General features: G+C 70.8%; 107 protein-coding genes, 1 pseudogene and 1 other annotated feature (1 of these 109 only partly in view). Of the genes and pseudogenes, 72 read left to right on the top strand and 36 right to left on the bottom strand.

What is annotated here, in order from left to right; genetic code table 11:
* Both N8K70_RS13900 and N8K70_RS13895 read right to left on the bottom strand, forming a co-directional pair.
* On the bottom strand, nucleotides 1-317 hold the 5' end (the start) of the coding sequence (locus N8K70_RS13900; protein WP_317138944.1) for an ABC transporter permease. Its footprint begins 655 nt before the window's first position; 317 of the gene's 972 nt are visible here — the first part of the coding sequence; it begins with the start codon at nucleotides 315-317; its stop codon lies off the left edge, out of view.
* 17 nt (nucleotides 318-334) lie between these two features.
* A complete protein-coding gene (locus tag N8K70_RS13895) occupies nucleotides 335-1,963 on the bottom strand; it encodes an ABC transporter substrate-binding protein (protein ID WP_317138943.1) in 1,629 nt (542 codons plus the stop codon).
* A gap of 294 nt (nucleotides 1,964-2,257) precedes the next feature.
* Between N8K70_RS13895 and N8K70_RS13890 the strand changes: the two genes are divergently transcribed.
* From N8K70_RS13890 to N8K70_RS13880, 3 genes are all read left to right on the top strand, one after another.
* Complete coding sequence (locus N8K70_RS13890; RefSeq protein WP_317138942.1) at nucleotides 2,258-3,187, top strand: aldose 1-epimerase family protein; 930 nt, start codon at nucleotides 2,258-2,260, stop codon at nucleotides 3,185-3,187.
* A gap of 550 nt (nucleotides 3,188-3,737) precedes the next feature.
* Nucleotides 3,738-4,271, top strand: coding sequence for an NADPH-dependent FMN reductase (locus N8K70_RS13885; RefSeq protein WP_317138941.1), 534 nt, complete (start codon nucleotides 3,738-3,740; stop codon nucleotides 4,269-4,271).
* A gap of 28 nt (nucleotides 4,272-4,299) precedes the next feature.
* Nucleotides 4,300-4,878, top strand: coding sequence for a flavin reductase family protein (locus tag N8K70_RS13880; RefSeq protein ID WP_317138940.1), 579 nt, complete (start codon nucleotides 4,300-4,302; stop codon nucleotides 4,876-4,878).
* 7 nt (nucleotides 4,879-4,885) lie between these two features.
* Here the strand turns inward: N8K70_RS13880 and N8K70_RS13875 are convergent, their stop codons facing one another.
* The 5 genes from N8K70_RS13875 to N8K70_RS13855 all read right to left on the bottom strand — a co-directional run bounded on the left by N8K70_RS13875 (nucleotide 4,886) and on the right by N8K70_RS13855 (nucleotide 10,515).
* Nucleotides 4,886-6,073 (bottom strand): thiolase family protein, encoded by a 1,188-nt coding sequence (locus N8K70_RS13875; protein ID WP_317138939.1) that lies wholly within the window; start codon nucleotides 6,071-6,073, stop codon nucleotides 4,886-4,888.
* Between the two features lie 120 nt (nucleotides 6,074-6,193).
* Nucleotides 6,194-7,378, bottom strand: coding sequence for a bifunctional 2-methylcitrate synthase/citrate synthase (locus tag N8K70_RS13870; protein ID WP_317138938.1), 1,185 nt, complete (start codon nucleotides 7,376-7,378; stop codon nucleotides 6,194-6,196).
* 38 nt (nucleotides 7,379-7,416) lie between these two features.
* Nucleotides 7,417-8,316 carry a methylisocitrate lyase gene (prpB, locus tag N8K70_RS13865; protein ID WP_317138937.1) on the bottom strand — a complete coding sequence of 300 codons (900 nt, stop codon included), beginning with the start codon at nucleotides 8,314-8,316 and terminating at the stop codon, nucleotides 7,417-7,419.
* 31 nt (nucleotides 8,317-8,347) lie between these two features.
* A complete protein-coding gene (locus N8K70_RS13860; protein WP_317138936.1) occupies nucleotides 8,348-9,874 on the bottom strand; it encodes an MmgE/PrpD family protein in 1,527 nt (508 codons plus the stop codon).
* Nucleotides 9,871-10,515, bottom strand: coding sequence for a GntR family transcriptional regulator (locus N8K70_RS13855; RefSeq protein WP_317138935.1), 645 nt, complete (start codon nucleotides 10,513-10,515; stop codon nucleotides 9,871-9,873). Before N8K70_RS13855 ends, N8K70_RS13860 begins: the two co-directional genes overlap by 4 nt.
* 222 nt (nucleotides 10,516-10,737) lie before the next feature.
* On the opposite strand from N8K70_RS13855, the gene N8K70_RS13850 reads away from it, so the two are divergent.
* The 3 genes from N8K70_RS13850 (at nucleotide 10,738) to N8K70_RS13840 (ending at nucleotide 12,017) form a co-directional block, all read left to right on the top strand.
* Entirely contained in the window at nucleotides 10,738-10,947 is a 210-nt protein-coding gene (locus N8K70_RS13850) for a hypothetical protein (protein WP_317138934.1), read from the top strand.
* A 280-nt stretch (nucleotides 10,948-11,227) separates the two neighbouring features.
* Entirely contained in the window at nucleotides 11,228-11,665 is a 438-nt protein-coding gene (locus N8K70_RS13845) for an SRPBCC family protein (RefSeq protein WP_317138933.1), read from the top strand.
* Nucleotides 11,666-11,702: 37 nt separating this feature from the next.
* Nucleotides 11,703-12,017: a DUF7882 family protein gene (locus N8K70_RS13840; protein ID WP_317138932.1), complete on the top strand. Its 315-nt coding sequence runs from the start codon at nucleotides 11,703-11,705 to the stop codon at nucleotides 12,015-12,017.
* Between the two features lie 23 nt (nucleotides 12,018-12,040).
* On the opposite strand, the gene N8K70_RS13835 is transcribed toward N8K70_RS13840, so the two are convergent.
* Nucleotides 12,041-12,358 carry a DUF7882 family protein gene (locus tag N8K70_RS13835; RefSeq protein WP_317138931.1) on the bottom strand — a complete coding sequence of 106 codons (318 nt, stop codon included), beginning with the start codon at nucleotides 12,356-12,358 and terminating at the stop codon, nucleotides 12,041-12,043.
* Between the two features lie 83 nt (nucleotides 12,359-12,441).
* On the opposite strand from N8K70_RS13835, the gene N8K70_RS13830 reads away from it, so the two are divergent.
* Together N8K70_RS13830 and N8K70_RS13825 are read left to right on the top strand one after the other, a co-directional pair.
* Nucleotides 12,442-13,155, top strand: coding sequence for a GTP pyrophosphokinase (locus N8K70_RS13830; protein WP_317138930.1), 714 nt, complete (start codon nucleotides 12,442-12,444; stop codon nucleotides 13,153-13,155).
* A 31-nt stretch (nucleotides 13,156-13,186) separates the two neighbouring features.
* Nucleotides 13,187-13,687, top strand: coding sequence for a GbsR/MarR family transcriptional regulator (locus N8K70_RS13825; RefSeq protein ID WP_317138929.1), 501 nt, complete (start codon nucleotides 13,187-13,189; stop codon nucleotides 13,685-13,687).
* Here the strand turns inward: N8K70_RS13825 and N8K70_RS13820 are convergent.
* From N8K70_RS13820 to N8K70_RS13805, 4 genes are read right to left on the bottom strand one after another with little or no spacing between them, the layout of a single operon-like run.
* Complete coding sequence (locus tag N8K70_RS13820) at nucleotides 13,641-14,450, bottom strand: ABC transporter ATP-binding protein (RefSeq protein WP_317141226.1); 810 nt, start codon at nucleotides 14,448-14,450, stop codon at nucleotides 13,641-13,643. The two genes, N8K70_RS13825 and N8K70_RS13820, sit on opposite strands and share 47 nt — an antisense overlap.
* 5 nt (nucleotides 14,451-14,455) lie before the next feature.
* Nucleotides 14,456-15,481 carry a FecCD family ABC transporter permease gene (locus N8K70_RS13815; RefSeq protein WP_317138928.1) on the bottom strand — a complete coding sequence of 342 codons (1,026 nt, stop codon included), beginning with the start codon at nucleotides 15,479-15,481 and terminating at the stop codon, nucleotides 14,456-14,458.
* Nucleotides 15,478-16,479 carry a FecCD family ABC transporter permease gene (locus N8K70_RS13810; protein WP_317138927.1) on the bottom strand — a complete coding sequence of 334 codons (1,002 nt, stop codon included), beginning with the start codon at nucleotides 16,477-16,479 and terminating at the stop codon, nucleotides 15,478-15,480. Before N8K70_RS13810 ends, N8K70_RS13815 begins: the two co-directional genes overlap by 4 nt.
* Nucleotides 16,476-17,507: an iron-siderophore ABC transporter substrate-binding protein gene (locus N8K70_RS13805; RefSeq protein WP_317138926.1), complete on the bottom strand. Its 1,032-nt coding sequence runs from the start codon at nucleotides 17,505-17,507 to the stop codon at nucleotides 16,476-16,478. Before N8K70_RS13805 ends, N8K70_RS13810 begins: the two co-directional genes overlap by 4 nt.
* A 115-nt stretch (nucleotides 17,508-17,622) precedes the next feature.
* On the opposite strand from N8K70_RS13805, the gene N8K70_RS13800 reads away from it, so the two are divergent.
* Both N8K70_RS13800 and N8K70_RS13795 read left to right on the top strand, forming a co-directional pair.
* Nucleotides 17,623-18,111 carry a glutaminase gene (locus tag N8K70_RS13800; protein WP_317138925.1) on the top strand — a complete coding sequence of 163 codons (489 nt, stop codon included), beginning with the start codon at nucleotides 17,623-17,625 and terminating at the stop codon, nucleotides 18,109-18,111.
* Between the two features lie 52 nt (nucleotides 18,112-18,163).
* Nucleotides 18,164-18,979: a tryptophan-rich sensory protein gene (locus tag N8K70_RS13795; RefSeq protein ID WP_317138924.1), complete on the top strand. Its 816-nt coding sequence runs from the start codon at nucleotides 18,164-18,166 to the stop codon at nucleotides 18,977-18,979.
* A gap of 26 nt (nucleotides 18,980-19,005) precedes the next feature.
* Here N8K70_RS13795 and N8K70_RS13790 read toward each other — a convergent pair whose 3' ends face one another.
* Nucleotides 19,006-19,758 (bottom strand): LysR substrate-binding domain-containing protein, encoded by a 753-nt coding sequence (locus tag N8K70_RS13790; protein ID WP_317138923.1) that lies wholly within the window; start codon nucleotides 19,756-19,758, stop codon nucleotides 19,006-19,008.
* A 20-nt stretch (nucleotides 19,759-19,778) separates the two neighbouring features.
* Nucleotides 19,779-20,423 carry a YitT family protein gene (locus tag N8K70_RS13785; protein ID WP_317138922.1) on the bottom strand — a complete coding sequence of 215 codons (645 nt, stop codon included), beginning with the start codon at nucleotides 20,421-20,423 and terminating at the stop codon, nucleotides 19,779-19,781.
* A 144-nt stretch (nucleotides 20,424-20,567) separates the two neighbouring features.
* Here N8K70_RS13785 and N8K70_RS13780 point away from each other — a divergent pair, with 144 nt between their 5' ends.
* Nucleotides 20,568-20,975 carry a transferase gene (locus tag N8K70_RS13780; RefSeq protein WP_317138921.1) on the top strand — a complete coding sequence of 136 codons (408 nt, stop codon included), beginning with the start codon at nucleotides 20,568-20,570 and terminating at the stop codon, nucleotides 20,973-20,975.
* Nucleotides 20,976-21,104: 129 nt separating this feature from the next.
* Here the strand turns inward: N8K70_RS13780 and N8K70_RS13775 are convergent, their stop codons facing one another.
* From N8K70_RS13775 to N8K70_RS13765, 3 genes are read right to left on the bottom strand one after another with little or no spacing between them, the layout of a single operon-like run.
* Nucleotides 21,105-21,530, bottom strand: a complete 426-nt coding sequence (locus N8K70_RS13775) for a rhodanese-like domain-containing protein (protein WP_317138920.1) — start codon at nucleotides 21,528-21,530, stop codon at nucleotides 21,105-21,107.
* Nucleotides 21,531-21,560: 30 nt separating this feature from the next.
* A complete protein-coding gene (locus tag N8K70_RS13770; RefSeq protein ID WP_317138919.1) occupies nucleotides 21,561-22,370 on the bottom strand; it encodes a DNA-formamidopyrimidine glycosylase family protein in 810 nt (269 codons plus the stop codon).
* Entirely contained in the window at nucleotides 22,363-26,976 is a 4,614-nt protein-coding gene (locus N8K70_RS13765) for an ATP-dependent helicase (RefSeq protein WP_317138918.1), read from the bottom strand. The genes N8K70_RS13770 and N8K70_RS13765 overlap by 8 nt, the downstream gene beginning before the upstream one ends.
* Before the next feature lie 200 nt (nucleotides 26,977-27,176).
* On the opposite strand from N8K70_RS13765, the gene N8K70_RS13760 reads away from it, so the two are divergent.
* The 3 genes from N8K70_RS13760 to N8K70_RS13750 are packed head-to-tail and all read left to right on the top strand — an operon-like array spanning nucleotide 27,177 to nucleotide 28,307.
* Entirely contained in the window at nucleotides 27,177-27,587 is a 411-nt protein-coding gene (locus N8K70_RS13760; RefSeq protein WP_317138917.1) for a phage holin family protein, read from the top strand.
* On the top strand, nucleotides 27,574-27,966 hold the full coding sequence (locus N8K70_RS13755; protein ID WP_317138916.1) for a DUF3618 domain-containing protein: 393 nt from the start codon (nucleotides 27,574-27,576) through the stop codon (nucleotides 27,964-27,966). Before N8K70_RS13760 ends, N8K70_RS13755 begins: the two co-directional genes overlap by 14 nt.
* Before the next feature lie 44 nt (nucleotides 27,967-28,010).
* Nucleotides 28,011-28,307, top strand: a complete 297-nt coding sequence (locus N8K70_RS13750; protein WP_317138915.1) for a DUF4235 domain-containing protein — start codon at nucleotides 28,011-28,013, stop codon at nucleotides 28,305-28,307.
* Between the two features lie 48 nt (nucleotides 28,308-28,355).
* Here N8K70_RS13750 and N8K70_RS13745 read toward each other — a convergent pair whose 3' ends face one another.
* Complete coding sequence (locus N8K70_RS13745; RefSeq protein ID WP_317138914.1) at nucleotides 28,356-29,951, bottom strand: ABC-F family ATP-binding cassette domain-containing protein; 1,596 nt, start codon at nucleotides 29,949-29,951, stop codon at nucleotides 28,356-28,358.
* 247 nt (nucleotides 29,952-30,198) lie between these two features.
* Nucleotides 30,199-30,837: an alpha/beta hydrolase gene (locus tag N8K70_RS13740; protein ID WP_317138913.1), complete on the bottom strand. Its 639-nt coding sequence runs from the start codon at nucleotides 30,835-30,837 to the stop codon at nucleotides 30,199-30,201.
* Between the two features lie 100 nt (nucleotides 30,838-30,937).
* Between N8K70_RS13740 and N8K70_RS13735 the strand changes: the two genes are divergently transcribed.
* The 6 genes from N8K70_RS13735 (at nucleotide 30,938) to N8K70_RS13710 (ending at nucleotide 36,960) form a co-directional block, all read left to right on the top strand.
* Complete coding sequence (locus N8K70_RS13735) at nucleotides 30,938-31,561, top strand: NUDIX hydrolase family protein (RefSeq protein ID WP_317138912.1); 624 nt, start codon at nucleotides 30,938-30,940, stop codon at nucleotides 31,559-31,561.
* 110 nt (nucleotides 31,562-31,671) lie between these two features.
* Nucleotides 31,672-33,057, top strand: a complete 1,386-nt coding sequence (locus N8K70_RS13730) for a sensor histidine kinase (protein ID WP_317138911.1) — start codon at nucleotides 31,672-31,674, stop codon at nucleotides 33,055-33,057.
* 202 nt (nucleotides 33,058-33,259) lie between these two features.
* Entirely contained in the window at nucleotides 33,260-33,895 is a 636-nt protein-coding gene (locus N8K70_RS13725) for a response regulator transcription factor (RefSeq protein WP_317138910.1), read from the top strand.
* A gap of 111 nt (nucleotides 33,896-34,006) precedes the next feature.
* Nucleotides 34,007-34,564, top strand: coding sequence for an LppP/LprE family lipoprotein (locus N8K70_RS13720; RefSeq protein WP_317138909.1), 558 nt, complete (start codon nucleotides 34,007-34,009; stop codon nucleotides 34,562-34,564).
* A gap of 87 nt (nucleotides 34,565-34,651) precedes the next feature.
* On the top strand, nucleotides 34,652-35,485 hold the full coding sequence (locus tag N8K70_RS13715; protein ID WP_317138908.1) for an ABC transporter ATP-binding protein: 834 nt from the start codon (nucleotides 34,652-34,654) through the stop codon (nucleotides 35,483-35,485).
* A complete protein-coding gene (locus tag N8K70_RS13710; RefSeq protein ID WP_317138907.1) occupies nucleotides 35,482-36,960 on the top strand; it encodes an ABC transporter permease in 1,479 nt (492 codons plus the stop codon). The genes N8K70_RS13715 and N8K70_RS13710 overlap by 4 nt, the downstream gene beginning before the upstream one ends.
* A 113-nt stretch (nucleotides 36,961-37,073) precedes the next feature.
* Here N8K70_RS13710 and N8K70_RS13705 read toward each other — a convergent pair whose 3' ends face one another.
* A complete protein-coding gene (locus N8K70_RS13705; protein ID WP_317138906.1) occupies nucleotides 37,074-37,658 on the bottom strand; it encodes a helix-turn-helix domain-containing protein in 585 nt (194 codons plus the stop codon).
* 115 nt (nucleotides 37,659-37,773) lie between these two features.
* Between N8K70_RS13705 and add the strand changes: the two genes are divergently transcribed.
* The 3 genes from add to N8K70_RS13690 are packed head-to-tail and all read left to right on the top strand — an operon-like array spanning nucleotide 37,774 to nucleotide 41,316.
* On the top strand, nucleotides 37,774-38,850 hold the full coding sequence (gene add, locus N8K70_RS13700; protein ID WP_317138905.1) for an adenosine deaminase: 1,077 nt from the start codon (nucleotides 37,774-37,776) through the stop codon (nucleotides 38,848-38,850).
* On the top strand, nucleotides 38,835-40,196 hold the full coding sequence (locus tag N8K70_RS13695) for an NtaA/DmoA family FMN-dependent monooxygenase (RefSeq protein ID WP_317138904.1): 1,362 nt from the start codon (nucleotides 38,835-38,837) through the stop codon (nucleotides 40,194-40,196). The genes add and N8K70_RS13695 overlap by 16 nt, the downstream gene beginning before the upstream one ends.
* A 58-nt stretch (nucleotides 40,197-40,254) precedes the next feature.
* A complete protein-coding gene (locus N8K70_RS13690) occupies nucleotides 40,255-41,316 on the top strand; it encodes an ABC transporter substrate-binding protein (RefSeq protein WP_317138903.1) in 1,062 nt (353 codons plus the stop codon).
* Between the two features lie 12 nt (nucleotides 41,317-41,328).
* Here N8K70_RS13690 and N8K70_RS13685 read toward each other — a convergent pair whose 3' ends face one another.
* Complete coding sequence (locus N8K70_RS13685; protein ID WP_317138902.1) at nucleotides 41,329-41,817, bottom strand: hypothetical protein; 489 nt, start codon at nucleotides 41,815-41,817, stop codon at nucleotides 41,329-41,331.
* 79 nt (nucleotides 41,818-41,896) lie between these two features.
* Between N8K70_RS13685 and N8K70_RS13680 the strand changes: the two genes are divergently transcribed.
* Nucleotides 41,897-42,265: a DoxX family protein gene (locus tag N8K70_RS13680; protein ID WP_317138901.1), complete on the top strand. Its 369-nt coding sequence runs from the start codon at nucleotides 41,897-41,899 to the stop codon at nucleotides 42,263-42,265.
* 33 nt (nucleotides 42,266-42,298) lie between these two features.
* Here N8K70_RS13680 and N8K70_RS13675 read toward each other — a convergent pair whose 3' ends face one another.
* Complete coding sequence (locus N8K70_RS13675) at nucleotides 42,299-42,796, bottom strand: GNAT family N-acetyltransferase (RefSeq protein WP_317138900.1); 498 nt, start codon at nucleotides 42,794-42,796, stop codon at nucleotides 42,299-42,301.
* A 184-nt stretch (nucleotides 42,797-42,980) separates the two neighbouring features.
* Here N8K70_RS13675 and N8K70_RS13670 point away from each other — a divergent pair, with 184 nt between their 5' ends.
* On the top strand, nucleotides 42,981-43,613 hold the full coding sequence (locus N8K70_RS13670) for a 2-phosphosulfolactate phosphatase (protein WP_317138899.1): 633 nt from the start codon (nucleotides 42,981-42,983) through the stop codon (nucleotides 43,611-43,613).
* 81 nt (nucleotides 43,614-43,694) lie between these two features.
* On the opposite strand, the gene N8K70_RS13665 is transcribed toward N8K70_RS13670, so the two are convergent.
* Nucleotides 43,695-45,131: a cation:dicarboxylate symporter family transporter gene (locus N8K70_RS13665; RefSeq protein WP_317138898.1), complete on the bottom strand. Its 1,437-nt coding sequence runs from the start codon at nucleotides 45,129-45,131 to the stop codon at nucleotides 43,695-43,697.
* 149 nt (nucleotides 45,132-45,280) lie between these two features.
* On the opposite strand from N8K70_RS13665, the gene N8K70_RS13660 reads away from it, so the two are divergent.
* Together N8K70_RS13660 and N8K70_RS13655 are read left to right on the top strand one after the other, a co-directional pair.
* A complete protein-coding gene (locus N8K70_RS13660) occupies nucleotides 45,281-47,107 on the top strand; it encodes a sensor histidine kinase (RefSeq protein ID WP_317138897.1) in 1,827 nt (608 codons plus the stop codon).
* The gene (locus N8K70_RS13655; protein WP_317138896.1) at nucleotides 47,104-47,808 is read left to right on the top strand and encodes a response regulator; all 705 of its coding nucleotides are present in this window, start codon (nucleotides 47,104-47,106) and stop codon (nucleotides 47,806-47,808) included. The genes N8K70_RS13660 and N8K70_RS13655 overlap by 4 nt, the downstream gene beginning before the upstream one ends.
* 31 nt (nucleotides 47,809-47,839) lie before the next feature.
* Here N8K70_RS13655 and N8K70_RS13650 read toward each other — a convergent pair whose 3' ends face one another.
* Entirely contained in the window at nucleotides 47,840-48,328 is a 489-nt protein-coding gene (locus tag N8K70_RS13650; protein ID WP_317138895.1) for a SprT-like domain-containing protein, read from the bottom strand.
* Nucleotides 48,329-48,619: 291 nt separating this feature from the next.
* Between N8K70_RS13650 and erm the strand changes: the two genes are divergently transcribed.
* On the top strand, nucleotides 48,620-49,390 hold the full coding sequence (gene erm / locus N8K70_RS13645) for a 23S ribosomal RNA methyltransferase Erm (RefSeq protein WP_317138894.1): 771 nt from the start codon (nucleotides 48,620-48,622) through the stop codon (nucleotides 49,388-49,390).
* A 125-nt stretch (nucleotides 49,391-49,515) separates the two neighbouring features.
* On the opposite strand, the gene N8K70_RS13640 is transcribed toward erm, so the two are convergent.
* The 3 genes from N8K70_RS13640 to N8K70_RS13630 form a co-directional block, all read right to left on the bottom strand.
* A complete protein-coding gene (locus tag N8K70_RS13640; RefSeq protein ID WP_317138893.1) occupies nucleotides 49,516-50,043 on the bottom strand; it encodes a hypothetical protein in 528 nt (175 codons plus the stop codon).
* Nucleotides 50,044-50,209: 166 nt separating this feature from the next.
* Complete coding sequence (adhP, locus tag N8K70_RS13635) at nucleotides 50,210-51,229, bottom strand: alcohol dehydrogenase AdhP (RefSeq protein WP_394357841.1); 1,020 nt, start codon at nucleotides 51,227-51,229, stop codon at nucleotides 50,210-50,212.
* A gap of 180 nt (nucleotides 51,230-51,409) precedes the next feature.
* Nucleotides 51,410-52,270: a spermidine synthase gene (locus tag N8K70_RS13630; protein ID WP_317138891.1), complete on the bottom strand. Its 861-nt coding sequence runs from the start codon at nucleotides 52,268-52,270 to the stop codon at nucleotides 51,410-51,412.
* A 113-nt stretch (nucleotides 52,271-52,383) separates the two neighbouring features.
* Between N8K70_RS13630 and N8K70_RS13625 the strand changes: the two genes are divergently transcribed.
* A complete protein-coding gene (locus N8K70_RS13625) occupies nucleotides 52,384-53,394 on the top strand; it encodes a 1-aminocyclopropane-1-carboxylate deaminase (protein WP_317138890.1) in 1,011 nt (336 codons plus the stop codon).
* A gap of 36 nt (nucleotides 53,395-53,430) precedes the next feature.
* On the opposite strand, the gene N8K70_RS13620 is transcribed toward N8K70_RS13625, so the two are convergent.
* Nucleotides 53,431-54,093 carry a GntR family transcriptional regulator gene (locus N8K70_RS13620; protein ID WP_317138889.1) on the bottom strand — a complete coding sequence of 221 codons (663 nt, stop codon included), beginning with the start codon at nucleotides 54,091-54,093 and terminating at the stop codon, nucleotides 53,431-53,433.
* A 277-nt stretch (nucleotides 54,094-54,370) separates the two neighbouring features.
* On the opposite strand from N8K70_RS13620, the gene rpoB reads away from it, so the two are divergent.
* The 6 genes from rpoB (at nucleotide 54,371) to N8K70_RS13590 (ending at nucleotide 64,470) form a co-directional block, all read left to right on the top strand.
* The gene (rpoB, locus tag N8K70_RS13615) at nucleotides 54,371-57,862 is read left to right on the top strand and encodes a DNA-directed RNA polymerase subunit beta (RefSeq protein ID WP_317138888.1); all 3,492 of its coding nucleotides are present in this window, start codon (nucleotides 54,371-54,373) and stop codon (nucleotides 57,860-57,862) included.
* A gap of 42 nt (nucleotides 57,863-57,904) precedes the next feature.
* Nucleotides 57,905-61,780, top strand: a complete 3,876-nt coding sequence (rpoC, locus tag N8K70_RS13610) for a DNA-directed RNA polymerase subunit beta' (protein WP_317138887.1) — start codon at nucleotides 57,905-57,907, stop codon at nucleotides 61,778-61,780.
* A 78-nt stretch (nucleotides 61,781-61,858) separates the two neighbouring features.
* Nucleotides 61,859-62,035: a hypothetical protein gene (locus N8K70_RS13605; protein ID WP_317138886.1), complete on the top strand. Its 177-nt coding sequence runs from the start codon at nucleotides 61,859-61,861 to the stop codon at nucleotides 62,033-62,035.
* 100 nt (nucleotides 62,036-62,135) lie between these two features.
* Nucleotides 62,136-63,278, top strand: coding sequence for an ABC transporter (locus tag N8K70_RS13600; RefSeq protein ID WP_317138885.1), 1,143 nt, complete (start codon nucleotides 62,136-62,138; stop codon nucleotides 63,276-63,278).
* A complete protein-coding gene (locus N8K70_RS13595) occupies nucleotides 63,275-63,757 on the top strand; it encodes a hypothetical protein (RefSeq protein ID WP_317138884.1) in 483 nt (160 codons plus the stop codon). Before N8K70_RS13600 ends, N8K70_RS13595 begins: the two co-directional genes overlap by 4 nt.
* 47 nt (nucleotides 63,758-63,804) lie before the next feature.
* Nucleotides 63,805-64,470: a spermidine/putrescine ABC transporter substrate-binding protein gene (locus tag N8K70_RS13590; RefSeq protein WP_317138883.1), complete on the top strand. Its 666-nt coding sequence runs from the start codon at nucleotides 63,805-63,807 to the stop codon at nucleotides 64,468-64,470.
* A gap of 84 nt (nucleotides 64,471-64,554) precedes the next feature.
* On the opposite strand, the gene N8K70_RS13585 is transcribed toward N8K70_RS13590, so the two are convergent.
* Nucleotides 64,555-64,893: an META domain-containing protein gene (locus N8K70_RS13585; protein WP_317138882.1), complete on the bottom strand. Its 339-nt coding sequence runs from the start codon at nucleotides 64,891-64,893 to the stop codon at nucleotides 64,555-64,557.
* 212 nt (nucleotides 64,894-65,105) lie between these two features.
* Between N8K70_RS13585 and N8K70_RS13580 the strand changes: the two genes are divergently transcribed.
* The 7 genes from N8K70_RS13580 (at nucleotide 65,106) to N8K70_RS13550 (ending at nucleotide 73,728) form a co-directional block, all read left to right on the top strand.
* The gene (locus tag N8K70_RS13580) at nucleotides 65,106-67,223 is read left to right on the top strand and encodes a S1 family peptidase (RefSeq protein ID WP_317138881.1); all 2,118 of its coding nucleotides are present in this window, start codon (nucleotides 65,106-65,108) and stop codon (nucleotides 67,221-67,223) included.
* Nucleotides 67,224-67,508: 285 nt separating this feature from the next.
* Entirely contained in the window at nucleotides 67,509-67,877 is a 369-nt protein-coding gene (rpsL, locus tag N8K70_RS13575; RefSeq protein WP_013584051.1) for a 30S ribosomal protein S12, read from the top strand.
* A 6-nt stretch (nucleotides 67,878-67,883) separates the two neighbouring features.
* Nucleotides 67,884-68,354, top strand: coding sequence for a 30S ribosomal protein S7 (gene rpsG, locus N8K70_RS13570; RefSeq protein WP_317138880.1), 471 nt, complete (start codon nucleotides 67,884-67,886; stop codon nucleotides 68,352-68,354).
* A 91-nt stretch (nucleotides 68,355-68,445) separates the two neighbouring features.
* On the top strand, nucleotides 68,446-70,560 hold the full coding sequence (gene fusA / locus N8K70_RS13565) for an elongation factor G (protein WP_317138879.1): 2,115 nt from the start codon (nucleotides 68,446-68,448) through the stop codon (nucleotides 70,558-70,560).
* Nucleotides 70,561-70,719: 159 nt separating this feature from the next.
* Complete coding sequence (tuf, locus tag N8K70_RS13560; RefSeq protein ID WP_317138878.1) at nucleotides 70,720-71,913, top strand: elongation factor Tu; 1,194 nt, start codon at nucleotides 70,720-70,722, stop codon at nucleotides 71,911-71,913.
* A 169-nt stretch (nucleotides 71,914-72,082) separates the two neighbouring features.
* Nucleotides 72,083-72,916, top strand: coding sequence for an aldo/keto reductase (locus tag N8K70_RS13555; protein ID WP_317138877.1), 834 nt, complete (start codon nucleotides 72,083-72,085; stop codon nucleotides 72,914-72,916).
* A gap of 158 nt (nucleotides 72,917-73,074) precedes the next feature.
* Nucleotides 73,075-73,728, top strand: coding sequence for a VanZ family protein (locus tag N8K70_RS13550; RefSeq protein ID WP_317138876.1), 654 nt, complete (start codon nucleotides 73,075-73,077; stop codon nucleotides 73,726-73,728).
* A gap of 54 nt (nucleotides 73,729-73,782) precedes the next feature.
* Here N8K70_RS13550 and N8K70_RS13545 read toward each other — a convergent pair whose 3' ends face one another.
* Genes N8K70_RS13545 through N8K70_RS13535 form a run of 3 tightly spaced genes read right to left on the bottom strand, consistent with a single transcriptional unit; the run spans nucleotide 73,783 to nucleotide 77,384 of the window.
* Nucleotides 73,783-74,679, bottom strand: a complete 897-nt coding sequence (locus tag N8K70_RS13545) for a glucose 1-dehydrogenase (protein WP_317138875.1) — start codon at nucleotides 74,677-74,679, stop codon at nucleotides 73,783-73,785.
* Between the two features lie 23 nt (nucleotides 74,680-74,702).
* On the bottom strand, nucleotides 74,703-75,551 hold the full coding sequence (locus tag N8K70_RS13540; protein ID WP_317138874.1) for an SDR family NAD(P)-dependent oxidoreductase: 849 nt from the start codon (nucleotides 75,549-75,551) through the stop codon (nucleotides 74,703-74,705).
* Nucleotides 75,552-75,566: 15 nt separating this feature from the next.
* The gene (locus N8K70_RS13535; RefSeq protein ID WP_317138873.1) at nucleotides 75,567-77,384 is read right to left on the bottom strand and encodes a glycoside hydrolase family 15 protein; all 1,818 of its coding nucleotides are present in this window, start codon (nucleotides 77,382-77,384) and stop codon (nucleotides 75,567-75,569) included.
* A 99-nt stretch (nucleotides 77,385-77,483) separates the two neighbouring features.
* Here N8K70_RS13535 and N8K70_RS13530 point away from each other — a divergent pair, with 99 nt between their 5' ends.
* The 3 genes from N8K70_RS13530 (at nucleotide 77,484) to N8K70_RS13520 (ending at nucleotide 80,205) form a co-directional block, all read left to right on the top strand.
* Nucleotides 77,484-77,852 (top strand): ArsR/SmtB family transcription factor, encoded by a 369-nt coding sequence (locus N8K70_RS13530; RefSeq protein ID WP_317138872.1) that lies wholly within the window; start codon nucleotides 77,484-77,486, stop codon nucleotides 77,850-77,852.
* Entirely contained in the window at nucleotides 77,849-79,558 is a 1,710-nt protein-coding gene (locus N8K70_RS13525; RefSeq protein ID WP_317138871.1) for a SulP family inorganic anion transporter, read from the top strand. Before N8K70_RS13530 ends, N8K70_RS13525 begins: the two co-directional genes overlap by 4 nt.
* 74 nt (nucleotides 79,559-79,632) lie before the next feature.
* The gene (locus N8K70_RS13520) at nucleotides 79,633-80,205 is read left to right on the top strand and encodes a Dps family protein (RefSeq protein ID WP_317138870.1); all 573 of its coding nucleotides are present in this window, start codon (nucleotides 79,633-79,635) and stop codon (nucleotides 80,203-80,205) included.
* A gap of 50 nt (nucleotides 80,206-80,255) precedes the next feature.
* Here the strand turns inward: N8K70_RS13520 and N8K70_RS13515 are convergent, their stop codons facing one another.
* On the bottom strand, nucleotides 80,256-81,299 hold the full coding sequence (locus N8K70_RS13515; RefSeq protein ID WP_317138869.1) for an NAD(P)-dependent alcohol dehydrogenase: 1,044 nt from the start codon (nucleotides 81,297-81,299) through the stop codon (nucleotides 80,256-80,258).
* A gap of 254 nt (nucleotides 81,300-81,553) precedes the next feature.
* Here N8K70_RS13515 and N8K70_RS13510 point away from each other — a divergent pair, with 254 nt between their 5' ends.
* From N8K70_RS13510 to N8K70_RS13440, 15 genes are all read left to right on the top strand, one after another.
* Complete coding sequence (locus N8K70_RS13510) at nucleotides 81,554-82,588, top strand: zinc-dependent alcohol dehydrogenase family protein (protein WP_317138868.1); 1,035 nt, start codon at nucleotides 81,554-81,556, stop codon at nucleotides 82,586-82,588.
* The gene (locus N8K70_RS13505; RefSeq protein ID WP_317138867.1) at nucleotides 82,585-83,259 is read left to right on the top strand and encodes a DUF2291 family protein; all 675 of its coding nucleotides are present in this window, start codon (nucleotides 82,585-82,587) and stop codon (nucleotides 83,257-83,259) included. Before N8K70_RS13510 ends, N8K70_RS13505 begins: the two co-directional genes overlap by 4 nt.
* Nucleotides 83,256-84,779, top strand: a complete 1,524-nt coding sequence (locus N8K70_RS13500; RefSeq protein ID WP_317138866.1) for a sugar ABC transporter ATP-binding protein — start codon at nucleotides 83,256-83,258, stop codon at nucleotides 84,777-84,779. Before N8K70_RS13505 ends, N8K70_RS13500 begins: the two co-directional genes overlap by 4 nt.
* Before the next feature lie 29 nt (nucleotides 84,780-84,808).
* Nucleotides 84,809-85,933: an ABC transporter permease gene (locus N8K70_RS13495; RefSeq protein WP_317138865.1), complete on the top strand. Its 1,125-nt coding sequence runs from the start codon at nucleotides 84,809-84,811 to the stop codon at nucleotides 85,931-85,933.
* A complete protein-coding gene (locus N8K70_RS13490) occupies nucleotides 85,930-86,913 on the top strand; it encodes a D-ribose ABC transporter substrate-binding protein (RefSeq protein ID WP_317138864.1) in 984 nt (327 codons plus the stop codon). The genes N8K70_RS13495 and N8K70_RS13490 overlap by 4 nt, the downstream gene beginning before the upstream one ends.
* Nucleotides 86,914-86,941: 28 nt before the next feature.
* Nucleotides 86,942-88,684 (top strand): dihydroxyacetone kinase family protein, encoded by a 1,743-nt coding sequence (locus N8K70_RS13485; RefSeq protein WP_317138863.1) that lies wholly within the window; start codon nucleotides 86,942-86,944, stop codon nucleotides 88,682-88,684.
* Nucleotides 88,681-89,154 (top strand): ribose-5-phosphate isomerase, encoded by a 474-nt coding sequence (locus N8K70_RS13480; protein WP_317138862.1) that lies wholly within the window; start codon nucleotides 88,681-88,683, stop codon nucleotides 89,152-89,154. Before N8K70_RS13485 ends, N8K70_RS13480 begins: the two co-directional genes overlap by 4 nt.
* Nucleotides 89,147-89,929 carry a triose-phosphate isomerase family protein gene (locus tag N8K70_RS13475; protein WP_317138861.1) on the top strand — a complete coding sequence of 261 codons (783 nt, stop codon included), beginning with the start codon at nucleotides 89,147-89,149 and terminating at the stop codon, nucleotides 89,927-89,929. The genes N8K70_RS13480 and N8K70_RS13475 overlap by 8 nt, the downstream gene beginning before the upstream one ends.
* 20 nt (nucleotides 89,930-89,949) lie before the next feature.
* A complete protein-coding gene (locus tag N8K70_RS13470; RefSeq protein ID WP_317138860.1) occupies nucleotides 89,950-90,771 on the top strand; it encodes a DeoR/GlpR family DNA-binding transcription regulator in 822 nt (273 codons plus the stop codon).
* A 99-nt stretch (nucleotides 90,772-90,870) separates the two neighbouring features.
* Entirely contained in the window at nucleotides 90,871-91,218 is a 348-nt protein-coding gene (locus N8K70_RS13465; protein ID WP_317138859.1) for a DUF7882 family protein, read from the top strand.
* Between the two features lie 348 nt (nucleotides 91,219-91,566).
* A complete protein-coding gene (locus tag N8K70_RS13460) occupies nucleotides 91,567-92,850 on the top strand; it encodes an ABC transporter substrate-binding protein (RefSeq protein ID WP_317138858.1) in 1,284 nt (427 codons plus the stop codon).
* On the top strand, nucleotides 92,847-93,785 hold the full coding sequence (locus N8K70_RS13455) for a carbohydrate ABC transporter permease (protein WP_317138857.1): 939 nt from the start codon (nucleotides 92,847-92,849) through the stop codon (nucleotides 93,783-93,785). Before N8K70_RS13460 ends, N8K70_RS13455 begins: the two co-directional genes overlap by 4 nt.
* Nucleotides 93,775-94,647: a carbohydrate ABC transporter permease gene (locus N8K70_RS13450; RefSeq protein WP_317138856.1), complete on the top strand. Its 873-nt coding sequence runs from the start codon at nucleotides 93,775-93,777 to the stop codon at nucleotides 94,645-94,647. The genes N8K70_RS13455 and N8K70_RS13450 overlap by 11 nt, the downstream gene beginning before the upstream one ends.
* A 22-nt stretch (nucleotides 94,648-94,669) precedes the next feature.
* Nucleotides 94,670-96,028 (top strand): ADP-ribosylglycohydrolase family protein, encoded by a 1,359-nt coding sequence (locus N8K70_RS13445; protein ID WP_317138855.1) that lies wholly within the window; start codon nucleotides 94,670-94,672, stop codon nucleotides 96,026-96,028.
* A 104-nt stretch (nucleotides 96,029-96,132) separates the two neighbouring features.
* Entirely contained in the window at nucleotides 96,133-97,119 is a 987-nt protein-coding gene (locus N8K70_RS13440; protein WP_317138854.1) for a LacI family DNA-binding transcriptional regulator, read from the top strand.
* Nucleotides 97,120-97,353: 234 nt separating this feature from the next.
* Here the strand turns inward: N8K70_RS13440 and N8K70_RS13435 are convergent, their stop codons facing one another.
* Together N8K70_RS13435 and N8K70_RS13430 are read right to left on the bottom strand one after the other, a co-directional pair.
* Entirely contained in the window at nucleotides 97,354-98,520 is a 1,167-nt protein-coding gene (locus N8K70_RS13435; protein WP_317138853.1) for an exo-beta-N-acetylmuramidase NamZ family protein, read from the bottom strand.
* Between the two features lie 3 nt (nucleotides 98,521-98,523).
* A complete protein-coding gene (locus N8K70_RS13430) occupies nucleotides 98,524-99,390 on the bottom strand; it encodes a MurR/RpiR family transcriptional regulator (RefSeq protein WP_317138852.1) in 867 nt (288 codons plus the stop codon).
* A gap of 113 nt (nucleotides 99,391-99,503) precedes the next feature.
* Between N8K70_RS13430 and N8K70_RS13425 the strand changes: the two genes are divergently transcribed.
* The 11 genes and pseudogenes from N8K70_RS13425 to N8K70_RS13380 all read left to right on the top strand — a co-directional run bounded on the left by N8K70_RS13425 (nucleotide 99,504) and on the right by N8K70_RS13380 (nucleotide 109,407).
* Nucleotides 99,504-100,436, top strand: coding sequence for an N-acetylmuramic acid 6-phosphate etherase (locus N8K70_RS13425; RefSeq protein WP_317138851.1), 933 nt, complete (start codon nucleotides 99,504-99,506; stop codon nucleotides 100,434-100,436).
* A gap of 10 nt (nucleotides 100,437-100,446) precedes the next feature.
* Nucleotides 100,447-101,721: an ABC transporter substrate-binding protein gene (locus N8K70_RS13420; protein WP_317138850.1), complete on the top strand. Its 1,275-nt coding sequence runs from the start codon at nucleotides 100,447-100,449 to the stop codon at nucleotides 101,719-101,721.
* 57 nt (nucleotides 101,722-101,778) lie between these two features.
* The gene (locus N8K70_RS13415) at nucleotides 101,779-102,735 is read left to right on the top strand and encodes a carbohydrate ABC transporter permease (RefSeq protein ID WP_317138849.1); all 957 of its coding nucleotides are present in this window, start codon (nucleotides 101,779-101,781) and stop codon (nucleotides 102,733-102,735) included.
* Nucleotides 102,735-103,646: a carbohydrate ABC transporter permease gene (locus tag N8K70_RS13410; protein WP_317138848.1), complete on the top strand. Its 912-nt coding sequence runs from the start codon at nucleotides 102,735-102,737 to the stop codon at nucleotides 103,644-103,646. The genes N8K70_RS13415 and N8K70_RS13410 overlap by 1 nt, the downstream gene beginning before the upstream one ends.
* Nucleotides 103,643-104,575: an N-acetylglucosamine kinase gene (locus N8K70_RS13405; protein ID WP_317138847.1), complete on the top strand. Its 933-nt coding sequence runs from the start codon at nucleotides 103,643-103,645 to the stop codon at nucleotides 104,573-104,575. The genes N8K70_RS13410 and N8K70_RS13405 overlap by 4 nt, the downstream gene beginning before the upstream one ends.
* Nucleotides 104,569-105,534 carry a serine hydrolase domain-containing protein gene (locus tag N8K70_RS13400; protein WP_317138846.1) on the top strand — a complete coding sequence of 322 codons (966 nt, stop codon included), beginning with the start codon at nucleotides 104,569-104,571 and terminating at the stop codon, nucleotides 105,532-105,534. Before N8K70_RS13405 ends, N8K70_RS13400 begins: the two co-directional genes overlap by 7 nt.
* Before the next feature lie 129 nt (nucleotides 105,535-105,663).
* On the top strand, nucleotides 105,664-105,981 hold the full coding sequence (locus N8K70_RS13395) for a transposase (RefSeq protein WP_317138845.1): 318 nt from the start codon (nucleotides 105,664-105,666) through the stop codon (nucleotides 105,979-105,981).
* Nucleotides 105,942-106,055 (top strand) — a sequence feature (AL1L pseudoknot). (Overlaps the previous gene by 40 nt.)
* A pseudogene (locus N8K70_RS17145) lies at nucleotides 105,981-106,262 on the top strand (IS3 family transposase); the annotation flags it as partial. (Overlaps the previous feature by 75 nt.) The gene N8K70_RS13395 and the pseudogene N8K70_RS17145, both read left to right, overlap by 1 nt.
* A gap of 23 nt (nucleotides 106,263-106,285) precedes the next feature.
* Nucleotides 106,286-106,960 (top strand): LLM class oxidoreductase, encoded by a 675-nt coding sequence (locus N8K70_RS13390; protein ID WP_394357847.1) that lies wholly within the window; start codon nucleotides 106,286-106,288, stop codon nucleotides 106,958-106,960.
* A 177-nt stretch (nucleotides 106,961-107,137) separates the two neighbouring features.
* Entirely contained in the window at nucleotides 107,138-109,006 is a 1,869-nt protein-coding gene (locus N8K70_RS13385; protein WP_317138844.1) for a hypothetical protein, read from the top strand.
* A gap of 155 nt (nucleotides 109,007-109,161) precedes the next feature.
* Nucleotides 109,162-109,407 carry a hypothetical protein gene (locus N8K70_RS13380; protein WP_317138843.1) on the top strand — a complete coding sequence of 82 codons (246 nt, stop codon included), beginning with the start codon at nucleotides 109,162-109,164 and terminating at the stop codon, nucleotides 109,405-109,407.
* A 96-nt stretch (nucleotides 109,408-109,503) separates the two neighbouring features.
* On the opposite strand, the gene N8K70_RS13375 is transcribed toward N8K70_RS13380, so the two are convergent.
* Nucleotides 109,504-109,728: a hypothetical protein gene (locus N8K70_RS13375; protein WP_317138842.1), complete on the bottom strand. Its 225-nt coding sequence runs from the start codon at nucleotides 109,726-109,728 to the stop codon at nucleotides 109,504-109,506.
* A gap of 508 nt (nucleotides 109,729-110,236) precedes the next feature.
* Between N8K70_RS13375 and N8K70_RS13370 the strand changes: the two genes are divergently transcribed.
* Nucleotides 110,237-112,360, top strand: a complete 2,124-nt coding sequence (locus tag N8K70_RS13370) for an acyltransferase family protein (RefSeq protein WP_317138841.1) — start codon at nucleotides 110,237-110,239, stop codon at nucleotides 112,358-112,360.
* Nucleotides 112,361-112,403 lie beyond the last annotated feature (43 nt).

Here is a 112,403-nt window from a genome sequence, read left to right as displayed (position 1 = left end):
GCGCCGATGCTCGCGGCGATCACGTCGACGACGGGCTGCTGGCGGGCGAACGACGTGCCCCAGTCGAGGGTCGCCACCCGGAACAGGTATGCGACGTACTGCAGGACGATCGGCCGGTCGAGCCCGAGCTCCCGGCGGACCTCCGCGATCTCGTCGGAGTCCGCCGAGCCGCCGCCCTCGCCCCCTCCCTGGCCCCCGCCGAGCATGATGACGGCGGGGTCGCCGGGGATGAGGTAGACGAGGAGGAAGGAGAGGGTGACGGCGCCCCAGAGCACGATGAGGGCGTGCCCGAGCCGTCGCAGGACGTAGCGGGTCATGAACGGCGGTCGCCGCCCTACGGGTGCACGTCGACGAGAAGCGGCTTGCCCTCGATGTCGGTGTGCGCGCCCTCGATGCCCGGCGCGGCGGCCGAGTACTGGATGAGGTCGTAGAGGGGCACGGAGTACCCGCGCTCCAGGATGATCTCCTGCACCGCGCGGGACGCCTCGAGCCGCTCGTCGGCGTCGACCGTCGTCTGCAGGACGTTCAGGGCCGCGTCGAGCTCCTCGTCGGGGTTCGTGAAGAGGAACGACTGGTTCTCGTAGAACGAGCTGTAGACGATGCGGAGAACGTCGGGATCGGCGCGCGTCTGCGACCACGTCGTGATGTCGAACGGGTAGTCGTGAATGCTGTACTCCGACAGGTCGGCGACCGGCTCGAGCCGGAAGTCGATGCCGACCTGGTTCCACTGCTGCTGCACGAGCTGGAGCAGTGTCTCCGTCGTGCCGGCGCCCGTGTACTGGATCGTGATCGCGAGCGGCTCGCCGTCCCCGTTCACGCGGATCCCGTCGTCTCCGACGGTCGAGAACGACGACTCGTCGAGGATCTGGTTCGCGACGTCGACGTCGTACACGAGCTCGTCCGAGAGGTCGACGTACCCGGGGTTGGTCGTCGTGAGCACACCCGTCGCGGGCGTGTACGCGCCCTGGAACACGGTGTCGACGATGGCCTGGCGGTCGGTCGCGTAGCCGAGCGCCCGGCGGACGTTCTCCTCGGCGAACACGTCGCGGTGCAGCAGGGGCACGAGCGGGATGGAGATGGCGGGCATCGGCGTGCTGACGAGCGTCGCGCCGCTGCTCTCGACGGTGCTCGTCGTCGATGCGTCGAGGATGTACGCGTAGTCGAGCTGGCCGGAGGTCACGGAGCCCGAGAGGGTCGTCGGATCGGGGATGAACGAGATCTCGACGGTGTCGTAGTACGGCCTGCCCGGGTTCTCGTAGAGCGGCGACGGCCAGGCGTAGTCCTCGCGCGCCGCGAGCACGAGCCTGTTCTCCGGCTCGTACGACTCGACGACGAAGGGCCCCGTGCCGATCACGTCGCCCGCGGCGACCTCCTCCGGGGCGAGATCGATCGACGCCTGCCCGATGATCCCGAGAGACTGCGTGGACGTCGCCTGGAGGAACTGGGCGTTGGGGGAGTCGAAGGTCGCCGTGACCGTGTGCTCGTCGACGACCTCGCTGCCGACGTATCCGCGGAAGTAGCTGCCGGCGATGAACGCCAGCGAGCCGATCTCGACGACGCGGTCGAAGTTCGCCTTCACGATCTCCGCGTCGAAGGGCGTGCCGTCGGAGAACGTCACCCCCTCCTTGAGATGGAACGTGAACTCCGTGACGTCGTCGTTGATCTCCCACGACTCCGCGAGCCACGGCAGGATCTCGCCGGTCTCCGGATCCTGCTCCGTGAGGGTGTCGGTGATCTGACGCGACACGGTGCGGGGGAACAGCTGCGGACGCTGCTGCGGGTCGTAGTTGGCGACGTCCTCGCCGCCGAAGCCGACGCGGAGCGTCCCGCCGTACTCGATCTCCTCGCCGGACGCGGACGACTCGGCCGGGTCGGCCCCGCCCGAGCATCCGGTGAGGAGGAGGGCGGATGCGGCGACGAGAGCCGCGAGGCGCAGGGGCGTCGTGCGACGCTGTCTGTTCATCTTTCGCTCCGGGGGAGGAGAGGGGCGCGGGCTGTGATCGGGACCCGCCGCGGGAGGGGTGCGATCCGGTCCGCGGCGAGCTCCGACGATATCGCCGAGCACGTCACGGTCCCCGTCGCGTTGCGCATCGTGCCGATCTGTGAACCGGCGTTACGCTCCGTGTTGCGCGGCGGCCCCGTGTCGCCGGGTCGTCCTCCCGTCTGCGGCGGATGCGGCGCGCGCCCGGAGCCGGACATACTGGCAGACGGGCTCGTCGCACGGGATGGCGGGCATGGAGCAGAGGGAGAACACGACATGACGCAGGCCATCGACGTCTCGGGCGTCCAGCACGTCCTCCGCGCGGACGGCTACGAGGCGGTCGTCGCGAGCGTGGGAGCGACCCTGCGCTCGCTGACCTTCGAGGGCCGCGACCTCGTCGTGCCCTTCGCGAGCGACGAGGTGCGGCCGGTCTATCGCGGCACGACGCTCGCCCCGTGGCCGAACCGCGTGGTCGACGGGCGGTACGCGTTCGACGGCGTCGAGCACCGGCTCGCGCTCACCGAACCGGCGCGCGGGCACGCGCTGCACGGCCTGCTCGCCTGGGCGGACTTCGCGGTCCTCGACGAGGGCCCCGCGCACGTCGTCCTCGCGGCGACGATCCAGCCGCAGGAGGGCTATCCGTGGCGCGTGACGGTCACGACCGCCTTCGCGCTCGACGAGAACGGGCTGACCCAGACCGTGTCGGCGTCGAACGCGAGCGCCGCCCGGGCGCCCTTCGGCACCGGCCCGCACCCGTACCTCGTCGCCGGCCCGGGCGTCGTCGACGACTGGACGCTGCTGCTGCCGGCCGACGCCGTGCTGCACGTCACCCACGACCGCCTCGCGCCGACGCACGTCGGCCGGGTGTCCGACGACGCCGAGCGCTTCGACTTCCGGGAGTCGCGCCGGATCGGCCCGGTCGAGATCGACCACGCGTACACGGGCCTGTCGAGGGACACGGCCGGAGTCGCGAGCGCACGGCTCGTGTCGGACGCGGGCACGGGGGTGAGCCTGTCGTGGGACGGCCGGTGCCCGTGGGTGCAGATCCACACCGCCGACCGGCCCGGCGAGCCGGGTCATCGTGCGGGGCTCGCCGTCGAGCCGATGACCTGCCCGCCCGACGCGTTCAACTCCGGCGCCGACCTCGTGGTCCTCGAGCCCCGTGAGACCGTGGACGTCGCATCCTGGACGATCGCGGCGGTCTGACGCCGGAACACGAGGATGCCCCCTCCGTCGTCGGAGGGGGCATCGAGCCGCTGCGTCGCGGAGTGGTGCGGTCGGCTCAGTCGTCTTCGCCCTCGGCCTGCGACGGATGGCGGTCGAACCACGCCGGGACTCCGGCGAAGTCGAGCGCGTCGGCGTCGAACTCGAGGGCGGTGGCGGGAGCGTTCATGGGTTCCTCCTTGTCGTGGGGCGGCCCCGGACGGGGCGCCGATGTCGGTGGTGATTTCAGGATGCGCCCGCATCGCACGGCCGCACCTCGCGTTCCGCGATTAAATCGCGCGATTCTTTCGATTTCCGACAACGAGCGGTGCCCGACATCCGCCGTCGCGAAATGAAACCGTACGAAACAGAACGGGCTCGGCAATGCCGACGTAATACGGTTCCCGCATAATCGGGGATGCAGCGTAAGCCGTTGCGGGCCCACCGGGCCACAAGATCTCGGTGGTGCGTGGAGGAGTCTCGGGCTCCACGTTCCCTCCGCGGTTCGTGACTCCTCGAACACCCGTCGTTCGGTAGGAGAAGTGAGAAGCGGATGTCGCTCAGAGTCGCAGTCGTCGTCGGTAACCCGAGACCCCTCTCGCGCACGCGCAGGGTGGCGGAGCTGCTCGTGGAGAAGCTCCTGTCGCCCGGCTCGTACGAGCTGGAGGTGATCGATCTCGCCGACCACGTCGACGAGATCTTCGCGTGGCCTTCGGACGAGCTCGCGGGGCTCAACGCATCGGTCGCCGAATCCGACCTCGTCGTGTTCGCGTCGCCGACGTACAAGGCGACCTACACGGGGCTGCTCAAGGCGTTCCTCGACCGGTACCCGGCGAACGGGCTCGCGGGCGTGACGGCGATCCCCGTGCACACGGGGGCCGACTTCACCCATGCGCTCGGTCCCACGTTCACGCTGTCGCCGTTGCTGGCCGAGCTCGGCGCGGCGGTCCCCGGCCGCGGCTTCTACCTCGCGCTGAGCCAGCTGGAGCAGCTCGACGAGGTCGTCGAGGCGGCCGCCGCGGAGTACGCCGCGAACCTCGCAGGCCTCGCGAAGGTCTCCGCCGCCGCATCCGCCGCCCGTGTCTGACCGCTCGTCCATCCCGAGGAGGAACACCTTGTCCGACACCGCCCTCCAGGCCGTCGCCGCAGAGAACGCCGCATCCGAATCGGCGCCGGAGCCCGTCGTGCCCGCGCTCGACCCGCGTCGCTTCCGGAACGCGCTCGGCCACTATGCGTCAGGCATCACGATCGTCACGGGCCACGACGGGCACGAGCCGATCGGCTTCACCTGCCAGTCGTTCTACAGCGTCTCGGTCGATCCGCCGCTCGTGTCCTTCAGCGTCATGAAGAGCTCGACGACGTATCCGCGCATCAGAGAGACGGGCCGCTTCGCCGTCAACGTGCTCGCCAGCGACCAGATCTCGGTCTCCAGCCAGTTCGCCCGCAAGGGGACCGACAAGTGGGCCGGCGTCGACTGGAGCCCCGCGACGTCGGGAGACCCGGTGATCGCGGGCGTCCTCCTGTGGATCGACACCGAGCTGTGGGCGGAGTACGACGCGGGAGACCACTGGATCGTCGTCGGCCGGGTCACGGAGCTCGGTCCCGAGGACGGGGACGCCGGCGCCCCGCTGCTCTTCTACAAGGGCGAGTACCGGCACCTGCATGAGACGGACGAGTCCTCCTTCACGATCTGAGCGGCGCTCAGCCCTCCCAGCGGCGCAGCAGCGCGGCGATCGCCTGGCCTCCGCCGATGCAGAGCGTCACGACGGCATGCTCGAGGTCGCGGCGGCGCAGGTCGAGTGCGGCGCGGACGGCGAGGATGGCGCCCGTCGCGCCGACGGGATGCCCCAGCGCGATGGCGCCGCCGTACGGATTGGTCCTCTCGGGATCCAGGCCCGAGTCGCGGACGACGGCGACGGCCTGCGCCGCGAACGCCTCGTTGAGCTCCACGACGTCGACGTCCTGCGGCGAGAGACCCGTGCGCTCGAAGAGCCGAGAGAGGGCGAGCGTGGGCGCGTAGCCCATGAGGCCGGGCTCCATCGCCGCGGTCGTGACCGCCTCGATCGTCGCAAGCCCCGCGACACCGCGCGCACGCGCATCCGACTCCCGCATGAGCACGGTCGCCGCCGCGCCGTCGTTGACGCCCGACGCGTTTCCCGCCGTCACGGTGCCGTCCTGCTCGAACACCGGACGCAGCCGCGCGAGCGCCTCGATCGTCGTGCCCGGGCGCGGATGCTCGTCCGACGAGACCTCCACGGGCGTGCGCCCCGCGGTCGTGACGGCGACGATCTCCTCCGCGAACGCGGCGCGCGCGGCCTCCGTCGACGCACGTCGCTGGCTCTCGACCGCGAACGCGTCCTGGTCCTCGCGGGAGACGCCGTAGCGCCGCGCGACGTTCTCGGCGGTCACGCCCATGTGCCGGCCGCTGAACGGATCGGTCAGGAGCGCGACCGTGCCGTCGAGCAGCGCGCGGTCGCCGAGGCGCGCGTTCCCTCGGCTGCCGTAGTCGAGGAAGGGCGTGCGCGACATGCTCTCGTCGCCGCCCGCGACGACGACGTCGACACCGCCCCACAGCAGTTCCTGCGCGCCCGACCAGATCGCCTGCAGCCCCGAGCCGCACAGCCGGTTGACCGTGAGCGCCGGGACGCGGTCCGGGAGATCCGCGGCCAGCGCCACGCGACGCGCGTTGTACGCGTCCGCGCCGTACTGCCCGACGCAGCCCATCACGACCTCGCCGACCTCGTCCGCTCGCACCTCGGCGCGCCGCAGGGCCTCCGAGACGGCGGCGGCGCCGAGCAGATGCGCGTCGGTGTCCTTGAACGCACCGGCGAAGCTTCCGACGGGCGTCCGCGCGCCCGACACGATCACGATTCTCTCGCTCGTTCCCATCCGCCCATTCTCGCCGGCAGGAGGACGAAGGGGGAAGGGGAGGGCGATCCGCGTGGCGTCGTCCTCCTGCGGTGGTCTCCGCCTTCCGCGGGCGAGGGCGGCGGTGCCGTGCCCGCGGCCCTACCCGGCCTCCTCCGGCCGCTGCGCCGCGGCGCGCTCGGCCTCGTCCGGCACGGATCCGGCGACGTGCCGCTCGCCGGGCCCGACGTAGGCGGAGAGCGGGCGGATGAGCGCGTTGGAGGCCGCCTGCTCGAGGATGTGCGCCGTCCACCCGGTGACGCGGGCGGCGACGAAGATCGGCGTGAAGGTGACGGTGTCGAAGCCGATGAGGTCGTAGGCCGGGCCCGACGGATAGTCGAGGTTCGGGGAGATGCCCTTGCGCCGGACGAACTCGTCCTCGAGGGTCGTGTAGAGGTCGAGGACGTCGGGACGGTCGTAGTGCGCGACGAGGGACTCCAGCGCCGCCCTCATGGTCGGGACGCGCGAGTCGCCGCGCGTGTAGACGCGGTGACCGAAGCCCATGACCTTGCGCTTCGACGCGAGGGCCTCGTCGAGCCACGGCCCGACGTTCTCCGCGGCGCCGATCTCCCGGAAGACGTGCAGCACCGCCTCGTTCGCGCCGCCGTGGAGCGGGCCCTTGAGCGCTCCGATCGCGGCCGTGACGGCGGAGTAGAGATCGCTGAGCGTCGACGTCACGACGCGCGCCGCGAACGTCGAGGCGTTGAAGGAGTGCTCGGCGTAGAGGATCAGCGACCGGTTGAACGCGTCCACGACGACCGGGTCGGCCTCCTCGCCGAACGCCATCCAGAGGAAGTTCGCCGCGTAGCCGAGGTCGTCGCGCGGCGGGACGGCGTCGAGTCCCCGACGGCGCCGCTGCCCGTATGCGACGACCGCGGGAAGCGCGGCGAAGAGCCGCAGGCCGCGGGCGAGGTTCTCCTCCGCGCTTCCGCCGGCGTCGAGCACGGAGCCGCCGTCGCTCAGCTCGTGCGCGCCGACCGCGCTGACGGCGGTGCGGATCTCGTCCATCGGATGCGCCGTCGCCGGCAGCAGGTCGACGACGGCCTTCACCTCGGGCGCGAGCGCGCGATGCCGTCGCTCCTCCTCCCGCAGCGCGGCGAGCTCGTCGTCGCCCGGCAGCTCCCCGTGCCAGAGGAGGTGCGCGACCGCCTCGAACGGCTGCGTCGCCGCGAGCTCCTGCACGGGGTATCCGCGGTACAGCAGGCTGTTCGTCTCGGGATCGACCTTCGACACGGCCGTCTCGTCGACGACGACCCCCGCGAGGCCCTTCCTGATGTCATCCGTCATGATCGCGCTCCTTTGCTGCGTCACGGGCGCCGGGCCCGCTACCTCGGGATCTCGACGTCGAAGATCCCGGCGTCGAACCTGTCGTACCCCTGATAGTCGATGAGGTCGTAGAGGTCGGCGCGGTGCTGCATCTCGCCGAGCCGCGACCCCAGCGCGCCCTCGTCGACGAGCGTGTCGAGCGCGCGCCCGGCGGCGCCCATCGCCATCCGCAGCAGCGAGACGGGCCAGATGACCATCCGGACGCCGGCGTCCCGCAGCTGGTCGACCGTGAAGAGGTCGCTCTTGCCGAACTCCGTCATGTTCGCCAGCACCGGCACGTCGAGCGCGCTCGCCACCCTCTCGAACTCCGAGAGGTCCCTCATCGCCTCGGGGAAGACCGCGTCGGCCCCCGCGTCGACGAGCGCCCTGGCCCGATCGACCGCGGCGTCGAGGCCGTCGATCGCACGGATGTCGGTGCGCGCCATGATGAGGAAGTCCGCGTCGCGTCGTGCGTCGACCGCGGCGCGGATGCGCCGCAGGGCCGTGTGCTCGTCGACGACCTCTTTGCCGTCGAGGTGGCCGCAGCGCTTGGGGTTGACCTGGTCCTCGATGTGCGCGCCGGCGAGGCCCGCGTCCTCGAGGGTCTGGACGGTGCGCGCCACGTTCATCGGCTCGCCGAACCCCGTGTCGGCGTCGACGATCGCGGGGAGCTCCGTTACCCGGGCGATCTGCGCGGCGCGCTGGGCCACCTCGGTGAGGGTCGTCAGTCCGATGTCGGGGAGCCCCAGGTCGGCCGAGAGCACGGCTCCCGAGATGTAGACGCCGTCGAAGCCCTTGCGCTCGATGAGCGTGGCCGACAGCGGGTTGAACGCGCCGGGGAATCGGAGGAGCTCGCCGGAGCCGAGCCGCTCGCGGAACAGGCGGCGCTTCTCGTGCGCCGGGGTCTGGGAATACAGCATCAGCGGGTTCCTTCCGTCGTGCATGCGCGCATCAGAACAGCCCCCTCGGGCTCCGCACCGCGTCGAGGACTCCCGGCTTCGCGACGATCGTGAGCTGTGCCACCTCGGCGGGGGACAGCTCCGGCAGGCGCTGTGCGAGGCCGAGGAACCGCTCGATCTCGCCGGGCTCGAGCACGGGCTCGGCCAGCAGCCGGAACTTCCGGATGTAGTCCTCGCGGGCGAAGGGGCGGGCGCCGAGCGGATGGGCGTCGGCCACCGCGATCTCGGCGACGAGGGTCGAGTCGTCCGCGAGGGCGATCTCCGCGCGCCCGCCGAAGGCCTTCTCCGCCGGATCCTCCGAGTGGTACCGGCGCGTCCACTCGTCGTCGAGCGCCGTCGTGACCTTCCGCCACAGGGCGACCGTGTCGGGCCGGGCGGCGCGTTCGGGGGCGTACGAGTCGACGTGGTGCCACCCGCTGTCCTGCAGCGCCACGGCGAAGATGTAGGGGATCGAGTGGTCGAGCGTCTCGCGCGAGGCCGTCGGATCGTACTTCTGGGGGTCCCCCGACCCCGAGCCGATCACGACGTGCGTGTGGTGCGACGTGTGCAGCACGATCGATCGGACGTTCGCGGGGTCGCGCAGCTCGGGCCGCTCGGCGCCGAGGCGGCGGGCGAGGTCGATCCACGCCTGCGCCTGGTACTCGGCGGAGTGCTCCTTCGTGTACGAGTCGAGGATGGCGCGCTTCGCCTCCCCCGGTGCGGGCAGCGGCACCTCGTAGCGCGCCTCCGGCCCGCCGAGGAGCCACGCGATGACGCCGTCCTCGCCCTCGTAGATCGGCGCCGGCGACGTCTGGCCGCGCAGCGCCCGGTCGACGGCCTCCACGGCCGCCTTCCCCGCGAACGCCGGAGCATAGGCCTTCCACGTCGAGATCTCGCCCTTCCGGCTCTGCCGCGTGGACGTCGTCGTGTGGAGCGCCTGCGACACGGCCTGCGAGATCGCCTCGGGGGAGAGCCCGAGGAGCGTGCCGATGCCCGCGGCGGCCGAGGGGCCGAGGTGCGCGACGTGATCGATCTTGTGCCGGTGCAGGCTGATGGCGCGCACGAGGCCGATCTGGATCTCGTACCCCGTCGCGATCCCGCGCAGGAGAGAGCGGCCGTCCGAGCCCGTGTGCTGCGCCACCGCGAGGATCGGCGGGATGTTGTCGCCCGGATGGGAGTACTCGGCTGCGAGGAAGGTGTCGTGGTAGTCGAGCTCCCGCACGGCGACCCCGTTGGCCCACGCCGCCCACTCGGGGCTCGTGCGCGTGCCGGGGGCGACGCCGAACACCGTCGCCCCGGCTCCGCCCCGGCTCGCGGGATGGTCGAGGGCCTGCGCGCGAGCGGAGACGACGGGGCTCCGCGTGAGCGAGGCGGCGGCCACGGAGGCGTTGTCGATGACCCGGTTGATCGCCATCTCGGCGACCTCGGGCTCGATCTCGACGGGGTCGACGGCGACCTCGGCGATCTTCCAGGCGAGCTGCTCCTCACGGGGGAGCCGCTCCTCGCTGCGGTGCGTGCGCACGGGGTGGACGACGGTCATCGGCGGGCCTCCGGAAGGTGATCGAGGATGTGCACGAGCGCTTCGTGCAGGTGCACGTGGGTGGCGTGGGCGGCCAGGTCGCCGTCGCCCGCCCCGATGGCCGAGGCGATGAGACGATGCTCTGCGACGGATGCCGCGAGCCGGGCGGGATGCTCGCTCGCGAGCCGGCGGGCGCGGACGAGGTGGGTGCGGACGGTCCGCAGCGCGGACGCGAGGTAGTCGTTGTCGACCGCCCGGTCGACGGCCTCGTCGAAGCGGGCGATGAGCGCGTAGTAGGCGTCGCGTCCCGGCGGATCGGCGAGCGACGCCCCGGCGCGCGTGAACTCCTCCGCGAGCGCCCGGAACCCCACGCCGTCGCCGCGCTCGGCGGCGAGCCGGGCGGCCGCCGTCTCCAGTGCCCGGCGCGCCTCGAACAGCCGTCGGATCTCGTCGCCGTCGATGCGCGACACCGCCGTGACGCGCGGCGACTGCTGCACGACGAGGCCGTCGGCGATGAGCCGGTTCAGCGCCTCTCGCAGCGGAGTGCGGCTGACGCCGAGGCGCGCGGCCTGCTCGACCTCGCCGAGCACGGTGCCGGCGGCCAGCGTGCCGGCCTGGATCTCGTGGAGAAGGGCGGCGTAGGCGCGTTCGCTCGCTCGCATCGTCCGCCTCCTCGCGTCTGGGTTCGCCGTCGAGTGTATGCACTCGACCGTGTCAACGCCAGATGTGGCGCGCATCATGTTCCTAATGCATACAGAGGAGGGTGTGGCACCCTCTCGACCCCGCGGTTCGCGCGGAGCTACACGGGTGCCCATCCCGTGTCAATCGGTTGAGGGGCGACGGACGCGGCGCTTACGGTTCAGACACAGACGGAAGGAGCTGTCATGTCCGACGCACTGCCTCCCATCCACGAGTGGTGGCCTCACCTCTCGATCGACACCAGGAACACCCTCATCGAGTACCCGCGCGCGCCGCTCGTCGGCGGTGTGCTGCACGAGATCGTGCGCGTCACCGGCGAGGAGATCGCCGACGGGACGACCCTGAGCGATGAGGACGTCCAGTACATCCACACGCAGATCGAAGCGGTCGACTGATCTCGTCGCCGCGGACGGGATCCGCGCCGGGCGGCATCGCGAGAGCCGCTCGGCGCGCGTGCGTCACGACGACTCCACGGACGGCTCCGCAGGGGGCGTGCCGACAGGCTTCGGCGGTCGCCGGCCGCGCGACAGGGCTCGAACCCGTCGGCGTCCACGCGCCGGGGATAGTCGTGTCTGCGGCCGGAGTCAACCCGTCGCGGGGATGCATCCGCGCTTTCTACGATCCTCTCGGGGAAGCGAAACCGCTCTGTTGCGGGACCACGAGGAGGACAGGGACATGACCACCGCGATGATCGCCGAGATCGATGTGGAAGCCCCGATCGCCGAGGTCTACCGGCAGTGGACCCGGGTCGAGACGTTCCCGGAGTATCTCGAGGCCGTCCGGTCGGTCAGGCGGATCGACGACGTCCGCTCCCGGTGGTCGGTGAGCATCGGCGGAGTCGTGGAGGAGTTCTACGCCGACGTCGTCGATCAGGTGGCGGAGGAGCACATCTCGTGGCAGAGCACGGACGGCGTCCTCCACGACGGCCGTGTGGACTTCGAGCCCACCGAGGACGGCACCCACGTCCGGCTCCGGATGGCATGGGAGTCGGACGGAGCGGGCGGTCGGATGGACTCGGCGCAGGCGGAGCACGATCTCGCGCGGTTCAAGGAGCTCATCGAAGCGCGCGCGTCGTCCGTCGGCGGGGCGCCGACGCGCCACGATCCGCGCTGATGTGGTCGCGCGCGGCCGAGCGGGATACGCTCGGGCCGTGGGAAGATTCATCTACGGCGCAGGCGCCGACTCCGTCGAACTCGACGATCGCACCCTCGCGCACCTGCGGATCGTCGTGATGAACAAGCTGCGCCGTTCCGAGCCGTTCATGTTCGACGCGTCCCTCGGCGAGGGCACCGGCCGCCGCAGCTTCTGGCTCCATCCGTCCATCCCGCTGCAGTTCCAGTTCTCCGGCGGGCGTTCGCCCCGTCTGAACCGCCTCTGGCTCGACGAGCTCATGAAGGCCGCGAGCGGTCCCTCGGGACTGACGATCATGCCCGAGCCGCAGGAGCCCGCCGAGAGCGACGGCTGACGCCGCGGACCGGACGCCGCCGCTCAGTGGTCGTCGGACGCGTCGACGTCCTCGTCGACGAGGGTGAGCCCGCCGAGGGCGTGGGCCGAGACGGCCAGCTCCTCCAGCCAGGCGCGGTTCAGCTCGGGCGGCTCCACGTCGTCGAAGACGAAGCGCAGCGGGATGGCGGGATGCAGCCAGATCGTGCTGCGGCCGGGCGGCTCGTCGGGATGGTGATGCCACGAGACCGAGAAGCTCTCGTTGCGTCGCAGCTTGCCGAGGATGACGACCTTCAGATGGGCGAGCGCCCGGTCGTCGATGCGGATCGGCGACGCGGCCGGACCGTAGTAGAGCACACCCATGCCGCCACTGTAGCGCCGGCGCCGACGTCGGTGGGCGATGACCTCACAGGGATCCCATAGAGCGACCTCCTAGCGTGGAGGCCATGAGCTCGTTCCCGGTCGACGACGACATGCTGGAGCATGCGCGCTCGCTTCGCGATGAGATGCAGCGCTTCCTCAACCAGTACCGCTTCGGGATGCGGGAGATCGAGACCAAGCTGTCGATCCTCCGCGAGGACTTCGAGCACGCCCACGCGTACAACCCCATCGAGCACGTCTCGAGCCGGCTGAAGACGATGGACTCGATCGCCGAGAAGGCGGATCGCAAGGGCATCGATCCGTCGATCGACGCCATCCGCGAGAACATCCTCGACATCGCCGGCGTGCGGGTGACCTGCAGCTTCGTGACGGACGCCTATCGGCTCTTCGAGCTGCTCGTCCGGCAGGACGACATCACGGTGTGCGAGGTGAAGGACTACATCGCGGACCCGAAGCCGAACGGCTACAAGAGCCTGCACGCGATCGTCGAGGTTCCGGTGTTCCTCTCGACCGGCACCGTGCCCGTCCCCGTCGAGGTGCAGTTCCGGACCATCGCGATGGACTTCTGGGCGAGCCTCGAGCACAAGATCTACTACAAGTACGAGAGCCAGGTGCCCGCGCGCCTCACCGACAGCCTGCGCGAGGCGGCGATCACGGCGGCCGAGCTCGACGACCGCATGGAGGGCCTGCACCGGGAGCTGCACGGCGAGCGTCCGGACCCCGTCGCGCCGCTGCAGCTCATGCCGCGACGCGGCGACGACGGCCCGACGGCCGCCTGAACGCGCTCACATCGCGGAACGAGGCGAGGGCATGGGGACCGAGGCGGATGGCGGCGTGCCGCCCGGCGAGTTCGTCACGCGCTTCGCGGACTACTGGTCCGCCTCCGGGGCATCGCGCATCGAGGGGCTCATCGCGGGCTATCTGCTCGTGGACGAGTCGGACGGCGTCCGCCCCGACGAGCTCGTGGACGCCCTCGGCGTGAGCCGCGGCTCCGTGTCCGTCTACACGCGCCAGCTCGTCGACAGGGGCTTCGTCCGCCGGGTGCGCCGCCCGGGCGACCGGGCGCACTACTTCGTGATGGACGTGGACGTCTGGGCCGGCTTCCTCGCGGCGGAGCAGGCGTACCTCGAGAACCAGCGGCGGCTCGCCGAGCAGACCCTGACGACGGTGCGCGAGGGCGGCCGGGCGTGGGAGCGCGTGCGCAACATGCGCGACTACATGGGATGGCTCATCGAGGCTCGGCTGGGCGAGGAGTGGAACCGCTTCAAGCGGGAGCGCGACGACCGGAGCCGGGGCGAGGACGCACGCTGATCGTCGGGGCGCCGCTCTGCGAGTCGCGCTCCACGACGGCGTCGACGCGGAAGACCTCGGAGACGAGGGTCTCGTCGAGGATCTCGTGCGGCGCGCCCTGCGCGACGATCGCGCCGTCCTTCATGACGACCAGGTGGGAGGCGTAGCGGGCCGCCTGGTCGATGTCGTGGAGCACGGCCACGACCGTGCGCCCGGCGGCGTGCATGTCCTGGCACAGATGGAGCAGCTCGATCTGGTGCGCCAGGTCGAGGAACGTCGTCGGCTCGTCGAGCAGGACGTAGTCGGTCTGCTGTGCGAGGACCATCGCGATCCACACGCGCTGGCGCTGCCCGCCCGACAGCTCGGACAGCAGTCGGTCGGCGTGCTCCGCGACGCCCGTGGCCGTCATGGCCTCCTCGACGACCTCGGCGTCGCCCGGCAGCCACTGGCGCAGCAGCGAGTGATAGGGATTCCGCCCGCGCGCGACGAGGTCCCGCACCCGCAGCGCATCGGGGGCTGCGGGGTTCTGGGGCAGCGATGCGATCCGCCTCGCGACCTGCCGGGCACGCAGCGAGCGGATGTCGGCGCCGTCGAGCGTCGCGCGTCCGGAGTGCGGTCGCAGGATCCGCCCGAGCGCCTTCAGCATCGTCGACTTGCCGCAGCCGTTCGGCCCGATGACGGCGGTGAACTCCCCCTCGGGGACGGTGAAGCTCAGCCCGCTGCTCACCGTCCGGCCGTCGTAGCCGAGCGTGGCGTCCTCCAGGCGCAGCCCTGCGGGGTGCATGGCGGTCACAGTCTTCCTCTCGATCGTTCCTGCACGAGAAGCCATCCGAGGTAGACGCCGCCCACGCCGAGCGTGAGGACGCCGACGGGCAGGCCGTCGAACAGCGGGATCTGCTGCGCGGCGAGATCCGCCGCTCCCATCAGCACGGCTCCGGTGAGCGCGGTGGGAAGGATCCCGGCGTGGGCCGCGCGCGTGAGGCGGCGGGTGATGTGCGGAGCGGTGAGCGCGATGAACGACACGGGCCCGGCCGCCGCGACGGCGGCGCCCGCCGCGGCGACGGACAGCAGCACGGCGGTCGAGCGCGTCCGGTCGGTCGCGACGCCGAGGCCGGCGGCGACGTCGTCGCCGAGCTCGAGCAGGGCGGTCTTCGGGGCCAGCGCCGTGGCGGCGGGCAGGAGCACCGCGAGCGCGCCGCCCGTGACGACGACGTCCTGCATGCTCGCCGCGTTGAGCGAGCCGACCAGGTACGCGGCGAGCTGCGAGGCGGCGTCCCTCAGCTTCACGCTGACGACGTACTGGGTCACGGCGTAGGCGATCGCGGCCACGGCGATGCCCGCGATGATGGTCCGCGTCGGTGAGCGGAAGCCGCGCCCCGTGCAGACGAAGACGAGCGCCGTCGCGATGCCGGCGCCCAGGACGGCGCCGACGGCCGCGGGCATCCCGGCGAACACGAGCGACGCGAGGGCGGCTCCGGCTCCCGCGCCGGCTCCGAGCCCGATGACGTCGGGACTCCCGAGCGGGTTCCGCGTCACGGTCTGGAACAGCGTGCCCGAGATGCCCAGGAGCGCTCCGACGAGCACGGCGGTGACGAGGCGCGGGCCGCGCAGGCGTTCGAGCACGAAGGCCGAGCTCCCCTCGGCGCCGCCGAGCAGGGCCGAGGGGAGCTCGGCGAGCGGGATGCCGAGGCGGCCCAGCGTGAGCGTCGCGACGGCGATGACGGCGAGGAGGAGGACGGCGACCGCGCCGTAGAGGAGGGATCTGCGGTCGACGGGGAACGCGGCGACGCGCCCGACGCGCATGACCGAGGTCACCGGGCGGCCCATCCGCGTCGCACCGCGAGCAGGAGGAACGGCCCGCCCAGGAGAGCGGTGACGATGCCGACCATGATCTCCTCGGGCCGGGCGACGACACGGCCGACGATGTCGGCCGCGATGAGCAGGGTCCCGCCCAGGAGCGCCGCGACGGGCACCTGCCAGCGATGGTCGATGCCGACGAGGGAGCGGGCGAGGTGCGGCACGGCGAGCCCGACGAACGCGATCGGGCCGACGGCCGCCGTCGCGGCGGCGCTGAGAAGCCCCGCGGCGAGGATGCCGCCCGCGCGGATGAGGGGGACGGGCGTTCCGAGGGACGTGGCGACGTCCTCGCCCAGCGCGAGGTTGTTGAGCCCGGGGGCGAGTGCGACCGCGAGGAGGAGACCGGCGGCGAGCGGGAGCGCGATCGCGGCCGCGACGTCGAGCCCGCGGCCGCCGAGTGAGCCGATGACCCAGAACCGGAAGGAGTCGAAGACGTCGGGCCGGGTGAGCGTCATCGTCTGCGTGTAGGCGCTCAGCACCGCCGACACGACCGCGCCGGTGAGCAGCAGGGTGACGACGCTGCCCGAGGTCGACCGGCCGCCGACCACGTACACGAGCACGACCGTGACGAGCGCGCCGACGAGGGCGACCCAGACGGAGCCCGAGCCGAAGCCCGAGCCGGTGACGGCTGCCGCGGTGACGACGGCGGCGGAGGCGCCCACCGTGACGCCCAGCAGTCCGGGATCGCCGAGGGGGTTGCGGGTGATGCCCTGGATGACGACGCCGGCCACGGCCAGCGCGGCGCCCACGATCGCTCCCATGACCGTGCGGGAGAGCCGCGCGTCGAGGACCGCGGCGAGGTAGGGGTCGTCGGCGCCGGCGAGGACCGCGACGACCGCGGCGGCGTCGGTCGCCTTGCCGCCGAGGAAGAGACCGGCGCCCGCGGCGACCGCGAGCCCCGCGACGGAGGCCGCGAGGACCGCGGCTCCGCGGGCGGGGCTCGCGATGCGGGTCACCTGTCGAGCTTCGCGACGGCCTCGTCGATGAGCGGGATGAAGCGCTCGAGCGCCCACGGCACCGTCAGCGGGTTGATGATGGACGAGCCGGTCACGAAGGGCTGATCGGTCGGTGCGACCACCGTGCCGCGCGCGATCGCGGGGATCTGCTGGTACAGGTCCTGCCCCTCGATCTCGGCGCGGCTCTCCTCGTCGGAGTAGAACGTGAAGACGAGGTCGGAGTCGGCGAGCCTGTCGGCGTTCTCCAGGCCGATCGACGCGGAGTCGGTGCCCTCCACCTCGTACTCGCGGAGCGACTCGACGACCGGGTCGACCGTGAGCCCGAGCGCGCTCACCATGGCCACCCGCTGCTCGGTGGGGAAGAAGACGCCGAGCGTGCCGGGGCCGGAGTTGTAGATGTACGAGAACGTGATGCCCTCGTACTCGGGACGGGCGGACTCCGACAGCTGCTCGTCGATCTCGGCGACGAGCGCCGCGGCGTCCTCCTCCTGGCCCAGGGCCTCGCCGATGACCTCGATCTGCTCCTGCCACGTGATGGTCCAGGGGAGCTCGGGGTAGGCGACCGTCGGCGCGATGTCGGTGAGGACGTCGAACTGCTCCTGCGTGAGCCCGGACCAGGGCGCGAGGATGAGGTCGGGCTCGAGCTCGACGATCGCCTCGATGTCGAGCTCGGTGCTGCCGGCGAACTGCGCGGGGAGCTCGTCGCCGTTCTCGGTGACGGCCTCGTGGATCCACGGCATGTAGCCGGTCTCGTCGCTGCCCCAGGCGTACTCCTCCATGCCGACCGGGACGGTTCCCAGCGCGATGGCCGTCTCGGTCGACCCCTGTCCCAGGGTGACGATGCGCTCGGGCTTCTCGGTGACGACGGCCTCGCCGAGCGCGTGCTCGATGGTCACCGCCTCGAAGTCGCCGGACGACGTCTCCGTCGTCTCCTCCGCGTCGGCGGCGCCGGTGCAGGCGGTGACGCCGAGGAGGCTGATACCGAGGATCGCGGCGACGCCGATGCGGCCGCGTGTGGTGGTGCTCATGCGGTGGTTCCTCTCGTGGGGGCGCGGTGGCCCCAGGCGAGTTTAGGGTCGCCTTATCTAAAGTTCAAATCTTTTGAAGGCTCGTCGGCGGGCGGTGACCCGTAGATTGACACCGATGGACGACCTGCGTGCCCTTCTCGACGATGCGCGCTCGCGGCTGGCCGATGTCCCCCGCGAGTCGACGGGCGGCCTCGTGGAGCCGGGGCGCGTGAAGCGCGCGATCGGCGTGCGGCCGAGGATCGTCCGCGTCGGGGAGGTGTGGCGCCTGGGCGTCCTTCTGCTCGGCGACGACGGGGTCTGGGCGACCGGCGAGGTGCTGCGCGCGGCCGAGGAGGTGCGGCGCGGCTATCCGGCCGAGTCGCAGCGGCGGCGCGCGGAGGTGCGGGCGATGGCCTTCCGCGGAGGGTTCGCGGAGGGCGAGACGTTCCACATCGGGTGGGCGCCCGTCGACGTCGCCGCCGTGGCGGATGGCGGGGACGACGGGCCGCTGTCGTGGGACCACGGCACGCTCATGGTCCGGTGGTCGCCCGCCGGGTTCTTCCGGCCGCTGGCGCCGTATCTGTCGGAGCAGATCGGGCTGCTGCGGAGGCCGGGCGACGGATGAGGGGCCCTGTCAACCCCGCGATCGGCGGGTGAGCGCCCGCTAGCGTGATCCCATGGACGTCGCACGAGCCGCCGACCGCCGACGCGCCGATGTCGTGCGCCAGACCGTCGTCGTCGCCGCGACGGTCTTCATGATCGTCGCGGCGATGGCGGGCACGGGCCTCCTGGGCGGCACCCCCGTGCAGGAGCTGCAGGGCGGGGCGCTCGACGTCGACGCCTCCTATCTCGCCCCCGCCCGTCCCGCCTTCTCGATCTGGACGGCCATCTATGCCGGACTTGTCGCGTACGCGGTGTGGCAGGCGCTCCCGTCGCAGCGGGCCGTCGCGCGTCAGCGTGCGCTGGGGTGGTGGATCGCCGCATCGGAGGCGCTCAACGGGCTGTGGCTGCTCGCCGCGCAGTACACGACGCTCCTCACCACGGTCGTCACGATCTTCGCGCTCACCGCGGTGCTGGGCGTCGCGTTCCGCCGTGCCGTCGCGACGGAGGGACGTGGCCTCGCCTCCCTCCTGCTCATCGACGGGGTGACGGGTCTCCACCTCGGGTGGGTCGCCCTGGCGGCGGTCGCCAACACCGCGGCCTGGCTCACCCAGACGGCTCCCGTCTCCTGGGAGGGTGCGGCATCCGTCGTCGGCGTCGGCGTCGTCGTCCTGGTCGCGGTGGCGGGCATCGGCGTCGCGCTCGGATGGCAGGGGCGCGGAAGGCTCGCCCCCGCCATCGCGCTCGCCTGGGGGCTGGGGTGGCTCGCGGTCGGACGCCTCGCGGACGCGCCCCAGGACGCGGCGATCGGCGTCGCCGCCGTGGTCGTCGCGGCCGTGGTCGTCGTCGCAGCGGCGTCGCGGAAGGTGTCGCAGCGCCCGCGTCGTGGGTGAGCGCCCCGGCGACGGGGCGGCCGCCGTCAGCGCGAGGAGTTCGCGGTGCGTCCGCGGATGATGCCGACGAAGGCCTGGACGTCGTCGGAGTCGCCGTCCTGCGGCCAGGCGAAGGCGACCGAGGAGACCGGGCCGTCGACGAGCGGCCGATAGGTCACGTCGCGCCGGTGGTGGAGACGGGCGAGCGACAGGGGCACGATCGCGACGCCGACGCCCGTGGCGACGGTCGCGATCGCGTCCGCGGTCGTCTCGGGGGGATCGAAGCGCGCGGCCGTGGTGCCCGCCAGATCGAGCGCGCCGAGCACGTCGTCGAGCGGCGTGATGACGACGGACCCCTCGAGGTCGGCGGGCTGGAGCTCCTCGACGACCGTCAGATCGGACTCCGACGCGACGACGACCACCGGGACCTCGTCGTAGAGCGCGACGACGTGCAGCCCGGTCTCGTCGAGGGGCCTGCGGACGATCGCCGCATCGACGAGGCGGTCGTCGAGGGCCCGGCGTTGCGCGGCCACCTCGATCGGGACCAGCTCGAGAGTCGCGTGCGTCATGCGCTCCTGCCAGCGGTCGGCCCACCTGCCGGGCATCGCGCCGGGGATGACGCCGAGCCGGAAGACGCGGGCTTCCGGCGTCGACGGGAGAGGTGCGGGCTTCGAGGCCGCGCGCTTCGGCGCCCCGGCCTTCTTCGCGCCGTCGCGGCCGGCCGCGTGTCGTCCGCCGCGGGGCGCGTTCCCCCGTCCGCCCGATCCGCGGCGGCCCGCCGCCCCGTTCCGCTGCGCCATCCCGTCAGCCTACGCGGCGGTCAGTGGCCGATGTAGCGCCCGGGCCGGTGATTGAGGGCGAGCACGATGTTCAGCAGCACGGCGCCCGTCGCGCTGAGGACGACGATCGGCCAGGGCATGACCGTGAGCGACAGGGCGACGATCGCGAGGTCGAAGGCCATCTGCGTCCATCCCGCCCGGAAGCCGGTCTTCTCCTGCACGAGCAGCGCGATGATGTTGATGCCGCCGATCGAGGCGCCGTGACGGAAGAGGATGAGCACGCCCACGCCGGCGAGCAGATTGCCGCCGAGCACGGCGTACACGGCGTTCAGCGCTCCGAAGGGCAGGAGCGCGGCGTCGAGCTCCGAGAAGCCGGAGACGGCGGCGATGCAGACGGCCGTGAGCAGGGCGAACCGCCATCCCTTCTTCCAGATCGCCAGCGCGGCGAACGGCAGGTTCACGATGAGGAAGAGCGCGCTGAACGGGATGCTCTCGGTGGCGTGCGAGAGGAGCAGGGCGAGCCCCGCCGTGCCGCCCGTGACCGCGCCGCCGGCCTTCAGCAGCGACAGCCCGAGAGCCGCGACGAAGGTGCCCGTGAGCAGGCCGAGCACGTCCTCGGGGACGGTGTGGGCCGTCTCGTCCCAGTCGAAGACGAGCGAACGACGTTCGGTGGGGGTTCTGCTCACTCGTCAACGATAGAGCTGATCATGTTGCGAAGCGGCGTGGATGGTGTCTGGGCAGCACGTGATGCCTCCATTCAGGGGAATAACCGCGCACGCGGCCCCGTTGTCGCAGGTGTCCGGCCTCGCCCGGGGCCGCGGAAGGGCATCGTGGGAAAGAACTACGTCGACATCGAGAACGACCACGGCGAACTGCTGCGCTATCGCAAGCACGTGAACGGACGTGGGCTGATCGCCACAGGAGCGAAGGTCCACCCCGACGCGCGTGTGGAAGCGGGCGCTTATGTCGAACCCGGCGCGCGCATCTCGGCGGGTGCGCGCGTGGCGCGCGGCGCCTGGATCGACGCGAACGCGCTCATCGGTCCCAAGGCGTACATCGACGCGGGGGCGCACATCGGCCCCGGGGCGATGATCGGCGAGAGCGCCCACATCGGCGTCCGGACGACCGTCGGCGAGAACGCGCGCGTCGCACCCGGGTCTCTCATCGGCGACGACGTGACCATCCGCGACGGCGAGGCCGTCGCGACCGACCGCAAGGGCTTCCTCCTGGCCGCCTGAGTCGGCAGGGGCTTTCAAGAGGCTGGGGGACATCGGGAAAGGGCTGACGTTCCTCGTGGACACCGACGCTCCGATGCCGAGTGCCGTCGCCGCGAGGAGGAAGTCGGCGATGTCGATGCCCGAGCGCCGTCAGCAGGCGCAGGCAGGAGATCCGACGAGACCCACGAGGGCGTCCTCCGCGAACGCGACGGGTCCGTCGTCGTTCTCCACGGGGTATCCCTCGCGCGCCCAGTACTCGAAGCCGCCGATCATGAGCCGCACCGCGTATCCGAGCCCGGCGAACGCGAGCGCCGCCTTGTCGCCGCCGTTGCAGCCGGGGCTCCAGCAGTAGACGACGACGGGGGTGTCGAGGGGGATCCCCGTCGGCGCGAGCTCCGGGATCGCGCGCGTCGGCATATGGACGGCGCCGACGGCGCGGCCCTGCTCCCATGCCGCGTCCGAACGGGTGTCGACGAGGACGAACGGCGTGCCGTCCGTCTGGTCCCGGAAGACGTCCGCGGGGTCGGTCTCGAAGGCGAGCTTGGTGCGGAAGTGCGCGATCGCTGTGGCGTCCATGAGCGCGACGCTAGCGGCGGGAGGGCGCGTTCATCCGGCAGAGGGCGGGAGCTGGCGGGATTGCGTCGTCTTCTGGCAGGAGGGGCACCAGTAGACGCGGCGCTCGCGGGTGGGGTCGGGGCCCATCGAGCCCTTGCGGATGGGCGTTCCGCATCGCAGGCAGGGGCGGCGATCGCGACCGTAGACCCAGAGGTTCCGCCCGCGGCGGGAGTCGCCCGTGAACGAGCGCACGACCTGGTCGACGTTGCGCCGGATCGTCCGGACGCCGAGGGCGACGAGCGCCGCGGCGTCGACCTCGGCCATCGGCGTGGTCGGGGCCACCCCGCGCAGGAAGAGAAGCTCGTTCACGTACTCTGTGCCGAAGCCCGCGAGGTTGCGCTGGTCGAGCAGCGCGACGTGCGCCGGGCGTGCGTCCCGCGAGAGCCTCCGGACCGCCTCGGCCTCGTCCCAGTCGGGGGAGAGCGGATCGGGGCCGAGGTGGCCGACCGCGTCGGCCTCGTCACGGGTGAGGAGCAGCTCCACGATGCCGAGCTCGAACCCCACCGTCTCGACGTCGTCGGCGCCGACGACGGCGCGTGCCTGGTACGCGGGGCGGCGCCACGGGGTGCCGCGCGCATGCACGTGCCATTCGCCCTCCATCCGCAGATGGGTGTGGAGCGTGTGCTCGCCGATGCGATGCAGCAGGTGCTTGCCGCGGGCGAACACCTCGTGGACGGTCTCTCCGCGGAGATCTGCGGTGGCCGCCGACGGCACGCGCAGATCGAAGCGCGTCACGACGCGTCCCGCGAGGGCGGCGTGCAGCCGTCGCGCGGTGCGGTGGGCGGTGTCTCCCTCAGGCACGCGCGGGGGTCCTCGTCTGGTCGCGGCGGAGCGTGAGGCCCTTCGTCGACTCCACGAAGCCCGCCGCGCGCAGCGATCGGCCGAGCGGGGCGCCGAAGACGAACGCGCCGTTGACCTGCTCGATCGTGAGCGTCTCGAGTCGTCGTGCGCGCGCCGTCGCGACGAGATCGCGGCAGGCGGCGTCGAGCCGCTCCTCGTCCTCGGCGAACTGCAGGACGGTGCGTCCTCCGCGTTCGAGATAGAGCGCGAGCGCGCCGTCGACGAGCACGACGAGCGCGCCGGCCTTGCGTCCGGGGCGGTGCGCGACGGCCTCCAGCGCGGGCCACCCGAGGGCGGCGCCGTACGGGTTCGCCGGATCGGTCGCGGCGAGCGTCAGGGCGCGGAGCGGAGCGGGCTCGGGCACGGCGGCGAACTGCCGGAGGCGGTCGATCGTCGCCGAAGCGGCGAACTGCGCGGCTCCCAGCCCCTCGACGAAGTAGCCGCGGCGGCAGTGGCCCGCCTGCTCGAACCCCGCGAGGATGCGGTACATCTGCGCGAAGCCGCCCGGCACCCCCTCGCTCTGGACCGGCCCGCGCGTCACGACGCCGTAGCGGTCGAGCAGGAGCGATGCGCTCGCCGTCGCGCGGACGGCGGCGTCCTCCTCCGCCCCGGGGAGCAGCGACCACCGTCCGCCGAGCGCGGGCGGGCGGGGAGGCGCCGAAGCGGTCGTCGGACGGAACGTCACGCCGCGGTAGAGACGGGTGCGCGGGGTGCGGCGCGCGACCTTGTGGCTCTGGGAGCCGCCGGCGAGCAGCGTGCGCAGCGGCGCGAACGTGTCGTTCGTCACGCGGCCGGTCCAGACGAGGCTCCAGAGCGCGTCCACGACCGACTGCTCGTTCTCCGCGCCCGTCGCCTCCCGCAGCTGCGCCGCGAAATAGGCGCCTCCGCCGTCGAGCGCCGCGACGAGACGCGCCTCGAGGGATCCCTCGGCGAGCTCTCCGTCGGGTGCGGGAACCGTGAACGGCGCCGCGTCGGCGGGATGCAGCGCGATCCAGCCGTCCCTCCCCGGCAGGGAGCCGTGGCCCGACCAGACGACCTCCCCCGTCGCCGTGAGCTCGTCGAGCATCGCCGGCGCGTAGTCGCGGACCCGGGAGGGGAGGACCAGCGACTCCCACGCGCTCGCCGGGACGGGCACGCCCGCGAGCTGCTCGACGACCGCGACGACGCCCTCGACGCCCTCGAGCGGCCGGGCGACGTGCTGCCAGTCGGGGAGGAATCGCGCGAGCGCGTCGGGCGGGACGGGCTCGACGCTGCCGCGCAGCGCCGCGAGCGACCGCATCCGGATGCGGCGGAGCGCCTCGGCGTCGCACCACTCGACCTCGTCGGAGAGCGCGGAGCCGTCCTGCTCCGGCAGGAAGAATCCGCTCGCGAGGCGGCCGTGCGCCTCCAGGCGCTGCAGGGTGTGGCGGGCGACGGCGGCGCCGATGCCGAGTCGCGTCGCGACCGCGTCGGTCGTGAACGGGCCGTGCGTGCGGGCGAAACGCGAGACGAGGTCGGCGAGAGGGTCCGCGACCGGCTCGAGGAACGCCACGGGGATGCCGACGGGGAGCGCCGTGCCGAGCCCGTCGCGCAGCCGTCCGGCGTCCTCGATGGCCGCGAAGCGGTCCTCGCCGGCGACCGAGAGGCGGATGGCGCGGCGCGCGTCGACGAGCGCGTCGAGGTGCGCGGCCGCGCCGCCGTCGGGTCGCCCGTCCGCGGGCTCGGTGCGCTCGTCGACCTCGGCCTCGCTCAGCGGCCCGAGAACGCGCAGGAGGTCGGCGACGCCCTCGACGCCCCGCGCACGCCGGTCGGGTGCGAGGCGCTGCACCTCGGCCTCGTGCTGCGCGAGCACGTCGGGGTCGAGCAGCTCGCGCATCTCGACCTTGCCGAGCAGCTCGCCCAGCAGCGCGGGATCGACCGACAGCGCGGCCGCCCGGCGCTCGGCGAGGGGAGAGTCGCCCTCGTACATGAACGCGCCGACGTATCCGAAGAGCAGGTCGCGGGCGAAGGGCGAGGGCTGGGACGGCTCGGTCTCGACGAGCCGGATGCGGCGCTCGCCGATGCCGCGCGCGATGCGCAGGAGCGCGGGGAGGTCGTAGACGTCCTGCAGAACCTCCCGCAGCGTCTCGAGGATGATCGGGAAGGTCGGATGACGCCGTGCGACCTCGAGCAGCGAGGCGGAGCGCTGTCGCTGCTGCCAGAGGGGCATGCGCTTGCCCGGGTTGAGGCGCGGCATGAGCAGCGCACGCGCGGCGCACTCCCGGAAGCGCGAGGCGAACAGCGCGGAGCCCCCGACCTCGCTCGTCACGATCTGCTCGAGCTCGTCGGGATCGAAGACGAAGAGCTCCGCGCCCGGCGGGTCCGACTCCGCGTCGGGGATGCGGGCGATGATGCCGTCGTCGCTCGCGACGGCGGAGCCCTCGACGCCGAGCCGCTCCCGGATGCGGGCGTTGACGGCGAGCGCCCACGGGGAGTGCACATGCATGCCGTAGGGGGAATGGAGGATGATCCGCCAGTCGCCGACCTCGTCGCGGCCCCGTTCGACCGTGAGCGTGCGATCGGTGGGGAGCGTCCCCGTCGCCTCGCGCTGCTCGGCGAGGTAGGCGAGCAGATTGCCGCGGGCCCTCTCGTCGAGGCCCGCGTCGACGAGGCGCTGCCGCGCCTTCTCGGGGGCAGCGCCCGTGAGCTCCCGGGAGAAGCGTCCCAGCGCCTCGCCGAGCTCGGCCGGACGGCCCAGGCCGTCGCCGTGCCAGAACGGGACCTTGCCGGGCTGCCCGAAGGCGGGCAGGACGTTGACCCGGTCGTGGGTGATCTCGACGATGCGCCAGCTCGTCGTCCCGAGGGTGAAGACGTCGTTCACCCGGGACTCGTAGACCATCTCCTCGTCGAGCTCGCCGACGCGCGCGTTCCGCGTCTCGCCCGCGACGAAGACGCCGAAGAGGCCCCGATCGGGGATCGTCCCGCCGCTCGTCACCGCGAGCCGCTGCGATCCCGGCCGCCCGGTGATCGTTCCGGCGTCGCGGTCCCACACGACGCGGGGCCGCAGCTCGGCGAACTCGTCGGAGGGATAGCGGCCCGCGAGCAGGTCGAGCGTCGCCTCGAACGCGCTGCGGGGGAGCGTGCGGAACGGCGCGCTCCGCCGGACGATCTCGAACCAGCGCTCGACCTCGATCTCTCCCAGCGCGGAGGCGGCGACGGTCTGCTGCGCGAGGATGTCGAGGGGGTTCTGCGGCACGGCGATCGCCTCGATGCGGCCGTGCAGCATGCGCTCGGTGACGATCGCCGTGTGCAGCACGTCGCCGCGGTGCTTGGGGAAGAGCGCCGCGCGGCTGATCTCGCCGACCTGGTGTCCGGCGCGCCCGACGCGCTGCAGTCCGCTCGCCGCGCTGGGCGGGGCCTCCACCTGGACGACGAGGTCGACCGCGCCCATGTCGATCCCGAGCTCGAGGCTGCTCGTCGCGACGACGCAGCGCAGGGCGCCCGCCTTCAGCTCCTCCTCGACGATCGCGCGCTGGTCCTTGGACACCGAGCCGTGGTGGGCCTTGGCGAGCACGGGATCGGCGCCCGCCGTCTGCCCGGCCTGCGCCATCATGGCCGCGGGGACGGCGGGATCGGGGAGGTCGAGCCCGAGCCTCTCCGCGTAGATCTCGTTGAGCCGGCCCGTCAGGCGCTCGGCGAGCCGGCGCGAGTTCGCGAAGACGATGGTCGACCGATGCGCGAGGATGCGGTCGACGATCGCCTCCTCCACGTGCGGCCAGATCGATCCCGCCGCCTCGGGAGCCTCTGTCGGGGAGAACCACTCCTCGCCGTCGTCCGCACCGCCGCTTGGCGGCGGCGAGCCTGCCGCGGGAGGAGGGTTCTGCATGTCGTCGACGGGCACGGTGACCGTCAGCTCGAACGTCTTCGACGCCTTCGGCGCGACGATCTCGACCGGGGCCGATCCGCCGAGGAACCGCGCGACCTCGTCGATGGGGCGCACGGTCGCCGACAGGCCGATACGCTGCGCCGGCGCGTCGAGCAGCTCGTCGAGGCGCTCGAGGCTGACGGCGAGGTGCGCGCCGCGCTTCGTGGCGGCGACGGCGTGGACCTCGTCGACGATGACCGTGTGGATGTCCCGCAGGGTGTCGCGCGCCTGGCTCGTGAGCATGAGGTAGAGCGACTCGGGCGTCGTGATGAGGATGTCCGGCGGATGGCGGACGAGCCGCTGGCGATCGGACGACGGCGTGTCGCCGGAGCGCACGCCGACGCTCACGCCCGGCGCGTCGGCCCCGAGCCGCCGCGCGGCCTGCCCGATGCCCACGAGCGGCGAGCGGAGGTTGCGCTCGACGTCGACGCCGAGCGCCTTCAGCGGCGAGACGTAGAGGACGCGCGTGCGCTCGGCGTCGTCCGCCGCCTTCGCGCGGAACACCTGATCGATCGCCCAGAGGAAGGCCGACAGCGTCTTCCCCGATCCGGTCGGCGCGACCACGAGCGCGTGTCGGCCCTTCGAGACGGCGTCCCACGCGCCCCGCTGCGCGTCGGTCGGCGCCGCGAACGCGCCGCGGAACCACTCCCGCGTCGCCTCGCCGAACCGATCGAGCACATCCATGCGTCCATCCTCCCCCTCCCCGCCGACATCCGGCCGGGACGGCGTCGTGCGGCGCGGACGACCCCGCGTGCGGACGGAGGCGCCCCGGCCCTCTGCGGAGCCACGTCATAGACCGTGAACGCCGACACGTCAACCCGCTCGTCGCTCCGAGACCGCGGTGAGAGTGTGCGAAGACAGCCGACGCGGATGGGAGAACGACGATGAACCAGCCAGGAACGCCACCGGAGCAGTCGACCGCCGAGCTGATCTCCCAGCTCTCGGCGCAGACGTCTCGCCTCGTCCGCGACGAGATGAGACTCGTCCAAGCGGAGTTCGCCGCGAAGACCAAGCAGGGCGGGCTCGGGGTCGGGCTCCTCGGCGCCGGCGGCATCCTCGCCTGGTTCGGCCTCGGAGCCTTGGTCGCCACGGCCATCGTCGCGCTGTCGCTGCTCGTGCCGGCGTGGGCGGCGGGCCTGATCGTCACGGCGATCCTCTTCATCGCCGCGGGGATCGCAGCGATGCTGGGCAAGAAGAAGGTCGAGAGCCTCTCGCCCGCCCCCGAACGCACGATCACCAACGTCAAGCGCGACATCGCAGAGGTGAAGGAGCACAGCCATCATGACAACGCCTAGTCCGAACGAGCCCGACGTCATCGAGCCCACGACAGGGCTCGAGGAGCACCCTGCGGCACCCGAGCCGGCGAAGGGCTCCTCGCCGGATGAGATCGAGGCGGACATCGAGCGCACCCGCCGGAGTCTGGGCGAGACCGTCGAGCAGCTGGCGGGCAAGCTCGACGTGACGTCCCGGGCCAAGCATCGGATCGATACGGCGAAGGCCCGCATCGCCGATCAGGTGAGCGCGGTGGGTGGACGGCTGACGACCTACGTCGACCAGGCCAGGGAGTCTCTCACCGACGATCGAGGGAAGCCGAACGCGAAGGGCTGGATCGGCGTGTCGATCGTCGTGGCCGTCGTCGGCGTCGTGCTCTTCGTCGTGCGCCGACGCCGCTGACGCCCCTCGCACCACCCTCCACCCAGACGACGAAAGGACGCTCGATGGCGAAGAAGAACACCGGCAGCACGTCTGCGAAGATCCTGTACCGCCCTGTCGGCCTGCTCAGCGGTGTGGTGAGCGGTGCTCTCGCGGGCCTCGTGTTCAAGCAGATCTGGAAGCGCGTCGGCCCCGGTGAGGCGGAGGACGCGCCGAAGGCGCTGGAGTCCGAGTTCCGCCTCCGTGAGGTGCTCCTCGCCGCCGCCGTCCAGGGCGCGATCTTCGCCCTCGTGAAGGCCCTCGTCGACCGAGGCGGAGCACGAGCGTTCCAGCGCGCCACCGGCGAGTGGCCCGGAGACTGAGTCGCTCTCGACCCCGCTGAGCGGCGACGTCGCGGTCGAGGTCGCCGCTCAGCCCCGGCGCTCCGTCAGCGTCCCGTCGCGCAGCTCGAGCACGAGGTCGGGTGCGAGCCGCGCGAGGAACGCGTCGTCGTGGCTGACCGCGAGCACGGCTCCGCGGTAGGAGCGGAGCGCCCCGATGAGCTGCTCGGCCGTGTCGATGTCCAGGTTGTTCGTCGGCTCGTCGAGGACGAGCAGCTGAGGCGGCGGGTCGGCCAGCAGGAGGCGGGCCAGAGCGACGCGGAAGCGCTCGCCGCCCGACAGGGTGCGGACGGGCCGCTCGACCGCCGCCCCGCGGACGAGGAACCGCGCGAGCCGGTTGCGCAGCTCGCGGTCCGGCGTCCCCGGCGCCGCGTCGCGGACGACGTCGAGCACGGATGCGTCCTCGTGGAGTCCGTCGACGCGCTGCGGCAGGTAGCCGACGCGGCCGACGTGCAGCTCTCCCGCGAGCGGGCTCGACGGCGCCGGGTCGGCCGGCGCGAGACCCAGCAGGGCGAGGAGGAACGTCGACTTGCCGGCGCCGTTCGGTCCCGTGAGCGCGATGCGCTCGCGCCCCCGGACGACCCACGACCGGTCGCCGTCGCCGATCGTCGCGATGCGGCGTCCCGACGACACCTCCGGGTCGGGGAGGTCGATGCTCACCGAGTCGTCCTTGCGCACCCGCCGCCCGGCGGCGTCGAGAGCCGCACGCGCCTCCGCCTCCTTGCCCTGCGTCTCGGTCCTGAGCCGTCCGGCCGACACCTCGGCCGCGCCCCGCCTGCCGTGGGCGACGATCCCCGGCACGCGCTTCTCGATCTCGGCCTTCCGGGCCGTGCGCGCCCGGCGTGCGAGCGCGACCTCGGCCTCCATGCGCTGTCGCCTCTCCTTCCGCAGCGCCTTGCCGGCGTCCCGCTCGGCGTGGGCTGCGGCAGCCTGCTCTGCGTCGAGCCAGGCGCGCCACTCCGAGTACGGGCCGCCGAAGACCGTGAGCTCGTTGGCGTAGAGCTCCGCGGTGTCGTCCATGAGCTCGAGCAGGGCGAGGTCGTGCGAGACCACGACGAGCGCGCCGCGCCATTCCCGCACCATCTCGTGCAGGCGCAGCCGGGCGTCCCGGTCCAGGTTGTTCGTCGGCTCGTCGAGCAGCGTGACGGCCGGCGATCGCAGCCGGATGCCCGCGATCGCCGCGAGGACGGCCTCCCCTCCCGAGAGGGCGCCGACCGTGCGGTCGAGCGACTCGGGCGGAAGACCCGCATCGGCGAGAGCGGCGTGCGCACGGGCCTCGACGTCCCAGTCGTCGCCCACGGCGTCGAAGCGCGCCTGGTCGACGTCGCCCGACTCGATCGCGCGGAGAGCCGCGAGGGGACGGGCGACGCCGAGCAGGTCTGCGACGGGCGCGTCGACGTCGAGCGTGAGCCGCTGCGGGAGCGAGGCGACGTCGCCGTCTCGGACGACGCGCCCGGCGGTCGGCGTCAGCTCGCCGGACGCGAGGCGCAGCAGGGTGGACTTCCCGGAGCCGTTGCGGCCGACCAGGCCCGTGCGGCCGTCGCCGAACGTGCCGGATACCTCGGAGAGGGCGACGGACCCGTCGGGCCAGGTGTGGGTGAGACGGTCGAAGGAGAGAGCGGGCATGAGCGCCTCCGGTGTGCATGCAGGACGATGCACTGACACCGGACGCGCGCCGAACGGATCGGCGGGCGGCTCGTGGCGGGTCTGCGGTTCAGACCGTGCCGGATGTTCCGAGGGAGAACGGCGAGCGTCGACGGGTCAGCGTGTGAGCGCGGATGCGTCGATCGACTTCAACGTCTTCTCCAGACCTCGGGAACAGGACCCGTTCACTGTACCGGGCGGTCGCGCGGAGCGCCAGGGCCGGCGCAGGTCAGCCCGCCTGCTTCTCGAGGAACGTCCGCAGGTCTTCGATCTCGGTGGGCGAGACGGCGTGGCCGAGCCCGGGGTAGACGCGTCCGACCAGGTCGGCGTGGCGCGGGAGCCACTCGACCGTGTGCGCGACGAGCGCGTCGGGGATGACCGTGTCGTGCGTCCCGCGTCCCCAGAAGACGGCCGGCCGTCGGTCGGCCAGCGCGGCATCGCCCTCCAGCGCCCCCGGGGTGACGTACCCCGACAGGTTGACGGCGAAGGCGAACCGCTCCGGCGCCAGGCGCAGGGCCTGCAGCGCGACGGCGCCGCCCTGCGAGAAGCCGAGGAGCCCGACTCTCGTCGTCTCGTCGAGGGCGGCGCCCGCCCAGTCGAGGAAGCGCCGAGCGGCCTCCGTCGTGCGGGCCGGGTCTCTGCTCTCGAGCCCCTCGATCGGATACCACGAGTAGCCCGGCTGCGGCCACGGCATGTCCAGCGGTGCCCGTACCGCCGCATAGGCGAAGGCGTCCGGCAGCAGCGGAGCGATCCCGAACAGGTCGTTCTCGTCGGCGCCGTGTCCGTGCAGCAGCACGACGACGGGCCTGCCGCCGGGGGCGCCCGACCAGCGCACGGCGGAATCGTCCAGGGGCGGCGTCACGTCCATGCCTCCATCGTGGCGCATCCGCCTCCTGCCGTCTCCCTCCCCCTCGGCCAGTCGACGTCGGATGGCTGACCGGGCCGGCCCGACAGGGTAGAAAGGACGCATGCCCGTGCGCACCCCCGATCCCGATCCCGACGATCTCCCCGACGAGCCCCGACTGCCGTCCGATCTGGGCGCGAGCGGCCTCGGGGCGGTGCCGGGCGGCTCGTCGAACCCCGGATGGCTGAGCGACTTCGAGCTCGAGACCGTGCGCGGCCGGCTCCCGATGCTCTACGTCGAGGCGATCCCGGTGCGCACGGACGGCGTGGGCGAGGTGACGGACGTGGGCATCCTGCTGCGTTCGACGTCCGTGGGCGAGATCAAGCGCACGATCGTCTCGGGCCGGGTCCGCTACGGCGAGACCGTGCGCGACGCGCTCTTCCGCCACCTCGAGAACGACCTCGGGCCCATGGCCTTCCCGCTCCTGCCGCCGCAGCCGGCTCCCTTCACGGTCGCGGAGTACTTCCCGATCCCCGGTGTGACGGCCTTCCACGACGACCGTCAGCACGCGGTCTCGCTCGCGTTCGTCGTGCCGGTCTCGGGCACGTGCGAGCCGCGCCAGGACGCCCTCGAGGTGACGTGGCTCACGCCGGCCGAGGCATCCTCCGACGCGCTCGCGGCGGAGATGGAGGGCGGCCGCGGCTCGCTCGTGCGGATGGCGCTGGCCTCCGTCGGCGCGCTCCGCTAAGGCGGGCCGGCCCCGTCCGGCGGACGGCGCGGACGCGTGCGTCGTCGGCTGCGCGGGATACATCCCGGGACGGATGCCGTCGGCGGCCCGCACGCCGTAACGTGAGCGGGATGGACGCGAGAGGCAGCACGACGAGCGCCCCGCCGTGGCGGCGGGCGCTTTTCCGCCCGGTCTCGCCGGGGCAGTGGGTCGCCGACGCCGCCCTCGGCGCGCTCTTCCTCCTCGGCGCCGTCGTCTTCCTCCCGGTCGCCGACGGCTTCTGGGGCGGCGGCTCCCTCGCCGTCGTCGTGCTGATGACCGCCGCCCTCATGCTCAGCCGGTGCTCGCCCCCGCTGGCGCTCGCGGTGGCATGGGCCGGCGCCCTCTTCCAGATGGGCACGGGCCAGATGCCGATGGTGGCGAACCTCGCCGTCTTCGTCGTGCTGTTCGCCACGGCCGCGTACGGCTCGAGGCTCGTGTTCTGGGCCGGTTTCGCGTCCGCGTTCGCGGGCGCGCTGTGCATCGCCCTGTATCTCTTCGTCGTCGCGCCGTATTTCGGCGGCGACTTCTTCTCGCTCTCCGTGGGGAGCGGCGCGGAGATGCGCGAGGCCGTGTTCGGCGCCGTCCTGGTCTTCGTCTCGATGCTCTTCAGCTTCCTGCTGGCGTGGACGTTCGGGGCGCTGTTCCGCGTCGTCGTCCGAGGCCGCGAGACGCGTCGGGCCCAGGTGCTCGCCGAGGAGCGGGCCGCCGCGGAGCAGGAGCGCGGCCGCATCGCGCGGGACATGCACGACGTCGTCGCCCATTCCCTCGCGGTCGTCGTCGCGCAGGCGGACGGCGCGCGCTACGCCGCGTCTGCGGACCCGGAGGCCGCGACGCAGGCGCTCGCCACGATCAGCCAGACGGCGCGCTCGGCGCTCTCGGACGTGCGGATGCTCCTCACGCAGCTGCGGCATCGCCAGGCGGAGGGGCCGCAGCCGACGATCGCCGACCTCGAGCAGCTCTACGCCCATGTGCGGGCCGCCGGCGTCGACCTGCGCGTGACGGTCGACCCGGCCCCGCCGGGGGAGCCGCCCGCCGCGGTGCAGCTCGCCGTCTACCGCATCCTGCAGGAGGCGACGACGAACGCCCTGCGTCACGGCGACGGCGGACCGGTCGACGTGACCCTCGCCTGGCTCCCCGCCAGCGTCGTCCTCTCCGTGCGCAACGGCCGCGGGCCCGTCCTGCCCGTCCTGCCCGCCCGGCCCGCGGATCCCGGGCCGATCGCCGGCGACGGTCCGGCGGCGTCCGGCCCGCGGCCGGCGGCGGCTCCTCGCGCGGCGTCGGGCGACGGGCGCGCGGCTTCGGCCGACCCTGCCGCGAGGGTGAGCGTCCTCCACGGTCCGCCGGCGGCATCCGCCGGCCACGGTCTCATCGGCATGCGCGAGCGCGCGGAGCTCGTCGGCGGGCACCTCGACGCCGGCCCGCACGGACGGCACTGGCTCGTGCAGGCGACGCTGCCCGTCGCCGCCGGCGCATGATCCCGCTCGCCCCGCCCCGTCCGCGTTCCGACCATCCACCTCACCCGCGAGAATCCGTCTGCGCCGTGACGATCCATCCGCCGCCCGTATCCTCGCGGCCGGGCTGGATTCTCGCGGGCACGGTCATCGCGGAGCCGCCGGAGCCGCTGCGGACGGCGGCACATGGCAGGGTGGAAGACGTCGGAGAGCAGGGGGAGTCCGGATGATCAGGGTCGTGCTCGTGGATGACCAGGCGCTGTTCCGTGCCGGCATCCGGATGGTCGTTGCCTCGCAGCCCGACCTCGAGGTCGTCGGCGAGGCCGGCGACGGACGGGAGGCGATCGACGTCGTCCGCCGGGCGCGCGCGGACGTCGTGCTCATGGACATCCGGATGCCCGTGATGGACGGCATCGCGGCCACGGCCGCGATCCTGAAGGAGGCCGATGCGCCGCGCGTGGTCATGCTCACGACATTCGACCTCGACGAGGCCGCGGCCCGCGCGATCCGCGAGGGCGCGAGCGGATTCCTGCTGAAGGACGCCGACCCCGAGTTCCTGCTCGCGGCCATCCGCGCCGTGCACTCCGGCTCGTCCGTCATCGCCGCGGCGGCCACCCGCGAGCTGTTCGCGCACTTCGGCGAGGCGCCGCGCGACGTCCCGCCCGCGTTCGACGCGCTCACCGAGCGCGAGAGGGAGATCTTCGCGCTCGCCGCCCGCGGGCTCAGCAACGCCGAGATCGCGCAGCGTGAGTTCCTCAGCGAGGCGACCGTGAAGACGCACATCAGCCGCATCCTCACCAAGCTCGCCCTGCGCGACCGCGTGCAGCTCGTCGTCTTCGCGTTCGAGCACGGCCTGGCCTGAGACCTCCCCGGGTCGCGATGCGCGCGGGCGGAGCCGTGAACGGTGTCGGGGCGGAGTCGTAGGATGCCCGGGACGGGCCGGTCGCGGCCCGGACGGCGAACCGAGGTGGCGATGACGATGCGGCGTGGGACGACGGTGCTCCTGGTCGCGTTGGCGTCCGCGGCCGTGCTCGGCGGCTGCGCGGCCGAGACCCCGGGCGCGACGGAGTCCCCCTCCGCCCCCGCGACGCCGTCGTCCGATCCCGCGCCGACGTGCGCGTCGCTCGACGGAGAGGCCGCCGTGGCCGAGGCCATCCCCCTGCTTCCCGCGCCCTTCGACGATCCGGCGATGTCGCTCATCGAGTGGGACGCCGAGCAGGCGACCGTCGACACCTACGACCCCTGCGCGGAGCTGTCGTGGATCGTCGTGCCGATCAGCGGGGGCAGCGTCTCCTCTCCGAACCAGATCGCCCTCTTCCACCGCGGCGAGTACATCGGCCCGGCGACGGAGCGCTCGTACGGGTTCCGGCCGGACGTCGTCCGCGTCGACGACGCCTCGATCGAGGTGACGTACCGGTGGGCGGAGTCGGGCGACGCCAACGCCGAGCCGAGCGGCACCACGGTCGTGAGCTTCGCCTGGGACGAGGCGTCGGAGTCCGTCGTCTTCAGCGGCGAGCTGCCGCCGGAGTGACGCGTCGCGCGGATCATCCTCGGGATGTACGCGGATGCGCCCGGCGGGCGACGCCCGCGACGCGTCGCGCTCCGTAGCGTCGGCGGCATGGAGATCACGACCACCGACATGGGGCTCGCCGCACGCGTGCAGCAGCTCACCAAGCAGTACGGAGCGGGCGAGAACGCGGTGCGCGCGCTCGACGGCGTGAGCGTCGGCATCCGCCGCGGAGAGTTCACCGCCGTCATGGGACCGTCCGGATCCGGCAAGTCGACGCTCATGCACATCATGGCGGGCCTCGACGCCCCGTCGAGCGGGCGCGTGTGGATCGGCGACACGGACATCACGGGTCTCGGCGACGCGGACCTCACGCTGCTGCGCCGCCGCCGCGTCGGCTTCGTCTTCCAGGCGTTCAACCTCGTGCCGACGCTCGACGTCCGGTCGAACATCCTGCTGCCGTTCGACCTGGACGGCCGCAGGCCGACGCCGGGCGAGCGGGCGCGGATCGACGGCCTCGTCGAGACCCTCGGCCTCGCTCCGCGCCTGCGGCACCGTCCGCACGAGCTCAGCGGGGGCCAGCAGCAGCGGGTGGCGATCGCCCGCGCCCTCGCGACGGCGCCCGACCTGCTGTTCGCGGACGAGCCGACCGGCAACCTCGACTCCCGCACGGGCCGCGAGGTGCTCTCCCTGCTCGCCGCGACGAGTCGCGAGCACGGTCAGAGCATCGCGATGGTGACCCACGACCCGTTCGCCGCCGGCTACGCCGACCGCGTGCTCTTCCTCGGCGACGGCCGCATCGTCGCCGACAGGCCGCGTCAGACGCCCGAGCAGATCTCGGCGCACATGCTCGCCGCCGAGGACGGAGCGGACGGGCGCGGCGCCGCGGGCCGGATGGCCGCCGCGCACCCCGCCGACCAGCCCTCGACCGGGGTCGCACGATGATCGCCGCAGCGCTGGACCGGGGCGTCGCACCGCGGTCGTCCGCCCGGGCCCGGCCGTCCGCCCACCTGGGGTTCCTCCGCGAGCGGGGGATGGGCGCGAGCATCCTCGTGTCGGCCCTGTCCGCGGCCTTCGGCGTGACGCTCGTGACGACGACGGGGTACATCGGCTCGATCCTGCAGAACGATCCGTACCTCGGCGAGTCCGACACCCTCGCCGTCGTGGTCGCCGTCCTGAGCATCCTGCTCACCGCCGTCGCGATGTACGTCGCGGCGATCGTCACGGCGAACACCTTCTCGACGATCGTCGCCGGCCGCATCCGCCGCATCGCCCTCCTGCGTCTGATCGGCGCCTCCGCCCGCTCGCAGCGGACGGAGATCGGACGCCAGGGTCTCGTCATCGGCGCGCTCGGGGCGCTCGCCGGGCTCGCGGCGGGCGTCGCGCTGTCGTACGCCGGCGTCGCTCTGGGCGACCGGCTTCTCGGGGTCGCGGGGAACGGCTACGTCGTCGCGCAGCCGGTGCTCGCGTTCCCGGCGGCGATCGTCGTCCTCACGACATGGGCCGCAGCGTGGGCGGGGTCGCGACGCGTGCTCGCCGTCACGCCGCTGCAGGCGCTCGGCGGTTCCGAGGAGCGCGGGCACGACGTCGTCTCCGCGCGGCCGGCGCGCAACGCGCTCGCGCTCGTGCTCTTCGCGGTCGGCGCCGTGCTGCTCGCCGTCGGCGTCGTCGCGGGGCTCGCCACGCCGCTGGGCATCCTCCCCGCCTTCGCCGGAGGCCTGCTGTCCTTCACCGGCCTCGTGTCGGGGGCGACGACGATCATGCCGCCCGTGCTCCGCGCGATCGGACGCTGCTTCGGGCGCTCCGCGACGGCGACCCTCGCCGCCGAGAACGCGCTCCGCCATCCCGAGCGCTCGAGCCGCATGTCGATCGGCGTCGTGATGGGCGTCACGCTCGTGACGATGTTCGCCGTCGCGACCGAGACGGCGAAGGCGGTCTTCACGGCGAACGCCGGCGGCGAGCTGCCCCGTGAGCTCGCGACCGTCCTCGACACGTTCTCATACGTGATGATGGGCCTCGTCGCGGTGTCGGCGGTCATCGCGGCCGTGGGGCTCGTGAACCTGCTGACGATCGGCGTCGTGCAGCGGCGCCGCGAGCTCGGACTGCTCCGCGCGCTGGGCCTGTCCAGCCGGCAGGTGCGCGGGATGGTCCTGCTGGAGGCGACGCACGTGACGCTCGCGTCTCTCGTCGCGGGGCTCGTTCTGGGCATCGCCTACGGATGGGCCGGCGCGCAGTCGCTGCTCGGCTCGGTGCCCGCCGCGGCGGAGGGCCCGGCCGGCTCCCTCGTGTCGCCGGCCGTGCCGTGGGGGCCCGTGGTCGCGATCGTGCTTGCGATGGCCGTCCTCACGATCGTCGCCGCCGTGACGCCGACGCGCCTCGCGACGAGCGTCGCACCGGTCGAGGCCCTCGCCGCGGACTGAGCCGCCCGCCCGCCCGGCAGCCCCCGCCCCTCCGTCCGCGGGGGGCGGGGGCTTTCCCGGCGTGCAGGGCGGCCGGAACCGCCCACGAACGGTGCGCCCAGGCTCAGCGCGCCTCAGCGGGTGCGCGGGGTGCTCGTCATGATGACGACGCGCGTCGTCCCGGCGCCCACGTGCCGCCATCTGTCACGCGCCCCGGGCGGGAGATGGAGGAAGTCCCCGGCGCCCAGGGCGACCGTGTCCGCGCCGAGCACGTCGACCTCGAGGGCGCCGGAGACGACGTAGAGCCCGGTGTCGCCCGGCTGCTCGAACCACTCGGCGATGTAGTCGTCGGGGCCGAAGGAGTACTCGACGGCCTCCAGGGTCCCGCCCTCGCGCAGCAGCAGCGCGCGGCCCACCGCGGCGTCGGGGTGGTCGGCGACGGGCAGCCGGTCGCCCTCGCCGGCCCGCACCACGTCGACGTCGTGCGGGTCGACCGACGGCAGCAGGTCGCCGGGCCGCACGCCGAGCGCGCGGGCGAGGCGGTAGACCGAGGCCATCGACGGCGCGCTCGACCCCCGCTCGATCTGGCTGAGGAACGGCTGGCTCATCTCCGCGCGCGCGGCCAGCTCGCGCGTGGTCAGCCCGGCTCGCGTCCGCAGCCGGCGGATCTCCCCGCCGACGGCGGCTCCGAGATCGGCGTCGAGCGCGCCGTCGGTCAATTCACACCCCCGTAACGCAAGATGACTGCTTTCGTCATCGTCCACCCGTTGTATGAATGCTGTCACTTATCAACGGGAACGGTGTCCGTTCCCCAGGAGACTACGGGATGGCCGGATGGCGACGATCGATCGGGCTGCGGATCGCACCGAGCGGGTCGTCGCCGGCCTGCCGAAGGTGAGCCTCCACTGCCATCTCATCGGCTCCGTCGAGGCGACGACGGTCGTCGACCTCGCGCGCAAGCACGGCGTCGTGATCGAGGGCGGCCGCACCGCGGAGGACCTCTTCGACCACGACAGCTACGAGGACCTCGACGAGTTCCTCCGCGTCCTCGACGTCGCGGGCTCCGTCATCCGCGACGCCGACGACTTCCATCGCGTCGCGTACGAGTCGCTGACCGCCGGGGGCGCCGCGCACAACGTGCTGTACCGCGAGATCTTCCTGAGCCCGCCCGGGCATCCCGGCGTGCCCTACCGGACCATCCTCGACGGCGTGCGCGCGGGGATGCGCGACGCCGAGGCCGACACGGGCATCCGGAGCAACCTCATCGTGGGGCTCAACCGCAACGGCAGCGCGCAGGCGGCGTACGAGCTCGTCGAGACCGTGATCGAGAACAGGGCCGACGAGGTCCTCGGCATCGGGCTCGACTACTCCGAGGCGATCGGGCCGCCCGAGAGGTTCTGGAAGGCGTTCCGGCGTGCGGGCGAGGCGGGGCTGAACCGCACGGCGCACTCCGAGTCGGGTCCTCCGCATCACATCGAGACCCTCCTCGACCTCCTCGGCTGCACGCGCGTCGACCACGGCTATCACGTCGTCGACGATCCCGCGATCACCCGCAGGTGCGTCGAGGAGCGCATCCCGTTCACCTGCACGCCCGTGAGCTCGGACATCGGCCGCTACTCCGGCAGCGGCGACGGCACGCACCTGCGCATCAAGCAGATGGTCGACGCCGGTCTCATGGTGACGATCGACTCGGACGACCCGCCGATGTTCGGCACGGATCCGACGAACGACTTCCGGGCGCTCGCGAACGCGCTCGGCTACGGCCTCGACGAGCTCTCGGCCCTCACGGCGAACGCCGTCGAGGCGACCTGGCTCGACGAGACGGACAGGGCCGCGCTGCGGCGGCGGGCGCGGGCGATGACCGCTGCCCTCGCGGAGGAGGAAGAGGAGACCCCATGGCGAAAGAGCTGATCCTGGGAGCGTTCGAGGTGATGGCCCCGACGTTCCTCGCGAACTCCTGGCGGCATCCGCGGGCCCGTCCGGAGGGGTACGCGACGCTCGAGGCCTGGCAGGGCCTCGCCCGGCAGCTCGACGCGGGAGGCTTCGACTTCCTCTTCTTCGCCGAGGCGCTCGCCTATCCGATGACGCCCGAGGGCACGGTGCCCGAGGTCGTCGTGCGCGAGGCCGTCCAGTTCCCCGTGCACGACGCCCCCCTCGTCATCAGCGGCCTGGCCGCCACGGTCGACCGTCTCGGGTTCGTCGTGACCTCGTCGACGACGGCCGAACGGCCCTACCTCCTCGCGCGCCGGTTCTCGACGCTCGACCATCTCACCGCGGGACGCATCGGATGGAACATCGTCACCTCCGACATGCAGCAGGCGCTCGTGAAGCTGCTCGGGGACGACGAGGTCACGCCGCACGACGCCCGGTACGCCCGTGCCGACGAGTTCGTCTCCCTCTGCCTCGACCTCTGGGAGCGGGCGTGGGACGACGACGCGCAGCCCATGGACAAGGGGTCCGGCGTCTTCAACGACCCCGGGAAGGTGCGGTGGACGTCCCACCACGGGGACCACTTCGACCTCGAGGGCTACTTCCCGATCGCTCCGTCGCCGCAGCGCACGCCGACGCTGTTCCAGGCGGGGGCGTCGCGCACCGGCCGCGACTTCGCCGGCCGCTACGCCGAGTGCATCTTCACGCAGGAGCGCACGGTGGAGAAGGCGTCGGCTCTCGTCCAGGATCTGCGGTCGATCGCCGTCTCGCACGGCAGGAGGCCCGATGCGGTCAAGGTCGTCAACGGGCTGTCGGTGATCGTCGGCGACACCGAGGAGGAGGCGGCGGCCCTGCGGCAGGAGCTCACGGACGCCCCCAGCCGGGAGGCCATGGCGGCGCTCTTCATGGGATGGTCGGGCATCGACCTCACGAGCTTCGACCCCGCCACGACGCTGGAGGAGATCCACACCGAGGTCGGCCAGAGCCTCCTCGCCCAGTACAAGGACCCGACGCGCACGGTCGGCCAGGTGCTCGACGGCCTGCGCGAGACGATGGGCGGCTTCAAGGTGACCGGCACGCCGCAGAGCGTCGCCGCGCAGATCGAGCGGATCGCCGCGGAGACCGATGTCGACGGGTTCCTCGTCGAGTTCACCTTCGGCGGCACGGCCTCCTACGGCGACTTCATCGACAGGGTCATGCCGCTGCTGCGCGAGAAGGGACTGCTGCCGGCGGAGCCGCGCAGGGGGACCCTGCGCGAGATGCTCACCGGCTCCGGCTCGGCTGCTCTCCCGGCCGATCATCCCGGCGCCCACGCCGTCGTCGCCTGACGCATCGCCCGATCCGCACCGCACCCGCCCGCGCACCACCGACCTGGAGGCACAGCCCATGACCATTCCCGGATCCGCGCGCCCGCGCGCGGCCGCCGCCCTCTCCGCCCTCGCACTGTCGTCGCTCCTGCTGACCGCCTGCGCCGGCGGCGGAGACACCGGATCGGCCGAAGAGGCCGCCCCGGAGAGCTTCGGCGACATCACGGTCCAGCTCAGCTGGATCAAGAACGAGGAGTTCGCGGGCGAGTACTTCGCCGATGCGAACGGCTACTACGCCGAGGCCGGCTTCGACAGCGTGAACCTCGTCCCGGGGCCGTCCACGGGCGTCGCCGAGCTCGCGGGAGGGACGGCTGACATCGCGATCAACGACTCCGTCTCCACGGGAGCCGCCGTCGCGAACGAGGGCGCCCCGCTGAAGATCATCGGCACGACGCTGCAGAAGAACCCGTTCACGATCCTCTCCCTCGCGGACGGCGGGAACATCCTCACGCCGGCCGACCTCGTCGGGAAGACGATCGGCGTGCAGGACTCGAACCGGTCGCTCTTCGACGCGTTCCTCGTCGCCAACGGCATCGACGCCTCCGACGTCGAGATCGTCCCCGTGCAGTACGACCCCTCGCCCGTGGCCAACGGCGAGGTGGACGGGTTCATGGCCTATCTGACGAACGAGGCCATCTCGGTGGAGATGCTCGGGCTCGCCACGAGCAATCTCCCGTTCGCCGACAACGGGATGCCCTTCGTGGCCGAGACCTTCACGGTGACGGACGAGACGCTCCAGAGCGACCGCGAGATGCTCAAGGCCTTCCTCGTCGCGGAGATCCGCGGATGGGGCGACGCGCTTGCCGACCCCGACGAGGGCGCGCGCCTCGCGCTGGAGGAGTACGGCGCCGATCTCGACCTGGATCCCGAGAAGACGCTCGCGGGGATGCTCGCGACGAACGAGCTCGTCGTCACCGAGGAGACGGAGGCCAACGGGCTGTTCACGATCTCCGAGGAGCTCCAGGCCGAGACGGTCGAGAGCCTCGCGCGTGCGGGCATCGAGCTCGAGGTCTCGGACCTGTTCGACCTCAGCCTGCTCGAGGAGGTCTACGCGGAGAACCCCGACCTGCGCGAGGAGTGAGGGACGCCCTCGTCAAGCGCCGGGATCGAAGGCCCAGTGCCGCGCCAGCCGCCGCAGGCGCGCGGCGCGGAGCTGCCAGATCGCCCACAGGACGGGCCAGAGCGCGAGGGCCGTCGGCCCGCCGATCGTCAGGCGCTCGCGCCACAGCGTGCGCGAGGGGTCTCCCGGCGCGGCGGAGACGGCCATCTGGTGGTCCCAGACGTCGAGCGTCGCGAGCGGGCCGGTCAGGGGCGTCCCCGTGTCCCGCAGGATGCGCACCCTCCCGTCGTCCTTCGTCCGGTCGGCCGTGGCGATCAGCTGCGTGCCGAGCGGCACGGGCCCGGCGTCGATGCGCACCGCTGCGTCGCGGCCCGGCTCCCAGACGGCGGGGATGGCCTCCGCGCCGAGAGCGCGGACGGAGAGCAGCGGCCCGTACAGCTCGGCGAAGACGGCCGGCGAGTGCAGCGCGCGCCACGCCGCGTCGGGGTCGCAGTCGAGCACGAGCTTCTGCAGGATCCGCATGCCTCAGTCTCGCACCGCCGATCGCCGCGTTCGTCCCGCCGTGCGGATCCGGGCGGTGTCCTTCGAGATAAGATCTCCCATGCTCATCGCCTTCTGGATCGTCAACGTCCTCGCCGCGCTCGTCTTCATCGCCGCGGGAGGGATGAAGACCGTCCGCTCGAAGGAGGCCATCGTCGCCTCGGGGCTCACGTGGGCGGAGGACTTCTCCCGCACGGCCGTGCGCCTCATCGGCGTCGCCGAGCTGCTCGGCGGCCTCGGCCTCGTGCTGCCCGTCCTCACGGGCGTCGCGCCGGTCCTCACCCCGATCGCGGCCGCGGGCCTCACCGTCATCATGATCGGCGCGGTCGTCGTGCACGTCCGCCGTCGGGAGACGCCGTTGCCGGCCGCCGTGCTGGCCGCGCTCGCCGCGGTGAGCACGGTTCTCAGCGGCATCGTCGTCTTCGGCTGACGCCGCGTCGGCGGCCCCGTTCCGGTGGCCGGGTCAGGAACGCGTCATGCGCAGCTCGTGCATCGGCGTGCCATCCGCCGCGGTCTCGTCCTTCGCCCCTCCGTCGAGGTCGAAGCCCTGCTTCTCGTAGAAGCGGATCGCACGGGCGTTGCCCGCGAGCACCCACAGATACGCCGGCCGGTCGCCGATCGCCGCGTCGAGGAGGGGCTCGGCGACGCCCGCGCCGTGCCGGTCCGGATCGACGTAGATCGAGTACAGCTCGAGCCGAGCGGGAGGCGCCGCGTCGCGCGCCGCGCCCGACGACGCGAAGCCGAGGACGCGGTGGCCGGCGACGGCCGCCCAGGTCGGGTCGCGGTCGGAGGCGAGGATCCGCTCCCAGGCGCGCGTGCGCGCCGACACGTCGAGCCGGTCGAGCGTGGCCTGCGGGATGAGGCCCGCATAGGAGATGCGCCACGCGCGGATGTGCACCTCCGCCAGCCCGCGCGCATCCGTGGCCGTCGCCCTGCGTACCGTCGTGCCCGTGCCCGCCATCCGCTCGCCCTCCCGTCGGCCGTGCGTCCATCCTGCCGCAGCCGCGCCGCCCGATGCACGACGCAGGAGTCCCGCCGCCGACCGTGCGCCTCGCCCGGCGTGTCGGGGCGCTCGCTCGCCGTTCTTCCTGCGTCGTGCTTTCTCCGCCGCATCGCCGCCCGTGTCCGTCCGTGAGAATGGACGGATGACCTCCCCGTTCGATCAGTCCTCGTATCAGGTGCGCTTCGACTGGGGCGTCGACGGACTCCGGCGCCTCGCGTCGTCGGATGTCGTCGTCGTCGTCGACGTCATCGGCTTCAGCTCCGACGTCATCGCGACGGTCGCGCGAGGCGAGACGGCGGCGACCACCGAGGCCGGTGCGGTCGAGGGCGCCGTCGTCGCGCAGGCCGCGGCCGCGCTCGCGCACGGCCCCGTGGTGCTCGCCGGCGCGCTGCGCAACGCGGCCGCCGTCGCGAGGGCCGTCATGGCGGAGCAGGAGCGCCGTGGCGCCCGGACGAGCGTCGCGGTCGTCGCGGCGGGCGAGGCCGACGCGGCGGCGGATGGCCGGGAGCGGTTCGCCGTGGAGGATCTCCTCGGCGCGGGCGCGATCGTCGCGGCGCTCTCGGACCTCGGCGTCGATCATTCGTCGCCCGAGGCGGTCGCGACGGCGGAGTCGTTCCGCGCGCTCCGCCGCGCCGTGCGGCACCTCATGACGGCGAGCGGCTCGGGCCGCGCGCTCGAGGGAGGCCCGCGCCACGCCGAGGTGCACGCCGCCGCGAGGGTCGACGACCTCGACGTGGTCCCCGTCCTGCGCGAGGGCGTCTTCGCCGCCCGCTGAGTCGCGGGCCGTGCCGTTCGGAGGAGATGCGCGCCGCGGAGCGCCTCGCGCCAGGGCTCGAGGCGCTCCGCGGCTCACGGCTCAGCGGCGCTCGCGTTCGCGGGGCTCCGCGGCGCCGCTCGTGGGGATGACCGCCGAGATGGGCGAGGGCCCCTGACCGTCGGCGGGCAGCTCGGGCAGCTCGGGCAGGCCGGTGGGCTGCTCCTCGCGGGCGTCGCCGTGGCCGTCGACCATCATCTTCTCGTCGAAGGGCCGCGCGCCGCGCAGCACCTGCTGCGCCTGGTCGCGGTCGAACTCCTTCGTCCACGTCGCGACGACGATCGACGCGACCGCGTTGCCGGTGAAGTTCGTGAGCGCGCGGGCCTCCGACATGAAGCGGTCGATGCCCGTGATGATGCCGACGCCGTCGACGAGGTCGGGGCGGTAGGTCTGCAGACCGCCCGCGAGGGTGGCGAGGCCCGCGCCGGTGACGCCCGCGGCGCCCTTCGAGGCGATGATCATGAACACGAGCAGGCCGATCTGCTCCGAGAGCGACAGCGGCGTGCCCATCGCGGTGGCGATGAAGAGCGAGGCCATCGTGAGGTAGATCGCCGTGCCGTCGAGGTTGAACGAGTAGCCGGTCGGCACCGTGATCCCCGCGACGGGCTTGGAGACGCCGAGGTGCTCCATCTTCGCGATGAGGCGGGGGAGCGCCGACTCCGACGACGAGGTGCTCACGATGAGCAGGTACTCGCGCCCGAGGTACTTCATGACGGAGAAGATGTTGATCCGGGCGACGAACCACAGCACGGCGGCGAGGATGACGCCGATGAAGAGCGCGCAGGTGATGTAGAAGCCGACCATGAGCGTCCCGAGCGCGACGACCGCGCCCCATCCGGTCGATCCGACGACTCCCGCGATGGCGCCGAACGCGCCGATCGGGGCGACCCAGAGGATCATCGTCAGCACACGGAAGACGACGGCCTGCACGAGCCGGATGCCGTCGAGGATGCGCTCGCCCTTCGCGCCGAGGCGCTGGATGGCGAAGCCGATGAGCAGCGACACGAAGAGCACCTGCAGGACCGACTCGCCCGTGAGCGGCGAGAAGAGCGTGGTCGGGACGATGCTCATGAGGAAGCCGGTGGTCGACTCGGTCTCGCTCTCGACCTCGTAGCCGGGGTTGCTGAGGGCGAGACCCTCTCCCGGGTGCAGGATGTTTCCCACGACGAGCCCGATGAAGAGCGCGAAGGTCGACATGACGAGGAAGTACCCGAGCGCGAGGCCGCCGACCTTCCCGACCGTGGCCGCCTTCGCGATCGAGCCGATGCCGAGCACGATCGTGCAGAAGATCACGGGCGCGATCATCATCTTGATGAGCGCGACGAACGCCTTGCCGATCCAGTCGAGGGACGCGCCGAACTGCGGCCAGACGAGGCCGACGGCGATGCCCGCGACCACCGCGATGATGACGGCGATGTAGAGCCAGTGCTGTTTGTCGATGCCGCGCCTGCGCTGGGCGGTCGGTGGCGTCGTTGCCATGGTGCGTCCTCTCCTTCGGGGCGCCGTCCGGAGGTCCGTCGGCGTGCGGGGTTCATCCTGACCCCGCGGGGAGGGCTCCGCGGACTTGCGTGCATAGTGTTCGCATGGGATGGCGGATGTCCGGACCCCGCGGCCGACAGAATGGACGCATGGCACGACGAGGCGCCGACACGGCACGTCACGCGCGTGCGCGGCGGCGCAGCGTCGCGGCGTGGGTGCTCGGCGTGCAGACGACCGTGCTCCTCGTCGGCGGGGCAGGGGCCTTCGGCCTGCTCGCCTGGGACGCGAACACGGCGGCCCACGCCGACGCGGTGGAGCGCACGAGGAGCCTGGTCCTGACCCTCGCGAGCGAGCCGACGATCGTGGAGGTCCTCGCCGAGGCGCACGCGCGCATCGGGGCGGACCCGGAGGCCGCCGTCGCCGAAGCCTCGGGCGAGCTCCAGCCGTACACGACGCGGATCAGCGCGGCGACGGGCGTGGACTACGTCACGATCATGGACACGGGGCGCACCCGGTACACGCATCCGATCGCCGACCGCATCGGCGGGGAGTTCGTCGGGACGATCGCCCCCGCGCTCGACGGCGAGACGTTCACCGAGGTGTACGAGGGGACGCTCGGCCCGTCGCTGCGGGCCGTGACGCCCGTCTTCGCCGACGGCGGCATCGTGGGCCTCGTGTCGGCGGGCGTGACGCTCGACAACGTCGCCGGCTCCATCCTGCTGCGACTGCAGATCGTCGGCGCGAGCACGCTCGTCGCCGTGGCGCTGGGAGCGCTCGTGACCATCCTGCTGTTCCGCCGCGTCTACCGCGTCACGGACGGGCGCGACCCGGATGAGCTGGCACGCCTGTTCGCCGCGCACGAGGCGGTGCTGCACTCGCTCGAGGAGGGACTCCTCCTCGTCGAGCACACGGGAGGCCGGGCCGGGCGAGACGGGGCTGCGCGAGACGGGGCCGAGCCTGCCCGATCGCCGGGTCCCTCCCGCGTCGTCCTCGCGAACGACCAGGCCGGCGTGCTCCTCGGCATCGCGCGGCGGCTGCCGTTCGCAATCGACGACGACCTGCCGGAGGAGGTGCGCGACGTGCTCTCCGGCCGCGACGGCGACGTCGTGGTGCGCGTCGGGTCGCGGGATCTCGTCGTGACGCGCACCCGGATCGAGCTCGCGGGTCGTCGCGCCGAGATCCTCACGCTGCGCGATCGCACGGAGCTGCGCCGGGTCGCCGGCGAGCTGTCGTCGGTGCAGACGATCTCCGACGCGCTGCGCGCGCAGGCGCACGAGTTCGACAACCGCCTCCACACGATCGCGACGCTGATCGAGCTGGGACGTCCCGACGAGGCGCTCGCGTTCGCCGCGTCGGAGCACGACCTCGGGCAGCGCCTCGCCGACCGCGTGCTGCACGCCGTGGACGAGCCCGTGATCGCGGCGCTCCTCCTCGGCAAGGTCGCCCAGGCGCACGAGCGGGCGGTCGAGATGCACTTCGAGACGCATCTCGCCCCGGGGACGCACGGGCTGCCGCCCGCCGATGTCGTGACCATCCTGGGCAACCTCATCGACAACGCGATCGAGGCGGCCGCGTCGCATGCCGCCCGGACCGGCGACCTCGACGCGTGGGTGGAGGTCTATCTCGCGGAGGGCGAGGACGGGGCCCTCGTGTTCCAGGTGTCGGACAGTGGCGGCGGCGTCTCCCGCGCCGACCGCGAGCGCATCTTCGAGCGCGGCTACTCGACGAAGGGCGTGGACGCCCAGGGGCACGGCTACGGTCTGTCCCTCGTCCGGCGCGTGCTGCGGGGGCTGGGCGGCTCCATCGAGGTGACGCAGGCGCCCGGAGGCGGGGCCGTCTTCACGGCGACGCTTCCGCGCCCGGCCGGCGCGCCGGGGCCCGCCGACGCTCATCGCGCGAGAGGCCCCGGAGACGTCCCGGACTCGAGCGCTGCTCGCGACACGAACAGAGACGCCGACGCGAGGGAGGGGCGATGAGCGACATCCGCGTTCTCGTGGTGGAGGACGACCCGCGCACGGCGCAGGCGCACGGCGAGTACGTCGAGCGGATGGACGGGTTCGCCCTCGCCGGCACGGCGCACACGGTCGCCGCGACGAGGCGGGCCATCCGCGACGCCTACCCCACGGGCGAGCGGATCCACCTCCTCCTGCTCGATCTCAACCTGCCGGACGGGCACGGCCTCGAGCTGTGCCGCGAGCTGCGGGCGGCGGGCATCGTCGTCGACGTCGTCGCGGTGACGGCCGTGCGGGAGCTCGACGCCGTGCGTCAGGCCGTCGCGGTCGGCGTCGTGCAGTACCTCATCAAGCCGTTCACGTTCGACGTGTTCGCCGCGAAGCTGCGCGCCTACCGCGAGTACTTCGACCGTATGCGCTCTCCCGTGTCGTCGCTCAGCCAGCGCGAGGTCGACACCGCCTTCGCCGCCCTGCGCACGTCCAACCTCCCCGGCCTCCCCAAGGGGCTGTCGCGGGACACCCTCGACGCCGTGACGGAGCTGCTCACGGTGCACGACGTCGCACGGTCCGCCTCCGAGGTCGCCGACGTGCTGGGCCTCTCGCGCGTGACCGCTCGGCGGTACCTCGAGTTCCTCGCCGACCGCGGGACGGTCTCGCGCGCTCCGCGCCACGGCAGCCGCGGGCGTCCGGAGCTCGAGTACCGCCGTGACCGCACGTCCTTCTGAGCCGCACCTCTTCTCTGGGCCGCGGGCGGGGTCAGCGGGGAGTCGCCGCGGCGCGGCGGTCCGCCGCCGTGATCTCGCGGCGGACCCAGGCGAGCAGGAAGCGGCGGTCGAACGTCCGGGCGCACCTCACGCACGACGAGGGGCGCGACGGCCGGCGATGGCGGTACACGACGTGGCCCGCCGGGCACGTGCCGATCCACGGCGCGAGCTCGATCGCCGTCTCTCCGTCATGCGTCGTGCCGCCGACGTACCCCAGCTCGCGGGCGATCCGCTTCCAGGCGGGCCCGTGCGCCGCAGCCGGCCCCGCCAGTGCGTGGGCGACCTCGTGCAGGAGCGTCTGATGATTGGACTCGTCGTCGTGGCGCGCCGCGAGGTAGCGCGATACCGAGATGCGCGTGCGGCGGTAGTCGCACTGCCCCGCCCGCCGCTTCGCGTTGTCGAAGCCGAAGGTCCACGCGGGATCGAGATGCTGGGCGATGAGCGCGTCCGCCCAGGCCGCGACGCGTTGCAGATCCGACACCCCTCGAGGCTAGACGCGACCTCCGACATCGGGACCGATCGCGCCCCGGAGCCGGGCCCGTGTTGCCCGTATTGCCGCGCCGCCGTAGTCTGCCCTGCATGGGGAATCTGATCAGCGCGTCGCCGACGGCGTGCTTCTTCGCGGTTCGCGACCGCCGCGCCTGACGGCGCGCTCGCTGGTCCTCACCGCCCCGCGCGTCGTCGTTCCGGATGCCATCGCACCCGGCGCGCGTCCCTCTCGTCTGTGCGACATGCGCTCGGGTGCTCCGAAGACTTCCTCTGGAGCGCTCAGATGCGACCCCGTTCCCTCCATGGCGGACGCCATGAACTCGGGCAGAACTTCCTCGTCCACCGGCCGACGCTCGATCGGATCGTGAGCATCGTCGGCGACACGACCGGTGACATCCTCGAGATCGGCGCCGGCGACGGCGCCCTGACGGTGCGGCTGGCGCGCCTGCGTCGCGATCTCACGGCGATCGAGATCGACGGGAGCCGCGTGGACGTCCTGCGGCGGCGTCTTCCGCACGTCGCCGTCGAGCACGCCGACGTGCTGCGACATCCGCTCGACGTCCCCGTGATCGTCGGCAACGTGCCCTTCCACCTGACCACTCCCATCCTGCGCCGTCTTCTGGGACGGCGCCGTTGGCACGTCGCCGTCCTGCTGACGCAGTGGGAGGTCGCCCGCAAGCGCGCAGGCGTCGGCGGGGGCACGATGATGACGGCGCAGGCCGCGCCCTGGTTCGTGTTCGCGCTGCGGGGGAGGGTTCCGGCCGACGGGTTCCGGCCGCGTCCCGCGGTCGACGGCGGCCTCCTCGTCATCGCGCGCCGCGAGAGGCCGCTCGTGCCCGATGCGGAGCGGCGCGCGTACGAGCGGTTCGTGCGCGCGGTCTTCGCCGGCCCGGGAAGGGGGGTTGCGGACATGGTCCGGAATGCCACCGGCGCTCCGGCGGGACGGGTGCGCCGGGTGCTCGGCGGCCGGGACATCGATCCCCGGCGGCTGCCGCGCGACCTCTCCGCCGCGGACTGGGCGGCGCTGTGGGCGGAGCTGGGACGGCGGCCGTAGCCGTTTCCGCGCGCGACGGCCGTCGCGGCGAGCACGACGCAGGAAGAACCGTGTCGCAGGAGCCGCGGGAGGGGGTCTTCGCCCGGCGGCGCCGCGTTCTTCCTGCGTGGCGCCGAGGCGAGCCGTCAGCTGGCGACGACGGCGCGGCTGCGGGCGCGCTCCGCGGCCTCGACGGCCGTCATCGTCGTCTCGAGCTGGGCCTCAGGCGCACCCATCTCCTGGCGCAGGAAGAGCACGCGCTTGAAGTCCTTGCGCGCTCCCTCGTAGTCGCCCGCGTCGAAGCGCGTCTTTCCCCGGTGCTGCAGCGCGAAGGCGGCGATGCCGACCCAGCCCTGGCCTTCCGCCTCCTCGACGCACGTCGACATCTCGTGCTCGGCCGCGGTGTAGGCCCCGCGGAACTGCTGCACCGTCGCGTGCAGCACGCGCGCTCGCAGCAGGTCCTTCCGCGTGCCGGCCATGCGCGCGACGCGGACGGCCTGCTGCGCGATGGTCAGCGCCTCGTCGAGCTCGCCGAGCACCTTCAGCAGCCAGACCCGCTCCAGCAGGGCGGGCAGGCTCCGCTGCGATCCGATCTCCGCGAGGCGCTCTCGGCATTCGCGTGCGTCGACGACCTCACGAAGGGTCTCGGGATCGTAACCGTGGATGTAGCTCATGCCCACTCCCTTCCGCGCAGCCGGACCGCCAGTCCAGTGTGCAACGCGTCGGCCGATCCGACGGCCCGGCACACCGCGTCGATCCGGATCGGCGCGGTCGGCGGGCCGGGCACCGCACGACGGGGCCGCCCGGCGCATCGCGCCCGGCGGCCCCGCGCGTCCGTCGTCAGGCGTCGGCGTAGCGCATGACGACGCGTCCGTCGATCTTGCCGTGCTCCATCCGCTCGAAGATGTCGTTGACGTCGTCGATGGTCTCGACGCTCACCGTCGGGTGGATCTTGCCGCGTGCGTAGAAGTCGAGCGCCTCGACGAGGTCCTGGCGGGTCCCGACGATGGAGCCGCGGATGGTGATCGCCCGCAGCACGATGTCGAAGATGTCGGCGGGGAAGTCGCCCGGGGGCAGGCCGTTGAAGACGATCGTCGCCCCGCGGCGCGTGACGGCGAGCGCCTGCCCGAAGGCCCGCGGGTGCACGGCGGTGACGAGCACGCCGTGCGTGCCTCCCGTGGCCTCCTGGATGGCGGCACCGGGATCGGTCTCCGCGGCGTTCACGGTCACCTCCGCGCCGTGCTTGCGGGCGAGCTCGAGCTTCGCGTCGTCGACGTCCACGGCCGCGACGCGCATGCCGAGCGCCCTGGCGTACTGCACGGCGATGTGGCCGAGTCCGCCGATGCCCGAGATCGTCACCCACTCGCCGGGTCGCACGCCGGTCATCTTCAGTCCCTTGTAGACGGTGACGCCCGCGCACAGGATCGGGGCGACCTCGACGGGGTCCGCGCCGTCCGGGATGCGCGCGGCGAAGCGCTCGTCGACGAGCATGTACTCGCCGAAGCTGCCGTCGACGGAGTAGCCGCCGTTCTGCTGCTCGGGGCACAGCGTCTCCCAGCCCGTGCGGCAGTACTCGCAGCGGCCGCAGGCGCTCCACAGCCAGGCGTTGCCGACGAGGTCGCCGACGGCGAGGGTGGTGACGCCGTCGCCGAGCGCGACGACCTCGCCGTATCCCTCGTGACCGGGGATGAGGTCGGCCTTGGGCGCGACGGGCCAGTCGCCGCGCGCGGCGTGGAGGTCCGTGTGGCACACGCCGCTCGTGACGACCCGGACGAGGGCCTGCCCGGGGCCGGGCTCGGGGATGGGGACGTCCGTCACGACGAGCGGCTCGTCGGGGGAGACCACGACGGCGGCGCGCATCGTTGCGGCACGGGCGGGCGTCTCGGAGACGGATGGGCTCTGGGTAGGGGTCGACATTGACTCTTCTCCTCTGCAGGACGGACGTTCGCCGTCTCAGCGGGAAGATACGACGGCCGAGGTTGCGAACTGTTGCAGCGCGGGTCGTGGAGCGGACTCCCGAGGGGTGCCGCGACCCGCCGCTCAGCGCTCGAAGAGCGACGCCGACGGCCTCGGCGACGGGGTCGCGTCGGCGTCGGTGGCGGGGAGCGCGCCGCGCACGAACTCGTCGATCTCGCGTCCTTCGGCGACCTTCGCGGGGTGCGGGCCCGCCGCCATGAGCCTCGGCAGCCACTCGGTGGGGAGCTCCGCGGCCGATGCGGCGACGACGAGGTTCCCGAACCGACGTCCCTTGAGCACCTGGACCTCGGCGAGCACGACGACGTGCGGCAGGACCTCCCGGACGGTCGCCACCTGCCGCCGGGCGAAGGCGAGGCCCGCGCCGTCGGAGACGTTCACGAGCATCACGCCCGCGGGGGCGAGGAGCGCCGCGGCCGCGCGATAGAACTCGACGGTCGTCAGGTGGGCGGGCGTCCGCGCTCCCGAGTAGACGTCCGAGACGAGCAGGTCGACGTTCCCCGAGAGCGAGGCCGGCAGGCGCTCGAGCCCGGTGCGCGCGTCCCCGATGCGGATGCGGATGGCCGCGCCGCGAGGGAGCGGCAGGTGCTCCCGGACGAGGTCGACGAGCGGCTGCTCGAGCTCCACGACCTGCTGCCGTGAGCCCGGACGCGTCGCCTCGACGTAGCGGGGGACGGTGAGCCCGCCGGCTCCGAGATGCACGGCGGTCAGCGGCCCTCGCGGCAGCTGGTCGATGACGGCGCCCATGCGCGCGACGTACTCGAAGTGCAGATGCGTCGGATCGTCGAGGTCGACGTGCGACTGGGGCGTGCCGTCGACGACGAGCTCCCATCCGCCGCCGAAGTCGCCCGGCGCGATGCGCGCGATCGACCCGTCCGACAGCCGCGCCTGCGGCTCCTCGCGCTCGTCCCGTCGCTGGCGTCCCATGACGTCCATTCTCGGCGGTCGATCGGGCGACGATGCGCGCCGGATCCCGGAGGACGACGCTCCGTCCGCAATATGAGATATATTGCAACGCGAACACGAGAAAGGATCGCGCCATGCCGATCAGTGACTTCCCGCGGTACCCGCTGACGTTCGGTCCGTCGCCCGTGCATCCCCTCGACCGGCTGAGCGCTCATCTGGGCGGCGCGCGGATCTGGGCCAAGCGCGAGGACGTGAGCTCGGGCCTCGCCTACGGCGGCAACAAGGTGCGCAAGCTCGAGTACCTCGTGCCCGATGCGCTGCGACGGGGCGCCGACACGCTCGTCTCCATCGGCGGGTACCAGTCCAACCACACCCGCCAGGTCGCGGCCGTCGCCGCGCACCTGGGGCTGAAGGCCGTGCTCGTCCAGGAGAAGTGGGTCGACTGGCCGGATGCGCTGAGCGACCGCACGGGCAACATCATGCTCTCGCGCATCATGGGGGCCGAGGTGCGTCTCGACCCCGCCGAGTTCGGCGTCGGCTTCAAGCCGAGCTGGGAGCGCGCGATCGAGGACGTCGAGGCGCGCGGCGGCAGGCCCTACGCGATCCCGGCAGGGGCGTCGGACCATCCCCTGGGCGGGCTGGGCTTCGCGAACTGGGCGGCCGAGGTCGAGCGGCAGGAGCGCGAGCTCGGCGTGTTCTTCGACACGATCGTGGTGTGCGCGGTCACGGGATCGACCCACGCCGGGATGATCGCGGGGTTCGCCGCGCAGGATCGCCCGCGCCGCGTCATCGGGATCGATGCGTCGGCGAAGATCGAGGAGACCCGCGACCAGGTGGAGCGCATCGCGCGCCGCACGGCGGAGCTGATCGGGGTCGACCGGGAGCTGGCCGACGAGGAGATCGACGTCCGCCCGGGCTGGGAGGGTCCCGCCTACGGCATCCCGGACGACTCCACGCTCGACGCGATCCGGCTCGTGGCGCGGCTGGAGGGCGTCATCACCGATCCCGTGTACGAGGGGAAGTCGATGGCCGGGCTGATCGACCTCGTGCGCGACAGGACGATCCCCGCCGACTCCCACGTCCTCTACGCCCACCTCGGCGGGCAGCCGGCGCTGCCGGCGTACGCGGGCCTGTTCACCTCCTGACGCGGCGGCGATCCGGCCGCCGGCGACGCCGCCTCGTCACGGGGAGACGCCGCGCGGCGTCTCCCCGAGCGTCTGCCAGTTGCGGTGTGTCGCCTCGGTGGCGGCCCGGACGTCTCCCGCGCGGCAGAGCTCGACGATCAGGGCGTGCTGCGCGACGGAGTCGCGTCCGGTGAGCGAGGCGAACCGCAGGCGCTCGACGCGCCGGACGAGCGGTGCGACCTCCTCCAGGAGGTCGGCCAGCCGCGGGTTGCCGCTGGCGCGCAGCGCGACGGCGTGGAAGGCGTCGTCGGCGCTCAGCGCGCCGGCGATGTCGCCGGCGTCCATCGCCTCGGCGAAGCGCGTGTTCGCCCTCTCCATCTCCGTCAGATCCTCCTCGGCGAGGCTCTCCCCGGCCAGCGACATCGCCAGGGCGTGCAGCGCCGCGGCGATGTCCTCGGCGTTGCGCGTGCGCGCGTCGTCGATCGGGGTCACGATGGTCGAGTGCCCGGGACGGCTCTCGAGCAGCCCCGCCCTCTCCAGGCGCAGGAAGGCCTCGCGGATGGGCGTGCGGCTCACGCCGAGCCAGTCGACGAGGTCCACGTCGCGGATGCGCTCGCCGGGAGCGAGGGTGCCGTCGACGATCGCGTCGCGGATGCTCGTGTAGACGTCGTCGCGCAGGAGCGCGCGTCGGTGGAGTCCGTGCGCTTCGGGAACCGGCATGTCGCATATCGTATGCCGCGAGCCCTTCCGCCGGACGCGTGGTTATACCCGAGAGGCGGGATCAGGTCAAGGACATCGCTTGCTATGTCGCGCCGAGCCTGTTAGTGTTGCTGTTTGCGCTCTCTGGGTCTTCCATGCCTTCATATGGTGGTCGGCTGGCTCCCGTGGATCCCCGCAGATGGCGGCGTGTGATCCACAGGACAGGCCCGTAGCGCACCTCACCTGTCGACAAGGAATCTAGCAGCCCCGCACGCCGGGGCTCATGGAGGTTTTCCCCTTGGCTGCTGCGCGCAACGCATCCACCACCACCCCGAAGAACGGACGCGGAGCATCCCGCCTCTCGTTCGCCAAGATCTCCGACACGCTCACGGTCCCCGACCTGCTGGCGCTGCAGACCGAGTCGTTCGACTGGCTCGTCGGCAACGAGGCATGGAAGGCCCGCGTCGCCGATGCGAAGGCCGCCGGCCGCACCGACGTCGCCGAGCGGAGCGGTCTCGACGAGATCTTCGAGGAGATCTCGCCGATCGAGGACCTGAGCGAGACGATGCAGCTCTCGTTCACGAACCCCTACCTCGAGCCGGAGAAGTACTCCATCGAGGAGTGCAAGGACCGCGGCAAGACCTACTCCGCCCCGCTGTACGTCGAGGCCGAGTTCATGAACCACCAGACGGGCGAGATCAAGACCCAGACGGTGTTCATGGGCGACTTCCCGCTGCAGACGGGCAAGGGCACCTTCATCATCAACGGCACCGAGCGTGTCGTGGTGTCGCAGCTCGTGCGCTCGCCCGGCGTCTACTTCGACAAGACGCCCGACAAGACGAGCGACAAGGACATCGTCTCGGCGCGCGTCATCCCGAGCCGCGGAGCCTGGCTCGAGTTCGAGATCGACAAGCGCGACCAGGTGGGCGTGCGCATCGACCGCAAGCGCAAGCAGTCGGTGACGGTGTTCCTCAAGGCGCTCGGCATGTCGAGCGAGCAGATCCTCGCCGAGTTCGCGGGCATCGTCTCCATCGAGGAGACCCTCGCGAAGGACACGATCCTCACGCAGGAAGAGGCGCTGCGCGACATCTACCGCAAGCTGCGCCCGGGCGAGCAGGTCGCCGCCGAGGCCGCGCGCTCGCTGCTGGACAACTTCTACTTCAACTCCAAGCGCTACGACCTCGCGAAGGTCGGCCGCTACAAGCTGAACCAGAAGCTCGGTCTCGACAAGCCGCTGAGCGACTCGGTGCTGACCGTCGAGGACATCGTCGCGACGATCAAGTACCTCGTCCGCCTCCACCGCGGGGACACCTCCTTCGAGGGCGTCCGCAAGGGCGAGGTGTCCGACTTCCGCATCGAGGTCGACGACATCGACAACTTCGGCAACCGTCGCATCCGCGCCGTGGGCGAGCTCATCCAGAACCAGGTCCGCACCGGCCTGTCCCGGATGGAGCGCGTCGTCCGCGAGCGCATGACGACGCAGGACATCGAGGCGATCACGCCGCAGACCCTGATCAACGTGCGTCCGGTCGTCGCCGCGATCAAGGAGTTCTTCGGGACCTCCCAGCTGTCGCAGTTCATGGACCAGAACAACCCGCTCGCGGGCCTGACCCACAAGCGGCGCCTCTCGGCGCTCGGCCCCGGCGGCCTCTCGCGCGACCGCGCGGGCGTCGAGGTCCGTGACGTCCACCCCTCGCACTACGGCCGCATGTGCCCGATCGAGACGCCGGAGGGCCCGAACATCGGCCTCATCGGCTCGCTCGCGTCGTTCGCGCGCATCAACTCCTTCGGCTTCATCGAGACGCCCTACCGCCGTGTCGTCGACGGCAAGGTCTCGGACGAGATCGACTACCTCACGGCGGCCGAGGAGACGCGCTTCAACGTCGCCCAGGCGAACGCCGCGCTGAACCCCGACGGGTCGTTCGCCGACTCGCGCGTCCTCGCGCGTCAGCACGGCGACGAGGTCGACCTGGTCCCGGCCGGGGAGATCGGCTACATGGACGTCTCGCCGCGCCAGATGGTGTCGGTGGGAACCTCGCTCATCCCGTTCCTCGAGCACGACGACGCGAACCGCGCGCTCATGGGCGCGAACATGCAGCGTCAGGCCGTCCCGCTCCTCGTCGCCGAGTCGCCGCTCGTGGGCACCGGCATGGAGGGCTATGCGGCCGTCGACGCCGGCGACGCGATCATCGCCGACAAGGCGGGCGTGGTGACGGACGTCACGAGCGACTACGTCTCGATCCAGCTGGACGAGGGCGGACGCCAGGACTACTTCCTCCGCAAGTTCGACCGCTCGAACCAGGGCAACTGCTACAACCAGCGTGCGATCGTCACGGCCGGCGAGCGCATCGAGGTCGGCGAGGTCATCGCGGACGGTCCCGCCACGGAGGACGGCGAGCTCGCGCTCGGCAAGAACCTGCTCGTCGGGTTCATGTCGTGGGAGGGCCACAACTTCGAGGACGCGATCATCCTCAGCCAGAACCTCGTGAAGGACGACACCCTCACCTCGATCCACATCGAGGAGTACGAGGTCGACGCCCGCGACACGAAGCTGGGCAAGGAGGAGATCACGCGCGACCTCCCCAACGTCAGCCCCGAGCTGCTGAAGGACCTCGACGAGCGCGGCATCATCCGCATCGGCGCCGAGGTGCGCCCCGGCGACATCCTCGTCGGCAAGGTCACGCCGAAGGGCGAGACCGAGCTGAGCGCCGAGGAGCGTCTGCTCCGCGCGATCTTCAACGAGAAGAGCCGTGAGGTCCGCGACACGTCGCTGAAGGTCCCCCACGGCGAGCAGGGCACCATCATCGCGGTCAAGGAGTTCGACGCCGAGGAGGGGGACGACGAGCTCGGCTCCGGCGTCAACCGCCGCGTCGTGGTCTACATCGCCCAGAAGCGCAAGATCACCGAGGGCGACAAGCTCGCGGGCCGTCACGGCAACAAGGGCGTCATCGCGAAGATCCTTCCCGTCGAGGACATGCCGTTCCTCGCGGACGGCACGCCGCTCGATGTCGTGCTGAACCCGATGGGCATCCCGGGCCGGATGAACTTCGGCCAGGTGCTCGAGACGCACCTCGGATGGATCGCGAAGCAGGGATGGAAGGTCGAGGGCACTCCGGAGTGGGCGCTCCACCTCCCGGAGGACGCCCGCGAGGCCGACCCCGGCACGAAGGTCGCCACCCCGGTGTTCGACGGCGCGCACGAGGCCGAGATCGAGGGACTCCTCGACTCGACGAACGTGAACCGCGACGGCGAGCGGCTCATCGGCCGCTCGGGCAAGGCGCTGCTGTTCGACGGCCGCACCGGCGACCCGTACCCCGCGCCCATCTCGGTCGGCTACATGTACATCCTGAAGCTGCACCACCTCGTGGACGACAAGATCCACGCGCGCTCCACGGGCCCGTACTCGATGATCACCCAGCAGCCCCTCGGCGGGAAGGCGCAGTTCGGCGGGCAGCGCTTCGGCGAGATGGAGGTGTGGGCCCTCGAGGCCTACGGCGCCGCGTACGCGCTGCAGGAGCTCCTCACGGTCAAGTCGGACGACATCCTCGGCCGCGTGAAGGTGTACGAGGCGATCGTCAAGGGCGAGAACATCCCCGAGCCCGGCATCCCCGAGTCGTTCAAGGTGCTCATGAAGGAGATGCAGTCGCTCTGCCTGAACGTCGAGGTGCTCTCGGCCGACGGCACGGCGGTCAACCTCCGCGACACCGACGACGACGCGTTCCGCGCTGCGGAAGAGCTCGGCATCAACATCTCCAGCCGGTTCGAGTCCGCCTCGATCGACGAGATCTGATCCGGCCAGCCGATTCAACGATTTCCAAACAGGAGAAGTCAATTGCTCGACGCAACAACTTTCGATGAGCTTCGCATCGGCCTGGCCACCGCCGACGACATCCGTCGCTGGTCCTTCGGCGAGGTCAAGAAGCCCGAGACCATCAACTACCGCACGCTCAAGCCCGAGAAGGACGGCCTCTTCGGAGAGCAGATCTTCGGCCCCAGCCGCGACTGGGAGTGCGCCTGCGGCAAGTACAAGCGCGTCCGCTTCAAGGGCATCGTGTGCGAGCGCTGCGGCGTGGAGGTCACCAAGAGCTCCGTCCGCCGCGAGCGCATGGGCCACATCGAGCTCGCCGCGCCCGTGACGCACATCTGGTACTTCAAGGGCGTCCCCTCGCGCCTGGGGTACCTGCTCGACATGGCGCCGAAGGACCTCGAGAAGGTCATCTACTTCGCCGCCTACATGGTCATCTCGGTCGACGAGGAGGCGCGCCACCGCGACCTTCCGACGCACGAGAACAACCTGCGCCTCGAGATCAAGAACCTCGGCGACCGCCGGGACGCGCGCATCGCCGACCGCCTCCAGAAGCTGGAGGAGGAGCTCGCCGCGCTCGAGGCCGAGGACGCCAAGGCCGATCAGAAGAAGAAGGTCCGCGACGCCGCCGAGAAGGAGATGACGCTCATCCGCAAGCGCGCGGACGAGCAGGTCGCCAAGCTCGAGCGGATGTGGGAGGAGTTCCGCTCCCTCAAGGTCGGCGAGCTCAAGGCGGAGGACGACGTCTTCCAGGAGCTGCAGGACCGCTTCGGCCAGTACTTCGAGGCGCACATGGGCGCCGAGTCGATCCAGCGCCGCCTGGCCGCGTTCGACCTGCCCGCCGAGGCGGAGTCGCTGCGCACGCAGATCGCCGAGGGCAAGGGGCAGCGCAAGATCCGCGCGATCAAGCGCCTGAAGGTCGTCAACTCCTTCATGACGACGGGCATGAGCCCGGCGGCCATGGTGCTCGACGTCGTCCCGGTCATCCCGCCGGAGCTGCGCCCGATGGTGCAGCTGGACGGAGGCCGCTTCGCCACGAGCGACCTGAACGACCTCTACCGCCGCGTGATCAACCGCAACAACCGTCTGCGCCGTCTGCTCGACCTCGGGGCACCCGAGATCATCGTGAACAACGAGAAGCGGATGCTCCAGGAGGCCGTCGACGCGCTGTTCGACAACGGCCGCCGCGGTCGTCCCGTCACGGGCACGGGCAACCGCGCCCTGAAGTCGCTCAGCGACATGCTCAAGGGCAAGCAGGGGCGGTTCCGGCAGAACCTGCTCGGCAAGCGCGTCGACTACTCGGGCCGATCGGTCATCGTCGTCGGCCCGCAGCTCAAGCTGCACCAGTGCGGTCTGCCCAAGCAGATGGCGCTCGAGCTGTTCAAGCCGTTCGTCATCAAGCGCCTGATCGACCTCGGTCACTCGCAGAACATCAAGGCGGCCAAGCGCGCGGTCGAGCGCACGCGTCCCGAGGTGTGGGACGTGCTCGAGGAGATCATCCGCGAGCGCCCGGTTCTCCTGAACCGCGCGCCCACGCTGCACCGTCTGGGCATCCAGGCGTTCGAGCCCCAGCTCGTCGAGGGCAAGGCCATCCAGCTCCACCCGCTCGTCTGCGCGGCGTTCAACGCCGACTTCGACGGCGACCAGATGGCCGTCCACCTGCCGCTGTCGGTCGAGGCTCAGGCCGAGGCCCGCGTCCTCATGCTCGCGTCGAACAACATCCTGAAGCCGTCGGACGGCCGTCCGGTGACCCTGCCCTCGCAGGACATGATCATCGGCCTGCACCACATCACGACGCTCAAGGACGGCGCGGCCGGCGAAGGCCGAGTGTTCGGCTCGGTGTGGGAGGCGCAGCTCGCCAAGGAGGAGGGCACCCTCGACCTGCAGTCCAAGGTGCGCATCCGCGTCCCCGGCCTGACGTTCCTGGAGGGCCAGGCTCCCGAGGGCTACGAGAAGCACGGTCTCGTCGACACCTCGCTCGGCCAGGCGATCTTCAACGACCAGCTGCCGAAGGGCTACCCCTTCGTGCGCGAGCAGGCCGACAAGGGCAAGCTCTCGCAGATCGTCAACAAGCTGGCGGAGGAGTACCCCAAGGTCGTCGTGGCGGAGACGCTCGACAAGATCAAGGACACGGGCTTCTACTGGGCCACGCGTTCCGGCGTCACGGTCGCGCTGAGCGACGTCCTCACCCCGGCCAACAAGGGCGAGATCGTCGCGAAGTACGAGCAGCAGGCCGCGAAGGTCACCGCCCAGTACGAGAAGGGCCTCACCACCGACGAGGAGCGCCGCACCGAGCTGGTCCGCATCTGGACCGAGGCCACGGACGAGATCCAGAAGGAGATGCGCGCCAACTTCCCCGAGGACAACACCATCAACCGCATGGTGTCGTCGGGTGCTCGTGGAAACTGGCTGCAGATCCGGAACATCGCGGGCATCCGCGGTCTGGTGAACAACCCCAAGGGCGAGATCATCCCTCGTCCGATCATCTCCTCGTACCGCGAGGGACTGTCGGTCGCGGAGTACTTCATCGCCACCCACGGCGCCCGCAAGGGTCTGGCCGACACGGCTCTGCGCACCGCCGACTCCGGTTACCTCACGCGTCGTCTCGTCGACGTCTCGCAGGACGTCATCATCCGCGAGGAGGACTGCGGCACGTCGAAGGGCCTCGAGTACCCGATCGCCGCGGCGGACTCCTCGGGCGTGCTGGTGCGCGACGCGAACGTCGAGAACTCGGTGTTCGCCCGCAGCCTGGCCGTCGACGTGGTGGCCGAGGACGGAACGGTTCTCGCCGAGGCCGGTCAGGACGTCGGCGACGTCCTCATCGACGCCCTCGTCGAGGCGGGCGTCACCTCCATCAAGGTGCGCTCGGTCCTCACGTGCGACTCCGCGGTGGGCGTCTGCGCCCGCTGCTACGGTCGCTCCCTCGCGACGGGGAACCTCGTCGACATCGGCGAGGCCGTCGGCATCATCGCGGCCCAGTCGATCGGCGAGCCCGGCACGCAGCTGACGATGCGCACGTTCCACACCGGCGGCTCGGCCTCGGCGGACGACATCACGCAGGGTCTTCCCCGCGTGCAGGAGCTGTTCGAGGCCCGTACCCCGAAGGGCGCCTCTCCCATCGCGGAGGCCGACGGACGCATCACGATCGAGGAGACCGAGAAGCAGAAGAAGGTCATCCTCACGCCCGACAACGGCGACGAGCCGCACGTCTACCCGGTGCTGAAGCGCGCGACGCTTCTCGTCGAGGACGGGCAGCACGTGTCCGTGGGCGACTCCATCCAGGTCGGAACGCGCGACCCGAAGGAGATCATGCGCGTGCAGGGCGCTCGCGAGGTGCAGAAGTACCTCGTCAGCGGCGTGCAGGGCGTGTACCGCTCCCAGGGCGTGCCGATCCACGACAAGCACATCGAGGTCATCGTCCGTCAGATGCTGCGGAAGGTCACCGTCGTCGATCACGGCGAGACCGACCTGCTGCCGGGTGAGATGGTCGACATGCGCCGGTACCAGGACATCAACCGCGCGGTGATCGCCGAGGGCAAGCGCCCTGCGTCGGGCCGTCCGGAGCTGATGGGGATCACGAAGGCGTCGCTCGCGACGGAGTCGTGGCTGTCGGCGGCGTCGTTCCAGGAGACGACGCGCGTGCTCACGGAGGCCGCGCTGCAGGGCAAGCGCGATCCGCTGATCGGTCTCAAGGAGAACGTCATCATCGGAAAGCTCATCCCTGCGGGCACCGGCCTCGCGAAGTACCGCGACGTCGTCGTCGAGGCGACGGAGGAGGCCAAGAGCGAGCGCTACCCCAACCGCATCTTCGCGTCGGACGGCGCGTACGCGGAGGGCGACTACTCGTTCGTGGACTTCGACGCCTTCACGACCGACGACTTCACGCCGGGAACATATAACTGATCCGGCATGAGTCGACGGAGAGAGGCCCCGGGTTCGCCCCGGGGCCTCTCTCCGTCTTCCGCGTCCTACCCTGGGGACATGGCGATCGGGGGACGCGAACCGGTGGTGGCCTGGGCCGTGGGCCTGGTGAGCCTTGCGGTCGTGGCGGGGATCGTCTGGGCTGCGCTGCCGTTCTTCCCCGTCGTGGGCGAGTGGCTCGTCGGCGTGGTCCAGTACTTCTTCGACTGGCTGCGTTCGATCACCCCCGCTCGGTAGCGGATCCGCGACATTCCGCGGCGAGGCTCACGCGACACGCCGGAGGCCACGGGTAATCTCGGTCTCTAGGGGAGAGTCCCCGTCGTGAGGAGTGCTTCTGATGAGCGACGCCCAGGGGTCGAACAGGGAACCCGTCACCGGCGGTCCGAACGAGGAGCCGGTTGTCGACGACGCGCCCGAGACCGTCGGAGGCGCCGATTCGCCCGAACGGGCCGAGACCGCGCCAGCGGGGGACGAGCCGGACTCGCGCTCCGCGCTGCCGGATGCGGTCGGCGAGGACGACGCGACGACCCGGTCCGCCACGCCCCCTGCGCAGGAGGTGTCCCCGGCGGCGGCCGCGCCCGCCGGCGACACCCGCGCTGCTCGCGCAGATCGCGCCGGCCTCCAGGAGGATGCGGCCGCCGGGCGTGCCGCTCGCGAGGACACGACTCCCGACGGCGACCGCGAGCCGGACTACGCCGCCCTCGCCGCGGAGCTCGAGGAGTTCGAGCGCCGCAACGCGAGTGCGAACGACTCGTCGACGGCCTCCGCCGCAGACGGCGAGCGCGTCAAGGGCGACCCGTGGTTCGAGCCGGCTCAGACGCAGACGTTCTCCGCCGCCGAGCCCGAGCCCGCTCCCGCGGTGACGGCGAGCGAGCCCGTCCCCGACACGTCCGCCCCGGCGGCACCCGTCGCACCGACGCCCATCTTCGTGCAGGCGCCCGAGCCGCCGAAGGTGCGCGGCAACCGCGGCGCCGCGGGCCTCATCGGACTGGTCGCCGCCGTGGTCTTCGCCGTCCTCTTCTTCGCGGCGATGCTCGTCGAGCGCGCCGTCCGCGGAGACCTGGCGGCCGCCGACATCGGCTCGGTCGCGATCGGGATCGCCACCTCTTTCGCGCTGTGGGTCCCCGTCGTCGTGTTCTGGCTGGGGTTCTGGCTCCTCGGCGCCGTCGTGAACCGCGCGCGCTGGGGGTCGTGGGTCGTCTTCGGCCTCCTCGTCGGCGTCGTCTCGTATGCCGGCCACATCCTGGGGCAGCTCTTCCAGGCGCCCTTCTGGATGATCACCGCGACCGAGAGCACCCAGCTCACGCTCGACACGCTGCTCTCTCCGCTCGCGATCATCGCCTTCGTCCTCGGTCGCGAGATCACGATCTGGTTCGGCGCGTGGGCCGCCCGGCGCGGAGCCAAGGTGACCGCGCAGAACGCCGAGGCTCAGGCCGAGTACGAGCGCACCCTCGAGGCGGGACCGACGTTGTCGGCATGACCGGTCGGGCTCGCGAAGGCGAGGGGCTTCCCCCGGGGGCGCTCCTCGCCTTCGCCGTCTGCGGGTACGGCGCGCTGGTCGTGTGCGTCCTCGGGTTCGGGAGCCTCCTGACGGAGACGGATGTCATCGCCACGCCCGGGATCGACATCGTCCCTGGCGTGCTCGCCGTGGTCGTGTCCGTCGCGGGGTTCGGCCTCGCGCTGCAGCCCGTCCTGCGCAGGGCACGTCCGCGCTTCACGGCGGTGATCGGCGTGATGGCGGGCGTCGCGGCGTCCTATTGTGCGTCGCTGTGGCTGCTCGCGCTCCTGTTCGGCGCCGGCGCGGCGGCCTCGACCGCGGCGGTGGGGCAGGTGCTCATCGGGTGGCAGGTGCCGCTCCTCGCGGCGGCCGCCGGCGTCGCGGCCTGGGTCGCGGTCGCGGTGCGGCGGACGCGGGCCCGTCCGCCGAGGTGGCCGTGGGAGCGCCACGAGGGGGAGTAGGCCGTTTCCACCCGCTCGGACGGCGGGGGAAGCCCTACGCTCTCTGTATGGCGCGCTCACTGGAATCGCAGGTGGCGCAGGCTGTGGAGGCCTGGCTCCGGTGGCTGCCGCGCTGGCAGCCCGCGACGCACCGCGGCCGCTCGGCTCCCTGCCGGCGCTGCTTCGGGTCGCCCGTCCTCTCGGCCGCGGGAGTCGGCTCCGACGTGCCGCATGGCGTGCAGCACGGGCTCTCCACCCGCATCAAGACGATCGTCGACCATGCCGTGAGCGATTACACGGCGCGCAACCTGCCGATGCTGCAGGCCGAGCTCGACCAGCAGTCGGAGCGCAACCGCGCCCGCTCCTACCGACCGGGCGAAGACCTGGCGCCGGAGTACGAAGGGCTGCCGCTCGATCCCGATCCCCTGCCGGGCGCGCCCTTCCTCTTCACGATCGAGGGGATGGCCACGGAGGCCGATGCGGAGGTGCCGAGCCTCCCTCCGCTGTCGGCGGAGGCGAAGGCGGCGCTGCGGCAGGAGGTCGGCCTCGCCGACGAGTACGCCAATCTCGTCGGAAGGGAGATCTGCTCGCTGCTGCTCGGGCATCGTCTGCGCATCCAGGCCGCGATCGTGGAGTACGTCGAGCCGCAGGTCGAGGCGATGCTCGCGGAGCTCACGGAGTCGCTGGACACCCCGTTCGGCCCCGACGGGTTCTTCGCGGATCCCGGAAGATAGCCTCGGAAGACGTCATCCCCGTCCGGCATCGGACGGGGATGACGATTTCTTTCATGGGCAGAACTACCCATGCGGATGGTGTGGTCAGTCGTCTCGGGCGAGGGACCCGAGCAGCTCTCCGGAGCTGTCGTAGATCTCGAGCGAGGCATCGCCGACCTCGATGGTCGAGAGCTCCGACAGCCACGTGTCGACCCCCTCGCAGCCGCGCAGGGTGCTGGCCGAGAACGTCACCGTGACGGTGTCGCCATCCTGCTCGTACTGCCCGGAAAGCCCGTTGCAGCCGTCGTTTCCGTCGAAGGTGCCGTCGTCGTCGAAGCTGAGGTACGGCTCGTTCGCCTCACTGCTCTGCCACGTCCCCACGACCGAGCTCGCATCGTCCTCCGAACCCGCTCCCGACGCGCATCCCGCGAGTGCCAGACCCACGAATGCCAGCGCCGTCGCCGACCGTAACCGTGTCGTGCCCATGGTGATCCCCGTCCATGTCGTTGAATGTGGACTTGCTTTTCATAGTAGGTGTGCGTCTAATCTGGGTTTGCTGTGTCTCTCCCGAGAGTCACGGCCTCCGGGGCGGATCGACACTGAGCTTCCATCCCCGGTGTCCGAAGAAGTGTTTCCATACAAGATCGGGGACTGGCTTGAAGTCTTCAACAAAGCGCGGCGTGCGTCTCGGCGCACTGGGCGTCGCATCGGCGCTGGCGTTCGGTGGCGTCGTCGCCACCTCCGCGTCGGCCGAGGAGGGCGCTGTCGCGCCGACCGAGGGCGCCGCATTCGATCAGCTGGCTCTGCAGTTCTTCCAGGACGAATCCGTCACGGGCGTCCTGAAGAACGGCGACGGCGGCGTCATCGTTCAGCAGCTCGCTGACGCCGACTCCACCTCGGCGCTCGTCGAGGCGACGGCATCCGCCGCCGCGCTCGCGGACGGCTACACGAACGTGCATATCGTCACGGTGTCGGAGGACGAGCTCGCGAAGCCGACGGCGACCACGGACGTCGTGGGCGGCGCGGGCATCGCGCTTCTCGACGCGGCCGGCGCCGGCGGCTTCTGCTCGGTGGGCTTCCCCGCATGGACGCCCGACGGAGAGCCCGCCATCCTCACCGCTGGCCACTGCACCGGCGACGGCCAGTACGGCAGCGTCTACCTCACCGATCCCCAGGGCGACCCCGCGGGCGGCGGGGCCGACGACAACTCGACGGTCGAGCTCACCTACGAGCTCGGCACGGTCGGCTTCAACCAGTTCGGCGGCGCCGGCAACACGGCGGGCACGCCCGAGGACGCCATCGACATCGCGGCGGTCGACGTCACCAACGACGAGCTGACGCTGGTTCCGGCCCTGAGCGACTGGACCAACCTCGACGACCTGTCCGCTTCGCTGGCCTCGGACATCACGGCCGTCGGAACCGCCGAGATCGGCGAGACCATCCAGCGCTCGGGCCGCACGACCGGCTACTCGTCGGGCGTCGTGGACACCGACCAGGTGAACCCGTACGTCGAGTACGAGGGGTACATCGAGGTCGACGGCCGCCTCGTCAAGGGCTTCGCGGCCGCGACCCAGGTCATCCCCGGCGACTCCGGCGGAACGATCCTCCAGGGCAGCACCGCCGTGGGCGTCGTGAGCGCGACGTTCCAGCTCGACGGCGTCGAGCACCTGTGGGGCGCCGACCTCCAGACCGGCCTGGCTGCAACCAACGGGTACACGGTCGCGCTGGCGCTCGAGGACCCGGCGATCACCTCGCTCGAGTCGGGCGCCAACATCGCCTGGAACGCGGAGATCTCCGGAACGGGCCCCGCGGGCGCGACGCTCGAGTACGCGTTCCTCCCGCAGGGCGCCGACGCCTCCTTCGAGGACGCCGCGGAGACGGCCATCGCCGACGACGGCACGTGGACCCTCACGGGTCCCGCGACGCCGGGCGACTACACCGTCTACGTCCGTGCGGCGAGCGGCTTCGACACCTCGGCGACGGCCTCGGTCGACGTGCAGGTCTTCCCGACCGCTCCCGCCATCACCACGCCGACGAACGGCCAGGCGTTCGACGAGCCCGTCACGTCGATCGCGGGCGAGGCCGCCGCGAACGCGGAGGTCACCCTGTCGGGCGACGTCAACGCGAAGGTCACCGCCGACGCCGACGGCAACTGGTCGTACGACGCGGACATCCACGAGGCCGGCTCGTACACCGTCAGCGCACAGCAGACGATCAACGGGAAGACCTCGGACGAGACCACGGTCGAGTTCTCGGTCGGCCAGGCGGTCACGCCCGACCCGACGATCATCAACCCGGTCGACGGCGGCTCGTACGTCGAAGGCTCGGTGCCCGCGAAATTCGTCGGCGAGGGACTCAACGGCGCCACCGTCGAGCTCCGCGTCGACGACCAGCTCGTCGGCAGCGCCACGGTCGAGGCCAACGTCTGGGAGATCGCGGTCGACCAGCTCGGCGTCGGCGAGCACACCGTCGCCGCCCGTCAGATCGTCGACGGCGTCGCGAGCAACGACGTGGTGGTCAGCATCACGGTGACCGCCGTGGCCGAGGAGCCGCAGCAGCCCGAGGAGCCGAACGAGGCCCCCGAGCAGACTCCTGCCCCGCAGGAGCCGCAGCAGCCCGGCGACCCGCAGGACCCCCAGGGTGAGGACCCCCTCGCCCCGACGGGTGCGGAGTTCAACGGCACCGCGCCTCTGGCGATCGGCTTCGGTCTCGTCGTCGTCGCCGGCGGGGTTCTGCTCCTGGCCCGCGTGCGTCAGCTGAAGTCGCAGCGCTGAACAGGCGCTAGCGCCTGACGCGAAGCGAGAAGGGACGTCCCGCAAGGGGCGTCCCTTCTCCTGTGTCCGGCGTGTTCGCGCCGGCGTTTGACCGGTTGTGTTACGCCGCGTATCATTGAAGGGTGTGCGCACACGCGTCCTCGCGTGTGCGCATCGTCGGGAAGGGCCTGCGAACAGGCCACCCCCACGGCATACCCGCCGGCAGTCCCGCGTCGTCCGTGCGCTGGGGCGGGTTTACGTGAAACATCACGTGCTGTCACCGTGCAGCAACGAACAAGGAGAATCGTGCCAACTATTCAGCAGTTGGTTCGCAAGGGCCGTTCGCCGAAGGTCTCGAAGACCAAGGCTCCGGCGCTGAAGTCGAACCCGCAGCAGGCAGGCGTCTGCACCCGCGTCTACACGACCACGCCCAAGAAGCCGAACTCGGCGATGCGCAAGGTCGCCCGTGTCAAGCTCCGCAACGGCACCGAGGTCACGGCGTACATCCCCGGCGAGGGCCACAACCTCCAGGAGCACTCGCTCGTGCTCGTGCGCGGCGGTCGTGTGAAGGACCTCCCCGGTGTCCGCTACAAGATCGTCCGCGGTGCGCTCGACACGCAGGCCGTCAAGAACCGTAAGCAGGCTCGCAGCCGCTACGGCGCGAAGAAGGGTTGAGTCAGAATGCCTCGTAAGGGTCCGGCCCCCAAGCGCCCCGTCGTCAACGACCCGGTCTACGGCGCCCCCATCGTCACGCAGCTCGTGAACAAGATCCTCGTCGACGGCAAGAAGTCGATCGCCGAGAACATCGTGTACACCGCGCTCGAGGGCGTCGCCGCCAAGAACGGACAGGACGCGGTCGCCACGCTGAAGAAGGCGCTCGACAACGTGCGCCCCACGCTCGAGGTCCGCAGCCGCCGCGTCGGCGGCTCGACGTATCAGGTGCCGGTCGAGGTCAAGCCTCACCGCGCCAACACCCTCGCCCTCCGCTGGCTCGTGAGCTACGCGAAGGGTCGTCGTGAGAAGACCATGACCGAGCGCCTCCAGAACGAGATCCTGGACGCCTCGAACGGCCTGGGCGCCGCGGTCAAGCGCCGCGAGGACACGCACAAGATGGCCGAGTCGAACCGCGCCTTCGCGCACTACCGCTGGTAGGAAGCGCACCGGGTCGGCCCCGGATCGCTCTCCGGAGCATCCGGGGCCGTCTCCCTGCTTCATCCCTCTCCACACGTAAGGAAGAACGCAAGTGGCACAAGACGTGCTCACCGACCTCAAGAAGGTCCGCAACATCGGCATCATGGCGCACATCGATGCCGGTAAGACGACGACGACCGAGCGCATCCTGTTCTACACGGGCGTCAACCACAAGATCGGCGAGACCCACGACGGCGGCGCGACCACCGACTGGATGGAGCAGGAGCAGGAGCGTGGCATCACCATCACCTCCGCTGCCGTCACGTGCTTCTGGGACAACAACCAGATCAACATCATCGACACCCCCGGCCACGTGGACTTCACGGTCGAGGTGGAGCGCTCGCTCCGCGTCCTCGACGGTGCGGTCGCCGTCTTCGACGGCAAGGAGGGCGTGGAGCCCCAGTCCGAGACCGTGTGGCGTCAGGCGGACAAGTACGACGTCCCGCGCATCTGTTTCGTCAACAAGATGGACAAGCTCGGCGCCGACTTCTACTTCACGGTCGACACCATCGTCAACCGCCTCAAGGCGAAGCCGCTCGTGCTCCAGCTGCCCATCGGCGCGGAGAGCGACTTCGTGGGCGTCGTCGACCTCGTCAACATGCGCGCGCTCACGTGGCCCGGCGATGCCAAGGGCGACGTGACCATGGGCGCCAAGTACGAGACCGGCGAGATCCCCGCGGACCTCGCCGACAAGGCGGCGGAGTACCGGGAGAAGCTCCTCGAGACCGTCGCCGAGACCGACGACGCGCTGCTCGAGAAGTACTTCGGCGGTGAGGAGCTCACGGTCGAGGAGATCAAGGGCGCCATCCGCAAGCTGACGATCGCCAGCGAGGTCTACCCGGTCCTCTGCGGCTCGGCCTTCAAGAACCGCGGCGTGCAGCCCATGCTCGACGCGGTCGTCGACTACCTCCCCTCGCCCATCGACGTGCCCGCCATCGAGGCGCACGACCCGAAGGACGAGGAGCGCATCATCGAGCGTCACGCCGATCGCGACGAGCCCTTCACGGCTCTCGCGTTCAAGGTCGTCACGCACCCCTTCTTCGGGCGTCTGACCTACATCCGCGTGTACTCGGGTCACCTCGACTCCGGCGCGCAGGTCATCAACTCGACCAAGGGCAAGAAGGAGCGCATCGGGAAGATCTTCCAGATGCACGCCAACAAGGAGAACCCGGTCGAGTCGGTCACCGCCGGCCACATCTACGCGGTCATCGGCCTCAAGGACACGACGACGGGCGACACGCTCAGCGACCCGGGCAACCAGGTCGTGCTCGAGTCGATGACGTTCCCCGAGCCGGTCATCGAGGTCGCGATCGAGCCCAAGACGAAGGCCGACCAGGAGAAGCTGGGTCTCGCGATCCAGAAGCTCGCGGAGGAGGACCCGACGTTCCGCGTCGAGAACAACGCCGAGACCGGCCAGACCGTCGTCAAGGGCATGGGCGAGCTGCACCTCGACATCCTCGTGGACCGCATGAAGCGCGAGTTCAAGGTCGAGGCGAACGTCGGCAAGCCGCAGGTGGCCTACCGCGAGACGCTCCGCAAGGTCGTCGAGCGGCACGACTACACGCACAAGAAGCAGACCGGCGGCTCGGGCCAGTTCGCGAAGATCCAGTTCAAGCTGGAGCCTCTCGAGGTCACGGCCGACAAGACGTACGAGTTCGTGAACGCGGTCACGGGTGGCCGCATCCCGCGCGAGTACATCCCCTCGGTCGACGCCGGCTTCCAGGACGCGATGAACGTCGGCATCCTCGCCGGCTACCCGATGGTGGGCGTCAAGGCGACGCTGACCGACGGCGCGGCGCACGACGTCGACTCCTCGGAGATGGCGTTCAAGATCGCCGGGTCCATGGGGTTCAAGGAGGCCGCTCGCAAGGCCGGCCCCGTGCTGCTCGAGCCGCTCATGGCCGTCGAGGTGCGCACTCCCGAGGAGTACATGGGCGACGTCATCGGCGACCTGAACTCGCGTCGCGGGCAGATGCAGTCGATGGAGGACGCCCAGGGCGTGAAGGTCGTCAAGGCCCTCGTCCCGCTCTCGGGCATGTTCGGCTACATCGGCGACCTGCGTTCGAAGACGTCGGGCCGTGCGGTCTACTCCATGGAGTTCGACAGCTACGCCGAGGTCCCGAAGGCCGTCGCCGACGAGATCATCCAGAAGGGCAAGGGCGACTAGTCGCCCGGCCCCGCTGGCCCGCCGGGGCCGTCCGTCCGGACGGCCCCGGCACCCGAAAACTTCATAACGAGTCTCTACTAGACTGAGAAACATCCCCGTAGAGATCCGGTCGCAATCCAGCGCCCGTGATGCCTACACGACCGTCCTGAGGAGGACCCAGTGGCTAAGGCCAAGTTCGAGCGGACCAAGCCGCACGTGAACATCGGAACGATCGGTCACGTCGACCACGGAAAGACGACGCTGACCGCAGCGATCTCGAAGGTGCTCGCCGACAAGTACCCGTCGGACACCAACGTCCAGCGCGACTTCTCGTCGATCGACTCGGCTCCTGAGGAGCGTCAGCGCGGCATCACGATCAACATCTCGCACGTCGAGTACGAGACGCCCAAGCGCCACTACGCTCACGTGGACGCCCCGGGTCACGCCGACTACATCAAGAACATGATCACCGGTGCCGCCCAGATGGACGGCGCGATCCTCGTGGTCGCCGCGACCGACGGTCCCATGGCGCAGACCCGCGAGCACGTCCTGCTCGCGAAGCAGGTCGGCGTCCCCTACCTGCTCGTCGCGCTGAACAAGGCCGACGCGGTGGACGACGAGGAGATCCTGGAGCTCGTCGAGCTCGAGGTCCGCGAGCTCCTCTCGTCGCAGAACTTCGACGGCGACAACGCCCCCGTCGTCCGCGTCTCGGCGCTGAAGGCGCTCGAGGGCGACGAGAAGTGGGTCCAGTCGGTCCTCGACCTCGTCGAGGCCGTCGACGAGTCCATCCCCGACCCGGTGCGCGACAAGGACAAGCCGTTCCTCATGCCCATCGAGGACGTCTTCACGATCACCGGTCGTGGCACCGTCGTCACGGGCCGCGCCGAGCGCGGCACGCTCGGGATCAACTCCGAGGTCGAGATCGTCGGCATCCGCCCGACGCAGAAGACCACGGTCACGGGCATCGAGATGTTCCACAAGCAGCTCGACGAGGCATGGGCCGGCGAGAACTGCGGCCTTCTGCTCCGTGGCCTCAAGCGCGAGGACGTCGAGCGCGGCCAGGTCGTCGTGAAGCCGGGTTCGGTCACGCCGCACACCGACTTCGAGGGCACGGCGTACATCCTGTCGAAGGACGAGGGCGGTCGCCACAACCCCTTCTACACGAACTACCGTCCGCAGTTCTACTTCCGCACCACGGACGTCACCGGCGTCATCACGCTGCCCGAGGGCACCGAGATGGTCATGCCGGGCGACACCACGGACCTGACGGTCGCGCTGATCCAGCCGATCGCCCTGGAAGAGGGACTCGGCTTCGCGATCCGCGAGGGCGGCCGCACGGTCGGCGCCGGAACGGTCACGAAGATCGTCAAGTAGGTTCCCTCGGAACCCGCTGCGAGCGGGGCCGCCCTTCGGGGCGGCCCCGCTTTCGTCGTCCCGGCGCGGATGGTCCGGTGCACCGCGGCGTCAACCCGTTGGCCATCCGGCCCGATCGGGCGTAGGAAGGATGGAAGACCACGTCTCCACGAAAGGACGGCCGATCCGCATGACCCTCACGACGACCTCCCACGGCGGCCTCGAGCTGCCCGTGCTCGGCTTCGGAACATACAAGCTCAAGGGCTCGGAGGGCGTCGACACGATCGCCCGCGCCGTCTCCCGGGGCTACACGCTGCTCGACTCCGCGTTCAACTACGAGAACGAGGGCTCCGTGGGCGAGGGCGTGCGGCGGTCGGGTGTCGACCGCGAGTCCGTCGTCGTCACCTCGAAGCTGCCCGGCAGGCACCACGCCTACGACCAGGCGCTCCGGACGATCGAGGAGAGCGTCTTCCGCACGGGCCTGGGGTATCTCGACCTGTACCTCATCCATTGGCCCAACCCGAAGACCGGCAGATTCGTCGAGGCGTGGCGGGCGCTCATCGAGGCGCGCGAGCGCGGCCTCGTGCGGGCGATCGGGGTCTCCAACTTCCTGCCCGAGCACCTGGCGCGGCTCCAGGAGGAGACCGGGGTCCTGCCGGAGGTGAACCAGATCGAGCTCCACCCGTACTTCCCCCAGGAGGAGCAGCTGCGGTTCGATGCCGACCACGGCATCCTGACCGAGGCGTGGAGCCCGCTCGGACGCGGCAACGACCTGCTCGAGGACCCCGTGGTGGCCGGCATCGCCGCGGCGCACGACGTGACACCGGGCCAGACCGTGCTCGCGTGGGCGATCGCGCGCGGGGCCATCCCGCTCCCGAAGGCCGCGAGCGATGCGCGCCAGGACGAGAACCTCGGCGCCCTCGACGTCACGCTGACGGATGACGAGGTCGCGTCGATCACGGCGCTCGGACGCCCGGACGGTCGCCTCGCCGACCAGGACCCCGCGGAGTACGAGGAGTTCTGAGCGGGCCCGCCCGTCGGCGCGGACGTGCGGTCACGGGAGCCGACGACCGCACGTCCGCACCGACGAGGGGGATGGCCCGACGGCCGCGTCCCCGCGCATTGCCAGGGTGAGCCGTCTATCGTCGAGGGATCGCACACCCGACCAGGAGGAGGCCCCGCATGACCGATGTCCTCGGCCGCAAGCCGCCACGCAGTCGCGCACGGCTGTGGGTCGCGACGATCCTGCTCCTCGTCTACGCCGGATTCGTCTCGCTGGTCACGCTCTGGCCCGACCCGAGCGACCTGGAGTTCGGCAGCATCTCGGATCGTGTGCTGAACGTGCTCTACCGCTTCGGCGTGCCCGAGTGGTTCGGGTTCGACGAGCTGGAGTTCACGGCGAACATCGGGATGTTCGTGCCGCTCGGATTCTTCCTGGGGCTCGCGCTGCCCCGCCGGGCGTGGTGGCTGGCGCTCTTCCTCCTGCCGGGGTACTCGGGATTCATCGAGTTCACGCAGGCCACGGCGCTCGAGTCTCGTGTGTCGAGCCTCCTCGACGTCTTCGCGAACACGTCGGGCGGGTACATCGGCCTGTTGCTGGCCATGACGATGCGCGCGATGATCTACGCGCGGGACCGTCGGGTGATCGCGCGCGCCATCTGGGAGCGCGACGCCGAGATCGTCCGCGCGCGTCAGCACCCTCTGCCGCAGCAGTCCGTGCCGCAGCAGCCCGTCACGCGGCGCGAGCCCGACCCTGCGACGCGCCTCTTCGAGCAGCCGTCGCAGCAGCGGTGGCAGGACCCGCGCGACGCGCCGACGGAGCGCCTCCCCTTCTGAGCGAGGCGCGGGCCCGGCCGCGACGGCGGACGTCGCGGCCGGGCCCGCGTCGGCTCAGGGGGAGACCATCCCGCCGTTGACGTTGAGCGTCTCGCCGAGGACATAGCTCGACTCGGCGGACGCGAGGAACACGTAGGCGGGGGCGAGCTCGGCCGGCTGGCCCATGCGCCCCAGCGGTGTGCTCTCACCGAACTCCGCGATCTTGTCCTGGGGCTGCCCGTCCGAGACCTGGAGTGGAGTCCAGATCGGACCGGGCGCGACGGCGTTCACGCGGATGCCCCGCGGCGCCAGCTGCTGGGCGAGGGCCTTCGTGAAGGCGTTGATGGCCGCCTTCGTCGTGGCGTAGTCGACGAGGACGGGTGAGGGCGAGTACGCCTGGATCGACGTCGTGTTGATGACGGACGCCCCGGCGGGCAGGTGAGGGACGGCCTCCTTCGTGATCCAGAACATCGCCGAGACGTTCGTGGCGAGCGTGGCGTCGATCTGCTCGTCGGGAAGCGTGGAGATCTCCTCGTTGTAGACCTGCTTGCCGGCGTTGTTCACGAGGATGTCGATCCCGCCGAGCTCCTCGACCGTGCGCGCGACGAGCTCGCGTGCGTAGTCGCGGTCGCGCAGGTCTCCGGGGACGGCGACGGCCTTGGCCCCGGACCCCTCCGCGATGCGGACGATCCGCTGCGCGTCCTCCTCCTCTTCCGGCAGATAGGAGAGCACGACGTCGGCGCCCTCGCGCGCGAAGGCGATGACGGTCGCCGCGCCGATCCCGGAGTCGGCCCCCGTGACGAGCGCCTTGCGGCCCGTGAGCCTTCCCGTGCCGCGATAGGTCTCCTCCCCGAGGTCGGCCCGCGGCGCGAGGTCGGCGTCGAGACCGGGCTCCGGCTGGTGCTGGCTGCGGGGCTGGATGTCGGCGTACAGCGCCGCGGGGTCGGTGAAGGTGTACTGGTCGCGAGCCATGAGGGTGTGTCCTTTCGACGTGTTCAGACGGTGGCCACGGAGCCGGAGTCGACCCGGTAGTTGGAGCCGTTGACGAAGGAGGCGCGGTCCGAGCAGAGGAACGCGATGACCGCGGCGACCTCGTCGGGCTCGCCGCGCCGGTCGAGCTCCATGTAGGGGCGCTCCTCGTCGAGGAAGGATGCGATCGCCTGCTTCGGCGTGACGCCGAGCTCCTTCGCGCGCTTGTCCATCATCGCGTCCGTCATCGGCGTGTGGATGAAGGCGGGCGAGACGGCGTTGACGAGAAGACCCTCCCGGGCGTAGGAGCGGGAGAGGCCCTTCGCGAGGGCGAGGATGCCGGCCTTGGCCGTGCAGTAGGGCAGCTCGTCGTCGTAGGGCTGGACGGCGTCCTCGGAGGCGAGGAACACGAGCCGGCCCCATCCGCCGGTGCGCAACGACGGCAGGAACTGCCGCACCAGCCGGACGTGCCCGATCAGGTCGGTCTCGATGGTCTTCGTCCAGCCCTCGTCCGTGATCTCGTGGAAGAGCCCCTGGGCGCCCGTGACGCCGGCGGACTGCACGAGGATGTCGACGTCTCCCACGGCGTCCTGGACCTTCCCGTGCAGGGCCGCGAGGGAGTCGACGCTCGTGATGTCGGCCGCGTGCGCGTGCAGCGCCCCCGGCTTCGCGGAGAGCCTCGCGGCGGCCTCGTCGAGCCGGTCCTGGTCGACATCGGTGACGACGACCGTCACGCCCTCCTCCAGGAGGGTCCGCGCCGTGTGCCAGCCGATGCCGGAGTCGGCGCCGGTGACCAGTGCCGTCCTGCCCGTGATTCCGAGATCCGTCCCGGTTCCTTTCCGATGACCGGCGAAGGGGACGCCGGGTGATGCCATGACGGGGACGGGCCGTCAGCCCTCGCCGCGACCTCGTGCTCCGTCGGCCATCGTGCGGATGGTCAGCGCCGCGTCGATGAGCGCGAGGTGGCTGAGAGCCTGGGGGAGGTTGCCCCAGAAGGCGCCGTCCTCCTCCGCGATCATCTCCGACAGGAGCCCGACATCGTTCGTCCGCCGGACGAGGCGGTCCATCAGAGACGTCGCCTCGTCCACGCGCCCCACGCAGCCGAGAGCGGCCGCGAGCCAGAACGCGCAGGCGACGAAGGTGTGCTCGTCCTGGTCGGCTCCCGTGTACCGGTAGAGCAGATCGTCCGCGCCGAGCCCTCGGGAGAGCGCGTCGATCGTGGAGGACATCCGCTCGGAGCGGTCGAAGCCGCTGATCGCGTGGAGGAGGACCGACGCGTCGAGGTCCTCGCTGCCGGGGGCGATGACGTAGGCGCCCGCGTCCGCGTTCCAGCAGTTCTCCTCGATCCATGCCCGGATCCGCTCGCGCTCCGTCCGCCAGCGCGACGGGTCGCCGGGGATCTGTCCCCGTTCCGCGAGGTGGACGGCGTCCTCGAGCGCCTGCCAGCACCCCATCTTCGACGACGTGTAGTGACGCTGTTCCGCGAGCTCCCACATCCCCGAGTCGGGGTGGCGCCAGAGATCGCACACGCGATCGGCGAGGTTCGCCAGCAGCTGGCCCGTCGCACGATCGAGGAGGGTGTCGGAGTCGACGCAGGTGCGGCAGATCGCGAAGACGTCGGCGTAGACGCCGAGCTGCAGCTGGCCCTGGGCGGGGTTCCCCGTGACGACCGGGCCGATGCCCGCCCAGCCGGGGGCGTGGTGCTCCTCGACGTGCGTGGCGGGGGAGCCGTCGAGGTCGTAGAACACGTGGAGGTCGGGACCGTTCGCGCGGATGGTGCGCACGAGCCAGGACAGCGCCGCGTGCGTCTCCTCGCGCAGCCCGAAGTGCACGAGGCTGCGGACGGTGTAGGCGAGGTCGCGCACCCAGGCGAACCGGTAGTCCCAGTTCTTCCCGCCCCGGGGGCGCTCGGGGAGCGAGGTCGTCGCCGCGGCCACGATCGCGCCGGAGGGGCTGTGCACGAGCATCTTGAGGGCGAGCGCGCTGCGCTGCACGGCCCGCCGCCACGGGCCGTCGTAGGAGAACTCCCGCGTCCACGCCCTCCAGCTCGCCACGGTCCGGTCGATGCCCCTGTCGACGTTGGCGGGATCGGGCAGGCGCAGCGGCTCGTCTCTCGTGGCGACCACGACGAGCAGACGACGAGACGACGCCGTCGCCGTGAAGCCGCCCGTCACCGCGACGTCCGGCTGCGTCGCGTCGAGCTCGTTCGCGTCGTGATCGGAGCCGACGACGGCGACGGTGATGTCGTCGCAGCGCATCACGGCCCCGCGCTCGGTCTCCTCGACCCACGGCGAGACCTCGCCGAGGAGGGTCCCCGGCTGGACCCGCCACGTGAACGGCACGCTCCCGGAGACGCCCTCGATGCGGCGGGCCAGCTCGCTCCACGGCAGACGGCCCGCGACGCCGACCACGAGGGCGTCGGTGACCGTGGCCACGCCGTCGTCCGTCGTGTAGGTCGTCTCCAGCACGTTGGTCCCGGAGACGTACCGGCGGCTGACGGCGCAGGGCACGCTCGGCTGCAGGGCGATGAAGCCGCCGTGCTGCGCGTCGAGGAGGCGGGCGAACACGGGCGCCGACGCGATGTCGGGCACCGGGAGCCAGTCGATCCGCCCCGTCGCGCCCACGAGCGCGACCGTGCGGCCGTCCCCGATCGCGGCGTACGACTCCAGCGGCTCGTGGCCGTCGCGTCCGGGATCGTCATCGTGCACGCAGACGACCGTAGGCGCGGGCGGGGCCCGCCGGGAAGTGCTTGCGCGGAGCGAGGAGAGGCGTTATGTGCGGAAGGGAGGTGACATGATGGTTTCATCATGTCATTCAGTGAAGCCCAGCGGCCCCTCTACGAGGTCAAGGCGAATCTCTTCAAGGGGCTCGCCCATCCGTTCCGCATCCGCATCCTCGAGCTGCTGTCGGAGTCGGCCGAGGTGAGCGTCGCGGAGCTGCTGAGCGAGACCGGGCTGGAGGCCTCGCATCTCTCGCAGCATCTCTCGGTGCTGCGACGGCACCGGCTCGTGGAGTCGGAGCGCCGCGGGAGCCACGTCTACTACCGTCTCGCTCACGGGCGGGCGGCGGAGATGCTGGCCGTGGCGCGGGAGCTGCTGCTGGATATCCTGCGATCGGACGGCGAACGTCTCGACGACGCCCGCGCGCTCCCCGCCCTCGGCCAGGACCGGCGATGAGCGCCGACGGTCATCGGTCACGTGCCGCGCGTGCGGTCGCGCACGTGGGCGAGCTGCTGCCGTCGCGTGCGGACTATCGCGGGCTGCGGCGCACGTGGCGGGGCGACCTCGTCGCCGGCGTGACGGTCGGGATCGTCGCGCTCCCGCTCGCGCTGGGCTTCGGCGTCAGCTCTGGGGTGAGCGCGGAGGCCGGGCTGGTGACCGCGATCGTCGCGGGCGTCCTCGCGGCGGTCTTCGGCGGCTCCCACGTGCAGGTGTCGGGACCCACCGGGGCGATGGTCGTCGTCCTGCTGCCCATCGTCGCCTCGCAGGGCGTCGAAGCCGTCGCGGCGGTGAGCGTCCTCGCCGGCGTCATCGTGCTGGCGGCGGGCGCGCTGCGGCTGGGACGCGCGGTGAGCTTCATCCCGTGGCCGGTCATCGAGGGGTTCACGCTCGGGATCGCGGTCATCATCTTCCTGCAGCAGGTGCCGTCGCTCGCCGCGCCCGGCTCCTCGGGCGCCGCCGGGCACAGCGCGAACGCGGTCGTCGCCGCGGCGCAGGCGCTCGCGGCGGCGGACGGGTCCTACCTCCTGTGGGCCGCGGGCGCGGCGGCCGTCGTCGTCCTCTGCATGATCGGCGCGCAGCGCATCCATCCCGCGATCCCGGGGTCGCTCGTCGGGATCGTCGTCGTGACGGCGCTGTGCGCCGTCGTGCCGAACCCGCTCGCGGCGATCGGCGCCCTTCCCCGCACGCTGCCCCTTCCCACGCTGCCGGATCTGTCTCCCGCGGCCCTGCCCGGCCTGCTCGGACCCGCCGTCACGGTCGCGGCGCTCGCGGCGATCGAGTCCCTGCTGTCTGCCCGCGTCGCGGCGTCGCTCGACGACACAGGACCGTACGACCCGGACCGCGAGCTCGTCGGGCAGGGGATCGCGTCGATCGGCTCGGGCGTCTTCGGCGGCATGCCCGCCACGGGCGCCATCGCGCGCACGGCGGTCAACGTCCGCTCCGGCGGCCGGTCGCGACTCGCGGCGATCGTGCACGCCGGGGTGCTCCTGCTGATCGTGCTCGTCGTGTCGGGACCGGTCGGGATGATCCCGCTGGCGGGGCTCGCGGGCGTGCTGATGCTCACGGCATGGCGGATGGTGCATCGGGCGACCGTCCGGTCGATCCTGCGCTCGACGCGCGCCGACGCGGCGGCGTTCGTCCTCACGGCGCTCATCACGGTGTCGTTCGATCTCATCGTCGCCGTGCTCATCGGCATCGCCTTCGCCGGGTTCTTCGCGATCCGGAGCCTCTCCCGCACGGCGGGCGTGCAGCGCGAGCCCATCCCGGGAGAGCCGGCGCCGGGCGACGAGGGGATCGCGATCGTCCGGTTCGACGGACCGCTCATCTTCGCCGCGGCCGATCGGGTGTTCGACGAGGTCACCGCGGTCCGCGGCGTCATGGTCGTCATCCTCCGCATGTCGAAGATCGAGCTCGTCGACGCCACGGGAGCGCATGTGCTCTCCGACATCGTCCGTGCGCTCGAGCGCCGCGGCATCACGGTGCTCATCAAGGGCATCCAGCCGGGGCACGAGGATCTGTTCCGCACCGTCGGCGTCCTCGCCTCCCTGCGTCACCACAGGCACCTCTTCGACGACCTGCCGGCCGCCGTCGATCACGCGCGCAGCCATGTCGAGCGCTCCGGACGGGGGACGCGGGGGCCGACGACGCCGGTCTCACCGTGAACGGACGCTTTGTCAAGGCAGCCCGGGGCGAGCGGCCCCCGGAGTATCGTGCCTAGTCCACAGGAGGGACATCCATGAGCACCACGGCACAAGATCCGACGCAGAAGAACCGTCGCCGCCCCGCACGGGGAGGCAGCGGAGCGAAGACCACCCGGGACCAGAACGCAGAGCGCGGGTTCAGCGCCTCGAAGGCCCTCGCCGAGAACACGCAGAAGGTCCTCGTGGACCTGATCGAGCTCTCGCTCCAGGGCAAGCAGGCGCACTGGAACGTCGTCGGGCCGAACTTCCGCGACACGCACCTCCAGCTCGACGAGGTCATCGCCGCGGCCAGGGAGTTCTCCGACACGGTCGCCGAGCGGATGCGCGCGCTCCATGCGCTCCCCGACGGACGCAGCGACCTCGTCGCGCAGACGACGTCGCTGCCGGAGTTCCCGCAGGGCGAGATCGAGACGCACGAGGTCATCGACCTCATCACGGAACGCCTCGACGTCGTGACGGCGACCTGCCGGGAGGTCCACGACGACGTCGACGACGAGGATCCTTCGACCGCCGACATCCTCCACTCGATCCTCGAGCGCCTCGAGCAGCTCTCGTGGATGGTCAGCGCGGAGAACCGCGTCGTGACCAAGCGCTCAGAGCGCTCATGACGAGCCCGCCCTGGAGCCGCTCCGGGGCGGGCTCGTCATGCGCGGCGCCGTCAGGCCTGCGGCTCGACGATCGACTTGATCGTGTGCGGGTCGGCGGTCGACTCGAGGGCGTCCTGCACGCGGTCGAGACCGTACGTCCCCGTCACCATGCCGTCGAGGTCGACGAGCCCTGAGGCGACGAGCGCGATGGCCGCCGGCCACGTGTTGGCGTAGCGGAAGATGCCCGTGAGGGTCAGCTCCTTGTTCTGGATGCGGGTGACGGGGAAGGGGATCTCCGGCAGGCCCATCCCGACGAGCACGGCGCGACCGCCGGGGCGCAGGCCCTCGAGGCCGGATCGCACGGCGCTCGCCGCGCCCGATGCGTCGACGAAGGCGTCGACTCCGGCGCCTGCCAGCCCCTCGGCGTCGCCGACGGGATCGAGGGCGGCCGTCGCGCCGAACCGGAGCGCGCTCGCGCGGCGGGCCTCGCTGATGTCCGAGACGAGCACCTCGCTCGCGCCCGACGCGCGGGCGACCTGTGCGACGGCGAGGCCGACGGGGCCCGCGCCCGTGATGAGGACCCTCTCCCCGGCGGCGAAGGCGGCCTTGCGGGCGGTCGCGACGGCGACCGAGAGGGGCTCGAGCAGGGCCGAGGCGTGGTCGGAGACCGCGTCGGGGACGCGGTGGGCGAAATGCCCCTGGATGACCGCGTACTCCTGGAACGCACCGTCGGTGCCCGGGATGGCGTAGAAGCGGATGCCGGGGTCGAGGTTGTAGGCGCCGCGAAGGGTCTCCGCCGACGTCGGGGTCGGATGCTGGGGCTCGATCGACACCCGCTCCCCGATGCGCGAGGGGTCGACTGCCGCTCCCACTGCGGCGATGACGCCGCCGGCCTCGTGGCCGAGGACGAGCGGGCCGTCCAGCGTCCAGTCCCCGAGGTGTCCGTCGCGGTAGAAGTGGACGTCCGAGCCGCAGACCCCGACGGCGGTCACCCGGACGAGCACCTCGTCGTCGGCCGGCCGCGGCACGGGCCGCTCGTGAAGCTCGATGCTCTTCGCCGCGACGAGCACGCCGGCCCGCATCGTCTTCGGCACGCTCGATGGTCCGGTGGTCATATGAGGTGTCCTCCCTGCCGTCGAGAGCCCGCTCCTCCCTGAGCAGACCCTCTTCACACGCATCGTCGGGTGATGATTGACAGCGAGCATATCGCAACTTATGGTGTTTCTAACGTGAGCTGGTAAGGAAACTGGCGAAACATCACATGGGGTACGGCCCCGAAGCCCTCACGGCTCGAGCGACGCGGCGAGAGCACGGGCACACGACACCGAACGTCCGCCATCGAGGGCGGGCGACCCGAACGGGAGCAGAGATGCGCGCGATTGTCTTCACAGCGGAGGGCGAGCTCGCCCTCGAGGAGCGGGAGAAGCCCGTTCCCGGCGACAAGGAGATCCTCATCGAGACCGCAGCGGTCGGGATCTGCGGCACCGACACGCACGTCTTCGACGGCGAGTTCGAGGGGACCGTGTTCCCTCTCGTGCCGGGCCACGAGGCGACGGGCACGATCGTCGCGCTGGGCGAGGCCGTCAACGACGGCGTGTTCGACTTCCGGGTCGGAGACCATGTGGCCGTCAACCCCAGCACGACCTGCGGCGAGTGCGAGTTCTGTCTCAACGGGCATCAGAACCTCTGCCGCTTCTGGAACGGTCTCGGAGTGGTCGCCTCCGACGGCGCATCCCAGCAGTACTTCACGGCCCCCGCCGGGAACGTCTACAGGCTGAGGCCCGAGACCGACCTGTTCGAGGCCGCGCTCATCGAGCCGCTCGCGTGCGCCATCCGAGGGTGGGACGTCCTGCCGCGCCGTCTGGGCGACCACGTGCTCGTCTACGGCTCGGGCACGATGGGCCTGCTCATGGCGCAGCTCGCCACGCGCACGGGCGCCGCGTCCGTCACGATCGTCGACCTCAACGAGGACAGGCTCCGCACGGCCGCCGAGTGCGGCATCGAGCTGCGGTACACCTCGGCCGACCAGGCGGAACGCGAGAAGTGGGATGTGGTCATCGACTGCACGGGCAACATCCGCGCGATCGAGGACGCGCTGACGAGGGTCAAGCCCGCGGGGTTCTTCCAGGACTTCGGGGTGGCCCCCGCGGACCGCACGGCGCAGTTCTCCCCCTTCCGCGTCTACCGCGACGAGATCTCGATCGTGGGCACGATGGCGGTGCTCAACAGCTTCGGTCGCGCGGTGGAGATGTTCGAGGCAGGCGCGATCAACGCGAAGGCCATGATCAGCCACTCCTTCGTCCTCGACGACTATGCCGAGGCGCTCGACCTGTTCCGGAAGGGCGACGGGCGGAAGCTCCAGATCCGGCCCAACGACACCGAGTCGCGGGTGCTGATCCCATGAGCGCGCAGACGACCACGGCGCAGCCCGAGACCAGGGGCTCGCGCACCAGACTCTCCAAGACCGCGAGGCGCGGCATCCGCATCGGTGTCGTCGTCCTCGTCGTCCTCGGCGTCGTCCTCGGCACGAGGGTCGTCCCGGCGGACGACCCCCTCGTGCAGGGGACCGAGGAGTTCGACCCCACCACGTTCGGCGCCGACGAGTTCCCCGCCGTGCAGGAAGGCGTCGTCGAGCAGGCGGTCGACGCGACCGTCCTCGCCGAGGCGATCGCGGCGGATCCTGACGCCGCCGCAGAGGAGTACGCCGTGGCGAGCTCGGGCGGCCCCGTCTACAGCACGACCTTCACGGGCGTCGTGGGCGAGGGGCAGTCGGGCATCTACGAGGTGGCGGTCGACGGCCTTCCGGAAGACCTGCTCATCCGCGTCCAGACGGGGCCCGCGATCAACGGCACCGAGCTGCGCGACGCGACGGGCGACATCCAGTTCGGCGAGTTCGTGAACCAGATCGACTACCAGGACGCCGCCGCGGCGCTGAACGAGGAGCTCAAGACGCAGGTCCTCTCCGACGTCGACACGGACGGGCTCGCAGGGGCGACGGTCACCGTCACCGGTGCGTTCACGCTCGTGAACCCCGCCGCATGGCTGGTCACGCCCGTCACCCTGGAGGTCCAGTGAGCGACGCATTCGACGGTGTGGTCCTCGAGGCCCGGCACATCGTCAAGAACTACGGAGGGACCCGCGCCCTCAAGGGCGTGAACTTCCAGATCCGCAAGGGGACGGTCACGACGCTGTTCGGCGAGAACGGCGCGGGCAAGTCGACGCTCATGAAGATCCTCTCGGGCGTCGAGCAGCCGACCTCGGGCGAGATCGTGCTCGAGGGCGAGCCGGTGTCGTTCTCGTCGACGACGGATGCCCGCGACCGCGGGATCTCGATCATCCACCAGGAGCTGAGCCTCGCCCCGAACCTCTCGGTGCGCGACAACATCTTCCTCGGGCGCGAGATCCCCGGGCCGGTCGGCGTGGACTATGCGGAGGAGACGCGCCAGACGCGCGCGCTGCTGGAGGAGCTGCAGCTGCCCATCGAGCCCGACACGATCGTCTCCGACCTGCGCGTCGGCCAGCAGCAGATCATCGAGATCGCGCGTGCTCTCTCCGTGAACGCCCGCATCCTCATCATGGACGAGCCGACGTCGGCGCTCGCGGCGGCCGAGGTCCAGGTGCTCTTCGGCATCATCCGCGACCTCCTCGCCCGAGGAGTCGCGATCGTGTACATCTCCCATCACCTCGAGGAGGCGCTCGAGGTGACCGACCACGCGGTGGTCCTGCGCGACGGCGCCATGACGGCGCGCGGCGAGCGACAGGACATCGACCTCGACTGGATCGTGCGGAACATGGTCGGCGACGACTTCGACCTCGGCAGCCCGCCGACGGGCCACGAGCTCGGCGACGTCGCGCTGAGCGTCCGCGGACTGCGCGTGCTCGATCCGGAGAACCCGGAGCGTGCGATCGTCGACGGGCTCAGTCTCGACGTCCGCAGGGGCGAGATCGTCTGCCTGTACGGACTCATGGGATCGGGACGCACGGAGCTGCTGGAGGCGATCGCAGGCCGCGGCGAGATCGCCGGAGGGACGGTCGCGCTCGACGGCGAGCGGCTCACGACGGAGACGATCGCCGAGCGCATCGAGCGGGGCATCGGCCTCGTGCCGGAGGACCGGCAGCGCGACGGGCTCGTCCAGACGATGAGCGTCGGCCAGAACCTGACGCTCGCGAGCCTCCGCGACTGCCTCGTGCGGGGTGTGCTGTCCCCACGGCGGGAGAAGCGACTCGCACAGCGGATGGTCACCGACGTGACGGTCAAGACCGCGGGGCCCGACGTGCCGATCGGCTCGCTCTCCGGCGGCAACCAGCAGAAGGTCGTCATCGGGAAGGTGCTCGCGACGAGCCCCCGCGTCATGCTCCTGGACGAGCCGAGCCGGGGCATCGACGTCGGTGCGAAGGGCGAGGTGTTCCGGCTGCTCGCCTCCCATGCCGCCGAAGGGCTCACGGTCGTGTACTCCACCTCCGAGGTGGGGGAGTGCCTCAGCATCGCCCACCGGATCGTCGTGCTGCGCCGCGGCCGCATCTCCGCGGAGTTCGGCGCCGATGCGACGAAGGAAATGATCATGGCCGCCTCCGGCGAGGCCGTCGCCGCCTGATCGCCAGGACCTGAGAAACGGATCGGACAATGACGACGACAACCACCACCGCGATCATCGAGAAGCGCAAGCAGTTCTCGCTGGCGAAGCTCCTCCTCGAGGGGAGGGCCTTCCTCGCGCTCATCCTCATCATCGTGGTGTTCTCCCTCCTCTCGCCCAACTACCTCACGATCGACAACCTGCTGATCATGGCGTCGCACGTGGCGATCTACGCGATCCTCGGCCTGGGGATGCTGATGGTCATCCTGAACGGCGGGATCGACCTCTCCGTCGGCTCCACGCTCGGGTTCGCCGCGGTCGTGGCCGGATACCTCGTCCAGGGCGTGCCGATCAACCTCTTCGGCGTCGTGCTGTACCCGAGCCTGCCCGTCGTGGTGCTGTTGTCGTGCGGGGTGGGCGCGCTCGTCGGACTCGTCAACGGCGTGCTCGTCTCGCGCTTCAACGTGGCGCCCTTCGTCGCGACGCTCGGCATGCTCTACGTCGTCCGCGGCGCAGCGCTGCTCATGACGAACGGGCTCACGGTCAACGACCTCGACGGCGACGAGGCCCTCGGGAACACGGGTTTCGACTGGCTCGGCTTCAACCGCATCCTCGGCATCCCGATCGGCGTCCTCATCATGGGCGTGATCGCCCTGATCCTCGGCTTCGTGCTCAGCCGGACGACGTTCGGCCGCTGGCTCTACGCCTCGGGCGGCAACGAGCGCGCCTCGGAGCTGTCGGGCGTGCCCGTCCGGAAGGTCAAGGTGTGGGTCTACGTGATCTCGGGCGTCTGCGCCGCCGTCGCCGGGCTCATCCTCGCCTCGACGCTCACGAGCGCGAGCCCCACGGCGGGCAACACCTATGAGCTCACCGCCATCGCCGCGGTCGTCATCGGCGGCGCAGCGCTCACGGGCGGTCGCGGCACGGTGCGCGGCACCCTGCTCGGCGCGTTCGTCATCGGCTTCCTGTCGGACGGCCTCGTGATCGTGGGCGTCTCGGCCTACTGGCAGATGGTCTTCATGGGCGCGGTGATCGTCGTCGCCGTCCTGCTCAACTCCCTGCAGTACGGCCGTCGTCCCCGGCCTGCTGCGAACGCGGCCCCCGCCGCGCCCTCCGACCCGTCGCCCGCCGCATCGTCGCAGCAGGGCGTCTCCACGAAAGGAAATGCACAATGATGCGCAGAAAGTCACTCACCGCCCTCGCGGCCGCGGTCGCGCTGGCGCTGGGCCTCTCGGCCTGCTCCAGCGGGACCGACGACGCGGGCGGGTCGGGCGATGGCGAGGCCGGCGGCCTCATCACGATCATCGTCAACGACCCCGCCAACCCGTACTGGAAGACCGAGGGCGACATCGCGAAGGCCACGGCGGAGGAGCTCGGTTACGAGGCCACCGTGGGCGCGCACAAGGGCGACGCCAACACGGAGAACACCCTCATCGACACGGCCATCTCGAACCAGTCGAAGGCGATCATCCTCGACCCGGCAAACGCGGACGGCTCGATCGGCGCGGTGAAGAAGGCCGACGCCGCGGGCATCCCCGTCTTCCTCGTGAACGCCGAGATCAACGAGGCGGGGCTCGCGAAGGCCCAGCTCGTGTCGAACAACGCTCAGGGCGCCGCCCTCGGCGCGCAGGAGTGGGTCAAGCAGATCGGCGAGGCGGGGAACTACGTCGAGCTGTTCGGCGCCCCGTCCGACAACAACGCCCAGACGCGGTCCAACGGCTTCACGACGGTCATCAGCCAGTACCCCGACCTCGTCCAGGTGGGCACCGAGGTCGCCAACTGGAACCGCACGGAGGGCCACGACAAGATGCAGTCGCTGCTCCAGGCGAACTCCGACATCAACGGCGTGATGGCGGGGAACGACGAGATGGCGCTCGGCGCGATCGCCGCGCTGAAGGAGGCCGGCAGGCTCGACGGCGTCGTCGTCGGCGGCTTCGACGGCGCGCCGGACGCCGTCGCGGCCATCGAGGCCGGCGAGCTCGCCTACACGGTGCTGCAGCCCGTCGCGGTCTTCTCGGAGGAGGCCGTGAAGCTCGCGGACGAGTTCATCCGCACGGGCGCCGAGCCCGACACGGAGAAGCAGGCGTTCGACTGCATCCTCATCACGCCGGACAACGTCGACAAGATGACGGGCCCGTTCACGTACGCCGAATGACCCGGCGGAACGACCCACGAGAGGCATCATGAGCTATGTCCTGAACGATGCGGAGCGCTTCGCCGACGAGGCGACGACAGGGTTCGTCGCCGCGCATCGCGACGTCGTGCGCCACGTGCCGGGAGGCGTCGCACGGGCGACGGCGACGCCTCCCGGGGAGGTCGCCGTCGTCGTGGGCGGCGGGTCGGGCCACTACCCGGCCTTCGCGGGGCTCGTCGGCCCGGGGCTCGCCCACGCCGCCGCGCTGGGCAACGTCTTCGCCTCTCCGAGTGCCCAGCAGGTGCACGGCGTCGCGAGGTCGGTCGCGACCGAAGCCGGGGTCCTCCTCAGCTACGGCAACTACGCCGGCGACGTCCTCAACTTCGGCCTCGCCGAGAAGCGGCTGCGCGACGAGGGCGTTCCCGTCCGCACCGTCCGGGTCACGGACGACGTCTCGAGCGCCGGGCCCGACGAGAGGCACAGCCGCCGCGGCATCGCGGGCGACCTCGTCGTGTTCCGCACGGCGGCGTGGGCCGCCGAGCGAGGGCTCCCGCTCGACGACGTCACCGATCTCGCCTTCCGCGCCAACGACCGCACCCGCTCGCTCGGCGTCGCCTTCTCGGGCTGCACTCTCCCGGGCGCCGCAGAGCCGCTCTTCACCGTGCCCGACGGCCAGATGGGCGTCGGCATCGGGATCCACGGCGAGCCCGGCATCGACACGCGTCCGCTGCCGACAGCACGGGAGCTCGCCGTGCTGTTCGTCGAGACGCTGCTGGGCGAGCGCCCCGACGACGTCCCCGCCGCAGAGGGAGCGCGCGTCGGCGTCATCCTCAACGGTCTGGGCTCGGTGAAGGGCGAGGAGCTCTTCGTCGTCTACGGCGCGGTCGCGGAGCTGCTCGAGGCGGAGGGCCTGACGATCGTCGACCCGGAGGTCGGGGAGTACGCGACGAGCTTCGAGATGGCCGGCATCTCGCTCACCCTCTTCTGGCTCGACGACGATCTCGAGCAGGCCTGGACGTCGCCCGCCTACGCCGCGGCGTACCGCAAGGGCGCCGTGAGGCCGAGCGGACCGAGGCTCGACGACGACGCGCGCGACCCCGTCGAGACCGAGGACGTGGCGCCGTCGGCGGACGGATCGGCCGAGGCCGGAAGGATCGTGAGCGCCGCGATCGCCGCGGTGCGCGACGTGATCGACCGAGACGCGGACGAGCTGGGACGGCTGGATGCGATCGCGGGCGACGGTGACCACGGCATCGGCATGCAGCGCGGCGCGCGGGCCGCGGCGGAGGCGGCCGAGGATGCCGTCGAGGCCGGCGCCGGGGCGGGCACCGTTCTCGTCCGCGCGGGGGACGCGTGGGCGCATCGCGCCGGCGGCACCTCGGGCGCGCTCTGGGGCGCGGGGCTCCGTGCCGCGGGGGAGCGGCTCGGCGACGGGGCGGCGCCCGCGCCGGCGGATGTCGCGGAGGCCGTGCACGCGGCCAGGGCGACGATCCAGGGCTTCGGCGGGGCCGAGATCGGCGACAAGACGCTGGTGGACGCGCTCGTGCCGTTCGCCGAGGCGCTCGCCGCGGCCGTGGAGGACGACGACGCGCTCGCCGAGGCCTGGACGGCGGCGGCGGATGCGGCGACGGAGGCGGCCCGCGCGACGGCCGATCTGGCTCCGCGCCTGGGCCGCGCCCGCTCGCACGTGAAGCGGAGCGCGGGCACGCCCGACCCGGGAGCGATCTCCTTCGCGCGCGCGATGACGGCTGCGGGCGATGCGCTCGCACGGAACCATGAGGAGGGGACATGACCCGTACCTGGCGTATCGTCGTCGGATCCGACGACGCAGGTCTCGCTTACAAGGAGGCGCTCAAAGCCGACCTCGAGAAGGATCCTCGCGTGTCGGAGGTGATCGACGTGGGGGTGGACCCGGATGGGCACACCGCCTATCCGGTCGTGGCGATCGCCGCCGCCGAGAGGGTCCGAGACGGAGCAGCGGACCGGGCGCTCCTCGTCTGCGGCACGGGCCTCGGCGTCGCGATCGCGGCGAACAAGGTGCCCGGCATCCGTGCCGTCACGGCCCACGACAGCTACAGCGTCGAGCGCAGCGTGCTCAGCAACAACGCGCAGGTCCTCACGTTCGGCCAGCGCGTCGTCGGGCTCGAGCTCGCTCGTCGTCTCGCCAGGGAGTGGCTGGGCTATGAGTTCGACGACTCCTCGGCGTCGGCGGAGAAGGTCGCCGTGATCGAGGGGTACGAGAGCACCGGAACCTGTGACTGACGAGCGCCCCGGCGCCGGGCGCCTCCCCGTGACGCTCGGGGTGAGCCTCAAGGCGTACCTCGGCGTGCGCGAGAGCGCCGAGTGGGCCGCGGCGATCGGTGCACAGGCGTCGGCGCATCCGGCCGTGCGCTCGGGCGCGGTCGAGGTCTTCGCGCTCCCCGCGCTCCCCGCGCTCGCGGCGGTGTCGGCGACCCTCGCCGGCTCGCCCGTCGCCTATGGCGCGCAGGATCTCTTCTGGGAGGATCGCGGGCCGTTCACGGGGGCGGTCAGCGGGGCCGATCTCGCCGAGCTGGGATGCCGGTACGTCGAGATCGGGCACGCCGAACGCCGAGCGGTGTTCGGCGAGGGCGAGGAGGTCTCTCGGAGGAAGCTCGCCGCCGCCGTGCGCAACGGGCTGACCCCTGTCGTGTGCGTGGGGGAGCGCTCGCGTCAGAGCGCCGAACGCGCCGCAGAGGTGTGCGCGGCACAGCTCGAATCCGTCCTGGCGGAGGCGGAAGAGGTCGGCGACCTCGTCATCGCGTACGAGCCGGAGTGGGCGATCGGACGGGCGGAGCCCGCCCCGCCCGATCACGTCGTGGACGTCGTGCGCGCGATGAAGCGCCGCATCGCCGATCTGCCCGTCACCGGTCGCGTGCCGGTGATCTACGGCGGGAGCGCGGGGCCGGGCCTGCTGGCCACGATCGCCGCCGGCGCGGACGGGCTCTTCCTCGGCAGGTTCGCGCATGATCCCGCGGCGGTGGCGGTCATGCTCGACGAGGCCGCCGCGATACGGTGAGTCCGGAAGGAGGGGATGCCATGGCACGCAGCGTTCCCGATCCGGCGTCGCGATCCAGCCGGCAGCAGGCGCGGCAGCTCGCGATCAGCGAGACGGTGATGGCCGAGGGGTCGGTGCGGATCGAGGAGCTCGCGGAGCGCTTCGGCATCAGCAGCATGACCGTGCACCGCGATCTCGACGAGCTCGAGGATCGAGGCCTGCTCCGCAAGAGCCGCGGCGTCGCCACCGCGACATCGACGTCCCTCGTGGAGTCGAGCGACGTCTACCGCGCCAGCAGACAGCGCACGGAGAAGGAGACGATCGCCCTCGCCGCGCTCGAGCACGTCGAGCCCGGACAGGCCATCATGCTCGACGACTCCACCACGACGCTGCACCTCGTGCCGCACCTGCACGCGAAGACGCCCCTCACCGTCATCACGAACACGCTGACGATCATGAACGACCTGCGCAGCACGCGGGGCGTCGAGCTCATCGGGCTCGGCGGCGAGTATCACAACTGGTGCAGCGCCTTCATGGGCCGGATCACCGTGCGGGAGATCGCCGAGCTGCGGGCCGATCTGTTCATCATGTCCACGTCGGCCATCGTCGACGACATCTGCTTCCACCAGACGCTCGAGACGGTCGACGTCAAGCGGGCGATGTTCGAATCGGCCGACCGACGCGTGCTGCTGACCGACGGCACGAAGTTCGACAAGCGCGCCCTGCATGCGATGATGCCCATCGCGGACTTCGACGTCGTGATCGTCGATGCCGGCACCGATCAGCGGCACATCGACCGTCTTCGTGAAAAGGGCGTGACCGTCCGGGTCGCCCGAGCGGCGGTGCCCGGTCGAAGAGCCTAGCCAGGGAAGATATCGGGTTTCCAGATCGCTAGTTCAGCTAGTAAAGTCCATGTCGTCGGGGTCTTCACGTGACGCCCCGCCATCGATGAGGGGGTCATCATGGGCAGGATTTTCTACGGGACCAGCGGCGAGGCGATCGAGATCGAGGACGGGCTCCTCGCGCACGTGCAGACCGTCGCGATCACGAAGCTCCGGCGGGGCGAGTCGTTCTGCGTGTCCTGGATGTCGGCGCGCGGGCGCGGGCGCGAGACCGTCTGGGTGCAGCCGTCGATCCCGATCCGCTTCGTGACGGACGAGGATGCGGTGGGCGGCCTCGACCGCGATCTCCTGACCCGCCTCATGGACGCGGCGAACTCCCATCACGGCCTCGACCTCTCGTCGGAGCCGTCGCCGGGGCGTGAGCTCGTGAGCGACGCCACGCAGGGCTCGCTGAGTCGCGCGGCCTGACGCCGTCGCATCCCTCAGCACCCCGTCCGGTGAAGAAGGCGGCCGGCTCATGCCGGCCGCCTTGTCCGTGCGGAGAGGCCGCGGCACGCACTCCACCCGGAACGCCCTGACGCCGCCGTCCGGTGCGCCCGGCCGCCGCTCGCGGAAACCTTTGCCGAGGTTGAGACCCCGATCGCTTGAGCGTCGTCCTCGCCTCCTCGCAGAATGAAGGCACGTCCCTCGACAGGACCGGCCAGCGAAGGCCCGTCGTCCACGAGGACTGCCCGATCCAGGCCGCCCCTCTCCTCGCCGCGCATGCGCGCGGTGAGACGGTCGTGCGCGCCGACGAAGACTCGATGAGGAGTGACCATGAGACGGACGACACGATTCCGCGTTCTGATCGGAGGCGTCGTGGGCGCGCTCGCGCTGAGCGGCTGCTCGGCGGGTGCGGGCGATGGACGAGAGACGCTCGTGTTCTGGGACCAGATCCGGAACGAAGACCAGCAGGCCGCTCTCGACGGACTCATCGCCGAGTTCGAGGAGGGGCATCCCGACATCGACGTGCAGGTCGAGATCTACCAGGCTCAGGAGCTGGACTCGCTCGCGAAGAACGCGCTGCGCAGCCAGAGCGTCCCCGACGTCGTCTACGCCGAGGTCGGAACAGTCCGCGAGCTCTTCAGCGCAGGGCTCGTGGAGGATCTCGCCGAGTACGAGGACGCGTACGGCTGGCAGGAGAAGGGCACGGAGGCCGGGCTGGAGTGGACGACGTTTTCCGACGGCGAGCTCTACGGCATCGGCATCGAGGCGGAGCTTTCGGGGGTGTTCTACAACCGCACGCTGATCGAGGAGAACGGCCTGACGATCCCCACGACCACCGACGAGATGCTCGCCTACTGCCGCCAGGCGCGGGAGAAGGGCTTCGTGCCGTATGCGACGGGAGCGGGAGGCAGCGGCTGGATCTACTACTTCTACCTCGGCCTGCCGATCGTGAACATGCTCGGCCCCGAAGCGGAGCGGGCGTTCGTCGCACACGAGTCGGGCGAGTGGACGGATCCCGAGATCCGCGACGCCCTCGCGACGATCTTCGAGGACGCGAAGGACGCCGGCTGCTTCATCCCCGAGATGAACACACTCGACGGCACGGCGGCGTACGACCTCCTCGTGTCCGGCAAGGCGCTGGCGAGCACGCCGAAGTTCACGGGCGACATCGTGCAGTTATTGAAGGACGCCCCCGACGAGGACTGGGTGTTCGATCCGTTCCCCGCGGTGGAGGGCGGCGAGGGCCGGTTCTACCAGCAGGGGATGGGGTCGGCCTTCGCCATCAACAGCAAGAGCGAGCACAAGGACGCCGCAGCCGAGTTCGTCGACTTCTGGCTCAGCGACGACATCCCGCAGCGCCTCGTCGAGGAGGTGGGCTGGATTCCACCTCTCACGGGCGTCGACCCCGAATCGCTCGAGGTGCCGGATCTGCTGAAGCAGGCCGTCCGTCAGCTGGTGGAGGACGGCGATCAGACCGGGGTGTCGATCGACCTCGTCAGCTCTTCGGCGTTCAACGATCAGCTCGGCCGTATGGGCCAGGAGACCTTCGACGGCCAGCGCACGCTCGACTCCTACCTGGAGGAGCTGCAGAAGGCGTGGGAGGAGGATCAGTGAGCCGTGTCGCTCTCGCCGCCGCGGTCCCGTTCGTCGCGCCGTCGGTCACCGACGTCCGTCCACGCAGGCGGCGGCAGATCCGCCGTGCTGCGCCGGGACTGCTCTTCATCGCACCGGCGGCGGTGATCGTCCTGGTCTTCGTCGTCGCGCCGATCGTGTCGACCGTCCGGCTCGCGCTGCACGACTGGGATGGTTTCTCCCTGGAACGCGACTTCGTCGGGCTCGTGAACTTCGCTGCCCTGTTCGGCGATGCGGCGTTCTGGGCGGCTCTCGTCCGAAACCTGCTGTGGATCGGCGTGCTGCTCCTGGCCGTCGGTCTCGGTCTCGCGTTCGCGCTGCTCCTGTGGTCGAGGCCGAGAGGATGGGTCGTCTTCCGGACCGTCTACCTCATCCCGGAGATGATCGGGCCCGCCATCGTGGGCGTCGTCTGGCTGCGGCTGTGGCAGCCGGTCAACGGCGGCTTCGCCGGCATCGGGCAGGCGCTCGGCATCCCGTGGCTCGCGTCGAGCCCCCTCGCCGATCCGGCTCTGGCGATCTTCGTGCTCCTCGGCGTGCAGCTGTGGATCGCGGTCGGGTTCTTCGTCGTCGTCTCGCTGAGCGGGCTGCAGCTCGTCGACACGACGCTGCTGGACGCCGCGCTGGTCGACGGCGCGTCCCGGTCGCAGCGGATCCGCTATGTCGTCCTCCCGCAGATGCGTGAGCACATCGGCCTCATGCGGATGCTCGCGCTGATCGCGGGGCTCAAGGCCTTCGACCTCGTCTGGGTGATGACCTCGGGCGGACCGGGCAACGCCACGCAGCTGGTGGGTACCTACGCCTACTCGCAGGCGTTCGCGCAGCAGAAGTTCGGATACGGCGCCGCACTCGCCTGCGTCGTGCTCGTGATCGCGCTCGTCCTGACCGCGATCAGCGGAAGGAGCGGTCGTGAGCGCTGAGAACCTGCGGCGAGCCCGCATCTGGAACCCGTCGAAGGAGACCGTGCGCTTCGCGCCGGCGTGGGTGAGCTACATCGTCATGGTCACCTGGTTCGTCGTGATCGCCGCGCCCCTCGTGTGGCTCGTCGTGACGTCGCTCCGGAGGACGGAGAGCTACCGGGCCTCGACGCTCGGATGGCCCGAATGGGCGTTCTCGAACTTCGCTGAGGCATGGCGGACGGCGAACTTCTCCGTGGCCGTGCCGAACTCCATCGTCTACACGCTCTCCATCGTGGCCTGCGTCGTCGTGCTCGCGTCCATGGCGGGATACGGGCTCGCTCGCTATCGCTTCCCCGGCCGGGCGATCATGCTGGGCGCGCTCGTCGTGGCCCTGACCATCCCCTTCAGCTCGATCATGTTCGGCGTCTACGACGTCGTCGACGCGCTCGGCCTCCTCGGAACGCGTCTCGGCGTCATCCTCCCCGCCGTGGCCCTCGCGCTGCCGTTCGCGACGTTCTACATGCGCGCGTTCTTCCTCGGCATCCCCGAGGCGATCAGCGAGGCGGCGCGGATCGACGGGGCGGGGGAGATCACCGTGTTCGTCCGCGTGATGCTCCCCCTCGCGAGCCCGGGCATCGCGACGCTCGCCGTGTTCAGCGGCGTGTGGTCGTGGGCGATGTACCTCGAGCCGCTTCTGCTGGCCAACAGCGCGTCGCTACGACCCGTCGCTCTCGGGCTGTCGTTCTTCACGGCCGAGTACGGCGGCTCGAACCAGCCGCTCATCGCCGCCGCCGCTGTGATCATCGTGCTTCCGCTCGTGATCCTCAGCATTCTCCTCCAGCGCCGCTTCGTCGAGGGCATGACAGCTGGAGCCGTCAAATGACCACCTCAGGAAGGAAGACACAATGAGAGTCCAAGACATCGGCTACACGCCGTCGCCGAAGTTCGAGCTCGACCACCTCGTCGACGACGTCCGGCGATACCAGTCGCTCGCCGCCGAGTTCGGCAGGGCGGAGGAGGCCGACCGCATCGTCGCGGCCACGCGTGAGGCGCTCGAGCAGAAGCTGGCGGACTTCGACGAGCTCGTCTCGACGGCGCCCGCCGAGCCGGACGAGCCCGAGACGCTGGCGGACATCCACGAGGCGAGGCCGCAGGGAGAGCGCAGGCTGCTCGCCGAAGTCCCCGAGGACTACCTCTCCCGTTGGAGGGGATCGCTGCTCGGGCGCGGAGCGGGATGCACCCTGGGCGCCGCCGTGGAGTTCTGGTCCGTGGACCAGATGGAGGCTTGGGGGCGTCAGTTCGACGAGGAGTACCCGCCGACGGATTTCTTCTCCTTCGCGCGGCTGCCCGGCAGCCCGCGCTACATCGTCGGGAACACCGACGACCTGCGCCGAGGACGGATGCAGTACATCCCCGTCGACGACGACACGGCGTACACCCTGATCGGACTCCTCACCCTGGAGGAGCACGGGCCGGAGTTCACCCCCGAGCAGCAGGCGGCGACCTGGCAGCGGAACTTCCCGATCCACTCGGAGGAGAACGGCAGCTGGGGCGTCTTCTGGGGCGAGCGCCGGTTCCTGCAGAACCTCCAGCAGGGCATCGAGCCCCGCAGGGCCGGACGGCATCGCAATCCGAACGTGCAGTCGATCGCCGCATGGACGCGGGCGGACGCCTGGGGGTATGCGGCGCCGGGATGGCCGGAGAAGGCCGCCGAGCTGGCCTTCAAGGACGCATCGCTCAATCATCGCCGCAACGGCGTATACGGGACGATGTTCATGGCCGCAGCGGTCTCGGCCGCGTTCGCGGTCGACGAGCCGGCGGAGGCGCTGGAGATCGCGCTGCAGGAGATCCCGAAGGAGAGCCTGCTGGCGGAGGGCGTGAGATGGGCGTTCGACGTGTCGTCCCAGGTCTCCGACTACCGGGATGCGGCGCGTCTCGTGAGTGAGCGCTACCCCCACATGTTTGAGGGGCATGCGATCAACAACGCGCTGTACGTGGTGTTCGGGATCCTGCTCGGCGGCCGCGACTTCACGCGCGTCGTGGGCGAGACCGTGGCGATGGGGAACGACAACGACTGCACGAGCGCGACCGCCGCGAGCATCGTGGGCGCGACCATCGGGCTCGAGAACGTGCCCGCGCACTGGACCGAGCCGTTTCAGGGTCGTATGCAGAACTATCTGCGGGACCTACCGGAGTTCCTCGAAGTGGATGACATCGGCGAGCGTTTCGTCCGTCAGGCGAAGGAGGTTCTGGGTCGTTCGTGACCGACGATCACCATGGCCGGCGTCGTGACGACGCCGGCCATGGTCGTGCCATCCTCGATACCCTGAGCCCAGGAGGCCCCACGATGGAGCGAGGCAGTGCACGCGTGACGTTGTCGGACGTCGCGGGGATCGCGGGCGTCTCCGTCGGCACGGTCTCCAAGGTCATGAACGGCACAGGACAGCTGAGGCCGGCCACGCGCGTCCGCGTGATGAAGGCGGCGCGCACGCTGGGGTTCCGCCCGTCGTTCATCCGCCACGACCCGGGGCTCGCGGAGCTCCTGACGATAGGCGTCGTGACGTCGGACAGCTACGGACGATTCACGATCCCCCTCATGCTCGGCGCGGAGGACGCCTTCGGGCCGGGGCAGGTGTCGGTGCTCATGTGCGACGCGCGGGACGATCCCGTGCGCGAGGACTTCTACATCCGCTTCCTCGTGCAGCGGAGGGTCGACGGCGTCATCGTCACGGGCAAGTCCACGGATCCGCGCCCGTCGCTCGGCCGCGACTTCCCCTTCCCCGTCCTCTACGCCTATCAGCCGTCCGAGGATCCCGCCGACTCGTCCATCGTCCCCGACCACGCCGGGGTGGCGGAGACGGCCGTCGAACGTCTTCTCGCCATCGGGCGCGAGCGCATCGTGCACATCACCGGGCCGCTCCGGCAGACGGTCGTGCGAGAGCGCATCCGCGGGACGGTCGACACGCTCGCCAGGCACGGGCTGGGCCTCGTCGACGAGCCGCTCTCGCGGGAGTGGAGCGAACGCTGGGGGAGGGAGGCCGTCTGCGACGTCCTCACCCGCGGGCTGGAGGTCGACGGCGTCTTCTGCGCCAGCGACGAGCTCGCCCGCGGCGCCGTGACGGGCCTTCGGGAGAGCGGCGTGCGCGTGCCCGACGAGGTCGCCGTCGTCGGAGTCGACAACTGGAGCGTGCTCGCCGAGGCGGCGAGACCGCCCCTCACGACCGTCGACCTCGAGCTGGGACGGCTCGGCGTGCGCGCCGCGCAGATGCTGGAGGACGCCATCCGCGGCCGACGCCCGCTACCCCGCGGCGTGCACACGCTGCCCGGGACCCTGGTCGTCCGCGAGTCGGCGTGACGGACGGAACTGGGCGACGGCACATCACCGGTAACTTCCCACACGTGATCCTGGGGGTCTTCGATCCGAAGACCCCCGCCGCGACGATCGTCCAGCGCGGGTCGTTCTGGAAGCTCGTACTCGACAACCGCACCCGCGGAGTGAATCACAACCGACGCGGCGGAGGCGGTGCCTGTGAACGTCCTCTGACCTGCTGTCTTGCGAGGTATGGGATTCCTTCGGCCGTCCCGGCCGTCACCGGTAGAGCAGGTCGGGCTCCGCGGCGTCGAGCCAGTCGGGCACGGCAAGCCGGGCGGGGTCGTCCCATTCGCCCGAGACGATCTGCGCGAACGCGCCTCGGACTCCGAACAGCTTCTCGAGCGGGGAGGCGTCCGACTCGCCGGGGACCGGCACTCCCGGTCGTTCCTCGAGAAGGCCCGGATGCATCTCGGCGAGGAGCGAGAGCAGTCGCACGCCGGTGCGGACGGGTCTCAGCACCTCCGCGTCCGTCACGTGAAGGATCACGCCTTCACACGGGACGCCCGCGTGATCCCGGACGAGCGGAGTGAAGCCGTAGGGCACGGCGCGGACTCCGGGCAGCCGCTCCTCGTTCACACGTGCCGCATACCGCTCTCCGTCGATGAACGGCGCGGCGAGCACCCGGAACGGCACCGCCGTGCTGCGACCCTCGGCGACGTTGACGCCCTCCACCAGACACGTGCCGGGATAGAGCAGCGCCGTCGCCGCGGTCGGGATGTTCGGCGACGGCGGCATCCATGTCAGGTCGCTGCGGCCGATCGCGGTCTCGTGACGCGACCAGCCCTGGAGCTCGACGACGTCCAGCTCGAGATCGATCGCACGGGTCCGCACCCAGTGCCTGGCTAGTTCGCCGATCGTGAGGCCGTGCCGGATGGGCAGGGGCCAGCGACCGACGAGCGAGGCGATCGACTCGTCGAGCACGGGGCCCTCCGCACGCCCGACGTCGCCGCCGATGGGATTCGGGCGGTCGAGCACGACCACGGGCGTGCCGGCGTCTGCGCACGCCTCGAGGACATGGCTCATCGTCCAGATGTACGTGTAGAACCGGCTGCCCACGTCGGGCAGGTCGATGAGCAGGGCGTCGAGCGGTGCCACGTCCTCCGCCGCCGGGCGCACGTGCTCACCGTAGAGGCTTCGGACGGGAACACCTGTCGCGGCGTCGGCGATGTCACCGACGTGCTCTCCTTCGCGTGCCCTTCCGCTGAGTCCGTGCTCCGGGCCGAAGAGCACGTCGAACCGCCATCCCGCCTCGACCAGCGCCTCTCGGCCGCGCGTGAGATCCGACGTGAGCGCGAGGTCGTTCGTGACCATCCCCAGTCGCTTCCCGCGCCACCGTGCACCGGCGTGCGTGTCGTCGAGGAGCCGGTCGACGCCGAGCCTCATGCGTCAGTCGATCCTGTGCGAGGTGACGGCATCGTACGTCCGCTTCAGGTTGTCGGAGATCGTGTCGTAGTCGGCCTGCGCGATGCGCACGAACAGGAAATCGAGGACGGCGAGCTGGGCGATGCGGCTGGCCATCGCGCCAGATCGGAACGTGGAGTCGGCCACTGCCGTGACGAGCGTGAGCGTGCAGACGCGAGCGAGGGGGGAGCGCGGGTTGTTCGTGACGGCGATGGTCGTCGCGCCCGACGCCGCGGCGACTTCGGCCGCCTGGACGATCTCGAGCGTGCGCCCGGAGTGCGAGATCGCGACCGCGACGTCTCGAGAGTCGAGGAGTGCTGCGCCGGTGAGGGCGAGATGGAGGTCGGTGCGCGCCTGTGCCACGAGCCCCGCGCGGTGCAGCTTCTGCTCGAGGTCGAGCGCGGCGAGCCCGCTCGACGCGGCGCCGTAGATGTCGATGCGCCGCGCTTTGCGGATCGCCGTGACGCCCCGTTCGAGCTCGTCGATGTCGAGCTGACGTGCGGTCCGCTCGATGGCGGAGGCTTCGGCGAAGGCGATCTTCCGGACCGTGGTGTGCGCGTCGTCGTGCCGGTCGACGTCGCCCTCGGCGACCTGGAAGCGCTCCCGGTCGGACTCGTTGCGATCGAGCTCGGTGGCGAGTGCGAGACGGAACTCGGGATAGCCGGCGAATCCCAGGCTCTGGGAGAAGCGCGCCACGCTCGCGGGCGATGTTCCGCTCTCCGCTGCCAGCTGGGTGATCGATGCTTCGACGACCCGACCGGGGTCGTCGAGCACGTGGCGCGCGATGCGCTGCTCCGTGGGGGTCAGCCCCGAGAGACGCTGGTGGATGGCGGTGGTCGCGCTGGTGGACACGCCTCCATGGTGACAGAGAAATAATTTCCAGCAAGTAACGACTTTTCGAAAAAGCTTGCCAGATCGGAAGAGGTTCACGAAGGTGGGATCACCGACCACCTGGAGACCCACCGATGACGACCCCCGCTTCCGCTTCGGCGCTTCCCGCGACGGAGCGCCGCAACCCCGCGTCCGAACGACTCGACGAGCTCGACACGCTCGACCTGTTGCAGACGCTCAACGACGCCGACGCCGAGGTCTCCGTCGCCGTGCGGGCAGCGCTGCCGGCGCTCGCCGAACTCGTCGACGTCGCCGTCCGGGCTCTCGAACGTGGTGGCAGGGTCCACTACTTCGGCGCGGGAACCTCCGGCCGGCTCGCGGTGCTCGATGCGGCAGAGCTCATCCCCACCTTCAACCTGCCGCCGGACGTCTTCGTCGCCCATCTCGCCGGAGGGGACGACGCAATGCACCGCGCGATCGAGGGCAGCGAGGACTCCGCACGCGACGGAGCGGCCGAAGCGGCGCAGATCGGCGATGACGATGTGGTCGTCGGCATCGCCGCGTCGGGGACGACGCCCTATGTGCGAGGCGCGCTCGACGCGGCACGAGCACGCGGTGCGGCGACGGGGCTCATCACGAGCAACCCCGACATCGATCGGAGGCTGGTCGACATCGCCGTCGTCGCCGACACTGGACCGGAGGTCCTCACCGGCTCGACACGGCTGAAGGCAGGGACCGCCGCGAAGATGACCCTCAACGCCTTCTCCACCGCCGTGATGGTCCGCCGCGGATACACCTGGTCGAACCTCATGGTGTCGGTCGTCGCGACGAACAGGAAGCTTCGCGAACGTTCCGTGCGCATCCTCGCGGAAGCGGCAGGCCTGGAGCCCGGTGCCGCGCAGGAACGGCTGCGCGCGGCGGAGGGCGATCTCAAGGCCGCCCTCGTGAGCGAGCTCGGCGGCGTTCCTCTCCACATCGCACGGCAAGCCCTGGCCGATGCGTCCGGGATCGTCCGGCGCGCACTCGATTCCCTCATCCCCACCGAACGCAGCGCTTCACCTAACTGAGAGGAATCTCATGCGTCACAGCGTCCCCCGCCTCGCGATCTCCGCGGGCGTCCTCATCGCCGGCGTCGTCATCGCCGGATGCGCCCCGTCATCGTCCGGCGACGACGAGATCACCTTGACGATCTGGTCCTGGCAGGCATCGTCCACCCCGAAGTGGGATGCGGTCTTCGACGTCTACGAGGAATCGCATCCCGGTGTGACCATCGAGTTCGAGGGCTATCAGCCGACGGAGTACAACCAGATACTCGCGACGGGACTCGAGGGGAGCGATGGCCCCGACATCGCGATGCTGCGCGCGTACGGCGGAGCGCAGTCGGCGATCCAGGCGGAGCAGATCGTGCCCATCGACGACGTCGTCGACGGACTCGATCAGTTCGATCCGACGGTGCTGAGAGCTGCACAGGGGATCGAGGGCGGCGCGACGTACGGTGTTCCGTTCGCCTATCAGACCATGCAGATGTTCTACAACAAGACGTTGTTCGACGACCTCGGCCTGGAGGAGCCGACGACGTGGGACGAGTTCATCGCGCTGCAGGACACACTCGTCGAGGAAGGCGTCACACCGATGGCGCTGGGCGCTCGTGAGGACTGGGTGCTCCCGATGTTCGCCGACATCGTCGGCTCGGCCCGCTACGGGGGCGCCGATTTCGAGGAGAGGGTCCTCAGCGGAGAGACCGACTTCACCGACCCCGACTACGTCGCCTCGCTGCAGATCGTCCAGGACCTGCAGCAGTACTTCGACAAGGACGTGAACGCGATCGCCGTCGCCGATGCCACCCTGCAGTTCACCACCGGGCAGGCGGCCCAGTGGCCCGGCGGCTCGTTCGATCTGCCCACCTTCCAGGACTCGGCCCCTGACACAGAGTGGGGCGTGTACGAGGTTCCGCCGCCGCCTGGTTCGGTCCTCGACCACGCCGTGACGCCCGGGTACGCAGACGGCAGCTTCGGCATCAACGCGTCGAGCGATCAGCAGGAGGAGGCGACGGAGCTGCTCAACTGGATGACGACCGCGGAGTTCGGGCAGCTCGTCGCTGATGAGGTGGAGCAGTTCTCCGCGCTTCCCGGGGTCGAGTACAGCGACGCTCTGATGCGGGAGATGAACGAGCAGTACACCGCGAACCCCGCCCCCTATCTGCTGCTCGTCGACTTCCGGTACGGCGACCCGACGGGAACGGCCGTGCTCGGGCCCGACATCCAGGCGATGTTCCTCGGCCAGAAGACGCCCGAGCAGCTCGCCGAGGATCTGCAGTCAGGGATATCGACCTGGTTCACGCCGTCGTCCTGATCCGGTGTCGTGGGGTACGCGCGTCGTACCCCACGACCGTCTCGAGAAGAGGTCACCATGGCGTCGCCCGTCGCCCTGCCCAAGCCCAGAAGTCGTCGCACGCAGACCGGCACGGCTCTGAGCACACCGGCCGCGCTCGCCTTCGTGCTGCCCGCGCTGGCGTTGTTCTCGGTCCTCATCCTCTACCCGATGGTCGCCGCGCTGAGCTACTCGTTCTTCAAGTGGCAGGGGACGCGACAGGGCGGGTTCGCGGGGCTGGGCAACTACGTGACGCTGCTCATGCAGGAGCCGTACGCGTCTGAGCTCTGGAACGCCTTCGGGCACAACCTGCTGTTGTTCGCGGGCGCTCTCGTCTTCCAGAACTCGCTGGGCCTCGGCATTGCCACTTTGCTCCACAGGCGTCGCCGGACGAAGCGCCTCTTCCAGACCGTGTTCGCCCTGCCGTACCTCGTGAGCCCCATGGTGATCGGCTATCTCTGGTCGCTCATGCTCTCGCCGCTGTTCGGGCCGGTGAACGCGATCCTCCGAGGCGTAGGCATGGAGAGCCTCGCCCTGCCGTGGCTGGGCGACCCGAACCTGGCGATCTGGGTCATCGTGCTCGTCAGCGCGTGGCAATGGATCGGGTTCCCCATCCTCCTCTACGGCGCGGCGCTCGGCGGGATCGACGACGAGATCGAGGAGGCGGCCTCGCTCGACGGCGCGACGGCGGGGAAGCGTTTCCGCTACATCACGCTGCCACTGCTGACGCCGACCATCGGGATCATCACGGTGCTCACCTTCATCGGCAGCATGGAGGCGATGGCCATCCCGTTCGCGCTCGCCGGGTCGAACGGTGCGCCCGCAGGATCGACCGACGTCATGATGCTGCTCTTCTACCGCACGGCCTTCGAGTCCGGCAATGCCAACTCCATCGGCGTCTCGTCTGCGCTCGCGACCGTGCTGTTCCTCTTCATCCTCGCGATCTCCGTCCTCATCACCACGACGGTGCGACGGGCCGAACGGAAGCTGTTCTGATGGGAATGACGACGCTCGACGTCCCCGCGACCCCGCAGGAGGCGCCCCGCTTGGAGCGCAAGACGCCCGTCCGCCGCCGACCTCAGCACGAGACGTCGTTGGCGGGCCGGATTATCGCGAACGTGTTCCTGTGGGGCTACGCCGTGATCGCGGTCGGGCCGCTGCTGCTCATGGTGTCGAACTCGCTGCGGACGCAGACGCAGATCGCGTCGGATCCGCTCGGGATCCCCATCCCGCCGTCGTTCACGAGTTTCCAGAACGCCTGGCTGACGGCGTCGTTCGACACCTACTTCATCAACTCGATCGTCGTCACGGTCGGGTCGGTCGTCGTCACGACCGTCGTCTCCGTCTTCGCCGCGTATGCGTTCGCTCGCGCGCGTGCGCGGTTCTTCCGGGGGATCGAGGCGCTGTTCCTCTCCGGCCTCATGCTGCCGGTGCACCTTGCCATCCTGCCGCTGTTCTACCTGCTCGACTCGCTGGGGATGACGAGCAACCTCTTCAGCCTGATCCTCGTGTACGGGACGCTCGGCATCCCGTTCACGACGTTCGTCCTGACGGTCTTCTTCCGGCGTCTTCCGCTGGAACTCGAGGAGGCGGCGCGTCTTGACGGAGCCGGGCCGCTGCGGACCTTCCTCCAGATCCTGCTCCCGCTCGTCCGACCCGCGCTCGCGACGGTGATCGTGTTCCGATTCGTCCCGGTGTGGAACGACTTCTTCTATCCGCTCATCCTGCTGCGCGACCGCGAGTCATACACCCTGCCCGTCGGCCTCACACGGTTTTTCGGCGAGTACTCGACGGACTGGCCTCAGCTGTTCGCGGGTCTGACCATCGCGACAATCCCGCTCGTGCTGCTGTTCCTGGCCGCCACCAAGCAGATCATCGGCGGGCTCACCTCCGGGATGAGCAAGTGACGAAACCAGGAGAGGGGTGGCTCGTCGGGATCGACGTCGGCGCGAGCGGGGCGCGTGCGAGAGCCATCTCGGGCGAGGCGATGGTCGAGCGCTCGGGGCCGGGTGCCGTGGCGTCGGATGACGGCGCGGGCATCGCCATACGGGCCGTCATCGAGCAGATCCTCGCCGTCGTCGAGCCTCACGACGTCGTGTCTCTGGGGGTCGGCGCGACGGGGATCGCGACGCTCGCCGGTGATCGAGGCGGGCTGAAGGGCGCGCTCGGCGGTCTCGCACCGGGCGCGGTCGTCGTGCTCGCAGCCGATGCGGTGACGGCGCATCTGGGGGCGTTGTCCGGTCGCGCGGGGGTGACGGTCGCCGCGGGCACCGGCGCCATCGGGATCGCTCAGACAGAGGACGGCTCGCTCCACAGAGTGGACGGATGGGGTCATCTGCTCGGCGACGTCGGCAGCGGCGCATGGATCGGCCAGCGTGCCCTCGTCGAGGCCATGCGCGCCTACGACGTCAGGGACGCATCGGGGCGCGCATTGCTGGAGCGGGGCGTCGAGCGTTTCGGCCCGACGGAGACGTGGCCCGCACAGCTCTACGGGCGAGACGACCGCGCGGCCGTGATGGCCTCTTTCGTCCCCGATGTCATCGCACTCGCGGAAAAGGGCGATGAAGCGGCGAGGCGCATCCTCGACGCCGCGGCGGAAGGCCTCGCCGAGACCGCTCGTGCCGCTCTGAGCAGGCCGGGCGTTCCACCGCGCCTCGCGCTCACCGGTGGCCTCTTCTCGTCGGCGGCGCTGTTCCGGGGCGTCGCGTCACGGGCGCCCGACGGAGTCGAGGTCGTCTCTGCCGAAGGGACCCCCCTCGACGGGGCCGTGCGGCTGGCGCGGATGGCCACAGGAACGGCACCGCGTCTGAGAGAGCGGGACCTGATCGTATGGTGAACGGCGCCTCGGGGTCGGCGTGGGCCTCGGTCATCCGCGGAAGGCGATCGGAGGAGACGCTTCTTCTCGGGACGCCCGCGCACGACGATCCCACGCCTCTCGGTCGAGAGCATCTCTTCGACCTCGCATCGCTGACGAAGGTCTTCACGGCCGTCACCGCGCTCGTGCTGGTCGACGACGGCGTGATCGACCTCGATGCGCCCCTGCGGGAGATCGCGCCCGCTCACGGGGCAGCCACGCTGCGTCACCTGCTCACGCACACGGCTGGCGTTCCTGCGGAGCACAGTGGGTGGCGCGCCGGCCTGCGGGGCGATGACCTGATCGAGGCCGTGCTCGCCACGCAGGGAATCGCCGAGCCGGGCGAACGACACCTCTACTCCGACGTCGGCTATGTCGTCGCAGGGCATGTGCTGGAGCTCGTGACGGGGCGTGCTCTCGACGACCTGGTCCAGGAGCGGGTCGCTGTGCCCCTCGGGGCCGGCACATTGACGTATCGACCCGATCACGCGATGGCGGTGGCGACGGAGACGCAGCCGGGTCGCGGCGCCATCCGCGGTGAGGTCCACGACGAGCTGGCGCACGCGATGGTGCGCCCTACGGGGCATGCGGGACTGTTCGGGACGCTCGACGATGTCGTCGCGCTCGCGTCGATGGTGATCGGTGGCGGGCAGGGGCGCGAGGGTCCGGTGCTGTCGGCATCGAGCGTGCGGATGATGACTACCCCGCGCGTCGTGTCGGCCGCCGATTACGGGCAGACGATCGGTCTGCGGGTGCGTGATCGGTCGTGGATGGGGGACGTCGACGCCGTCGGGCATACCGGATTCACCGGGACCTGTTTCGCCGTGTCACTGCAGAGCGGACATGTGGCGGTGCTCCTCACGAACCGCGTCCATCCGACGCGGTCCGGCACGGACATCTCAGGGGTGCGGAGGCGGTTCCTGCGAGGGCTGCTGCGCTGAAGCGAGGGAAGACCGCGAACGTCATCCTGTGGAACCGGACGACATGATTGCGTTTGGGTCTGCTGCACGATGACGCTGTTGCGCCCCGGGTTTGGTGGAGGCTCCTGAGGTCCCGAGAGGATGTGGAGCATGCCGAGGTTGAGGAAGTATCCGCCTGAGTTGAAGGACCGGGCGGTGCGGCTGGTTCTGGCCGCGCGTGACGAGGACGGTGGCCGTCGCGGGGCGTGCACGCGGGTCGGGCAGCAGTTGGGGATTCCGAGCGACACGTTGCGCGGCTGGGTGCAGCGTGCCGAGATCGACGGTGGCCTGCGTCCGGGCCGGTCGACGGATGACGCGGAACATATCGCGCAACTGGAGCGGGAGGTGGGTGAGTTGCGGCGGGCGAACGCGATCTTGCGCAGCGCGTCGGCTTTCTTCGCGGCGGAGCTCGACCGCCCACACAGTTGATGGTCGATTACATCGACGCGCACAAGTCCGAGTTCGGGGTCGAGCCGATCTGCGAGGAGCTGCCGATCGCCCCGTCGACGTACTACGCGTCTAAGACAGCCGAGCCGTCTGCGCGGGCGGTGAGCGACGAAGTCGCGCTGACGCAGATCCACCGGGTGCACAGTGAGAACCTCGGGGTCTACGGGGTCAGGAAGGTGCATGCTCAACTGCGCTGTGAAGGGCACAAGCTCGCACGCTGCACGGTCGAGCGGTTGATGCGCCGCGATGGGCTGCGCGGAGTGACACGCGCGCGGGGGCCGCGCCGGTGTTGCTGCAAGCCGGCGATTCCCCTCGTGGGAGGGATTTCGGCGCACGGTGGGGAGACGTCATCTTCGCGATCGAGCGCACGGCGGAGGAGCTGCTCGCGAAGAAGCGCGACATCCAGCGACGTGCCACCGCCATCGGACGCGAGGCGGAGAGGATCAAGCTGTTCGCCGCGGTGCAGCCGATCAAGGGGGAGACGACCGACATCGCGCGCGCCCGGCGCGACTATCTTCGCGAGCTCGTGACGCCCGAAGCCGCGTTGGTGTTCTTCGGCCACTTCTCGAGACTTGACCTCTCGCAGGTCGACCCGGAAGAGCCGTACCTCAAGGTCCTCGACGAGCGGGCCACGGACGAGCAACGAGGCTGCAGGGCCATCGCCGCGCTCGATGAGCTGCTCGGCTCCCGCAGGGGAACGGCGACGATCGCAGATGCCGCCGTGGAATTCTCACAGAGTGAGCTGACGCCGCAGATCGTGGGCACAGGGCGCGAGGTGGCGAAGGGGCTCGCCGAGATCTTCGCGTCTGGTGCCGCGGACGGGTTCCTGATCACTCCGACGCACTTCCCCGGCACGTTCGACGAGTTCGGCAGGGCGGTGATCCCGCACTTGCAAGAGCTCGGCGTGTTCAAGACCGAGTACTCGGGCACGACGCTTCGGGGCAACCTCGGGATCGGATAGGCGGCGAGGCGGGCGTCGGCCGATCCGTCTCCGACCAGCTCAGATGGGCCCGGTTCCCGCCGCGTGCTGTGAAGGCGCCGCTCGAAATCGGTCGAGACCCGCGTAACGAACGGGCACGTCCGAGGTCTCATCAGTGACGGCTACCCGCATCCCGAGGGTGGCGGGATGGGATCAAGGATGAGATCACGGAAACGTCGGTCACGGTTGTTCGCAGCCGCGACGGCGCTCGCATCGCTCGCGCTCGCGTCGATCGGAGCAGGTGCCGCAGTCGCAGCGCCCCCGTACACGACGGAAGCGACCATCGACCAGCTAGAGTTCACATCCGACGAGGTCGCGTCCGGTGCCGATGCGGAGATCAGCGGGCATTGGACCCTCCCGGACAACCCGCAGACACCCGCCGGCTTCGTCGTCGATCTTCCGGGTGACCTGCAGGGACTCACCGATGACTTCGCCCTGCTCGACCCGGATGGCGTGGAGATGGGCCACTGCGAGGTGTCGCAGACGCAGATCGTGTGCGACCTCGACAGCGACTACATCGCCGCGCATCCGCTCAATCTCGAGGGAACCTTCGCTTTCTGGGTGCAGGTGACGACGGAGGTCACAGAAGAGACCGAGGTCGTCTATGAGTTCGACGACCTCTCGACGAGCATCACGGTGACACCGCCGGAAGGCTCCTGCGACGACTGCGAATGGGGAGGCCAGTGGAACGGAAAGTGGGGGTGGTACGACCGTACGGACGACACCATCTGGTGGGAGGTCAACGTCCGTTCGGGGCCCGGAACCACGGTGGGCGAGGGAGGCATCGACGTCACCGTGATCGACACGGGCGGCGAGAATCTCGATCTCATCGCTGAAGACACGGTCCTCGTCGGCACGGATGAGTTCGACCCCGGGACAGGCGCCCCGGTGAACTGGCGCGAACTTCCGGCGGATGCCTTCGTCGTGTCGGATGACGGCGCACGCGTCGATTTCACATCGCAGGAGGGCTGGGTCTACGCGGTCCGCTATCACACGTACGCGACGGATGGCGGAGCTGCCGAAACGTACTCGAACGGCGCCTCCGTCGAGATCGAAGGCGAGACGCGCGTCGAAGTCATCGGAGAGGTCTTGCGGTTCGGCGGCGGGGGCACGGGATCGGGCGATTCGGTCGGGTCCTTCGTGATCGAGAAGACGGTGATCTGGAACGGCGATCCCGTCGACGGCATTGTCTTCGAGGGGACGTATACGGTCACCTCGCCGGACGGGTCGACATCGGAAGGCGTCTTCAGCGTGACCGAGGGCTCGACCTGGACGAGTCCCGATTACGCGGCCGGCTCGATCGTCCATCTCGAGGAGAATCTCCCTGAAGACCCGGCAGATGTGAGGTGGGAGACCCCGGTCTTCTCCGACAACGACTTCGCGCTGGGTACCGGTGAGACGGTGACGGTCACTCTGACGAACGAGGGGACATCGGTCGTTCCAGAGCCGAGTCCGACGCCGGAGGTGACACCGACCCCGACGCCGGAGGTGACTCCGACTCCGGAGGTGACTCCGACTCCGACTCCGACTCCGGAGGTGACTCCGACTCCGACTCCGACACCGACTCCGGAGTCGACGCCTGAACCGACGCCGGAGGTAACACCGACACCGTCGCCTTCGGAACCGACTCCGACTCCGACTCCGACACCGGAGGTGACACCGGAATCGACACCGACTCCGTCGCCTGAACCGGCTCCGGAACCGGAACCGGAACCGAGTCCGTCGCCTTCGGAGCCGGTGCCCACACCGGACCCCACGACTCCGTCGCCGAAGCCGGATGAGTCGACCCCCGTGCCGCAGGACCACGCTGATGAGCCTGCTTCTTCGACGCCGGATGCGCCGGGCACCTCCGAGCCGACACCGGCGCCGACTCCGACGCAGCCGGTGGTGGCGCCAACCGACGACGAGCCGCACACAGACCTCGTCGTCACCGATTCCGCCGGAAGCGACTGGGTCTTCGCCGGTGTTGCGCTTTCGCTGCTCGTCGGGGGATGGCTCGTCCTCGTGTTGCGCTCGCGCTCCAGCTGACTGGTCCGCTGAAGAGGTCCTGTCGAAGCCGAGGCTTCGACAGGACCTCTTTCATGTCTCCGGACAGCAGCGCCAGATGCATGAGCCGATGAACGAGACAAGCGCAATTGCCCCCATGCGAGGGTTCGGTGCTGTCGGCATCGAGCGTGCGGATGATGACGACCCCGGCGGTCGTGTCGGCCGTCGGTTACGGGCAGGCGATCGGTCTGCGGGTGCGTGATCGGTCGTGGATGGGGGACGTCGACGCCGTCGGGCACACCGGATTCACCGGGACCTGTTTCGCCATGTCACTGCAGAGCGGACGGGTGGCGGTGCTCCTCACGAACCGCGTCCATCCGACGCGGTCCGGCACGGACATCTCAGGGGTGCGGCGGCGGTTCCTGCGAGGGCTGCTGGGGTGAGTGTCCGACGATGCGGCCTGGACGGGCTGGCCCCCGACATCGGAAGGAGAGGCCATGGGGCGGATCAGGCAACGTGATCGGCGACCGAGCTGCCGGTCACCTGATCAACTGCGGCGGGACAGGATCCTGTTGCGCGCGATGAGCAACGCGCTGCCAGATATAGGAGCTGACGAAGCAGACCAACGTGATCGCACCCCATGCGACGGCGATACCCAGACGCCAGTCGTCGAGCAGCCAGGCTGCGATGAGGCACGCGTACCCGAGCGTCGTCACAAATGCGAACGGGATCACGGGCGCCCAGACGAATCGAGACTTCTGCACGAGTCCAGGCTACCGGCCTTGGCTGCGAGGCTGTCGAACGGCCGTGGCCGGTAGTCGATACGCGTCGCCGGGAACACCGTCGCGGACCAGTGAGGAGCAAGCGCGACGGAATCTCGATTCCCGCCGGCGTAGCGGTCAGGGAGGTCTCGGGGAATGCCGTCTATGGAGCGAGCAACGGGGACAACCTGCCGTGATGTCTCATCCGCCTCGCTGAGAAACGCTGTTTCGACATTTGTCGAAAAATGGAACGACGGATTGAGGGATGCGATGGCAGATCAAGAACGGCTCCTCGCTTCGTCTTTCGCGAGCGGAGGCGATTATCGCTTCCAAGCGATGAGCGAGTGCGTTTTCGACTTGGCGCGTCGGGAAAGTACCTGAACCGTCGTAGAGTGCTCCCGTGCGCTGCCGACATCGGGCGGCATGTCGATGACCGACTGCGGAACGGCGTCGAGCTCTCTCCCTCTGCGCGGAGGGGTCCTCCGCGCAGAGGCGATGCCGGAGTTGCACGTTGACCACTACATCAACTGATACGCACGATCGGTCTATCCGCAGCGCTCAACGCCGCGACATCCAAGGACTGCGTGCGCTGGCGGTACTCGCGGTCGTCGGGAACCACCTGTGGGCCAATCGCCTGCCCGGTGGCTTCGTCGGCGTCGACATCTTCTTCGTCATCTCCGGTTTCCTCATCACCGGGCTGCTGCTGCGCGAGTACGAGCGGTCGGGGACGATCTCGTTCCGCGTCTTCTACACGCGCCGAGCGAAACGGCTCGTGCCCGCGGCCACGCTGGTGATCCTGACCACCGCGGTCGTGGGATATTTTCTGCTCCCGGCGTCGAAGGCGAGGGGTGTTGTCTGGGACGGCCTCTGGTCGTTCCTCTTCGTCCAGAACTGGCACCTGGCGAGCAACAGCACCGACTACTTCGACGAGAACTCCGGGACGTCGCCGCTGCAGCACTATTGGTCGCTGTCGGTGGAGGAGCAGTTCTATCTCGTCTGGCCGTGGCTCCTTCTCCTCCTCCTGCTCCTGTTCGCGCGGCGCGGTGCGCTCACGTCGCGGGGCGCGCGTTCTGTCGCAGGGAGCGCGATCGGCGTCATCATCGTACTGTCGTTCGGTTGGGCACTGATCCAGGCGATCACGGCACCGTCCGTCGCGTACTTCTCCACGCTCACTCGCGGGTGGGAGCTCGGCCTCGGAGCCCTTCTCGCCGTCCTGGCGCCGGTCTTCCAGGGACTGACGGGATGGTCCAGGGTCGTGCTGGTCTACGGCGGAATCATCGCGATGCTGGCATCGCTGTTCCTTCTCGACTCCGCGACGCCATGGCCGGCACCGGGGGCGCTTCTCCCGACGTTGGGCGCAGCTGCGGTCATCGTCTCGGGCATCGGACGGGAGGCGCGGGCGAACCCTCTGCTCAGGAACCCCGTCGCCGTCTATGTCGGCAACATCTCCTACAGCCTCTACCTCTGGCATTTCCCCGTCATCATCGTCGGGACGTTCCTCTATCCCGACGCGGGCCGCAAGGGAGACCTCGTCTTCCTCGCGGTGGCGTTCGCCCTCAGCGTCTGTGCGTATCACCTCGTCGAGGAGCCTCTCCACAAGTCGCCTCTCCTCGCACCGGGCGCGACGCGCCCCGGCTGGGGCAGCTGGCTCCGCTCTCGACGTCGAGGTCTGATCACGGCGGGCGCGGCCAGCGTCGCCACCGTGGCCGCGATCGTCGCCGGTCTCATACTCGTGCCCGTGAAGAACCCTCTCGACCAGATCTCTCCGGAGGCCCTGGCCTCGCCGGAAGCGAACCAGACGGTGGTGGAGGCGCTCGCCGTCGAGGAATGGCCGAGTGACCTGACCCCTCGTGTGGGGTCCGCCCGGAGCGAGAAGTACGTGCGGGCGTGGTCGGTAGATCATTGTCTGGGCGAAGGAATGAATCCTGCGGACGCGTTCGACGACCTCGTTGAGCGATGCGTCTACGGCGATCCCGTGGGGGATAAGACGCTTGTCATCCTGGGAGACTCCGTGGCCATCACCTGGGCGACGGCGTTGGACGACGTGCTCGCAGACGAAGGATGGCGGATCGTCGACCTCACCGCGGAGATGTGTCCCGCGTCAGACGTGTCCGTCGTGCGCGACACGGGAACCCGATATCCCGGATGCGACGACTTCCGCGAACGTGCTTTCGAGTACGTCGCGGCGACGGCGCCGGACCTCGTGTTGTTGAGCGAGACGTCGACGACCGTCTCGCGCCTTGAGGACGGGGCAGAGGGGGACGATGCCATCGCAGAGGTGTCGGACGGCATGACGCACACGATAGAGACGGTGGCAGGTGCAGGTGAGACGATGGTGATCACCTCCGTGCCGCGTACGCGTTCGATGGGCGACTGCTTCGACGAGTACGACGGACCGCTCGCCTGCACCTTCGTGGCCGGTGGCCAGAGCCATCTCACGGCGATGCGACGGGCGACGGAGGCGACGGGAGTGCCGCTGATAGACAGCCGCTGGTACTTCTGCATCGACGACGTCTGCCCGCCCGTGATCGACGGTTACCTCGCGCGTCCGGATGGCGCTCACCCATCGGACGCGTATGCGAGAAGTATCGGCGTGTCGATGTGGGACAGGATCGAGAAATCCGTGCATGGCTGAGAACGGTCGATCACCCTCGCCGCGCAGAGCCGTCGCAACACCC

The organism is Microbacterium sp. AB, assembly GCF_032878875.1.
Classification (GTDB): Bacteria; Actinomycetota; Actinomycetes; order Actinomycetales; family Microbacteriaceae; genus Microbacterium; species Microbacterium betulae.
This window is presented reverse-complemented; position numbering and strand designations above follow the sequence as displayed.

Coding starts and splice junctions, on each gene's coding strand:
- N8K70_RS13895 (WP_317138943.1), bottom strand. CDS start 1,963: ATGAACAGACAGCGTCGCACGACGCCCCTGCGCCTCGCGGCTCTCGTC.
- N8K70_RS13890 (WP_317138942.1), top strand. CDS start 2,258: ATGACGCAGGCCATCGACGTCTCGGGCGTCCAGCACGTCCTCCGCGCG.
- N8K70_RS13885 (WP_317138941.1), top strand. CDS start 3,738: ATGTCGCTCAGAGTCGCAGTCGTCGTCGGTAACCCGAGACCCCTCTCG.
- N8K70_RS13875 (WP_317138939.1), bottom strand. CDS start 6,073: ATGGGAACGAGCGAGAGAATCGTGATCGTGTCGGGCGCGCGGACGCCC.
- N8K70_RS13870 (WP_317138938.1), bottom strand. CDS start 7,378: ATGACGGATGACATCAGGAAGGGCCTCGCGGGGGTCGTCGTCGACGAG.
- prpB (WP_317138937.1), bottom strand. CDS start 8,316: ATGCTGTATTCCCAGACCCCGGCGCACGAGAAGCGCCGCCTGTTCCGC.
- N8K70_RS13860 (WP_317138936.1), bottom strand. CDS start 9,874: ATGACCGTCGTCCACCCCGTGCGCACGCACCGCAGCGAGGAGCGGCTC.
- N8K70_RS13855 (WP_317138935.1), bottom strand. CDS start 10,515: ATGCGAGCGAGCGAACGCGCCTACGCCGCCCTTCTCCACGAGATCCAG.
- N8K70_RS13850 (WP_317138934.1), top strand. CDS start 10,738: ATGTCCGACGCACTGCCTCCCATCCACGAGTGGTGGCCTCACCTCTCG.
- N8K70_RS13845 (WP_317138933.1), top strand. CDS start 11,228: ATGACCACCGCGATGATCGCCGAGATCGATGTGGAAGCCCCGATCGCC.
- N8K70_RS13835 (WP_317138931.1), bottom strand. CDS start 12,358: ATGGGTGTGCTCTACTACGGTCCGGCCGCGTCGCCGATCCGCATCGAC.
- N8K70_RS13830 (WP_317138930.1), top strand. CDS start 12,442: ATGAGCTCGTTCCCGGTCGACGACGACATGCTGGAGCATGCGCGCTCG.
- N8K70_RS13825 (WP_317138929.1), top strand. CDS start 13,187: ATGGGGACCGAGGCGGATGGCGGCGTGCCGCCCGGCGAGTTCGTCACG.
- N8K70_RS13820 (WP_317141226.1), bottom strand. CDS start 14,450: ATGCACCCCGCAGGGCTGCGCCTGGAGGACGCCACGCTCGGCTACGAC.
- N8K70_RS13805 (WP_317138926.1), bottom strand. CDS start 17,507: ATGAGCACCACCACACGCGGCCGCATCGGCGTCGCCGCGATCCTCGGT.
- N8K70_RS13800 (WP_317138925.1), top strand. CDS start 17,623: ATGGACGACCTGCGTGCCCTTCTCGACGATGCGCGCTCGCGGCTGGCC.
- N8K70_RS13795 (WP_317138924.1), top strand. CDS start 18,164: ATGGACGTCGCACGAGCCGCCGACCGCCGACGCGCCGATGTCGTGCGC.
- N8K70_RS13790 (WP_317138923.1), bottom strand. CDS start 19,758: ATGGCGCAGCGGAACGGGGCGGCGGGCCGCCGCGGATCGGGCGGACGG.
- N8K70_RS13775 (WP_317138920.1), bottom strand. CDS start 21,530: ATGGACGCCACAGCGATCGCGCACTTCCGCACCAAGCTCGCCTTCGAG.
- N8K70_RS13765 (WP_317138918.1), bottom strand. CDS start 26,976: ATGGATGTGCTCGATCGGTTCGGCGAGGCGACGCGGGAGTGGTTCCGC.
- N8K70_RS13760 (WP_317138917.1), top strand. CDS start 27,177: ATGAACCAGCCAGGAACGCCACCGGAGCAGTCGACCGCCGAGCTGATC.
- N8K70_RS13755 (WP_317138916.1), top strand. CDS start 27,574: ATGACAACGCCTAGTCCGAACGAGCCCGACGTCATCGAGCCCACGACA.
- N8K70_RS13750 (WP_317138915.1), top strand. CDS start 28,011: ATGGCGAAGAAGAACACCGGCAGCACGTCTGCGAAGATCCTGTACCGC.
- N8K70_RS13745 (WP_317138914.1), bottom strand. CDS start 29,951: ATGCCCGCTCTCTCCTTCGACCGTCTCACCCACACCTGGCCCGACGGG.
- N8K70_RS13740 (WP_317138913.1), bottom strand. CDS start 30,837: ATGGACGTGACGCCGCCCCTGGACGATTCCGCCGTGCGCTGGTCGGGC.
- N8K70_RS13735 (WP_317138912.1), top strand. CDS start 30,938: ATGCCCGTGCGCACCCCCGATCCCGATCCCGACGATCTCCCCGACGAG.
- N8K70_RS13730 (WP_317138911.1), top strand. CDS start 31,672: ATGGACGCGAGAGGCAGCACGACGAGCGCCCCGCCGTGGCGGCGGGCG.
- N8K70_RS13725 (WP_317138910.1), top strand. CDS start 33,260: ATGATCAGGGTCGTGCTCGTGGATGACCAGGCGCTGTTCCGTGCCGGC.
- N8K70_RS13720 (WP_317138909.1), top strand. CDS start 34,007: ATGACGATGCGGCGTGGGACGACGGTGCTCCTGGTCGCGTTGGCGTCC.
- N8K70_RS13715 (WP_317138908.1), top strand. CDS start 34,652: ATGGAGATCACGACCACCGACATGGGGCTCGCCGCACGCGTGCAGCAG.
- N8K70_RS13710 (WP_317138907.1), top strand. CDS start 35,482: ATGATCGCCGCAGCGCTGGACCGGGGCGTCGCACCGCGGTCGTCCGCC.
- add (WP_317138905.1), top strand. CDS start 37,774: ATGGCGACGATCGATCGGGCTGCGGATCGCACCGAGCGGGTCGTCGCC.
- N8K70_RS13695 (WP_317138904.1), top strand. CDS start 38,835: ATGGCGAAAGAGCTGATCCTGGGAGCGTTCGAGGTGATGGCCCCGACG.
- N8K70_RS13690 (WP_317138903.1), top strand. CDS start 40,255: ATGACCATTCCCGGATCCGCGCGCCCGCGCGCGGCCGCCGCCCTCTCC.
- N8K70_RS13685 (WP_317138902.1), bottom strand. CDS start 41,817: ATGCGGATCCTGCAGAAGCTCGTGCTCGACTGCGACCCCGACGCGGCG.
- N8K70_RS13680 (WP_317138901.1), top strand. CDS start 41,897: ATGCTCATCGCCTTCTGGATCGTCAACGTCCTCGCCGCGCTCGTCTTC.
- N8K70_RS13675 (WP_317138900.1), bottom strand. CDS start 42,796: ATGGCGGGCACGGGCACGACGGTACGCAGGGCGACGGCCACGGATGCG.
- N8K70_RS13670 (WP_317138899.1), top strand. CDS start 42,981: ATGACCTCCCCGTTCGATCAGTCCTCGTATCAGGTGCGCTTCGACTGG.
- N8K70_RS13665 (WP_317138898.1), bottom strand. CDS start 45,131: ATGGCAACGACGCCACCGACCGCCCAGCGCAGGCGCGGCATCGACAAA.
- N8K70_RS13660 (WP_317138897.1), top strand. CDS start 45,281: ATGGCACGACGAGGCGCCGACACGGCACGTCACGCGCGTGCGCGGCGG.
- N8K70_RS13655 (WP_317138896.1), top strand. CDS start 47,104: ATGAGCGACATCCGCGTTCTCGTGGTGGAGGACGACCCGCGCACGGCG.
- erm (WP_317138894.1), top strand. CDS start 48,620: ATGCGACCCCGTTCCCTCCATGGCGGACGCCATGAACTCGGGCAGAAC.
- N8K70_RS13640 (WP_317138893.1), bottom strand. CDS start 50,043: ATGAGCTACATCCACGGTTACGATCCCGAGACCCTTCGTGAGGTCGTC.
- adhP (WP_394357841.1), bottom strand. CDS start 51,229: ATGCGCGCCGCCGTCGTGGTCTCCCCCGACGAGCCGCTCGTCGTGACG.
- N8K70_RS13630 (WP_317138891.1), bottom strand. CDS start 52,270: ATGGGACGCCAGCGACGGGACGAGCGCGAGGAGCCGCAGGCGCGGCTG.
- N8K70_RS13625 (WP_317138890.1), top strand. CDS start 52,384: ATGCCGATCAGTGACTTCCCGCGGTACCCGCTGACGTTCGGTCCGTCG.
- N8K70_RS13620 (WP_317138889.1), bottom strand. CDS start 54,093: ATGCCGGTTCCCGAAGCGCACGGACTCCACCGACGCGCGCTCCTGCGC.
- N8K70_RS13605 (WP_317138886.1), top strand. CDS start 61,859: ATGGCGATCGGGGGACGCGAACCGGTGGTGGCCTGGGCCGTGGGCCTG.
- N8K70_RS13600 (WP_317138885.1), top strand. CDS start 62,136: ATGAGCGACGCCCAGGGGTCGAACAGGGAACCCGTCACCGGCGGTCCG.
- N8K70_RS13595 (WP_317138884.1), top strand. CDS start 63,275: ATGACCGGTCGGGCTCGCGAAGGCGAGGGGCTTCCCCCGGGGGCGCTC.
- N8K70_RS13590 (WP_317138883.1), top strand. CDS start 63,805: ATGGCGCGCTCACTGGAATCGCAGGTGGCGCAGGCTGTGGAGGCCTGG.
- rpsG (WP_317138880.1), top strand. CDS start 67,884: ATGCCTCGTAAGGGTCCGGCCCCCAAGCGCCCCGTCGTCAACGACCCG.
- N8K70_RS13555 (WP_317138877.1), top strand. CDS start 72,083: ATGACCCTCACGACGACCTCCCACGGCGGCCTCGAGCTGCCCGTGCTC.
- N8K70_RS13550 (WP_317138876.1), top strand. CDS start 73,075: ATGACCGATGTCCTCGGCCGCAAGCCGCCACGCAGTCGCGCACGGCTG.
- N8K70_RS13545 (WP_317138875.1), bottom strand. CDS start 74,679: ATGGCTCGCGACCAGTACACCTTCACCGACCCCGCGGCGCTGTACGCC.
- N8K70_RS13540 (WP_317138874.1), bottom strand. CDS start 75,551: ATGGCATCACCCGGCGTCCCCTTCGCCGGTCATCGGAAAGGAACCGGG.
- N8K70_RS13530 (WP_317138872.1), top strand. CDS start 77,484: ATGTCATTCAGTGAAGCCCAGCGGCCCCTCTACGAGGTCAAGGCGAAT.
- N8K70_RS13525 (WP_317138871.1), top strand. CDS start 77,849: ATGAGCGCCGACGGTCATCGGTCACGTGCCGCGCGTGCGGTCGCGCAC.
- N8K70_RS13520 (WP_317138870.1), top strand. CDS start 79,633: ATGAGCACCACGGCACAAGATCCGACGCAGAAGAACCGTCGCCGCCCC.
- N8K70_RS13515 (WP_317138869.1), bottom strand. CDS start 81,299: ATGACCACCGGACCATCGAGCGTGCCGAAGACGATGCGGGCCGGCGTG.
- N8K70_RS13510 (WP_317138868.1), top strand. CDS start 81,554: ATGCGCGCGATTGTCTTCACAGCGGAGGGCGAGCTCGCCCTCGAGGAG.
- N8K70_RS13505 (WP_317138867.1), top strand. CDS start 82,585: ATGAGCGCGCAGACGACCACGGCGCAGCCCGAGACCAGGGGCTCGCGC.
- N8K70_RS13495 (WP_317138865.1), top strand. CDS start 84,809: ATGACGACGACAACCACCACCGCGATCATCGAGAAGCGCAAGCAGTTC.
- N8K70_RS13490 (WP_317138864.1), top strand. CDS start 85,930: ATGATGCGCAGAAAGTCACTCACCGCCCTCGCGGCCGCGGTCGCGCTG.
- N8K70_RS13485 (WP_317138863.1), top strand. CDS start 86,942: ATGAGCTATGTCCTGAACGATGCGGAGCGCTTCGCCGACGAGGCGACG.
- N8K70_RS13480 (WP_317138862.1), top strand. CDS start 88,681: ATGACCCGTACCTGGCGTATCGTCGTCGGATCCGACGACGCAGGTCTC.
- N8K70_RS13470 (WP_317138860.1), top strand. CDS start 89,950: ATGGCACGCAGCGTTCCCGATCCGGCGTCGCGATCCAGCCGGCAGCAG.
- N8K70_RS13465 (WP_317138859.1), top strand. CDS start 90,871: ATGGGCAGGATTTTCTACGGGACCAGCGGCGAGGCGATCGAGATCGAG.
- N8K70_RS13460 (WP_317138858.1), top strand. CDS start 91,567: ATGAGACGGACGACACGATTCCGCGTTCTGATCGGAGGCGTCGTGGGC.
- N8K70_RS13445 (WP_317138855.1), top strand. CDS start 94,670: ATGAGAGTCCAAGACATCGGCTACACGCCGTCGCCGAAGTTCGAGCTC.
- N8K70_RS13435 (WP_317138853.1), bottom strand. CDS start 98,520: ATGAGGCTCGGCGTCGACCGGCTCCTCGACGACACGCACGCCGGTGCA.
- N8K70_RS13425 (WP_317138851.1), top strand. CDS start 99,504: ATGACGACCCCCGCTTCCGCTTCGGCGCTTCCCGCGACGGAGCGCCGC.
- N8K70_RS13420 (WP_317138850.1), top strand. CDS start 100,447: ATGCGTCACAGCGTCCCCCGCCTCGCGATCTCCGCGGGCGTCCTCATC.
- N8K70_RS13415 (WP_317138849.1), top strand. CDS start 101,779: ATGGCGTCGCCCGTCGCCCTGCCCAAGCCCAGAAGTCGTCGCACGCAG.
- N8K70_RS13410 (WP_317138848.1), top strand. CDS start 102,735: ATGGGAATGACGACGCTCGACGTCCCCGCGACCCCGCAGGAGGCGCCC.
- N8K70_RS13400 (WP_317138846.1), top strand. CDS start 104,569: ATGGTGAACGGCGCCTCGGGGTCGGCGTGGGCCTCGGTCATCCGCGGA.
- N8K70_RS13395 (WP_317138845.1), top strand. CDS start 105,664: ATGCCGAGGTTGAGGAAGTATCCGCCTGAGTTGAAGGACCGGGCGGTG.
- N8K70_RS13385 (WP_317138844.1), top strand. CDS start 107,138: ATGAGATCACGGAAACGTCGGTCACGGTTGTTCGCAGCCGCGACGGCG.
- N8K70_RS13380 (WP_317138843.1), top strand. CDS start 109,162: ATGACGACCCCGGCGGTCGTGTCGGCCGTCGGTTACGGGCAGGCGATC.